This is a genomic window from Kiloniella laminariae DSM 19542, from assembly GCF_000374005.1.
GTDB classification, from domain to species: domain Bacteria; phylum Pseudomonadota; class Alphaproteobacteria; order Kiloniellales; family Kiloniellaceae; genus Kiloniella; species Kiloniella laminariae.
Map to the genome: position 1 here is coordinate 1 of NZ_KB893134.1, position 115,343 is coordinate 115,343.

101 protein-coding genes and 1 tRNA gene are annotated in these 115,343 nt (G+C 51.1%); 55 read left to right on the forward strand and 47 right to left on the reverse strand.

Translation table 11 applies throughout. The annotated features are described in order from the left end of the window. On the forward strand, positions 1–236 hold a 236-nt coding region (locus B152_RS26580; RefSeq protein ID WP_157230754.1), incomplete at its 5' end, for a hypothetical protein. Positions 237–344: 108 nt separating this feature from the next. Here the strand turns inward: B152_RS26580 and B152_RS0100010 are convergent. From B152_RS0100010 to B152_RS0100035, 6 genes are all read right to left on the reverse strand, one after another. After that, a complete protein-coding gene (locus B152_RS0100010; protein ID WP_020590310.1) occupies positions 345–1,157 on the reverse strand; it encodes an ABC transporter permease subunit in 813 nt (270 codons plus the stop codon). Positions 1,158–1,160: 3 nt separating this feature from the next. After that, complete coding sequence (locus B152_RS21835) at positions 1,161–2,165, reverse strand: ABC transporter permease subunit (RefSeq protein ID WP_245549912.1); 1,005 nt, start codon at positions 2,163–2,165, stop codon at positions 1,161–1,163. Then, positions 2,129–3,280 (reverse strand): ABC transporter ATP-binding protein, encoded by a 1,152-nt coding sequence (locus tag B152_RS0100020; RefSeq protein ID WP_020590312.1) that lies wholly within the window; start codon positions 3,278–3,280, stop codon positions 2,129–2,131. The genes B152_RS21835 and B152_RS0100020 overlap by 37 nt, the downstream gene beginning before the upstream one ends. A 70-nt stretch (positions 3,281–3,350) precedes the next feature. Beyond that, a complete protein-coding gene (locus B152_RS0100025) occupies positions 3,351–4,478 on the reverse strand; it encodes a polyamine ABC transporter substrate-binding protein (protein WP_157230755.1) in 1,128 nt (375 codons plus the stop codon). 154 nt (positions 4,479–4,632) lie between these two features. Beyond that, a complete protein-coding gene (locus B152_RS0100030) occupies positions 4,633–5,820 on the reverse strand; it encodes an acyl-CoA dehydrogenase family protein (protein ID WP_020590314.1) in 1,188 nt (395 codons plus the stop codon). A gap of 44 nt (positions 5,821–5,864) precedes the next feature. After that, positions 5,865–6,515, reverse strand: coding sequence for a TetR family transcriptional regulator C-terminal domain-containing protein (locus B152_RS0100035; RefSeq protein WP_020590315.1), 651 nt, complete (start codon positions 6,513–6,515; stop codon positions 5,865–5,867). Between the two features lie 180 nt (positions 6,516–6,695). Between B152_RS0100035 and B152_RS21840 the strand changes: the two genes are divergently transcribed. The 7 genes from B152_RS21840 to B152_RS0100070 all read left to right on the forward strand — a co-directional run bounded on the left by B152_RS21840 (position 6,696) and on the right by B152_RS0100070 (position 17,284). Next, positions 6,696–8,009 (forward strand): aspartate aminotransferase family protein, encoded by a 1,314-nt coding sequence (locus B152_RS21840; RefSeq protein ID WP_020590316.1) that lies wholly within the window; start codon positions 6,696–6,698, stop codon positions 8,007–8,009. An 18-nt stretch (positions 8,010–8,027) separates the two neighbouring features. Continuing rightward, positions 8,028–9,689: a phytoene desaturase family protein gene (locus B152_RS0100045; RefSeq protein ID WP_342664226.1), complete on the forward strand. Its 1,662-nt coding sequence runs from the start codon at positions 8,028–8,030 to the stop codon at positions 9,687–9,689. Between the two features lie 2 nt (positions 9,690–9,691). Beyond that, entirely contained in the window at positions 9,692–11,257 is a 1,566-nt protein-coding gene (locus B152_RS0100050; protein WP_020590318.1) for a phytoene desaturase family protein, read from the forward strand. Between the two features lie 3 nt (positions 11,258–11,260). Then, positions 11,261–12,493: an aminomethyl transferase family protein gene (locus B152_RS0100055; protein WP_020590319.1), complete on the forward strand. Its 1,233-nt coding sequence runs from the start codon at positions 11,261–11,263 to the stop codon at positions 12,491–12,493. 9 nt (positions 12,494–12,502) lie between these two features. Then, positions 12,503–14,602, forward strand: coding sequence for an acetate--CoA ligase family protein (locus tag B152_RS0100060; RefSeq protein WP_020590320.1), 2,100 nt, complete (start codon positions 12,503–12,505; stop codon positions 14,600–14,602). Positions 14,603–14,663: 61 nt separating this feature from the next. Continuing rightward, positions 14,664–16,187, forward strand: coding sequence for an aldehyde dehydrogenase (locus B152_RS0100065; protein WP_020590321.1), 1,524 nt, complete (start codon positions 14,664–14,666; stop codon positions 16,185–16,187). 140 nt (positions 16,188–16,327) lie between these two features. Next, positions 16,328–17,284, forward strand: a complete 957-nt coding sequence (locus B152_RS0100070) for a PDR/VanB family oxidoreductase (RefSeq protein ID WP_020590322.1) — start codon at positions 16,328–16,330, stop codon at positions 17,282–17,284. Between the two features lie 85 nt (positions 17,285–17,369). Here the strand turns inward: B152_RS0100070 and B152_RS21845 are convergent, their stop codons facing one another. The 6 genes from B152_RS21845 to B152_RS21855 form a co-directional block, all read right to left on the reverse strand. Further along, on the reverse strand, positions 17,370–18,845 hold the full coding sequence (locus B152_RS21845; RefSeq protein WP_020590323.1) for a heme biosynthesis protein HemY: 1,476 nt from the start codon (positions 18,843–18,845) through the stop codon (positions 17,370–17,372). Beyond that, a complete protein-coding gene (locus B152_RS0100080) occupies positions 18,846–20,525 on the reverse strand; it encodes a carph-isopro domain-containing protein (RefSeq protein ID WP_020590324.1) in 1,680 nt (559 codons plus the stop codon). A gap of 82 nt (positions 20,526–20,607) precedes the next feature. Further along, entirely contained in the window at positions 20,608–21,321 is a 714-nt protein-coding gene (locus tag B152_RS21850; protein WP_020590325.1) for a uroporphyrinogen-III synthase, read from the reverse strand. Between the two features lie 31 nt (positions 21,322–21,352). Then, a complete protein-coding gene (gene hemC / locus B152_RS0100090) occupies positions 21,353–22,303 on the reverse strand; it encodes a hydroxymethylbilane synthase (protein WP_026261137.1) in 951 nt (316 codons plus the stop codon). Positions 22,304–22,377: 74 nt separating this feature from the next. Then, entirely contained in the window at positions 22,378–23,241 is an 864-nt protein-coding gene (locus tag B152_RS0100095; protein WP_020590327.1) for a hypothetical protein, read from the reverse strand. A 176-nt stretch (positions 23,242–23,417) separates the two neighbouring features. Continuing rightward, on the reverse strand, positions 23,418–24,275 hold the full coding sequence (locus B152_RS21855) for a CE1 family esterase (RefSeq protein ID WP_157230757.1): 858 nt from the start codon (positions 24,273–24,275) through the stop codon (positions 23,418–23,420). 216 nt (positions 24,276–24,491) lie between these two features. On the opposite strand from B152_RS21855, the gene tsaD reads away from it, so the two are divergent. From tsaD to B152_RS0100120, 4 genes are all read left to right on the forward strand, one after another. Next, the gene (gene tsaD / locus B152_RS0100105; RefSeq protein ID WP_026261138.1) at positions 24,492–25,559 is read left to right on the forward strand and encodes a tRNA (adenosine(37)-N6)-threonylcarbamoyltransferase complex transferase subunit TsaD; all 1,068 of its coding nucleotides are present in this window, start codon (positions 24,492–24,494) and stop codon (positions 25,557–25,559) included. Beyond that, positions 25,559–26,563: an NAD(P)H-dependent glycerol-3-phosphate dehydrogenase gene (locus B152_RS0100110; RefSeq protein ID WP_020590330.1), complete on the forward strand. Its 1,005-nt coding sequence runs from the start codon at positions 25,559–25,561 to the stop codon at positions 26,561–26,563. Before tsaD ends, B152_RS0100110 begins: the two co-directional genes overlap by 1 nt. 45 nt (positions 26,564–26,608) lie before the next feature. Further along, entirely contained in the window at positions 26,609–26,890 is a 282-nt protein-coding gene (locus tag B152_RS0100115; protein WP_020590331.1) for a YciI family protein, read from the forward strand. Positions 26,891–27,012: 122 nt separating this feature from the next. After that, positions 27,013–27,432: an EVE domain-containing protein gene (locus B152_RS0100120; protein ID WP_020590332.1), complete on the forward strand. Its 420-nt coding sequence runs from the start codon at positions 27,013–27,015 to the stop codon at positions 27,430–27,432. Between the two features lie 54 nt (positions 27,433–27,486). On the opposite strand, the gene B152_RS0100125 is transcribed toward B152_RS0100120, so the two are convergent. Beyond that, positions 27,487–27,957: an Hpt domain-containing protein gene (locus tag B152_RS0100125; RefSeq protein WP_020590333.1), complete on the reverse strand. Its 471-nt coding sequence runs from the start codon at positions 27,955–27,957 to the stop codon at positions 27,487–27,489. Positions 27,958–28,276: 319 nt separating this feature from the next. Here B152_RS0100125 and B152_RS0100130 point away from each other — a divergent pair, with 319 nt between their 5' ends. Then, on the forward strand, positions 28,277–29,935 hold the full coding sequence (locus B152_RS0100130; protein ID WP_020590334.1) for a sensor domain-containing phosphodiesterase: 1,659 nt from the start codon (positions 28,277–28,279) through the stop codon (positions 29,933–29,935). Positions 29,936–30,161: 226 nt separating this feature from the next. Next, entirely contained in the window at positions 30,162–32,102 is a 1,941-nt protein-coding gene (gene acs, locus B152_RS0100135; RefSeq protein ID WP_020590335.1) for an acetate--CoA ligase, read from the forward strand. 73 nt (positions 32,103–32,175) lie between these two features. On the opposite strand, the gene B152_RS0100140 is transcribed toward acs, so the two are convergent. After that, positions 32,176–33,051, reverse strand: coding sequence for a LysR family transcriptional regulator (locus tag B152_RS0100140; RefSeq protein WP_020590336.1), 876 nt, complete (start codon positions 33,049–33,051; stop codon positions 32,176–32,178). 108 nt (positions 33,052–33,159) lie between these two features. On the opposite strand from B152_RS0100140, the gene B152_RS0100145 reads away from it, so the two are divergent. Next, a complete protein-coding gene (locus tag B152_RS0100145; protein ID WP_020590337.1) occupies positions 33,160–33,477 on the forward strand; it encodes a hypothetical protein in 318 nt (105 codons plus the stop codon). 72 nt (positions 33,478–33,549) lie between these two features. Here the strand turns inward: B152_RS0100145 and B152_RS0100150 are convergent, their stop codons facing one another. Beyond that, the gene (locus tag B152_RS0100150; protein ID WP_020590338.1) at positions 33,550–34,470 is read right to left on the reverse strand and encodes a Rossmann-fold NAD(P)-binding domain-containing protein; all 921 of its coding nucleotides are present in this window, start codon (positions 34,468–34,470) and stop codon (positions 33,550–33,552) included. Between the two features lie 227 nt (positions 34,471–34,697). On the opposite strand from B152_RS0100150, the gene B152_RS0100155 reads away from it, so the two are divergent. Next, positions 34,698–35,045 carry a winged helix-turn-helix transcriptional regulator gene (locus tag B152_RS0100155; RefSeq protein WP_020590339.1) on the forward strand — a complete coding sequence of 116 codons (348 nt, stop codon included), beginning with the start codon at positions 34,698–34,700 and terminating at the stop codon, positions 35,043–35,045. A 6-nt stretch (positions 35,046–35,051) separates the two neighbouring features. On the opposite strand, the gene B152_RS0100160 is transcribed toward B152_RS0100155, so the two are convergent. Both B152_RS0100160 and B152_RS0100165 read right to left on the reverse strand, forming a co-directional pair. After that, positions 35,052–35,747: a DUF2461 domain-containing protein gene (locus tag B152_RS0100160; RefSeq protein ID WP_020590340.1), complete on the reverse strand. Its 696-nt coding sequence runs from the start codon at positions 35,745–35,747 to the stop codon at positions 35,052–35,054. Positions 35,748–35,750: 3 nt separating this feature from the next. Then, on the reverse strand, positions 35,751–36,173 hold the full coding sequence (locus tag B152_RS0100165) for a GFA family protein (protein WP_026261139.1): 423 nt from the start codon (positions 36,171–36,173) through the stop codon (positions 35,751–35,753). Positions 36,174–36,551: 378 nt separating this feature from the next. Between B152_RS0100165 and B152_RS0100170 the strand changes: the two genes are divergently transcribed. Further along, positions 36,552–36,806 carry a DUF1344 domain-containing protein gene (locus tag B152_RS0100170; protein ID WP_020590343.1) on the forward strand — a complete coding sequence of 85 codons (255 nt, stop codon included), beginning with the start codon at positions 36,552–36,554 and terminating at the stop codon, positions 36,804–36,806. A gap of 67 nt (positions 36,807–36,873) precedes the next feature. On the opposite strand, the gene B152_RS0100175 is transcribed toward B152_RS0100170, so the two are convergent. After that, entirely contained in the window at positions 36,874–37,485 is a 612-nt protein-coding gene (locus tag B152_RS0100175) for a DUF2062 domain-containing protein (RefSeq protein ID WP_020590344.1), read from the reverse strand. Positions 37,486–37,676: 191 nt separating this feature from the next. On the opposite strand from B152_RS0100175, the gene pgsA reads away from it, so the two are divergent. Further along, on the forward strand, positions 37,677–38,234 hold the full coding sequence (gene pgsA / locus B152_RS0100180) for a CDP-diacylglycerol--glycerol-3-phosphate 3-phosphatidyltransferase (RefSeq protein ID WP_020590345.1): 558 nt from the start codon (positions 37,677–37,679) through the stop codon (positions 38,232–38,234). Positions 38,235–38,268: 34 nt separating this feature from the next. On the opposite strand, the gene B152_RS0100185 is transcribed toward pgsA, so the two are convergent. Then, positions 38,269–39,234 carry a LysR family transcriptional regulator gene (locus B152_RS0100185; protein ID WP_020590346.1) on the reverse strand — a complete coding sequence of 322 codons (966 nt, stop codon included), beginning with the start codon at positions 39,232–39,234 and terminating at the stop codon, positions 38,269–38,271. Positions 39,235–39,466: 232 nt separating this feature from the next. Between B152_RS0100185 and B152_RS0100190 the strand changes: the two genes are divergently transcribed. Continuing rightward, on the forward strand, positions 39,467–40,030 hold the full coding sequence (locus B152_RS0100190) for a pyridoxamine 5'-phosphate oxidase family protein (protein WP_020590347.1): 564 nt from the start codon (positions 39,467–39,469) through the stop codon (positions 40,028–40,030). A gap of 27 nt (positions 40,031–40,057) precedes the next feature. On the opposite strand, the gene B152_RS0100195 is transcribed toward B152_RS0100190, so the two are convergent. Together B152_RS0100195 and pdxR are read right to left on the reverse strand one after the other, a co-directional pair. Beyond that, a complete protein-coding gene (locus B152_RS0100195) occupies positions 40,058–40,846 on the reverse strand; it encodes an HAD family hydrolase (protein ID WP_020590348.1) in 789 nt (262 codons plus the stop codon). A gap of 146 nt (positions 40,847–40,992) precedes the next feature. Beyond that, positions 40,993–42,483: a MocR-like pyridoxine biosynthesis transcription factor PdxR gene (gene pdxR / locus B152_RS0100200; protein ID WP_020590349.1), complete on the reverse strand. Its 1,491-nt coding sequence runs from the start codon at positions 42,481–42,483 to the stop codon at positions 40,993–40,995. A 274-nt stretch (positions 42,484–42,757) separates the two neighbouring features. Between pdxR and B152_RS0100205 the strand changes: the two genes are divergently transcribed. Further along, positions 42,758–43,678 (forward strand): DMT family transporter, encoded by a 921-nt coding sequence (locus tag B152_RS0100205; protein ID WP_020590350.1) that lies wholly within the window; start codon positions 42,758–42,760, stop codon positions 43,676–43,678. A gap of 39 nt (positions 43,679–43,717) precedes the next feature. Here the strand turns inward: B152_RS0100205 and B152_RS0100210 are convergent, their stop codons facing one another. Both B152_RS0100210 and B152_RS26355 read right to left on the reverse strand, forming a co-directional pair. Next, entirely contained in the window at positions 43,718–43,996 is a 279-nt protein-coding gene (locus B152_RS0100210; protein WP_020590351.1) for a chorismate mutase, read from the reverse strand. 68 nt (positions 43,997–44,064) lie between these two features. Next, a complete protein-coding gene (locus B152_RS26355; protein ID WP_083921752.1) occupies positions 44,065–44,325 on the reverse strand; it encodes a DUF1674 domain-containing protein in 261 nt (86 codons plus the stop codon). Between the two features lie 158 nt (positions 44,326–44,483). Between B152_RS26355 and rsmB the strand changes: the two genes are divergently transcribed. After that, positions 44,484–45,863, forward strand: coding sequence for a 16S rRNA (cytosine(967)-C(5))-methyltransferase RsmB (gene rsmB, locus B152_RS0100220; RefSeq protein ID WP_020590353.1), 1,380 nt, complete (start codon positions 44,484–44,486; stop codon positions 45,861–45,863). Positions 45,864–45,904: 41 nt separating this feature from the next. Here the strand turns inward: rsmB and B152_RS24805 are convergent, their stop codons facing one another. Further along, entirely contained in the window at positions 45,905–48,100 is a 2,196-nt protein-coding gene (locus B152_RS24805) for a methyl-accepting chemotaxis protein (protein WP_020590354.1), read from the reverse strand. A 297-nt stretch (positions 48,101–48,397) separates the two neighbouring features. Here B152_RS24805 and rpe point away from each other — a divergent pair, with 297 nt between their 5' ends. The 5 genes from rpe (at position 48,398) to purH (ending at position 55,654) form a co-directional block, all read left to right on the forward strand. Then, positions 48,398–49,060 (forward strand): ribulose-phosphate 3-epimerase, encoded by a 663-nt coding sequence (gene rpe / locus B152_RS0100235; RefSeq protein WP_020590356.1) that lies wholly within the window; start codon positions 48,398–48,400, stop codon positions 49,058–49,060. A 10-nt stretch (positions 49,061–49,070) separates the two neighbouring features. Next, positions 49,071–50,864, forward strand: a complete 1,794-nt coding sequence (locus B152_RS21870) for a heparinase II/III family protein (RefSeq protein WP_020590357.1) — start codon at positions 49,071–49,073, stop codon at positions 50,862–50,864. A gap of 164 nt (positions 50,865–51,028) precedes the next feature. Next, positions 51,029–51,895, forward strand: coding sequence for an MraY family glycosyltransferase (locus tag B152_RS0100245; RefSeq protein WP_051082924.1), 867 nt, complete (start codon positions 51,029–51,031; stop codon positions 51,893–51,895). Positions 51,896–51,960: 65 nt separating this feature from the next. Next, positions 51,961–53,898, forward strand: coding sequence for a polysaccharide biosynthesis protein (locus B152_RS0100250; RefSeq protein ID WP_020590359.1), 1,938 nt, complete (start codon positions 51,961–51,963; stop codon positions 53,896–53,898). 181 nt (positions 53,899–54,079) lie between these two features. Beyond that, complete coding sequence (gene purH / locus B152_RS0100255) at positions 54,080–55,654, forward strand: bifunctional phosphoribosylaminoimidazolecarboxamide formyltransferase/IMP cyclohydrolase (protein ID WP_020590360.1); 1,575 nt, start codon at positions 54,080–54,082, stop codon at positions 55,652–55,654. 86 nt (positions 55,655–55,740) lie between these two features. On the opposite strand, the gene B152_RS0100260 is transcribed toward purH, so the two are convergent. From B152_RS0100260 to B152_RS0100300, 9 genes are all read right to left on the reverse strand, one after another. Then, positions 55,741–56,229 (reverse strand): cupin domain-containing protein, encoded by a 489-nt coding sequence (locus tag B152_RS0100260; protein ID WP_020590361.1) that lies wholly within the window; start codon positions 56,227–56,229, stop codon positions 55,741–55,743. Positions 56,230–56,289: 60 nt separating this feature from the next. Continuing rightward, complete coding sequence (locus B152_RS0100265) at positions 56,290–56,691, reverse strand: VOC family protein (RefSeq protein WP_020590362.1); 402 nt, start codon at positions 56,689–56,691, stop codon at positions 56,290–56,292. Between the two features lie 78 nt (positions 56,692–56,769). Beyond that, positions 56,770–57,390, reverse strand: a complete 621-nt coding sequence (locus B152_RS0100270) for a cysteine hydrolase family protein (protein WP_020590363.1) — start codon at positions 57,388–57,390, stop codon at positions 56,770–56,772. Positions 57,391–57,398: 8 nt separating this feature from the next. Beyond that, positions 57,399–58,310: a LysR family transcriptional regulator gene (locus tag B152_RS0100275; protein ID WP_020590364.1), complete on the reverse strand. Its 912-nt coding sequence runs from the start codon at positions 58,308–58,310 to the stop codon at positions 57,399–57,401. Between the two features lie 138 nt (positions 58,311–58,448). After that, positions 58,449–59,480, reverse strand: coding sequence for an L-threonine 3-dehydrogenase (tdh, locus tag B152_RS0100280; protein ID WP_020590365.1), 1,032 nt, complete (start codon positions 59,478–59,480; stop codon positions 58,449–58,451). A 97-nt stretch (positions 59,481–59,577) separates the two neighbouring features. Beyond that, a complete protein-coding gene (locus B152_RS0100285; protein ID WP_020590366.1) occupies positions 59,578–60,768 on the reverse strand; it encodes a glycine C-acetyltransferase in 1,191 nt (396 codons plus the stop codon). A gap of 232 nt (positions 60,769–61,000) precedes the next feature. Further along, a complete protein-coding gene (gene ftrA, locus B152_RS0100290; protein ID WP_020590367.1) occupies positions 61,001–61,957 on the reverse strand; it encodes a transcriptional regulator FtrA in 957 nt (318 codons plus the stop codon). Between the two features lie 507 nt (positions 61,958–62,464). Then, positions 62,465–63,058, reverse strand: coding sequence for a helix-turn-helix domain-containing protein (locus B152_RS0100295; RefSeq protein ID WP_020590368.1), 594 nt, complete (start codon positions 63,056–63,058; stop codon positions 62,465–62,467). Positions 63,059–63,284: 226 nt separating this feature from the next. Further along, positions 63,285–68,111 (reverse strand): NAD-glutamate dehydrogenase, encoded by a 4,827-nt coding sequence (locus tag B152_RS0100300; protein ID WP_020590369.1) that lies wholly within the window; start codon positions 68,109–68,111, stop codon positions 63,285–63,287. 681 nt (positions 68,112–68,792) lie between these two features. On the opposite strand from B152_RS0100300, the gene B152_RS0100310 reads away from it, so the two are divergent. Further along, a complete protein-coding gene (locus tag B152_RS0100310) occupies positions 68,793–69,158 on the forward strand; it encodes a hypothetical protein (RefSeq protein WP_020590370.1) in 366 nt (121 codons plus the stop codon). Here the strand turns inward: B152_RS0100310 and B152_RS0100315 are convergent. From B152_RS0100315 to B152_RS0100320, 3 genes are all read right to left on the reverse strand, one after another. After that, positions 69,131–69,517 carry a hypothetical protein gene (locus tag B152_RS0100315; RefSeq protein WP_020590371.1) on the reverse strand — a complete coding sequence of 129 codons (387 nt, stop codon included), beginning with the start codon at positions 69,515–69,517 and terminating at the stop codon, positions 69,131–69,133. The two genes, B152_RS0100310 and B152_RS0100315, sit on opposite strands and share 28 nt — an antisense overlap. Continuing rightward, complete coding sequence (locus tag B152_RS26585; protein WP_157230758.1) at positions 69,514–69,720, reverse strand: DUF2842 domain-containing protein; 207 nt, start codon at positions 69,718–69,720, stop codon at positions 69,514–69,516. The genes B152_RS0100315 and B152_RS26585 overlap by 4 nt, the downstream gene beginning before the upstream one ends. 340 nt (positions 69,721–70,060) lie before the next feature. Next, a tRNA-Gly gene (locus B152_RS0100320) sits at positions 70,061–70,135 on the reverse strand. A gap of 176 nt (positions 70,136–70,311) precedes the next feature. Between B152_RS0100320 and B152_RS21875 the strand changes: the two genes are divergently transcribed. From B152_RS21875 to B152_RS0100345, 5 genes are all read left to right on the forward strand, one after another. Then, positions 70,312–70,848, forward strand: coding sequence for a prolyl-tRNA synthetase associated domain-containing protein (locus tag B152_RS21875; protein WP_020590372.1), 537 nt, complete (start codon positions 70,312–70,314; stop codon positions 70,846–70,848). 98 nt (positions 70,849–70,946) lie between these two features. Next, the gene (gene trxA / locus B152_RS0100330) at positions 70,947–71,861 is read left to right on the forward strand and encodes a thioredoxin (protein WP_020590373.1); all 915 of its coding nucleotides are present in this window, start codon (positions 70,947–70,949) and stop codon (positions 71,859–71,861) included. 44 nt (positions 71,862–71,905) lie between these two features. After that, positions 71,906–72,565 (forward strand): LON peptidase substrate-binding domain-containing protein, encoded by a 660-nt coding sequence (locus tag B152_RS0100335; protein ID WP_020590374.1) that lies wholly within the window; start codon positions 71,906–71,908, stop codon positions 72,563–72,565. Positions 72,566–72,639: 74 nt separating this feature from the next. Next, on the forward strand, positions 72,640–72,834 hold the full coding sequence (locus B152_RS0100340) for a Trm112 family protein (protein WP_020590375.1): 195 nt from the start codon (positions 72,640–72,642) through the stop codon (positions 72,832–72,834). Positions 72,835–72,883: 49 nt separating this feature from the next. Beyond that, positions 72,884–73,282 (forward strand): gamma-butyrobetaine hydroxylase family protein, encoded by a 399-nt coding sequence (locus B152_RS0100345; protein ID WP_020590376.1) that lies wholly within the window; start codon positions 72,884–72,886, stop codon positions 73,280–73,282. Positions 73,283–73,359: 77 nt separating this feature from the next. On the opposite strand, the gene B152_RS0100350 is transcribed toward B152_RS0100345, so the two are convergent. Both B152_RS0100350 and B152_RS0100355 read right to left on the reverse strand, forming a co-directional pair. Then, positions 73,360–74,052 carry a hypothetical protein gene (locus tag B152_RS0100350; protein WP_020590377.1) on the reverse strand — a complete coding sequence of 231 codons (693 nt, stop codon included), beginning with the start codon at positions 74,050–74,052 and terminating at the stop codon, positions 73,360–73,362. A 163-nt stretch (positions 74,053–74,215) separates the two neighbouring features. After that, entirely contained in the window at positions 74,216–75,466 is a 1,251-nt protein-coding gene (locus tag B152_RS0100355; protein WP_020590378.1) for a UbiH/UbiF/VisC/COQ6 family ubiquinone biosynthesis hydroxylase, read from the reverse strand. A 551-nt stretch (positions 75,467–76,017) separates the two neighbouring features. On the opposite strand from B152_RS0100355, the gene amt reads away from it, so the two are divergent. The 4 genes from amt (at position 76,018) to B152_RS21885 (ending at position 82,284) form a co-directional block, all read left to right on the forward strand. Further along, positions 76,018–77,391: an ammonium transporter gene (gene amt / locus B152_RS0100360; protein ID WP_033405449.1), complete on the forward strand. Its 1,374-nt coding sequence runs from the start codon at positions 76,018–76,020 to the stop codon at positions 77,389–77,391. 325 nt (positions 77,392–77,716) lie between these two features. Continuing rightward, positions 77,717–79,042 carry an aminotransferase class I/II-fold pyridoxal phosphate-dependent enzyme gene (locus B152_RS21880; protein ID WP_083921754.1) on the forward strand — a complete coding sequence of 442 codons (1,326 nt, stop codon included), beginning with the start codon at positions 77,717–77,719 and terminating at the stop codon, positions 79,040–79,042. Continuing rightward, positions 79,039–81,423 (forward strand): FtsK/SpoIIIE family DNA translocase, encoded by a 2,385-nt coding sequence (locus B152_RS0100375; protein WP_020590382.1) that lies wholly within the window; start codon positions 79,039–79,041, stop codon positions 81,421–81,423. The genes B152_RS21880 and B152_RS0100375 overlap by 4 nt, the downstream gene beginning before the upstream one ends. Before the next feature lie 102 nt (positions 81,424–81,525). Beyond that, positions 81,526–82,284: a LolA family protein gene (locus B152_RS21885; RefSeq protein ID WP_211212081.1), complete on the forward strand. Its 759-nt coding sequence runs from the start codon at positions 81,526–81,528 to the stop codon at positions 82,282–82,284. Between the two features lie 50 nt (positions 82,285–82,334). On the opposite strand, the gene B152_RS0100385 is transcribed toward B152_RS21885, so the two are convergent. Further along, positions 82,335–83,159 (reverse strand): sterol desaturase family protein, encoded by an 825-nt coding sequence (locus B152_RS0100385; RefSeq protein WP_020590384.1) that lies wholly within the window; start codon positions 83,157–83,159, stop codon positions 82,335–82,337. 167 nt (positions 83,160–83,326) lie between these two features. Between B152_RS0100385 and B152_RS0100390 the strand changes: the two genes are divergently transcribed. Together B152_RS0100390 and xth are read left to right on the forward strand one after the other, a co-directional pair. Continuing rightward, the gene (locus tag B152_RS0100390; protein ID WP_020590385.1) at positions 83,327–84,091 is read left to right on the forward strand and encodes a gamma-glutamyl-gamma-aminobutyrate hydrolase family protein; all 765 of its coding nucleotides are present in this window, start codon (positions 83,327–83,329) and stop codon (positions 84,089–84,091) included. Between the two features lie 484 nt (positions 84,092–84,575). After that, positions 84,576–85,373, forward strand: coding sequence for an exodeoxyribonuclease III (gene xth, locus B152_RS0100400; protein WP_020590387.1), 798 nt, complete (start codon positions 84,576–84,578; stop codon positions 85,371–85,373). 17 nt (positions 85,374–85,390) lie between these two features. Here xth and B152_RS0100405 read toward each other — a convergent pair whose 3' ends face one another. Both B152_RS0100405 and B152_RS0100410 read right to left on the reverse strand, forming a co-directional pair. Next, on the reverse strand, positions 85,391–85,858 hold the full coding sequence (locus B152_RS0100405; protein ID WP_020590388.1) for a cyclic nucleotide-binding domain-containing protein: 468 nt from the start codon (positions 85,856–85,858) through the stop codon (positions 85,391–85,393). A gap of 22 nt (positions 85,859–85,880) precedes the next feature. Next, complete coding sequence (locus B152_RS0100410; protein ID WP_020590389.1) at positions 85,881–88,598, reverse strand: ATP-binding cassette domain-containing protein; 2,718 nt, start codon at positions 88,596–88,598, stop codon at positions 85,881–85,883. Positions 88,599–89,211: 613 nt separating this feature from the next. Here B152_RS0100410 and B152_RS21890 point away from each other — a divergent pair. The 10 genes from B152_RS21890 (at position 89,212) to B152_RS0100465 (ending at position 100,689) form a co-directional block, all read left to right on the forward strand. Further along, entirely contained in the window at positions 89,212–90,366 is a 1,155-nt protein-coding gene (locus B152_RS21890) for a glycosyltransferase family protein (RefSeq protein WP_020590390.1), read from the forward strand. A 116-nt stretch (positions 90,367–90,482) separates the two neighbouring features. Further along, entirely contained in the window at positions 90,483–91,709 is a 1,227-nt protein-coding gene (locus tag B152_RS0100425; protein WP_020590391.1) for a glycosyltransferase family 4 protein, read from the forward strand. 12 nt (positions 91,710–91,721) lie between these two features. Continuing rightward, the gene (locus B152_RS21895; protein WP_020590392.1) at positions 91,722–92,930 is read left to right on the forward strand and encodes a glycosyltransferase family 4 protein; all 1,209 of its coding nucleotides are present in this window, start codon (positions 91,722–91,724) and stop codon (positions 92,928–92,930) included. Next, positions 92,927–94,093, forward strand: coding sequence for a glycosyltransferase family protein (locus tag B152_RS0100435; RefSeq protein ID WP_020590393.1), 1,167 nt, complete (start codon positions 92,927–92,929; stop codon positions 94,091–94,093). The genes B152_RS21895 and B152_RS0100435 overlap by 4 nt, the downstream gene beginning before the upstream one ends. Before the next feature lie 16 nt (positions 94,094–94,109). Beyond that, complete coding sequence (locus B152_RS21900; RefSeq protein WP_020590394.1) at positions 94,110–94,763, forward strand: histidine phosphatase family protein; 654 nt, start codon at positions 94,110–94,112, stop codon at positions 94,761–94,763. Further along, positions 94,760–95,920, forward strand: coding sequence for a glycosyltransferase family protein (locus B152_RS0100445; RefSeq protein WP_020590395.1), 1,161 nt, complete (start codon positions 94,760–94,762; stop codon positions 95,918–95,920). The genes B152_RS21900 and B152_RS0100445 overlap by 4 nt, the downstream gene beginning before the upstream one ends. 19 nt (positions 95,921–95,939) lie before the next feature. Continuing rightward, positions 95,940–96,545 (forward strand): PH domain-containing protein, encoded by a 606-nt coding sequence (locus B152_RS0100450; protein ID WP_020590396.1) that lies wholly within the window; start codon positions 95,940–95,942, stop codon positions 96,543–96,545. A gap of 66 nt (positions 96,546–96,611) precedes the next feature. Beyond that, on the forward strand, positions 96,612–98,525 hold the full coding sequence (locus B152_RS0100455; RefSeq protein ID WP_020590397.1) for an ABC transporter ATP-binding protein: 1,914 nt from the start codon (positions 96,612–96,614) through the stop codon (positions 98,523–98,525). Beyond that, positions 98,525–99,523: an ABC transporter permease gene (locus B152_RS0100460; protein WP_020590398.1), complete on the forward strand. Its 999-nt coding sequence runs from the start codon at positions 98,525–98,527 to the stop codon at positions 99,521–99,523. The genes B152_RS0100455 and B152_RS0100460 overlap by 1 nt, the downstream gene beginning before the upstream one ends. After that, positions 99,520–100,689 (forward strand): ABC transporter permease, encoded by a 1,170-nt coding sequence (locus tag B152_RS0100465; RefSeq protein ID WP_020590399.1) that lies wholly within the window; start codon positions 99,520–99,522, stop codon positions 100,687–100,689. The genes B152_RS0100460 and B152_RS0100465 overlap by 4 nt, the downstream gene beginning before the upstream one ends. Positions 100,690–100,709: 20 nt before the next feature. On the opposite strand, the gene B152_RS0100470 is transcribed toward B152_RS0100465, so the two are convergent. From B152_RS0100470 to B152_RS24810, 4 genes are all read right to left on the reverse strand, one after another. Continuing rightward, positions 100,710–102,032: an adenylate/guanylate cyclase domain-containing protein gene (locus tag B152_RS0100470; protein ID WP_020590400.1), complete on the reverse strand. Its 1,323-nt coding sequence runs from the start codon at positions 102,030–102,032 to the stop codon at positions 100,710–100,712. Between the two features lie 156 nt (positions 102,033–102,188). Continuing rightward, positions 102,189–103,028, reverse strand: a complete 840-nt coding sequence (locus B152_RS0100475; RefSeq protein ID WP_033405408.1) for an MBL fold metallo-hydrolase — start codon at positions 103,026–103,028, stop codon at positions 102,189–102,191. 91 nt (positions 103,029–103,119) lie between these two features. Further along, entirely contained in the window at positions 103,120–103,815 is a 696-nt protein-coding gene (locus B152_RS0100480) for a response regulator transcription factor (RefSeq protein WP_020590402.1), read from the reverse strand. A 148-nt stretch (positions 103,816–103,963) separates the two neighbouring features. After that, positions 103,964–104,779, reverse strand: a complete 816-nt coding sequence (locus tag B152_RS24810; RefSeq protein ID WP_157230759.1) for an alpha/beta hydrolase — start codon at positions 104,777–104,779, stop codon at positions 103,964–103,966. A 383-nt stretch (positions 104,780–105,162) separates the two neighbouring features. On the opposite strand from B152_RS24810, the gene ribA reads away from it, so the two are divergent. From ribA to B152_RS0100510, 4 genes are all read left to right on the forward strand, one after another. Then, entirely contained in the window at positions 105,163–106,296 is a 1,134-nt protein-coding gene (ribA, locus tag B152_RS0100495; protein ID WP_020590404.1) for a GTP cyclohydrolase II, read from the forward strand. A 322-nt stretch (positions 106,297–106,618) separates the two neighbouring features. Then, positions 106,619–107,689, forward strand: a complete 1,071-nt coding sequence (locus B152_RS24815; RefSeq protein ID WP_020590405.1) for a hypothetical protein — start codon at positions 106,619–106,621, stop codon at positions 107,687–107,689. 117 nt (positions 107,690–107,806) lie between these two features. Then, positions 107,807–108,355, forward strand: coding sequence for a L,D-transpeptidase family protein (locus tag B152_RS0100505; protein WP_020590406.1), 549 nt, complete (start codon positions 107,807–107,809; stop codon positions 108,353–108,355). 4 nt (positions 108,356–108,359) lie between these two features. Then, complete coding sequence (locus B152_RS0100510; protein ID WP_020590407.1) at positions 108,360–108,947, forward strand: hypothetical protein; 588 nt, start codon at positions 108,360–108,362, stop codon at positions 108,945–108,947. Between the two features lie 70 nt (positions 108,948–109,017). On the opposite strand, the gene B152_RS0100515 is transcribed toward B152_RS0100510, so the two are convergent. Together B152_RS0100515 and B152_RS0100520 are read right to left on the reverse strand one after the other, a co-directional pair. Beyond that, positions 109,018–109,695 carry a YggS family pyridoxal phosphate-dependent enzyme gene (locus B152_RS0100515; RefSeq protein WP_020590408.1) on the reverse strand — a complete coding sequence of 226 codons (678 nt, stop codon included), beginning with the start codon at positions 109,693–109,695 and terminating at the stop codon, positions 109,018–109,020. A gap of 42 nt (positions 109,696–109,737) precedes the next feature. Next, positions 109,738–110,553 carry a sulfotransferase domain-containing protein gene (locus B152_RS0100520; protein WP_026261148.1) on the reverse strand — a complete coding sequence of 272 codons (816 nt, stop codon included), beginning with the start codon at positions 110,551–110,553 and terminating at the stop codon, positions 109,738–109,740. A 309-nt stretch (positions 110,554–110,862) separates the two neighbouring features. Here B152_RS0100520 and B152_RS0100525 point away from each other — a divergent pair, with 309 nt between their 5' ends. The 3 genes from B152_RS0100525 to leuS all read left to right on the forward strand — a co-directional run bounded on the left by B152_RS0100525 (position 110,863) and on the right by leuS (position 115,281). Beyond that, a complete protein-coding gene (locus B152_RS0100525; RefSeq protein ID WP_020590410.1) occupies positions 110,863–111,915 on the forward strand; it encodes a porin in 1,053 nt (350 codons plus the stop codon). A 129-nt stretch (positions 111,916–112,044) separates the two neighbouring features. Further along, positions 112,045–112,575: a DUF3576 domain-containing protein gene (locus tag B152_RS0100530; RefSeq protein ID WP_020590411.1), complete on the forward strand. Its 531-nt coding sequence runs from the start codon at positions 112,045–112,047 to the stop codon at positions 112,573–112,575. Between the two features lie 141 nt (positions 112,576–112,716). Further along, complete coding sequence (leuS, locus tag B152_RS0100535) at positions 112,717–115,281, forward strand: leucine--tRNA ligase (protein WP_026261150.1); 2,565 nt, start codon at positions 112,717–112,719, stop codon at positions 115,279–115,281. Positions 115,282–115,343: the final 62 nt, after the last annotated feature.

Genomic DNA, 115,343 nt, shown 5'->3' on the forward strand with positions numbered 1-115,343 from the left:
TCGTCAGCCTCGACTTCTCCATGCAGTTGGTAGCTCGGCAGCTTGCTGGCGATGAGCTGGCGCAGGCGCATGAAAAAGCGGATCGCCGTGTTGGCCTGAACGCCCACGATCTCGGCGGCGGCACGAGCCGTGCTGCCGACAACGAAGTGTTCGATCAGCCTACTTTGCTGGCGGGCTGTGAGCCGACTTTTGCGGGTGTACATCGTAGCTATCATAGAACCTCCAGAGATTCTTAGCTACTTCAGCCCCAAAAATTAAGGCAGGAAGACGACCCTGAAGAACCGCCTTTCCTGCCTTATGAACACAGGAATTTCTCCTACGCCTTAAACCCGGATGACAAACCGCTATAGTCGATATTTCTGTCGTGCCTGATGCCTCATAATCAGGCCTGCGCAGATAACCCCCAAAGCCACAGCCAGAATAATCAATGTCGCCAGTGCATTAATATCAGGAGTCACCCCGAGTTTCACTTTCGAGAAAATCACCATCGGCAACGTGCTGCTCCCCGGTCCGGAGACAAAACTGGCAATAACCAGATCATCCAGAGACATCGTGAAAGAAAGCAACCAGCCTGCAAGCATGGCCGGCGTTAACAGTGGAAGAGTGATATCCCAGAGGACGCGCAAAGGCTTGCCCCCAAGATCCATGGCAGCTTCCTCCAGATTCTCCTCCATCCCGGAAAGAGCGGACTGAACAATTACCGCCACATACGCCATGCTGAAAGTAATATGAGCGATGGTTATTGTTGTAACACCACGGCCATTTGGCCATCCAACCAGATCTTCCATCGAAACGAACAGCAGCAGCAAAGACAGTCCCGTGATCACTTCCGGCATGACAAGCGGCGCTGTGATCATTCCGGTAAAGGCCAAGCGCCCCCGAAATCGGCCAAAACGCGATAAGGCAAGCCCTGCCAACACCCCAAGAATAACGGAAAAGGTTGCCGACACAGCAGCGATACGAAAACTGAGAAGAGCTGCATCGATAATCAGATCGTTCTCGAACAGCTCCCCATACCATTTAACCGAGAAACCACCCCAGATTGTCGCAAGGCGAGAGCTGTTAAAGGAATAGAAAATCAGGGACAGGATCGGAACATAGAGAAAGGCAAAACCGAAAACCAGCACAGAAAGCAGAAAGGTTGAGCGTTTTTTCATGATCTAGCTCCGCTCCCCGTCTTTTGCCTGGAAATGCTGGTACATCATGATCGGCACCACCAGAAAAGCCAGAAGAGCAACAGCAACAGCAGAAGCAACAGGCCAGTCCCGGTTACTGAAGAACTCATCAAACAAAACACGTCCGATCATCAGGGTGTCATAATTGCCCAACAGCGCTGGAATAACGTATTCACCCGTTGCCGGAATAAAGACCAGCAGAGATCCGGCAACAATCCCCGGCAGCGTCAGTGGCAAGGTTACTGTGTAAAAAACCGTGAAGGGTTTGCCGCCCAGATCCGCCGCCGCCTCATTCAGACTTTCGTCCAGCTTTTCCATTGTTGCGTAGAGCGGCAAGATCATGAAAGGCAAATAGGAGTAGACAATCCCCACATAGATCGCCCCTTCGGTAAACATCATGTTCAGAGGCTCATCAATAATTCCCATTGAAAGCAAGGCCCCGTTAATAATGCCGTTTTTATTCAACAACCCCATCCAGGCATAGATCCGCAAGAGAAACGATGTCCAGAAGGGCAAAACAACCATCAGCAGCAGTATGCCCCGGATATCAGAACGAGAACGGGCTATCCCATAGGCCATGGGATAGCCAATCAACAGACAGATGATTGTCGATTTCCCCGCAAGCAGGAGAGAGTTGAGATAGGAGGAGTAATAGAGATCGTCGGTAACTAGAAATCTGAAGCTCTCGAAGGTGATTGAAATCGTAAAACTCAGATCTTCCGCCCATTCGAACAAAGGTGTGAACGGCGGTCGGGCAATCATCCCTTCAGCCAGGCTGATCTTGAGAACAATGACAAAGGGAACGATAAAAAAAATCAACAGCCAGACAAGCGGTACGGCGAGGACAAGACGCTTCCAGTTCCGCTGTATCAACCTGCCAATCACATCCCCTGCCAGCTTTACAAGGGAACCCGAGGATAGCGTAGAAAGCTTGTGATTTGTGACATCCCTGCTCATTTCATCAACACCACCATACTGGAGGGATCCCACGAAACAAAAACTGCGTCTTCCCAGGTAAGGTTACGCTCCCCTTCCGAAGAGCGGCGCAGGTTCGGTGTCGTTGCTTGCAGAATCTGACCATTGGCCAAACGGATCCTGTAAATTGTATGAGTCCCCATATAGGCGATATCGTGAATGAAGGCAGGAAGTTCGTTTATGCCCTGTCCCGCCTTAGCTTGACGTGTAATCTGGATTTTTTCTGGCCGGACTGCCAGCCAGAGCTGCCGGGCTTCCTTAACCGCCACCCCCCAATCGAGATGAAAATCCTGGCCAAGAGATCCACAGTGCGCCACCAGATGATCCCGACCGCTTTCCTTGACCTGACAATCAAACATATTGATTGAGCCGATAAATTCAGCAGTGAATTTCGTTTCAGGACTTTCGTAAATATCCGACGGTGTTCCAACCTGGATCACATTACCTTTATCCATAACCGCAATCCGGCTGGACAAAGTCATCGCTTCTTCCTGATCGTGCGTTACCACGATAAAGGTAATGCCCAACTTGTCCTGAATGTTCATCAGTTCAAACTGGGTATGCTCCCGCAATCTTTTGTCCAGTGCACCCAGCGGTTCATCCAGAAGCAGTACTTTTGGACGCTTCACCAGGGAACGCGCCAAAGCCACCCGTTGCTTCTGCCCCCCGGACAGTTGGTTGGGTTTACGTTTGGCAAAGTCAGACATCTCGACCAGTGCCAGCATATCCGCAACCCGTTCGCGGGTTTCTGCCTTTGAGACTCCATCCCGGCGCAAGCCATAAGCAACGTTTTTTTCCACCGTCATATGCGGGAAGAGTGCATAGGATTGAAACATCATATTTACCGGGCGCTCGTAGGGGGGCATATCCGTCACATCAATGCCGTCAATAATCACCCGGCCTTTGCTGGGCTTTTCAAAGCCAGCCAGAATACGCAACAGTGTGGTTTTGCCACAACCAGACCCACCGAGAAGCGAGAAAAGTTCGCCCTTGTATATTTTCAGGCTGATGTCGTCGATTGCGGTAAAAACACCAAACTTCTTTCCGACACCCTGAATATCGATAAAGGGCTCTGCTTCGGAATCAAAAGCAGGTCTATCCCCAACAATCGGCTTTTTGAATTCGGTCATCACACGCTTTCTCCTAAAGCGGGAACGGGTAACCCTGCACCTGATCTCTCAGCAGGGCTACCCACTGAAGTTAACTTCCAGTCTTGATCCGGCTCCAGCTGCGCGTCCGAACACGCTCTACCTTTGGCGGCAATGTTTTTGCAAGGTACATCCGCTCCATAGCCTTGCTATCAGGATAGACTGCTGGATTGGTCCGAATCTCTTCGTCAACCAACGGGGTTGCAGCCTTGTTGGCATTCGCATACCAGGTATAGTTGGTTGCAGCCGCAATCACTTCGGGGCGCATCATATAGTTGAGCCACTTGTAGGCAGCTTCCTTGTTCGGCGCATCACTCGGGATCGCCCACATATCAAACCAGGCTCCGGCCCCTTCTTCCGGCACAAAATAATTCAGCTTGATCTCCACACCAGCTTCTTCCGCCCGTGCTGCTGCCACGGCATAATCACCGGACCAGGTCATGGCAATACAGCGTTCCTTGTTCGGTAAAGCGTTCAGATAGTTAGAGCTGTCAAACGTCGTGACACTGCCCCTGATCGCTGATACGGCCTCGACAACCTTGTCGTAATCTTCCGGGTTGGTCGACATGGGATCCAGGCCGAGATAGGAAAGCGTCATCGGAATCACATCTACGGGTGAATCCAGCAAAGACACACCACAGTCCGCAAACTTGGAAATAATGGAGGGATCCAGGATCATGCTGAAAGAGCCAATGGGCGCATCAGGCATCCGCTCCTTGATCATGTCAACATTGTAGGTGATGCCAACAGTACCCCACATGTAAGGTATTCCGTACCGGTTGTCCTCATCCCAGTTTGCCACAACTTTCAGAATATCCACATCCAGGTTGGCATAATTATCGAGTTTGCTTTTATCAAGAACATCAAACACTCCCGCCTGGATAAGACGCGGCATGAACGAGCCTGCATGTAAAACAACATCATAACCGGAACTCCCGGTAATCAGCTTGGCATCAACCGTTTCGCTGGAATCGTAGGTGTCATAAATGACCTTGATCCCCGTTTCAGCTTCAAAATCAGCAATTGTACTTTCACCGATATAATCCACCCAGTTATAGACATGCAGTTCCTCGGCTTTAGCAGCTGATGCCGCCAAACATAAAGAAACAGCGGGTCCTGTCAGCAGTGCAACAGAGGAAAAGCGCCCCAATACAGCCCCAATTTTTTTTCTTGTACTCATGAGTATCTCCCAGTTCATTGACACGCGCGCTCCCTGATTTTTTTATATTCTTCAGCGCATGCCCAATTTGATCAGAAGGTACCTCAACCAGATCTTGTTGTTTTTGTACTGCCTTGTTTTTGTGCTGGATAGAAGTCCCGCTTAAACATCAAGCTCATGGGTTCGTTGATCCAATCAGACCATCCAACCCACGTTTATTAAAAATTCCTCCTATAATTAATCTCTGGATTTCACTGGTACCTTCCCAGATCCGGTCCACCCTGACTTCCCGATAGAAGCGTTCGGCAGGATTTTCACGCATGTAGCCGCGTCCGCCAAAAATCTGGACACAGCGATCGGCAACCCGTCCGACCATTTCCGAAGCATAAAGTTTGACCATCGAACAGCGCGCGTGAAGCCGCTTCAGATCCTCGCCCCGGTCATGAGCCTGGGCAGCTTCATAGGTCATCAGCCGAGCTGCCCAGAGTTCTGTCGCACTATCTGCCAGCATGGCCTGGATCAACTGGTATTGGGCAATCGGCTGTCCATTTGCCAAACGACTCTTGGCAAAGGCACCGGCCTCTTCGATAAGCCGCTCCGCCGCCCCGCAACTCCGTGCCGCAATCATCAACCGTTCGCGCCGGAACCAGGCGCGGGTAAAATCCATGCCACTGCCTTCATCCCCAATCCGGTTTGACACCGGGACCCGCACATCCGTAAATCGATAGGTAGGGTGGTGTGCTTCAAAAGTATGAGAAAACAGCGGTGTATCAATTATTTCTATGCCATCAGAATCCAGATCGACGAAAAACAGGACATGTGCGCCCGCATGATCACCCCCCTCAAGCCGAGCCTGAAAAACCGCAAAATCAGCGAGGTTGGCGGAAGTAACAAACCACTTTTCTCCGTTCAGAACATAATGGTCATCTTCCAGACGGGCTGTGGCATTCAGGCCGTCAACATCAGACCCTGATTCTGCTTCGGTAATCGCATAACATTCGTGACGTTCCCCTTTGAGCAACGGCACAACATAACGATTGATTTGATCTTCACTACAGGCTTCAAACATCCATTTATGAGCTTCGCTGAAACACCAGCCCAGAGCATTTGTCACCCGCCCCAGTTGCTCGTAGATCGCAACCTGCTCGACAACACTAAGTTCCAGTCCGCCGTACTGCTTTGGTGCATCCATACCAGAAAGCTTGAAATCCTGGGCTTTCTGCCGTTGCCGCTGCCGGATCTCTGGTTTCAGTTCTCCACCATTCAACTCGGCCTCAACTTCGAAAGGAATAAGATCGTGCTCAACAAATTCACGCATTTTCCCAGCCCAAACCCGCGCCTCTTCAGGCAAGCGAAAGTCCATCACCCTGCTCCTGTATTGCTGACCAACCAGTTCTGCCCGGTCGATTATTTTTTAGTAGGTTTTAAGCTCTCGATCTGAGTTGCTTTCGAAGGGAAAAGTGCCTTCATCAATTCGAATGAAGCGTTCGCCGCCTCCTGCTGCTTTATCGACTTCGGCGTAATCAGATACCTCTGCCACAAACTGTCTGTCATACCCTCAATAGCCAGAGCCGCAATCTGCGGATCCACAATGGCTCCGCCCTCACCACAGACCTTGCGACAAAGATCACAAAGAACTTCTGTATGGGACTCATCCAGAGATCCGCACTCCTTCATGTAGGTAGGGCGCGATTTTGACTCTCCCCAAAAAGCATACCAGACAGCTATCTTCTTCCTGTTAAAAACCGAGCGATTGAAATCAGCCCTCACAACCGCACAGAGCTGCTCAACCGGATCCTCACCAGCCTCTTCAAGCGCCGTAGCCCAGGCATTACGATACTCCTCAGCCATAAACCTGAGCGTCTCAAGAAAAAGGATGTCCTTGCTCTTGAAGTGAAAAATCACAATCCCCTGCGACACCCCTGCACGATCAGCAACCTTTGCCAGAGTCGTGTCAGAAAACCCCAGTCGATCTATGCAGTCGATCGTCGCATCAATCAGCTGCTGCTTCCTGAAGACTTTTTGCGCTGCTCTGCTGCGCCTAGGAGTCTGTTTCATTTTCATTTCCATATTGACTAAAAGCTTTAGTTTAATATTTTTATATCGTCAATAATAAAATATATTACTAATAATATCAATGTTTTATATACAAATATTGAATGAGCGCTCAGTTTATTATGGACAATTTCAAATTCCAAAATCACAATGCAGCAACAAAATGTCTGAAAGGTCCTAATCATGAGATCCCTTACCAAAAGCAACGCTCAGTTCAAAAAAGCCCTCCAAAAGCTGCCTCTTGGCGTCGCTTCCAACTTTCGCTACTGGGGCGATGACAAGACAATTTATGTCAAACAGGGAAAGGGGGCCCGCTTCTCGGACCTGGACGACAATCAATACATTGATTACCGCATGGGCTATGGGCCCGGCATTCTCGGTTATGCAGATGATCGCGTTGATGCAGCTGCCATTGAGGGCATGAAGGTTGGTGGAGTCTTTGCCCTTGCAACCGAGCTGGAATACACCGTCGCGAATCGCATTTCCCGGATGGTACCTGCCGCCGAGCTGGTCCGTTTTTCCAACTCCGGGACAGAAGCCGTGATGGCGGCGCTGCGGATTGCCCGTGGTTATACCGGTAAAGACTCCTACATTATTATCGAAGGCGGATATCACGGCCTGTTTGACGCGGCACTTTGGTACACCCCCATGGAAGATTGGGTCGAAGGCCAGGGTGATCCTGAACTGGTTCCCTATAGCGACGGCGTCCCCCAGATGCTGAAAAAACTGATCCACACCGTACCGCTCAACGATGCCAACAAACTCGAAGAGGTACTCAAAAAGCACGGGGCTGATATTGGCGCCCTGTTGATCGAGCCGATTATGGGCAACTGTTGCAGCATTGCCGCGAACGCCGAATATATCCGCCAGGTGCGTGAACTCTGCGATCGCTACGGCGTCATCATGATCATCGACGAGGTAAAAACCGGCTTCCGTGTCGCAAAGGGTGGTGTTCAGGAACTCTATGGAGTCAAAGCCGATCTCTGTACCTTTGCCAAGGCTGTCGCCAATGGTTACCCGATCTCGATCGTCGCCGGACGCGAAGAAATCATGCGCAAGGTCGGCAATGGAATCGCCCATGGTGGCACCTATACCGCCCATTCGGTATCGCTGGCAGCAGCAAACAAAACCTTGGAAATACTGGATGAAACCAGTGCGCTTGAAGATATCGCCAGCTTCGGTCTCGACATGCAAAAGGGCATCAGCGAAATCCTCGACAGCCGTGATATCCCCCACTCCTTCTCAGGTCACCCTTCCATGGGCGGACTATTCTTCAACGAACATCCACCAGTGAACTACCGCAGCTGGAAAAAAAGCGACTACTCCTTCTATGACACCATGGCCCAGCATCTCCATGAACTGGGCATCCTCTGTGAACCGGACAGTCGCGAACCCTGGTTTATCTCGGCAGCACACGACAAGAGCTGTCTGGTTGAAACACTGAACAAGTTTGAAAAAGCCGTCGACCAGACCTGCGAACAGCTGAAAGTCGCCTGATCCGGCCTTTCTGCCCTAATCCGTTTTTTACAGGGGAGGCAGGCCAAGCGGCTCGCCACAGATAAAATGAATAAATCACGTTATGATGCCATCATCATCGGCGCCGGGCATAATGGCCTGACGGCCGCCTGTTTTATGGCAAAGGCTGGCCTCAAGGTCCTGGTGCTGGAAAAAAACGATTATCTCGGCGGTGCCGCAGTCAGTCTGGAGCTTCACCCGGGCTGGACCTATTCGAACTGTTCCTACGTCTGCAGCCTGTTGCGGCCGGAAATTGTCCGGGACCTCAACCTGCCCAAGTATGGTTTGCAGGTCATCCCCTATTCCGGGGGCGGGGTCTTCATGCAGAACGGAGACCACCTCTGCAACTACAATGATCATGATGCCCATCGGCTTGAGTTGGCCCGTCATTCGAAAAAAGACTCTGAAGCCTATGATCGCTATTCAACCGATCTGATGCGGCAATGCCGCTTTATCAAACCGCTCCTGATGCGCATGGCACCGGACCCAACCTCTTTCAAACCAAGGGATTTGGGGGAGCTCGCCTATCTCGGCAAGCGTTTCCTTGATTTCTCCGAAGCCCAGATGGCTGAAACCCTTCGCTTCTGGACCATGAGCGTGGCTGAATTTCTGGACGAGTATTTCGAATCAGATGTGATCAAGGCCTATTACGCCGGATCAGGAATCATCGGAACCGCTCTGGGGCCCATGTCTCCCGGCACAGCCTATGTCCTTCTCCACCACTACATGGGTGAGGTTGATGGCAATATTGGGGCCTGGGGCTTTGCACGGGGCGGAATGGGTTCTATCAGCAAAGCCATGGCCGCTTGTTTTGAAGATCACGGCGGCGAAATCCGCAGCGGCTGTGGTGTTGACAAGGTTCTGGTCAAGAATGGCCGTACCGTCGGCGTTGTTCTGAAGAACGGTGACGACTATTACGCCAACACGGTGATTTCCAACGCGGATGTCAAACACACCTTCCTGGATATTGTCGAGCGGGACGACCTCCCCGAAGATTTTGTCCGACAGGTTGAGCGCTTCAAGATCAGAGGCTCTTCCGGGAAGCTGAACATTGCTCTTGATGGCATGCCGGAGTTCCCTCAGGTCCCGAAAGATTCCCCGATCTTCAACGGCGACATGCATTTCACCGACAGCATCGAGCGGATGGAACGCGGGTATGACGACTGGAAAAATGGCACCTGGTCGAAAGACCCCTATCTCGACATGCTCCTGCCCACCAGGATAGACCCGACCATGGCGCCTCCTGGCAAACATTACATGACCGTGTTTGTGCAATATGCCCCCTATCATCTTGCCAATAACGAAAGCTGGGATGGTGCCAACCGGGATGCCTTTGCTCAGACTGTGTTCAACCAGATCTCGGAATACAGCCCGAATTTCAAGGACATGATTCTGCACTACGAATGCCGGACACCCCTCGATATCGAAAGGGAAGCAGGTATTACCGAAGGCAACATTTTCCAGGGCGAGCTTACTTTTGATCAGCTGCTCTTTAACCGTCCGGTTCCGGGCTACGCCCAATACAGATCCCCCATCAAAGGCCTTTATATGTGTGGCTCCTCGACCCATCCAGGCGGCGGTGTAATGGGAGCACCGGGGGCAAATGCAGCGCGTGAAGTATTACGGGACCTTGGTGCACGCCAGACGGTTCGGGGGTATTAAAAATGACAACAAGATATGATTCAATCGTGATCGGGGCCGGGCACAATGGCCTGACCTGTGCCGCCTACCTTGCCAAAGCTGGCAAGAAAGTTCTGGTTCTTGAAGCAAATGACCGGATTGGTGGCATGGCCATTACAGAACAGGCCGCAGACGGGGTTTTGATCCCGACCTGCGCCCATCTGCTGTACCAGCTTCACCCTGATGTTATTCGGGACCTGGATCTGAAAGTGAAAATGGCCGCCTCTTCCCTCCCGACCATTGCCCTGGGCTCTGATGGTCGTCATCTCAAAATCCTGGGCGAGACCGTCACTGCCTTGAATGGCGCTGATCTATCAGCCAAGGACACAGAAAACTATGTTCTGGTCATGCGGGACCTGAAAAAATTCGCCCGTGTCCTCGGCGCTTTACTGGGGCAAAAGCCTCCCCATCTCAAAAACCGGGACTGGGAAGACACCAAAACCCTGCTTAAACTGGGCCTTTCGATCCGGATGATGGGCCGCAAATCCATGCAGGAATTTTTACGAATCGCCCTGCTCAATATTGCAGATCAACTGGAAGACCACCTGGAAAATGACCTTCTGATGGGTGTAACAGCCATGGAAGCCGTCTGGGGGACCCATCTTGCGCCCCGGTCCCCCGGTTCTGTTCTCAGCCTGATGTATAAACTCGCCGGAAGTCTAGAAGGAACCCAGGGGGGCATCGGTATTCCGGCAGGAGGCATCGGGAAAGTCTCAGAAGCACTTGAGCAGGCAGCAACCAGGGCCGGTGCAACCATCCGGACCAATACCCCGGTCAAGTCCATGCTGGTTGAAAATGACACGGTGATTGGAGTTGAGCTGGAATCCGGTGAAAAGATTTTAGCTGCTTCCGTCGCTTCCAGTGCAGACCCACAGCGGACCTTTCTGTCCCTTCTCGGGGCAGAACACCTCGATGCAGGCTTTACCCGGCGCCTTGGCAAAATTCGAAACCGTGGGGATGCTGCCAAGATAAATCTGGTGCTGGATGGCTTGCCTGAATTTACCGGCTTGAGCCAGCAGGATCTTGCTGCAAAACTGGTGATTGCCCCCAGCATTGATTATGTAGAAAAAGCCTTCAACCACGCCAAATACGGCGAGTTCAGCGAACACCCTGCTCTGGAGGTCACCCTTCCGACTGTGGTCGATCAGAGCAGTGCCGGAACAGGCAGGCATGTTCTCTCCATTGTCGCCCAATATGCCCCTCATCAGCTCAAAGCGGGCTGGAGTGATGAACAACGGGCAGCTTTGGGAGAAGCGGTCATTCGTAAGCTGGAAGGTTATGCCCCCAATATCCGCAAGCAGATCATCTCGCAGCAGGTATTAACCCCGGCAGATCTGGAACAGCTTTTCAATGTTACAGGGGGCCACTGGCACCATCTTGAAATCCAGGTCGATCAACTGTTGATGATGCGCCCGCTTCACGGAACAGCCCAGTATGAAACCCCCGTAGCAGGGCTTTATCTTTGTGGTGCCGGCGCACATCCGGGCGGTAATGTTACTGGTGCGCCCGGTATGAATGCCGCCAAACGTATTCTGTCCAGAAAAGGCTGAGCCATGAGCAAATCATTGTCCCCCAAGACACCCGAAATTCTGTCCGCCAGACCGCGTGTCAATGCTGGTCGCAAGCCGACACCTTTTCACGCAAGACAGGTCGAAAAGTCTGAAACCAACGATTGGACACTCTGGGCCGGGTACAGCATCCCCAACAGCTATACCAGTGTTGAGCTTGAGTACTTTTCCATCCGCAATGGCGCTACTCTCTATGATATTTCACCCATGTGTAAATATCGGATCAAGGGACCGGACGCAGAACGCTTCATGAACCGCTTTGTCCCGCGAGATGTAAGAAAGATCAAGCCCGGCCGGGTTGCCTATGCCATCTGGTGTAACGACGATGGTCATGTTCTTGATGACGGAACGATATTCCGGTTTGGCCCTGACGACTTCAGACTCTGCAGCCAGGAACGCCAATACGCCTGGCTGATGGACTCCGCCCTTGGATTTGATGTCGAGATTCTGGACGAGACCGATGATATCGCTGCCCTTCAGTTCCAAGGGCCAACAACCTTTGCCATTCTCGAAGCCATGGGTCTGAAGGGCGTCGAGACACTCAAACCCTTTGATCTCCAGCATTTTTCCTTTGCCGGAACCGAGTTAATGATATCCCGGACCGGCTTTACCGGGGATCTGGGCTATGAACTCTGGATTGAACCGGGCAAAGCCCTTGAACTCTGGGATGCTCTGATGGCAGCAGGCGCTGACCGGACAATATCCCCCGTCGGATCTCTTGCTCTCGACATGACGCGGATTGAAGCCGGATTTATTCAGCCTGCCGTCGATTTTCTGCATGCCGAACATGTGGTACGGCACACACGAGGGCGGTCACCCTTCGAACTTGGCCTCGACTGGCAGGTTGACTTCACCAAAGGGCACTTCACTGGTCGGCGCGCCCTGTTAAAGGAAAAAGAAGCCAACAGCTCGCGTTACTGTTTTGTCGGCCTCGAAATTGAAGGCAACAAGCCCGCTCACAATGCACTGGTATATCACAAACAAAAAAAGGAAATCGGCCATATCACCTCGGCCGTCTGGTCCCCGACCATGAAAAACAATCTCGCCATGGCGCTGCTTCAGCGTCCCTTTGGCGTGGATATTACAGAGGATCTCTGGGTCGAAATCTACGTCGACAAGGAACTCAAATGGGACCGGGTAATGGCCCGGGCAAAAATTGTTGATCGCCCTTTCTTCAATCCCCCGAGAAAACGTCAGACTCCCCCCGCAAGATTCTAGGAGCAATTTGTGCGTCACCGTTTATCCCCGCTGCTCAACCCCCGATCCGTTGCCCTGATCGGAGCCAGTGCCAAACCAGGCTCTGTCAGCCAGACCATGTTGCAACACATCCGTCTTGGCGGCTTTACCGGACCTGTCTTTGCCATACACCCGACCAACGTCGAGGTAGACGGTTTTCGCTGTTACACCAGCCTTGACGCATTACCCGAAGTACCGGAGCACGCAATTCTCTGTGTTGGGGATCACCATGTCGTAGAACGCCTTTCGGAATGTGCCGCTCTTGGCATAAAAGCTGCAACCATTCTCTCGCCCCTTCATGCAGAAGGGAGCAATCCCGACAGCCTGAAACAGGCGGTTCGCACTATTGCCGAGGAAACGGGTATCCAGATCGTTGGGGCGAACTGTAACGGGTTTTATAATTTCTGTTCCGGCCTTTGGGCCTGTGGTTTTCCAACCCGTCATGATCATCGTGCCGGAGGGATAACACTCCTGACCCACTCCGGGTCACTGTTTAACGCCATTCTTGATACCGACTCCCGGCTTGACTACAATTATGTCGTCTCTACGGGGCAGGAGTTAACCACGAGCCTTGCAGATTACATGGACTTCGCCCTGGAGCAGGACTCGACCCGGGTCATCGGCTTGTTTATGGAAACAGCACGAGATCCTATAGGTTTCGCACAGGCACTGGCAAAGGCAGCAGAACGCAAGATACCGGTTGTGGCGCTCAAGGTCGGCAGAACAGAAAAATCAGCTCAGCTGGCCGCCAGTCACAGCGGTGCTCTGGTCGGCAACGATCAGGCCTACACTGCCCTCTTTGACCGCTACGGTGTACTGCGTGTTGAAACCATCGACGAGCTGGTTTTCACCCTGATGCTTTTCGCCCGGTCATCAACTCTTGGGCCCGGTGGGCTTGCAGCGATCCATGATTCAGGGGGCGAACGCGAGTTGATGGTCGATCTTGCCGAACAGATGCAAATTCCCTTTGCCGAACTGACCACTGAAACCCGCCAGCGTATCCAGTCAAAACTGGGGCCGGGCCTCAAAGCAGGAAACCCTCTGGATGCCTGGCATTCATACAATAATTATGAGGAAAGTTACGGCGAAAATCTGATTGAATTGATGACAGATCCCCAGGTTGCCCTTGGTGTTGTTGTGGGGGATCGGGGCCCCGGGGGGCAGATCTACCCAGAATATATACGCTTCGCAAAAGCCGCGCGTGATGCCTCGGGAAAGCCAGTCTGCGTTGTTGCCAACCATCAGGGAACAGGAACCTGCCCCAGTGTTATCGAGGCAACACATAACGGAATCCCGGTACTGGACGGCATCGCTCCTTTTCTGAAGGCCGCAAAACACCTTCTCAACTATCGGGATTTTCAGGCCCGACAGGAAATCGGCATTCCACAGCCCGCCGAGGAAGTCGTGCATAAATGGCGCAGCTATCTGGGCAGAGGAACCCCGATGGATGAATGTACCGCCTACCAGCTTCTCCAGGATTTTGGCATAACCGTCCCGGCTTCCCAACTGGCTCACTCTGCTTTTGAAACTGTAATCGCCGCCCGGAAGATCGGGTATCCGGTTGTGGTCAAAACGGCTGAAAGCGGGATAAATCACAAATCCGATGCCGGAGGCGTTTTCCTCAACCTGACAAATGACGCTGCGGTTTCAAGTGCATACGACCAGCTTTCCCAAAATCTTGGTCCCAGAGTCATGATCGCTTCCATGATCAGAGAGAAAGGTGTCGAGATGATTCTGGGGATGGTGAATGACCCTCAGTTCGGCCCTGTCGTCATGGTTGGATTTGGCGGTATTCATGCCGAGATTCTCGCCGATACAGCCGTGGCCCTGCCTCCTTTTGGGAAAGCGACTGCCTTGCGCTTGATCGACAACCTTAAATTAAAGGCACTTCTGGAAGGTGTTCGCGGCGCAAGGCCAACAGACATGGACGCCCTGCTCGACTGCATCACACGCTTTGCCAGTATGGTCCACGCGCTTGGTGATCTGGTCAGTGAATTTGATATCAACCCCCTTTTCGCCTTGCCTCAGGGCTGCATTGCCCTGGATGCCCTGGTTGTACAGCAGCACCCTCAGGCAAAGGCAGCCGAATAAAAGCTGAACCAGTATACAGAACACCAAGCAGAGCCAAAAACCAAGCCGGGAGAAACAAGAAATGCACCTCAATCAGGTTGAACATTACAGCAAGAGTGACTGGCAAAATTTTGCCGCCCGTTTCCGTCCTGAAACAGGCTTGTTTATTGACGGCTCTTATCAACAGGCCCTCGGGGGAGGCAGCTTTCAGTCCATCAATCCCGCAACAGGCAACCCTGTTGCCGAACTGGCCCTGGGGACAGAGGCAGATATCGACAAGGCCGTTGCAGCGGCACAGAAATCCTTTCGCTCAGGTAGCTGGTCGCGGATGGCCCCAAGGGATCGGATGTCTGTCCTCTATCGTCTTGCAGATTTGATTGAGGAAAACGGGGCTGAGTTGGCTCTGATGGACTCCCTGGATATGGGGAAACCCATCGCAGACTGTCTTGCTGTCGATGTTCCCGAAGTTGCCAAGACCTTCCGCTTTTTTGCTGAATGTATCGACAAGATTGAAGGCAGTGTCACCGCCACAGAATATAATGTTCTCAGTATGGTCCTGCGCGAACCTATTGGTGTTGTTGCCGCGATCTCGCCCTGGAATTATCCCCTGCTGATGGCTGCATGGAAAGTTGCCCCTGCCCTCGCAGCCGGGAACAGTGTTATCCTCAAACCCGCCGAGCAATCTCCGCTAAGCTGTCTGAAACTTGCCGAACTTTTTGTCCAGGCCGGAGGACCCGCAGGGGTTTTAAATGTGGTCAATGGTATGGGCGAAGTCGCAGGAAAAGCTCTCGCTCTCCATATGGATGTTGGCAAGGTCAGCTTTACCGGTTCAACTGAAGTCGGCAAGTTGATGCTGATTTACGCGGGCCAGAGCAACATGAAAAAAGTCGCGCTCGAATGTGGTGGCAAGAGCCCTCATATTTTCCTGGGCGATCTCAGCGGTGGCGATCTTGATGCAGCTGTCGAAACGGCTTGCGGGGCAATATACAGCAATATGGGCGAAGTCTGTAGTGCGGGTTCTCGTATCATTGTTGACAGTACAATTCACGAAGAGTTCGTCGAGCGATTTATCCAGAAGGGCAAAGATGCCTTCACACCAGGCGACCCGCTTGACCCGGCAACGAACATGGGCCCCCTTGTCGACCACGGCTCTCAGGCCCGGGTGTTAAAGATGGCTGAAAATGCCATCCTGGAAGGGGCAAAGCTTCAGTTTGGCGGCGATGCCCCCGGGGGAGATTTGTCCTCGGGTGCCTATATCAATCCAACCCTCTTTACCCTGGTGCACAACGATATGTCCATTGCCCGGAACGAAGTCTTCGGGCCCGTTGCCTCCGTTATAAAGGTAAACGGTCTAGATGAAGCCCTTGCTGTTGCTAATGACAGCGATTATGGCCTCGCCGCAGGGATCTGGACTAACGATCTCAACAAGGCCCATCGCTTTGTCAAGGAGGTCGAGAGCGGTACCGTTTTTGTCAATTCCTATGATGAAGGGGATATGACCCAGCCCTTTGGAGGCTTTAAACAGTCCGGCAATGCCAAAGACAAGTGTTTCGAAAGCCTTCTGAGCTACACAAGATCCAAAGCTGCGTGGTACCGTTTACGATAACCAAGGTAGGGGGAGTATGGTTCCTTATTTGATAAAAAATTACGCCACTGTTATCCAGACCTTTTACAAGCGTACAAATTTAACCAACAATAAACCGTGCCCCCTAAAGCCAGTAAGACAGTACCGGGAGACATAAAATAATGGTGCCGAAGCTCATCGTCCGTATCGAAGCAATCAACGAAGAAGCTGAAAGTATACGCTCCTACGAACTGCGGGCTGTTGATGGATCAGATCTTCCAGCTTTTTCAGCTGGCTCACACATCGATTTTTTTCTCCCGGGCAATATGATCCGGCAATATTCCCTGTCAAATAATCCTGCTGAACGTCACAGATACATCGTCGCTGTTCAGAAAGAGGAAAATGGGCGCGGCGGTTCCAGCTATGTTCATAAAAATCTGAAATCGGGGAGCCAGATCGAAATCTCTCATCCCCGGAATCACTTTGAACTGGATGAAACTGCAGGACGGTACAAACTGATTGCTGGTGGCATTGGTATCACCCCCATTCTCTCGATGGCCCGTCGGTTGAAATCCCTCGGGAAACCGTTTCAGCTTTATTATGCCTGTCGCAACAAACAGCGGGCAGCTTTCACCGAAGAGATGGTCGCTTCAGGGCTTTCAGCCCATGTGCTGTATTCCTTCGACGATCAGCACGGTCCCCTGAAAACCCAGGCGCTGTTTGGTCAACCGGAAAAAGATGTTCAAATTTACTGCTGTGGCCCGACCGGCCTTATGGATGCCGTCAAAAAGGTCACTCAGAACTGGCCAGCAGGAACCGTGCGTTTTGAACATTTTTCTGCCGATGAGACCACAGGTCCTAGGGCGGATGACGGCAGCTTTGAAGTGATCATCAACAGCACAGGCAAATGTTATCTCATTCCTGCTGGGAAAAGCATTCTCGCCGTTCTGGCCGAAAATGGTATTTTTGTCGATAATGCCTGCTGCGAGGGAATCTGCGGCACCTGTGAAACCGGCCTGCTTGACGGCGAAGCCGATCATCGAGATATGGTTCTGAGTGATCAGGAAAAGGCCGAAAACCGCCACATCATGGTCTGTTGCTCCCGCGCAAAAAGTCCGAGCCTTACGCTGGATCTCTAACCCGCAGCGCCAGTTCCGAATGAGAAAAGATAAAGGCTCCTCATTCGTAATGAGGAGCCCTTATCTTACTTAACAGTTTATCTATTCAGGCGCCGAGGTCCCGGGCCGCATCCTCAATTTCTGCTGCTGGAGCTTTAAGAGTTTTCTTCCCGCTTTCCTGCTCAAAAACCACGGGCAATTTTTTAACATCCGGTGTTTCATCAGCAACAACCGTACCCAAAGCAACCTGCTGCCCTGGAGATTGTGAGGAAATACCCTGACTCTTTACAAGAGTTGGTCGCTTCCAGGTCAGGCTGTCAAAACGGCCACAATCCCCGCAATGAGCTTGCCATTGATCAGCAATTGCCCCACAGGAATCACAGATCCAGTTGTGTGCAACCAGCGCTGTCTCTGCTTTTTCAAACCAGGTTGCCGCAGCTTTGCTATTGCCATGCTCTTCCTGTTCCAGCTGCCCCATAAGGCGGCAAACCAGCCGACTGGCACCTTTGTCTTCCTGTGCCAGCTTGAGGTGGCGTCGTGCCTCGCCCCAGAGTTTGGCCCGAAGGTTCGCTTCTGCCAGGGCAATATGACTTTCATAATGATCCGGATTTGAAGCAACCATTTGCCCCAGCCGCTTTACCCGTTCAACAGGGGTCTCTGAAGGCCACAGACTCATGTAGGTTCGGGCCAGCTCACGATGCGGTTGCTCTTTCCAGGCTTTGTTCAGGGTCTTGGCTGCTGCACGAATTTTTCCAGCCCGCGCATTCATTTCAGCCAGAAGAGTCACAGCGGGCACCAGATCCGGAGCAAGTTTGTAAGCTTCACGAGCCAGAACGAGTGCTTCATCATGACGCCCGTCATCCCGGGAGATCAAAGCCTGTTCAAGTTTGATAACCGCCCTTTTGCGGGCGGCTTCAGCCGAGGTCAGATTTTTGGTTTTTGCCCCATCTTTCAGCGCTTGATCCGCAATGGCAAAATCTCCTGATGCCTCGGACAGTTCAAAAAGGCTTTCCAGTACCCAAGGGGTTTTGGGGCTTATGGCATGAGCTTGCTTGGCCAACTCAAGCGCCAGAGACAGATCACCCCGGCGTTGAGCCTGGATCAACAGCCCCCGCAGACCAAGAAACCGGGTCTCACTACTTTCCAGCATAGCCGTAAAATAGTTAGTCGCGGCTTCTTCATCCCCTTGTAGCTGGGCAGATTGCGCTGAAAGCAGCATGGTCAGGGGCGGTTCGTCTGCCAGCAGGGCTTCTGCCTTTCGGGCCATCAATGTCGCTGTCTGGGCATCTCCCGCGGCCACGGCAACCATTCCCTGTGTCAGGGCCTGATAACCGCGCTTTTTCCGGTTGTCCTGACGTGCCTGTCCAAACAGGGCCGGTGCCTTGATCAAACCCCGCCATAAACGATAAAGATAGGCTGCCAGCATCGCGATAAAAACAACGCCCAGGAAGAGAATTCCGACCGAGGTTTCCAGCCGGTAACCAATCCATTCAATCTCGACAGTCCCGGGGCGATTGGCGATCCAGATAACAACAGCCAGAAGCAGCGCCAACTTGAGAAAGTAGAACAGGGTCCGTTTCATTTACTGAGCTCCCCCTGTGCCGCTGCCCTGCTCGGTAACCCCGATCAACAGCAAAGCCAGCTTGCCGCTCACTCTTTCACCTTCAAGACGATGTCCGGCCTGCAACAGCCAGTTTTCCATCCCGGAACGCGCCGCAGAGGTTAGCCCCTCCAGCTCACGTACAGCACCGGTCAAATCCCCTTCAAGCAGGTAATTTTCTGCCCGCGCCAGAACCGAAGCTGTCCCTTGCCCATCAAGCACATCGACCGGACGAATACTTATTACGTTAGAGATACGGCCAAGAGCCTTGTCAACCCAGGTTTGCCCTCCGGCGACCTTGTCAGCAGAAAGGGCAGATCTTGCTGCAGCAGGAAAATCTGCCCGTAATTCTGTCATGCTTGGTAGCCCTTCCGAAGCAAAGGAAGAAAGGGGAGTAACCAGATCCTGCAGGGTTGCATTCTCGCTTGAAACCGCCCGCACCAGATCAAGTTCACGGATAAAGGGTCCAGATCCGCGGAGAGCATCGCGCAGCTGCAGCACCGCCAGCGCCAGATAAACGTCGTTCGTTGCCGGTCCTGGACGCGCGCTTTGCCCCGCCCCCAGATTATTGAAGCGGGACGACAAAGCCTCGACCTCGGCTTGCAGAGCTTCCAGCCTGCTTGCCTGTAGCGGATCAAACGAAGCAATAGAACCACTGTTCCCCTGTCCTCCAGACTGCTCAAGCCTTTGTAGACGACTGCGGGTCTCGGTCAGTTCCTTACGCAGCGAATCCATAAGTCCGCGGTCCACATTCGCCGTGGTCACCACAACTCCGCCATCCGTCAAACTAGAGAGCTGGCGTTCCAGCTCGGACTGGGCAAGCTTGAGAGTACGGACCTGCTCGGACAAAGAAAGAAAGCGGTTCTCGTTAACACCCTGTCCCTGATCACTCAGGGCATGCTGTTCAAGCCCGACAATCCGCTCCTCCAAACCCTCCAGCGAAATCTGGTTTTCACTTGCCCCGATAACCGGCAGACGTTCGACGATAGGAAGCCAATATCCGCGCGTATAAACCACTGCCGCCAGAACCAAAGCACAGGTACCGACGCCAAAGAGAAAGGAGTTCATCCCCCCGTTGCGCCGTGGTGCGTGTGTTGACCCAGAGTTTTTTGTCTGGGAGACCGAATCTTCAAAGTCTATCTTTTTACCTGAGGGAAGATCATCTTTTGCTGTCTTGCCCACCACTTCGGGTTCCTTGCCGATTAAAGGTTTCCCACCAGAAACTGGCACAGATCCACCGTTTTTATTACTCTCAGAACCGCTCTGGGTTTCACCCGAACCTGTCACATTCTTAGCTGTCGGTTCTTTACCATCAGCTTTTTTCTCAGAAGTGGTACTGGTCTGATCTTCGGTTTCGTTATTCAACTGATCACTTTCCCTTACCCTGGCAACATCCAGTTTTACGTTCGCTTTAACAGCAGCTTGTAGGATCTCTTCATGGCGCGCCGCCGGTATGGAATCCCGTTCCTTCCAGCCCTGAACCGTGCTCACCGCAATCCCCAGACGATTGGCCAAAGGACGCAGTCCGCCAAAAGCAGTGATAATCTCCTGGGCAGGGCTTTCCCCGCTATTCGAGGTTTCTACGCCATCAGGCCCTTTCGGGTCTTTCCCTGATGTCTTGGTTTCCGGGGATGTGGGTTTATCACCCTGTTTGCTTGCCATTCCTGAACCTCTGTCGCGTCGAAAGGGTATTTCTCCCCAACTATGCGCCAGGCCAGACGGAAAATCCAGTACGTACGTACTCTCAGCTATTTTTCATAATCAGTTGTTTCATTGCATCCCCTGTCGGTTCCGCTGCTGTATAAATCTCTGCCTGATCAAATGCCCGCAAGGACTCTGATACAGCAGAACTCAGACAAAAAATGCGACAACCTGCCAAAGTCAAGTTTAGTCCAGATGCGGTTATAAGCTGTGAAAATATTTTTGAAGATCTGGGAGAATAAAAGCTTATCTCTTTGATATTATGGCTTTTAAACTGATTTATTGTCGTGGTCAGCAGTGCCCTGGACGCAGTAGCAGAATAGAGAATTTCGCGCTGATAATCAAAACCGGATCGTTCCAGATCTCCTTTGAGATCTCCTGCCAGTTCCGAGGCAGCGGGGTGAAATAACAGACCGGCATGCGGGTTCAGCTGCTTGCATACAAGGGTAGCCAGATTGGCTACATCGCCTTGAGCTGAAAATACTTTTCCGAATCCGGATTTCCTGGCCTCCGTCGCTGAAGCGTCTCCGACACAGTAAACCGGAACATCACGAGAGACCGGGTACTGTCTTAACGCACGTACACCATTGGCCGAGGTAATGACAAAAGCCTGTACGCCCGTAAAATCAATATCTTTATCAGGATAATACTCAATTTCAATCACCGGATCACACAAGACTGTACGCCCCATGGAACGAAGGTCGGAAACCAGGGGCTCACAATCAACTGTCGGCCGGGTAACAAGATGCAGAATCATCTTTCCCCCCTTTTACTGGACTATTGCAGTTTCAGGATTGCTGAGCTTCCAGTTCTTTAAAAAATGTCTCACCAGCCTGTGCTTTGAGATCCTGACCTGCAGAGCGCCCGAGTTCCTCGGCATCACAAAGTGCGCCACGTCTTTCTGCCCGGAAAATCTGGCTGCCATCTGTCGACGCCAAAAGGGTTCTCAGATAAAGCTGATCCCCTTCAATCTCGGCCAGCGCTGCAATTGGTGTTCGACAGGACCCATCAAGCTCTGCAAGACAGGCGCGTTCGGCCGAGATCCGCTGCATTGTCGGCAGGTGATGTATGGCATCTACATAAGCACGCACACGTGAATCGTCGCTGCGTATCTCGAGGCCAACAGCCCCCTGGGCAGGCGCAGGCAGCATCTCCTCAACAGAAAGCGCCGCGGTAATCAGTTCGGCCTGTTTCAGACGATTCAGTCCGGCGACGGCCAATAGCGTTGCATCGACCTGGCCTTCTTCGAGTTTGCGCAAACGGGTTTGTACAGATCCCCTGAAGGTGATCACCTCAAGATCGGGGCGGCGGGCCTTGATCTGTGCCTGGCGTCGGAGGGATGCAGTGCCGACTACAGCCCCCTGCGGCAAGGCATCCAGTGATGCGGCCTTGTTTGAGAACCAGGCGTCACGGGGATCTTCACGTTCAAGAACTGTCGATATCTCAAGTCCCTCTGGCAACCAGGTCGGAACATCTTTCATTGAGTGCACAGCAACATCAATGCTTTCGTCCTGCAAACCTTCTTCAATTTCCTTGGTAAAAAGCCCCTTACCGCCAATCGCCGAAAGCGCCCGGTCCTGAATCATGTCACCGGTGGTCTTGATCACCACAATCTCTATGGCGCCATCCTGTGCCAGTTCCACATGTGCCTCAGCCAGCAATCTCTTCACTTCGTTGGCCTGTGCCAGAGCAAGCGGGCTCCCCCGTGTTCCAAGTCGTAAAACAGGTAGATCAGTCATCAGTAACGCCATCATACTCAACTTTTATTCGAGTGTTATTCGGGCCCGGCTTTTCCGGATGATTCTGCTGCACTCTACCCGTTCAGGATGATTCCGACAATTCCCATCGCCAGAAACAGCGACGCGACCAAGCGACGCAGAACAGCCCCTTCCCTGAAATAAAGCCCCCCAATAAGCACCGAAATGGGGATAGAGGCCTGTCGTACTGTCGCAACAGCAGCGACATCAGCACCTTCGCTATAAACATAGAGGATTAAAAAGTAGGAACTGTAACAAATCGCTCCGATCATAAAGTAATGAAATGGACGGGAAATAAAGGCCTTAACAGTGCGCACCCCAACATTATCACGATCAATAAGCCAATACAGCAGACAGTAACTGGGGAAACAAAACAGGTTGACCCAAAAGTTGAGAACCGACGGTTCAAGCGCCTGCATGGCTGAAGCATCCGCCAGCGTATAGATTCCGGTCCCCAACAAAGACAAGAGCGCAAAACCCAATGTTACCGGATCATCGAATAGTCGGTGGCCCCGTCGGTACTGCAGCATAAAGGCAGCAAAGAGCACGAGAAGCACAAAAAGAATGACAAGAAGATCATAGGATTGACCCAAAACAAGAAAGTTAAAGGTAATCACAATCAACGGGGTCGAACGGATAATCGGATAATAGGCCGAAAGATCCCCTCTCCTGAGCACGGCGACCAGTCCACTGCCATAACACATCTGGCCAACCCAGGAAAAAATCACCAGATCCCAGGCTTCAAAGGCAGCCAACAGGTCAAACCCGGCCAAGAGGCTATGACCAAGAGAAATGCTGATCATACCCAAAGTCAGCGCCAGAAATCCAATTCTCTGATTTTCCCCCTTCTTGATCAGGGTATTCCAAAGCGGATGCAGACAGGCTGATAACAAAACCAGCGCAGCGATTGTAAGTCCCATAAAAAAATACCCGGGCAGGACTCGCAATCATGCCGGATTTCTCATCCGGGATTTACGTGTCACAAAAAAAGAACCAAACGCGTAATGTTGTATTCGGCTCTCCCATCAGCATCAACTGCTTTATCAAACCATTGGCAGATCAAAGAAGGTCAAAGAAGGTCAAAGAGCGATGCTTCTTATTGGACAGTTTGTTTTTCTGCCCATTCGATCCCCTGCGCCAACCACTCGGTTTTGAAGCTATGTCCTCCCTGATGAAGACAAAGCTCCAGAGTCTTCCCCGACTTGCAACCGCTCCAGATCCGGCAGTCCAGATCCTCTGCCATCTGTTCAACGACCTCATCGTTACAACCGTTCGCTTCTTGCCAGATACCGATACCCTCCCGCACATCACCCTGATACCAACGACTGCCGATCTGGCGCCCTTTCATCGGGACCACAGTATCTGCAAGGCCATGAATATGCCTCAGGTTAACTGCGGTTTGACAACTTGGGGGATGGGGACGCCAGAAAGATCCTGCAACGGGGAAAAAGGCGGTAAACTCCTCTCCCATATAGCAGGCAACATCCCAGGCCATTGATCCTCCTTGCGAAAAACCACTCGCCCATATCCGTTTATCGTCAACACGCCAACTGGAGCGCACATCGCGCAGTATCTCCTGGGTAAAGGCAATCTCATCCCTCTTTTCACTCGGTGCACCCACGTTGGACCAGCTCTGATCCAGTCCGTCAGGCACGACCAGCAAGACGCCTTTGCGCGAAGCCAGATCACGAAGGTTTTTATCATTGATAATATTCCGGGCTGACTGCCCATAACCGTGGTAATAAAACAGTATAGGCAACGCTTTGTTCTCAGGGATGTTTTTAGGCGCAGCAACAAGATAGGCACCCCCTGCCACCCGCCCGGAAAAGACGCGAGCGTTTGCCGTTTCCCCCGCCTGTGAAGCCGTCGCGACCAGCAGCCCCAGTACAAAAACGCCGATGACTGCATATATTTCAAGATTTTTCATACTACCCGGCAATAACCAGTTTCTCATCTCCCCATACTCCTGCATTCATCTTTCCTGTAAAAACAACTTTTGGTTATCACCAGAGAACGACGCTTTATCCAGCTTGGCGCCATTGCTAAGACAGAAAACAAAAGGGAATACCTTGCCGACGGGCGGCAGATAGTATTTTCTGAACCTGTTAACAAATCAGGTGTCTCTGGATTTCAGAACACGATTCACTATCCACTAGAACTTATGGAAACGATGAAGGTACTTGGTATCGAAACCAGCTGCGATGAGACAGCCGCAGCAATTGTCGACAGCGATCACAATATTCTGGCGAACAGGGTGCTTTCCCAGCTTGAAGAACATGAACCCTATGGGGGCGTGGTACCGGAAATCGCAGCCCGCAGTCACATGGATCATCTCGACCGGTTGATCCGGGAAGCGCTCGATGAGGCCAAACTTGGTTTCGAAGACCTCGACGGGATTGCCGCAACCGCAGGCCCAGGTTTGATCGGCGGTGTTTTCGTGGGAGTCATGACGGCAAAAGCAATTGCCGCTGCCCGAAAGTTACCGTTTTTGGCTGTAAACCACCTGGAAGGCCACGCCCTGACAGCCCGCTTGACCGAAGGAGAAGCCGCGGCTTTTCCCTATCTTCTGCTGTTGGTATCAGGCGGCCACTGCCAGCTGCTCGCCGTGGAGGATGTCGGTTGTTACAGTAGGCTTGGCGGTACTATTGACGATGCCGTCGGCGAAGCTTTTGACAAGACAGCAAAAATGATGGGCCTTCCCTATCCCGGCGGACCTTTGATGGAACAGATTGCCAAGTCAGGAGATGCAACCCGTTTTGATCTCCCTCGTCCAATGAAAGGGCGGCCAGGCTGTGATTTTTCCTTTTCCGGACTGAAGACTGCAGTGCGCAAAAAAATTCTCGAACTGGCTGGTGCAGATGGCGCAGTCTCCAATCTTACAGATCAGGATAGATCAGACCTCGCAGCCTCTTTCCAGGCTGCCGTTGGCGATGTTCTGATTGACCGCTGTGCTCATGCAATGGATTTTTTCGCAGCCAGATACGGTCGCCCTGGACCCCTGGTTGTTGCGGGCGGTGTCGCGGCAAATCTCGCCTTGCGCAGCCGTCTTACCGAGCTAACAGACCAGCGACAAACCCGCCTCCTCGCCCCTCCGGTAAAACTTTGTACAGACAACGGAGTCATGATTGCCTGGGCCGGACTTGAACGGCTGCGGCTGGGTCTGACGGACTCGCTTGATTTTGCTCCCCGACCCCGCTGGCCACTGGACCAGCTCACGGGTGTAAAGGATCGCACCTGATGCCTGACACACACCTTGCTTCTGTTGGCGTTATAGGTTCCGGTGCCTGGGGAACTGCTCTGGCTGCCGTTGCCGCAAATGCAGGCAACAAAGTGACCATTTGGTCAAGAAATCCCCTAGTTGTCGATGATATCAACAACCAGCATGAAAACAGTCTCTATCTCAAAGGTGCCGCGCTTGATCCCGCCATTCGCGCCAGCACGAACGCCGAAGATCTAAAAAATGCCGATCTGTTGCTACTGGTTACCCCTTCCCAGCATCTCCGCTCTGTTATTACCCCGATCAAGTCGTTAATTGGTCCGGATGTTCCTTTGGTACTCTGTGCCAAGGGTGTCGAGATCAGCAGCGGCCTGCTTATGACCGAGATGCTCCAAGAAATACTTCCCGGGAACCCTCTCGCCGTACTTTCAGGTCCAACCTTTGCCATCGAAGTCGCCCGCGACCTGCCGACAGCTGTTACCCTGGCCTGTGCAGATGCTGTTCTGGGGCAAAAGCTGGCCAGCACGCTCGGCAGCCGGGCTTTCAGAATCTATCATTCCACCGATCCGGTTGGCGCCGAGATTGGCGGGGCCGTCAAGAACGTTATCGCCATCGCCTGCGGCATCGTTGATGGCCGACAGTTGGGGGATAACGCCCGTGCCGCCCTTATCACCAGGGGTCTGTCTGAAATCGTGCAGCTTGGCCTTGCCAAGGGAGCCCGCCGGGAAACCCTGATGGGACTGGCAGGTATGGGCGATCTGACCCTGACCTGCACAGCAACACAATCGCGCAACTATGCCTTGGGCAAGGCTTTGGGCAGTGGCGAAAAGCTGGCAGACTATCTCAAAGGGCGCATTACCGTGGCAGAGGGTCTTGGCTCAAGCAAATCCGTTTCGGCCCTTGCCCGAAAACTCCAGATCGACATGCCAATCTGCAATGCCATCTGTGACGTCCTCCATCACCAGGTCGACATCGATCAGACCATCGCCGATCTGCTTGCCCGTCCGCAAAAAGCAGAATTCTAACCCTTGATTGCCAAAACAGGTGATTGCCACAACAGGAAAATACCAATGAAATTTATCTTTTCTTGCGTTGATAAAAAAGACCATGCCCACGTCCGTGCTGAAAACCGCCCGGCTCATCTCGAATACCTGGGCAAGTTCATGGATCGGGTCGTTGTTGCCGGCCCAACCCTTGGCGCAGATGGGGAAAGCATGACCGGAAGCTTGCTGATCCTGGAGTTTGACGACGCTACCGCTGCGCAGGAATTTGCCGAGAACGATCCTTACAAGCTGGCAGGACTGTTTGCACAGGTCACCATTACCCCCTGGAAACAGGTTTTGCCTAAATAGATCGTAACAACTCCCGATTTCCTTCCAGTCAGCCCGTGACAGAGCAGGAGCGATAGACAACAAAGTTGTCATAACGATCCCCGATGTTATGCTGGCGCTGGTTGGAAACAGGGAGAGGCTTTATGGCATACTGGCTGATCAAAACCGAACCAGGCAGCTGGTCCTGGCAGGACCAGGTCGAAAAAGGAAACGAGCACTGGAACGGCGTGCGCAACTACCAGGCTTCAAATTACATGAAGGCCATGAAGGTGGGGGATCGCGCCTTTTTTTATCACTCCGTGAAGGAGAAAAGCATCGTAGGAATCGTTGAAATTTCCCGCGAATACTATCCGGATCATACAGATGAGAGCGGCCGTTTTGGCATGGTCGATGTTCGGACTGTCAAAGCCCTGAACAGACCAGTAAGCCTTGCAGAAATCAAAGAAGAAAAAGACCTTCAGGAAATGGCTTTGTTAAAACAGTCCCGGCTTTCGGTAATGCCTGTTACCAAAGCTGAATGGCAGACCATTTGCAAAATAGGGCAGACATCACCGGAAGTATAGCCAAATACTCCGGGAATACCTAAATCCATCCGAGGGAAAAAATACCGAATATTTCTATTTTTTCCCGCCTTCGGACAAAACCTTTTCAACAGCCTGGTTCAGAGCAGATGTCAAGCTCTTGCCAACAGCACCACCACTGCCTTTAATTCTCTGCGAGATGATGATCCGCATGGCATCAACATGCGCTTCAATCAAATCCAGCCGCTGACAGGCCGCAACCATATCTTTCTGGATCAGTTTACACAGGGATTTACCTGTTTCCGTCAGCAGGGGAAAGTTAAAGGTCCCCGCCTGACCTTTGATGTCATGGCTGATCCCCTGTATTTCATCAATCAGGGCTTCCGGAGCCGGACTGCTTTCGCGGGCCTTTTCCAACAACTTCGAGATTTTCTCCACATCTTCGGCAACCCAGACCTCGTATTCCTGCTCCATTCCCTGCAGAGCAGATTCGGCTGAAGCCACAATATCTTCGAGATCAGGCCCCCCCCGTGTCGGTACTTTGGATTTGAGATTGTTCGTCGGCATATGCACGTTCGCTTCCACTTATCGACACTTGATCAACGTCCTTGGCCTATCATAACACATTTGGAACCAAGAAGGCTTTCCTGCAGTTTAAAGCAAAATTCTTAACCAAGTAACAACAGGAGAAAACAGAATAAGCTGTTAATTTTAAATATAAAAAATAGGAAATACTCGGATTTGTTTCTTTTGAATTTCATTTATTTTCTATTAACTCCTGCTCTCTAGAATAGGACTTTGAGTAATGATCCCTGTGCCTGCATTTGTTATCTCCAGATATGCCCCAAGGTAACAGCATGGATCAGTGAAGCCAGTCGGAGCATCCATGAGTGAAAACGAGGTAATCGCTTCTCTACGCCAGGCCCGTGACCGTTTCCTGGCTTTTGCTTTCTGCCGCGCAGATTTGCTGATTGAACTTTCCGATACCCACAAAATTGTCTTTATCAGCGGGGCGACCCAGAGTCTCTTTGGTCGCACAGTAGACGAATTGACAGGCATGTCATTATTTGACCTCGTTGTTCGCCAGGAACTTCCTGTGCTAGAGCAGCTGCTCAATGGCATGATTGGTGGAAACCGTCCCGATCCCATAAATATCCGTTTTGTTAAAAAATCAGAAGGTCCGCGGGACCTTTCAATCACTGGATATTATGTCGAAGATCTGGAAAAGCACTTTTTTCTGTCCTGCAAAATTCCTTCCCCTCATGCGATAGAAGCCCCACAGGTTCACGACAGAATCAGTTTTGGCCAAGCTGTGATTGAGCATCAGAAAAGCAATCCAGAAGACAAACTGACCTTTATCGAGCTGGAAAATTATGATGAATTTGCCAAACGTTTAACCAAAGAAACCAGATCCGAGCTTAGCGAAACCATTAACAGTTATCTTCGCGCCAGCTCTTCAGAAGCCAACTCGGCAGCGTCTTTTGGCAATGGACGCTATGGATTGATCAGTCGCCCGGATCTGGACATCGAGCACCTCAGCAACGAAATCACCCGTCAGGTTCAAGCCGCAGATCCCGCAGGGGTTGGTCTCAAAATTGAAAAAGCCAGCATCGCCCTTGCAGACAGCGGTATTTCTGGCGGGAATGCCGCCCAGGCTTTAAGCTTTATGATCCAGCAATTTGCCCAGGACCATAATCAGGCTTTTAGTCTGGAAGAGCTGGCTCATTCCTTGCCAGAGATTCTCGTCCGGATACAAAAGACCGCAACACGGATCAAGAACGTGATCAATGGTGCTGATTTCATGATTGTTTTCCAGCCAATTATTGATCTGAAGACTCGTGCAATTCACCACTACGAAGTTCTCGCACGTATTAATGACGAAACAGGATCCCCCCAGGATTTCATCAGATCTGCCGAAGATCTTAACCTGATCAAGGGGTTTGATCTTGCTGTCTGCCGTAAAGCAATCAAGTGGCTGGAAAATAACCCAAGTAAAAATTTCAGACGACAGCTGGCCGTCAACCTTTCTGCCGCCTCCATCGGAGAACAGGATTTCATTGAAAAGCTGATCCCGATGCTTGCGCCCTTCAAAGATACCCCTGAAAAACTATTATTCGAAATTACGGAATCCACCAAGATTCCCGACCCGATACTGGCCAATCAATCCATGCAGACCTTGCGCAAGCTCGGCCATAAGGTCTGCCTGGATGATTTTGGTGTTGGCGAGGCTTCCTTGCAATATCTTCGAATGTTCCAGATTGATGTTCTCAAAATTGACGGCAGTTATGTCAGGGAAGCCTTGGATGATACGACTTCGACTCACATCCTTTCCTCCATTGCGGACCTTTGTAAAAAGCTGAATATCAGAACTGTTGCGGAAATGGTCGAGGATGAAGCCACAACCAACATGCTGATTGACTGTTCTATCGATTTGGGACAGGGCTATTACTTTGGCCGTCCCTGTAATGACATAACGATATTTGAAGAGCCGGATAAACCAAAAGTCGTTGTTCGCCGCGGCCAGAGCTCAGAAACATGGTCCTGAGACATTAAACTCATATCACCTGGCCAAATTTCAAAATATTTCAGAACCTTAGAATAAAGATATTGCTGCATTGCGGTATAATTTTTCATTATCAGACCAATAACTTATCGAAAATTTCCAGATAGATCTTGAGAAAGCATCTTTTTGCGTAAATAATCCCTGCGAAGAAAAACTCGCCGCTCAAAGAAGTGGCGCAACAATAAATAAAAATAAGGGAGACCGAAGCATGTCGGACGCCACTGTTTTCCCAGTCCCGGAAAATCTTGCGGAAAAAGCCTGGGTAGATGAATCTCGTTACCTTCAAATGTATCAACAATCCATTGAGGACCCTGAAGCTTTCTGGGCCAAACATGGCAAAAGAATACACTGGTTCAAACCCTTTACCAAAGTTAAGGATATCAACTTTGGACCCGGTGATGTTCATATCCGCTGGTATGAAGACGGTACCACCAACGTCTGTTACAACTGTATCGATCGCCATCTGCCCACGAAAAAAGATGATACCGCCATCATCTGGGAAGGCGATGATCCCAGTGAACATGAATATATCACTTATGGTCAGCTCTATGATCACGTTTGCCGTTTTGCCAATGCGTTAAAGGCGCGTGGCGTAAAGAAGGGGGACCGGGTCACCATCTACATGCCGATGATCCCTGAAGCCACCTATGCCATGCTTGCCTGCGCCAGAATTGGTGCTGTGCACTCAATTGTTTTTGGTGGATTTTCTCCCGATGCTCTCGCAGGGCGTGTTCAGGGCTGTAAATCAAACTGTGTCATCACAGCTGACGAAGGACTTCGTGGCGGGAAAAGTATTCCACTGAAAGCCAACGTGGACAAGGCGCTTGAAAGCTGCCCTGATGTCGACACGGTATTTGTTGTCAAACGCACCGGCGGCAAGATCAGCTGGACTGACAAGCGGGACGTCTGGTGGCATGAAGCCTGCGAAGCTGCTGACAACAGCTGCCCGGCAGAAGAGATGAATGCCGAAGATCCTCTGTTCATTCTCTACACCTCCGGTTCGACGGGCCAACCGAAAGGCGTCTTGCACACCACGGGCGGTTATCTCGTTTATGCTTCAATGACCCACAAATATGTCTTCGACTATCACGACGGCGATATATACTGGTGTACTGCCGATGTGGGCTGGATTACCGGACACAGCTATATCGTTTATGGTCCATTGACCAACGGGGCGACCACACTTGTTTTTGAAGGTGTCCCCAACTACCCCAGCGCCTCGCGGTTCTGGGAAGTATGTGACAAGCACAAGGTCAATATCTTCTATACCGCCCCAACCGCTATCCGTGCTCTGATGCGTGAAGGCCTTGCTGCAGTGAAGAAAACCTCCCGTTCCTCCCTGCGTTTGCTGGGGTCGGTTGGCGAACCGATCAACCCCGAAGCCTGGATGTGGTATCATGAAGTTGTTGGCGAAGGACGCTGTCCAATCGTAGATACCTGGTGGCAGACCGAGACAGGTGGAATTCTGATCACACCGCTGCCAGGGGCAACGCCGCTCAAACCGGGATCCGCTACACGCCCCTTCTTTGGTGTAAAGCCATTACTGGTTGATAATGAGGGTAACACGCTAGATGGCGCGACAGAGGGGAACCTCTGCATCTCCGACTCATGGCCCGGCCAGATGCGGTCAGTCTATGGCGATCACGAACGTTTCATCCAGACCTACTTCTCGACTTACAAAGGCCTTTACTTCACCGGGGATGGCTGTCGCCGCGATGAAGACGGCTATTACTGGATTACCGGACGTGTAGATGATGTGATCAATGTCTCCGGCCACCGCATGGGAACCGCTGAGGTTGAATCCGCTCTTGTCGCTCACCCCAAGGTCGCCGAAGCCGCTGTCGTTGGCTATCCCCACGATATCAAGGGCCAGGGGATTTACACCTACGTCACCCTCAATCTTGGAGAAGAACCCAGCGATGAGCTGCGCAAGGAGCTTGTGACCTGGGTACGCAAGGAAATAGGACCAATCGCAACGCCAGATCTGTTGCAGTGGGCTCCCGGCCTGCCCAAAACCCGTTCTGGTAAAATCATGCGTCGTATCCTGCGCAAGATTGCCGAGAATGACTACGGCAGCCTTGGCGATACCTCGACACTTGCTGATCCAAGTGTAGTTGACGATCTCATCGAAAACCGCATGAACAGATAGACTACAAAACAGAAAAGAGGCAAAGCAGCATCAGTCCGCTTTGCCTCTTTTACTTTTCTATCCAAATCTTAAATCAATTCCATTTCTGCTTCAGGAAATCCAGAAAAACCCTGAGCTTTAGCGGTACGTAATCCAGCTGCTGGTAATAGGCCCACATCTCGAAGGGGGCGCTGGAAAGCTCCTGCAGGACAGGGGCCAATTCTCCTCGCGCCAACTCCTTTTCGATAATTAGGGCCGGGATATAGGCAATCCCCTGACCATCGACCGCAGCGGCAATAATAGCGTCAGTATTGTCACTTCTCAGTTTCCCTTCGACCATCACTGGAGCATGCCCCGGAAACTGCCACTCCGTTCTCCCTTTCCCCACCCCATAACAGAGGCATTGATGTGCAGACAGATCTGAAAGGAGTCCGGGCTCTCCCCGCTCAGCCAGATAGCTTGGAGCAGCAAAAAGGAAATTATGATATCGGCATATCCGCGCACCGACAAACGCCCCCGAATCAAAGCCAGATATCCAACGTGCCAAGGATACATCAACCTGAGACAGGGGCAGCTTGTCATAATTGACAGCCTGCAGTTCGGTTTCAATATCTGGATAACGGCGCATAAACTCACCGATAGCAGGTACCAAAAACCGGTTTAAGAGAGGTGCCGGAGCCGCAATTGTCAATTTCCCACGCGGGGTCTGCCCAAGACTGGCTGTCTCTTCCAGCAGGGTTTGCCATTCTCCTCCCAGAAACCGCATCCTGTTGTAAAAATGCTCCCCGGCTTCTGTTAGTGAAATCCGGCGTGTGGTTCGTCGCAACAGCTGAACTCCGAGCAGGTTCTCAAGTTCGGCAAGCCGCTTACTGACCACTGAAGGGCTGACATGCAACGCCCTCGCAGCTCCTGCCATGGTTCCCTGCTCCACAACCAACCGAAGCATCAGACCACGATCAAAATCATCCATATTATTTCCATTACAAGAACATTCACTTCGAAAATACAGCAATTGTTTTCATTTTATCCAGCAATAAAGTGGTATCTGCTTTAAACAATATCGAACAAGGAAGTTGAAATGTATGTAATTGAAACTGTCAGCTGGAACGCAAAGCCGGGTGTAATGGATCAACAAATGATCAAAGCTGTCGGTGTAATGGTCCCGGATTTGGTGCAGTTACCAGGCTTCCTGCACCAAAGTCTGGTCAAAACGTCACAGGGAAAATGGATTGGCATTTACTATTGGGATACCGAAGCCAATGCTCATGCCTCCAATGATCTCATGGCAGGCAAGGCCTCTCTGAAACAGCTCGTTTCCCTCACTGAGATGGAGAGCCTCGCAATAGAAGTCATGACACCGCTTCAGGAATCCACGCCCCTCATAATCACAGGATAACCCGTAGAGAAGAGGAAGGGCTTAGGGGCCTACTCCACCTGTGTTATCAAAACATCCAGCACAGCAGCGCCTCTAGACCAATCCTTCGTAAATCTTTCGCTCCGGGTCAACCGCGGCGCGCTCGTCTCGCTGTAAAGCCTTCCAGATCTGAAACAGGGCATCCGAAAGGCTGGTTTCACCGGCCAAAGGTATCGCCTGTGGATCGGCGCAAACCAGGCCGCTGTTCAATCCCTGATAATAAATGATCCATTGCTGTGCTGTTTCTGCGGACAGACCCTGATCCTGAAAAATCTGGGACCACTGGTCTTCGGGAAGAGAAATCGCAGCAATATGTTTGCTCAGAACATTGCGAACCGCTTCTGAAATATCGTCAAGGTTGAAAGCCCGGGGACCGTGTAATTCCAGCAACTGCTGCCCGGCTGCCGGGTCAAGGAGCGCGGACAGCAACAAGGACACCACATCCCTGTTTGCCACCATTGGGAAAGCGGGGCCATCAGCCAGGAAAACAGGAAACACCGAATGGCTTTTTGCCATTGTCAGGGCGGGCGCCAGGTTTTCCATCAGGAACGCGATCCTCAGCACCATCAGATCTCTGCAGCGGTCCATGAGTTTCTTTTCGACATCAGAGAAAAAATCGGCCCAACCTGTGGCTTCTCCTGCACCCATGGCAGAAAGGAGTATCACTTCGGGTTTTTCCGGCACATCATCCAGAGCTTCAAACAGAGCCTTGCAATAGTTTTCCCGGTACGTAAAGGAGCCATCATCCCGGCTGAAGGGAGGTAATATAAGCAATAGCCGCTGGACACCATCCAGTGCCTTTATCCAGCTCGCTTTATGTGCGGGATCTCCTTCGTTTACCTCTGCTCCCCGCCCACGCCAGAGATCTCGACAGCTCGCATCCGCCGTCAGAATTCTGACCAATTGGCCTTGCCCGACCAGCTGTTCGGTTACAGAGCGGCCTATCGGGCCTGCAGCATCAGCAATGAGGTACATCCAAATTTTCCTTACAACAATTCGCTCCCTTTATCTCTCTCTCAACAGCTGGGGACAAGCTGCAAAAAAGCCGCAGCCCACAGAAATCGGCAAAGGAGAAATCGGAAAAGGAGAAACCGGAAAAGGAGAAATCGGAAAACCGGGGAAACTCTGTTGCTTTATTTTTGAAAGGGGCTCTGTGATAGACTATGACATCAGGATTAATACCGCTCTGCTAAAGGTCAGTCATGCGCTCCAGTTGTCCCATTTCCCGGTCACTTGATATTCTTGGCGACAGGTGGACCTTGCTTGTCATTCGCGACTTGATGTTTTTCGGCAAAAACCAATATGGGGAATTCCTGGCCTCGCCAGAAGGAATTTCCACCAACATCCTTGCAGATCGACTGAAAAAGCTGGAGCAGGTCGGCATCATCAGCAAAGAAGCCTATCAGCATAACCCGGTTAGATATACCTACTCCCTGACCTCGAAAGGCAAGGATTTACAACCTGCTCTTGCTGCTCTCTTTAGTTGGGGGCTTGAGCATGTGGAAAATTCCATCCCGCCAGACCAATCCCTTCTTAAACTGCAGGATTGATCCCCTCTAACAAGGTACATCAACAGCCTTGCAGAGAAAATGCATCATCGGCATGGCCGCTTGATAAGCCTTCACAACATCCGGCAAAAATTCAGGTTTTTGTGCAGCTTCGGGGGAAGAGCGGTGCATCAGGAATAGCGTTTTGCGTTTCAGATCCTCCAGATGGGGACTGTCAGCGGCAAAGCCCTTGGGCGGTCGGAGCAAACCATCACCGCCAACACCCCCAAACATCTTTTGCAACTGCTTGTCCTCAATGACCCTGCTCCAGGCTTCCGGGCGATCCGCAATGGCCCGACGAATTTTGTATAGTGCATCACTGGGCGGCAACCAGATCCCCGCCCCGTAGAACACTTCATCAGTGGCAAGATGAACATAAAAACCGGGGGCATGGACATCCCGCCCCAGGCCATGACGAAAGTGGCAGGCTGCATGTTCCTTGTAGGGGCGTTTGTCTTTGGAAAAGCGGACATCGCGGTGAATACGGAACATTGATCCCCCATTGCGCCGGGCATCGGCAACAAAATGTGGTGTCAGCCCTGCCAGGGGCTCGACCATGGCCTGAATAAAATCAAGCAAGGGGTCCTGCAGCGTTTCTCGATATCTTTTTTTATGCGCCTGAAACCAGTCCCGCGTATTGTTTTCTTTAAGTTCCTCGAGAAAATCAAACCCGGCTTTCGGAAAGCCGGTAAACCCGGAATTCATCAGTCAACTCCTTCTTGGCGGAAAAGCATCAAACTTGGGGATGCTATCATCCATTGAATCCCAGGGCAGGGCATTTTTGACAAACATATCCGCAGTAGGTTTAAAGCGACTAGGCTCGTCGAGCGTCGCAGCTATAATCAAGGCCAACTCTGGAGAGTTCTCTGATTTCCCATAAATACGGCTGTTGCAACTAGTACAACAAAATGCCCGCATTTTTTTACCGCTACCCCCTATCGTTTCAAAGCAGGTTACTTCCCCTGTCACCGTAAAACTGCTTTCGGGAACAGCCATTATAGAAACATAAGCAGCACCACTCAGCTTCTGGCAATTGCGACAATGGCAGTTCACCTTGAAAGGCGAATCAAGACAACTTGTCTGATATCGGACCTTGCCGCAAAAACATCCTCCTGCCAGGACATCACTCATATTTCTACTCCTCATAGTGAACTTGTTTTAAACAATCACATAAACTTGCAAAATAAAAGTGACTTGAATATGACGAATCAAGATAAGATTTCCCCCCGCAGATCTTGCTGAACGAATCTTGAAACCCCCGTCCGACTGCTGTCTCAAACAGATAAATGCCACAGCTTTGCGGTTTAAGAGGCGCATTTGCCACAGATGCCCAAATACTATGGCAGGCCTGACAAATTACAGCCTTTATTCAGTCACTTACCCTTTTTCTGACACAAAAATGTACAAAGAGGATGCCAAAGTTTGACCAGATCTTGTCCCTTCACTTTGCCCCCTTGCCCACCCTATGTTTTGAGGACAGCAACAACAGAACGATAAAGGAATTATACAATGAATAAATTGCTTCTTGCTTCTTGTGCTCTGGGTTTTCTTGGCGTGGCTTCCCTTGCCAATGCTGCAGAGGTTGCCGGTCGGGTCATGACAACAGATCCGGCTTCCAACACAATTGTAATGGAAGATGGAACCGTGTTGCAGCTGCCAGAAAACCAGACGGTAGAAGGCCTTGCTCCCGGGACCGAGATCATTGTGACCTTTGATGAGCAAGACGGGAAAAACATGGTTACTGGTATCAAACCCGCTTCATAACCACGCGTTTGTAATTAACCATACTGATGACAGGGGCGCGTTTATTCGCGCCCCTGTTTTTTCTTTTTCAGGAAGACGCCCCGTCGATTGTATTAAGCCCCGCCAGGCGTTTTTTTCGGGCTTCGGCATACCGTGTTGCGAGTTTGAAAGACACCCAATAGCCGATAAGCCCTAAACCAATGCTATAGGGAAGAAATCCGACCAAAATTGAAGTTCCAGCCTTTTCCAGCATAAAGTGGAAAACCTCGACCACAGTTCCCCACAAGCCGGACTCAAAAGTCAGATGCTGACCAATGGTTCTGGAGAAGCTTTCAAAGTCCTGTTCCGGATCAAAATCGAGCAGCAACAACCGTCCCGTAACATAATAAAGGTAATAGAGCGGAAGCATCGTCAGAGGGTTAGACAACCAGGACCAGGCCATCGCGATAATAAGGCTGAACTGCCAGTGCAATACATAGCGGCAGACCCACCAGACAACAAAAACCATATAGAGCTGGACACCAACTGTCGGCGTCATACCCAACGCCAGTCCCATCATAACGCCCCGGGCAACAATCTCCGGTTGGTCAACAGACCTGAGTACGGGAATCACGAGACGAAAATAAAGTAACCGAAGCATTCCTGCGCTCGGTTCTTGCTTATTGCGGGCGTGCATCTTGTTCTTGAACCAGGACTTCATCTATTCTTCTATTAACGCCCTCTATAAAATATTAGAATCTCTCAAATAGGAATTGATCATCCTTGTGGCAACATACCGTGACTGTTATAAACCAAAATTATCGTTAGTCCACGGACAAAAATCCACTTTTCCGGGCTGTGACAGACCATCACAGTTCCTTGTGATCATCACATGCAAAGGGTAACGAAAGCATGAATCTACCCAACTGGCTCAGTGTTTTCAGAAGCGGCGCAGGCTTCATTGTCATTTACCTGCTCACCCAGGGTACACAACCCTTTCTGATCACAGCCATTGTGGTGATGATGATTGCCGAAATATCCGATATGGCAGACGGCCACATTGCCCGGCGCTATGGCCAGGTCACCAAGCTCGGAATGATTATCGATCCCATGAGCGACAGTCTTTACCGTGCCATGGTGTTTATCGGTTTTCTCGGAATTGGCTGGATACCCGTCTGGTTTGTCGCGATTATTATCACCCGGGATATCGTGGTTTCCTATCTGCGGATCTTCGCCCAGCAACAGGGCTTTACCATGGCCGCGCGCTCAAGCGGAAAGATCAAGGCCATTGTTCAGGCCTGTGCCCAGGTCTGGACAGTCGGCCTCTACGCCTTGAGCGGATTTTTCAGCCAGTACATGGATATCGTCCAGGTTTCTTTCTGGTTGTTGACAATTGCCACAGCTGTCACTGCCTGGTCAGGCTTCGACTATGCACTGGGCTATGTCAAATCCCTGCGCAAACCAGCCTGATTTATCGCGAGAAGCAGCTAGCAGCCCTGTCGAGTTAAACTGCTTTTTCGCCAACATGCATTTTTTCTATAACCCAGGGTGCAAAACGGGAAATTTCGGGCAAACAGCGTTGTTCCAGAATCTCGCAGGACTTCTTGCTGATCATTTTTTGCAGAGATTCCAGTTCATGACGGCGGGTTGCCAGCATCAGACTACGCGAAAAAGCAGGCCCGGGCAGGGGCTCGCAACGGATTGACGGCAAATGTGTCTTTGCCTGCAAGAGACAAAGCGGCGTTGTAATCGCCCAGCCAATCCCGACAGCAACCATCGCAAGCGTCGCATCTGCCGTATCGAACTCAAACCGGCGCCGCGCCTCAATCCCAAGACGCCGCAGATGTGTCTCGATGTTTATCCCGGTCAGGGATCGCGAGCTGTAACGGACCAGAGGAATATCTTCCGACAGCGCTTTCAGGCTTTCTATTTTTTTTGTGTATCCCACAGGCAAAGCCAGAACAAAGGGTTCGCGCAGCAGACGATGAGAGATAATTCTCTCTTCCGTCTCCACGCTGCCTTCCGTGATCACGACATCCACTTCCCGGGTGAACAGCCGCTTCACATGTAGCTTGGTCAGACCGGACCAGACCGACCACTCCAGCGCCTCATCCATCAGTTCTTTGACCAGATGTGGCCCAACCGTAATCCCGAAGGAGTCAACCATTCCGACATTCAGCCTCGGCAAAGATCTTTGCTGGTGAGCCCGGACCATAAAAGATGTTTCCCGAGCCGTATCAAGTAGGGATTTAGCCCGATCAAACAGGGTACGCCCGGCAGGAGTCAAAGCTGGCGGTCGTACTGCACGATCCATCAGCTTGACGTTCATCTTTTTCTCAAGCCCGCCAACAGCCTGGGAAACGGCTGACTGCGTAATTCCTTTTTGTTGTGATGCAGCTGTCATTCCCCCTGCTTCAACAACCGTAACAAAAACATCCAGCGCACGCAGATCAAGATCGAGATGAGACACTAAAAACTATCCTAGAAATAAAGACCTACTGTCCAGTATCGGCATTCTGTTGGCCATTGGGCTTATCCTGTGAACCCGGAAAAAAGCAGGCTAACCTGATCGCCTGGCCAACAATTAGCAACATTAGTATTACTTATAGTGTCATCAAAGGAAAAAATTTGAAATTGAATCTCTGTTGATTTTTTGTTCCCTAAATGTTCTCATGTGTTTTCATATTTCATGAGGATACATCATGGCAACAACATCTAAATTGCTGGAAACACATCGCTCCTTTATCGAACAGCAACCACTTTTTTTTGTGGCCACTGCTGGTCACAAGGGCCGGGTTAATCTCTCTCCCAAAGGCGTGGACAGCCTGCGTATTATCGATGATACGACAATCATGTGGCTTAATTTGAGTGGAAGTGGCAACGAAACTGCAGCTCACTTGCAGGACCAAAATCGCATGACATTGATGTTTTGTGCCTTTGAGGGCTCAGCCCTGATACTCCGGGTTTATGGACAGGCAAAAATTCTCCACCCCAGAGATTCCGAATGGGAAACGTCATTGGCCGCCTTTCCCGCTATTGCCGGAAGCCGCCAGATCTTCATCATGAATATTGATCTGGTCCAGACTTCCTGCGGCACAGGCGTTCCCGTCATGCAGTTTGTCGAAAGCCGTGCAGAGAAGGAACTCATTCCCTATTACGAAGATATGGGCCCCGAAGGTGTGCAAAAATACTGGAAGAGAAAAAACACCCGAAGTATTGATGGACTACCAACCGGAATATTCGATGATTCCAGAGCCGAAGAGTAAAACCTCTGCCCCGTTGCCCCGGGTTCGTCATCCGATAAGGAGATTTGCCAGCTCGACAAACCCCTGTCCGCTCCGGCTATCGGTGATCCAGGTTGGCTCATCGGATATACGCCCGACAAAATCAGCAACATTCGCCACACCGACCGAATGGGGGAAGCGGGCAAACATCGGGGCATCGTTCGGGGAATCCCCTGCAAAAACAACCTGATCAAGAACATCTTCCAGCTCAAGATTATAGACTTCCCGAAACAGCATTTCTGTCATGGTCAGCTTGTCATAATCACCAAACCAGCCGTTTACATGGATTGAGCTGACCTTTGCCTTGGCTCCCGCTTCATTAAAAAGCTCGACGATCCGGTCAATCTTCTCCTGTGGCAGAGCGGCAACATCTTCGCAGAAATCAACAGCCAGATCAGCAATCCTGTAATCCTGGTCCGAAGCAATTCCACTCCCCGGAACAGCCAGGGGGATTGACTGCCGGAGCTGTTCGATCTTCTCTCGATCAAGCTTCCGTTCAGCCTCCTCTTTCCAGAAACGGCAGGTCATTTTACGATTGCCGTGATCATAGCGAAAATAGAAAGCGCCGTTTTCGCCGACAACAGCATCAACAGGCCACATGCGGGCAATATGATCACACCAGCCAGCAGGTCGCCCCGTAATAGGAATAACATGGAATCCCGCCTTCTGCAGGCGATCCAGCGCCAGATAACTTTCCCCGGTCAAGCGGCCTTCACTGGTGACCGTGTCATCAATATCGGTCAAAACAAAACGAATATTACGACAGACAGACTTGGGAAAATCGTTCAGGGGCTTCATCGCGCATTCCATTCCACTTCACTAGACCGAGTGGTGAGGAAGAAACTGTTCCAGTGAATTTCCCCGCCAGGATTTACTCTACCTAACGTTTACCAGGACAAAAGAAAAGATTTTCCGAAAACCTGAAGGACTACCGGTCCCGTCCTTCATGCTACAGCCTTCTTAAAAATGTCCGCCAACCTTTGGCAGCCCTGTTCGATTTCCTCACGATTACAGGCCCCGTATCCCATCATCAATCCCTGTTGAACATTTTCCGGCACGGCATAGAACAAAGACAGGGGTGAAAGCGAGATCTCCTCTTGGTCGGCGCGTCTGACGATTTCGCGATCGGTCGTTTTTTGCGTAACTTTATCGCTCAGAAATGCTGTCAGATGTAATCCGGCTTCATCGGGCTCAACCTCCAGATACTCCGGTAAAAAATGCCTGATATTCTCGAGCATGCAAATCTGCCGCTCAGCATAAAGACGACGCATCCGGCGGATATGGGCCGAGAAATGACCTTCAGCCATAAAATCAGCAAGTGCAGGCTGTGCCAGCAAGGAAGAGCGATCGTCCAGCAGGGCTCTGGCTGCGGCCACTGAATCAACCAGATCCTCGGGCACAACCACATACCCCAGACGCAACACATGAAACAGGACCTTGGAAAAAGAACCGAGATAAACCACCCTGCCCGCCTGCCCGCCCCTTTGCAAACGTTCAGCTTCCAGTCCTTGCAAAGAAGACAGGGGATTCCCTGAAAAACGAAATTCACTGTCATAGTCGTCTTCCAGCACCCAGGAATCATTTTCCATCGCCCAATCAAGCAATTCCAGACGACGGCGCAAAGACATCACGACCCCGAGCGGATATTGGTGGGAGGGCGAGACCACCGCCATTCGGGCCGAGGGGGCCAGGCGTCGGCCTTCTTTAACTGAAAGCCCCTCTGCATCCACAGGCACGGGGACTGTTGTAACTCCCGCAGAGTGAAGAGGCCCTCGCAACCCCGGATAGCCCGGTTCTTCAAACCAGACCTGATCCCCGGAATCAAGCAGAACCCTCGCCATGAGATCAACCGCCTGTTGGGACCCGGATGTAATCATAATCTGCCGCCAGTCACACTGCAGTCCCCGCGCGGCTCTTAGGTGATCGGCAATCGTCTTGCGCAGGGGCGCATAACCACAGGGATCAGGGTTGCGCAAAACATCATCTTTGGGATAGCGCCAGGTTCGCGCCAGAGACCGCGCCCAAAGTGGAAAGGGAAAGGAATCAAGGTCGGTCATGCCCGGGGCAAAAACCCGGTGACTCCGGTGCACCCTTTTTTCCATGGCCGCAAGTTCTAGCCCGCGCTTTGACAAACCACGGCCAGATCTCACTCCCCCTGTCTGCTCCTTTTCCCCTAGTACCTGGGTAATAGTTCCCAGATCTTCAGGCAACACCCCGGAAACAAAGGTTCCCGAGCCTGTTTGCCCCTCCAGATACCCTTCAGCAAACAAAAGGTCAAAAGCGCCCAAAACCGTATTCCTGGAACAGGAAAGCTCCTTGGCCAGAAAACGGGTTGAAGGCAAGCGCTCTCCTGGCAGAAGACGCCCCTTGAGCACCAGATCCCTGATCTGGACATAGAGTTGCCGCTGAAGAGGCAGGACATCCTCTTTTACCAAACTGATTTCCAGTAAAGGTGTATTGGGTGATCTCGGAGAGTTGGGCAAAATCAGGCTGGCTCCTAAATTTTGAAAAATACAAGAGTATATTGGTACCAATTTTTCATGAACCCGCTTTCACCGCAACGATGAAAAGTTGTCAAAAAATCCGTTGTAAAATTGAACCCGAACAATTTTTCGTTCCGAATATCGTTACTGCAAATTTCCTTTGCTGCTGTTATGCAAGAAGGGTCTCTCCAGTTTATCCAGCCGGCCAACGCCAACAGGAAAATAAATGCCCCAGCAAACCAACGGGTCTTCCGGCCTCCTCGCCACCCTCGCTCCTGGCAGCTTTGTCATTCTCTGGAGCTCAGGCTTTGTTTTCGCAAAAATGGCGTTGCCCTATGCCGAGACCATGACATTGCTGGCAACCCGTTTCCTCATTGCCGTGGCTCTTATGCTGATTATTTCCCTGATTTGGAAAGCCCGCTGGCCCAAGAGCATGACACAGGCTTTACATATCGCTATCGCGGGCATTCTGCTTCATGCAACTTACCTCGGGGGCGTCTTCGCAGCCATTGAACGAGGGCTTGAAGCCGGTGTTGCCGCCCTGATTGTTGGTATTCAACCTCTGCTGGTCGCTTTTGTCGCCGGACTATTTCTCAAGGAAAAGGTAACACTCAAACAGTGGGCCGGACTGGTCCTGGGCGTCAGTGGTGTGGTTCTCGTGGTCTGGTCCAAACTGGAAGACGGTCTGGGCACCGAACTCGGTGTCGCCATCGCCGTTATCGCCCTGATCGGCATTTCTATCGGAACTGTATATCAAAAACGTTTCTGTGGCGAAATGGATCTGAGGACAGGCGCTGTCATTCAGTATACGGCGGCAGCAGTCCCCACCGGTGTTTTAGCCTATTTCACGGAGACCATGGTCATCAACTGGACCGGAGAAATGATTTTTGCCATGGCATGGCTGGTCATTGTCCTGTCTGTCGGGGCCATCAGCCTGCTGTATCTTCTGATCCGCAAAGGCGCAGCTTCTAAAGTCTCAAGCCTGTTTTTTCTTGTGCCTCCCACAGCATCCCTGATGGCCTGGATACTTTATGACGAGGTTTTCCAGTCCACAGCCCTTATCGGTATGGTCATGACAGTACTGGGTGTTGCCTTGGTTAACCTGAAGCCGATCAAACGCTTTGGGCTGCGCAGTCGCCCTGGTTAAGAAAAAAACTCTGGTCGGGAGGTCTTTCGGCACAAAAGCCTAACGCTTGCCCATAAGCCGATCTTCAAGCTCGCAGGATTCGTTGATGATCAGCGTATAAAGACGTCGCACAAATTCGGGATCAACACCTTTTAACTTCCCTGTCTCTGCATTGCGCTCCCGGACTTCATCAACCCGGTCCTGAAGCACGGCAGGCACACCGTGCTGGCTCTTGAGTTGAGCCACTTCGCGAATAACCTGGAAGCGCTGGGAAAAGAGTTCCATGATCTGGTCATCAAGATCATCAATCCGTCGGCGATAAGGGGCTAGAAGCTCCATAAAGAAAGTAACTCCGGTACTTAGAATCTGGTCTTTACAATTTGGCCCGCGGTGAAATTATCAGACACCTAGAAATCCACACAAATTCCCTTGCGTTCCCAATCACCGTATCGTGTCGGTTCCAGTCCTTGCGGACCACCGATCTCTTTTTTCTGCTCCAGGCCTTCCATCAGCTCCTTTTCGCGCTGAAGTCTGGCTTCAAGAGCACGCTCGAGATCTTTAGCGATAATCTTCTTGCGATTGGCAACAACGGGGGTTTCCTCCAAAGAGGAAGAAGTAACCACCGGGCTCTTTCCTCCCGGTTTATGTGCCGTAAATGTTCTCGTCATACCTATTCATATGGCATGTAAAAAGTCACAAGCCAAGCCCCGTTCGAAAAACAATTCCAGAGACAAAACGCCTTCAAAAACACAGAAAACCAGCTTTGCATGGCACCCGCGCTGAAAAATCGCTTTTCTCCTTTGCCAGACGTGATAAACCGTAGCTTATGACAGAAAACAGCAAAAAATCTTCCAAGAGCCGTTCTGGCGGCAAAGCAAGTTCAGGTCGGGAGTCTTCTCCCCGACGGCCTGCAAACCCGCGCCAACTGGTTTTACTTCTCCTGAAAAGTATTCTCCGGGAACAGCAGACTCTTGATGAGGCCCTGAGCAACAACCTGGCAGCCTTTGAGGCGATGGAAAAACGGGATCGCGCCTTTACCCGTTTGCTGATCTCGACGTTGATGCGACGCTTGGGGCAGATCGATAAAGCCATCAATGCCTGTATGAGCCGCAAGCTCCCGGCCAAGATGATCGATGTACGTGATATCTTGCGTCTTGGCGCGGCTCAGTTGCTGTTCCTCGACACACCGCCACACGCCGCAGTCAGTACATCCCTTGATCTTGCCCGTGGCCCGCGTCTGGCCGGACACAAACCCTTGATGAACGCCGTATTAAGGCGGATTTCTCGGGAGGCAGAAGAACTGTTGGCCGAAATGGATGACAGTCGCGACAACATGCCAAAGTGGATGTGGGAAAAATGGAACAAGATCTATGGTGAGGAGACCACCCGCGCCATCGCTCTTGCCCACCTGGAAGAGCCACCGCTTGATCTGAACGTCAAATCTGCTCCTGAACAGTGGGCAGAAAAGCTTGGCGGTACTGTCACCTCAGGTAATTCGATTCGCCTGCCGCAAGGATCCGGGGATCCAAGCCAGCTGCCCGGTTTCAACGATGGTGAGTGGTGGGTTCAGGATTTTGCGGCAAGTTTGCCAGCTCTGCTTCTCGGCCCTGTAAAAAATCTGAAAGTTGCAGATATCTGTGCTGCGCCGGGCGGGAAAACCGCTGAGCTTGCCGCAGCAGGCGCAAACATAACTGCTGTTGATATTTCTGCCAAGCGGCTGAAGCGGTTGAGAGAAAATATCAAACGCCTGAATCTCGACGTAGAAATTTTGACAACAGACGCAACAACCTGGCAGGTAGAGCAGCCTTTTGATGCTGTCTTGCTTGATGCTCCCTGTTCTGCCACAGGTACCTTGCGCAAGCACCCGGAGCTGGGACGGATCAAACGCCAGGCTGATGTCCACCAGCTTTCCGAGATTCAGAGCAAGCTGCTGGAAAACACACTTTCCCTGGTGAAGCCCGGCGGTCTTATCGTCTACGCGACCTGCTCGCTGGAACCGGAAGAAGGGGTAGAGCAGATAGAAAAGCTTCTTGCGGAAAATCCAACACTGGTCGAGCGACTGCCCATCAAAGCGGGGGACCTGGGTCCTGAACCCTGGCTTGCATCCCTTGTAACGCCTGAAGGTGACCTGCGTTGTCTCCCCTGTCACCAAAAAGAAGAAGGCGGCATAGATGGCTTTTACGCCTGCCGCCTCAAGAGGATATAGGAGTTTCGATAACCCTTGGATAAAAACCTCTGGATACCGGGCTATGCTGCCCGGATACCCTGGATAAAGGCCTCAACATTCTTGCGCATTTCTTCCGAATGGCGCGCAAGTTCATTGGAAGCTTCAAGAACCTGCTGGGATGAATGCCCTGTCTGAGACGAGGCCTCACTCACACCCTGCATGTTCGAGGTCACTTCAGAAGTCCCCGCAGAGGCTTCCTGAACATTTCTGGAAATTTCCTGTGTTGCCGATCCCTGCTCTTCAATAGCAGTAGAGATTGAGTTGGAAATGTCATTCATCGCCGCAATTGTTTTCCCGATGGCTTCAATCGCAGCAACAGCTGACTTGGTAACTTCCTGCATCTCATTAACCTGACCACTGATCTCATCAGTTGCCTTGGCTGTCTGATTGGCAAGATTTTTCACCTCACTGGCAACAACAGCAAAGCCTTTGCCTGCTTCGCCAGCCCGGGCCGCTTCAATTGTCGCGTTCAGAGCCAGAAGATTGGTCTGTTCGGCAATATCAGAAATAAGCCCGACAACCTCACCAATCCGGTTAGAAGCCTGCTCAAGCCCCCTGATTGTTGCAATGTTTGCATCCGCTTTGGAGACAGCATCACGGGCAATCTGGCTGGACTCTCCAACCTGACGGTTAATTTCTTCAATAGAGCAGCTGAGCTCCTCTGCTGCAGCTGCAACAGTCTGAACGTTAACCGATGCCTCTTCAGCAGCGGCAGCAACGGTATTGGACCGCATGGCTGTATCTTGGGCAATAGACGACATCTCGCCAGAAGTATTTTTCATCTGGGAAGCCGCCGAACCAACCTGCGTCAGGATATCATTGCTATCTTTTTCAAAAGCAGCAACCAGCTGCTCAATACGTTTTGTCCGTTCTTCGCGCAATGAAACCATCTCCAGTTCCTTTGCTGCCATTTCATCCTGTCTGATCGCATTTTCCTTAAAGGTTTGCAGAGCAGAGGCCATATCGCCGATTTCATCACTCCGGTCCCGGCCAGAAACCTCGAAGGTTTTGTCGCCATCAGCAAGTTTCAGCATTTCATTGGTCGATTGCTGGATAGGACGGACGATTGACCGGGCGAAATACCAGCCCAACAAAGCTACAAGAACCAGAACAGCAAGTCCTATCAAGACAATATAGATGGCAGCTTCATGTGAAGATTCCAACACTTCCTCTTCATCAATCTCGGCCATCATGGCCCAGCGTACACCCTGAAAATTCAGCGGTACATAAGCCGACTCAACAGGAACACCACGGTAATCAGGGGTTGTTTTAACACCACTTTTCCCGTCAAGGGCTAACCGAACAGTCTCGGTATCAACCTTTGTTTTGAGGATGGTAGGCTCTTTTGATAACCTGGAATCACTGCGCATCAGGTAATCTTGACCAACAACATAGGTTTCCCCGCTGCGGCCCATACCAGTGCTCAACTGCAGAATACTGTTGATACGGTCGATAGGCATCTGAAAGACCAGTGCGCCCTGAAAACCGTTAGAGGTGATGATCGGTGTCGCCATGAAGCTTGCTGGCGCTCCATAGCTTGGACTGTAAGGCGCAAAATCGATAAAGGTTATATGCCCAGCCTGTTTACTGGCTTGTGCCCCTTTGAACGCTTCAGCCAAACCTGTATCTTTATATAGTCCTGTCAGCAGGTTGGTAGCATAATCCAGTTCCTTGAAAACCGTATAGACAACGTTCCCTTCGGCATCGACCAGAAAGATATCGTAATAACCACGACCATCCAGCATCTGACGGAACCACGGATGAAACCTTTTGTGTTCAATATGATAAGCATCATCAAGTGCAGGTCCGTCAAAGAGATGCTTTTCGCCAAGCTTTTCTTTATTCCCGACCGCATTGGTTTCGGTTGTACCGCTTTCGTTAATATAAACCCCCTGCAGGGATTTTAGCGGATCGCTATGTAGTCTTTTTTCATCCCGAAACCCAAGGGCCAGATTAGACAAAGCATTATGAACGTAACCATTGGCCGCTGTGATTGTGATATCTTCTTCAATCGACTGAAGATATTGTGACAAGGATGCCGTTCTTGCCTCTGCACGGGCAAGCAACGTTTGTTGTTGCTGGTCTAAAAGATTGCTGGATGTGTTTATTACAGAAAACACCCCGACAGAAACAACTGACAATATCGCAATAACCACAAAGAGTATTGGCAGTTTTTGCGCTATTTTTAAATTAGAAACCATACCGGATCTCTTCATCGAAAGGTCCTCCTACAGCCCTATTTCTTTTGATTTTCTGGCTTAAAGTATAATTTTATCTAAAAAATCAAAAAAACACTCTCATTTACATACCATCGTATGCTGAAACATTTAATTCTTGCTTAACGCCTCGTTTCACAATTCAGAAAAGAAGATTTCCACGCTTGGTCAACTGCAGGGAAGCAATGTCAGCCATACAACCATCATCTTGCGAAAAACAGGTGTTGCTGTTACCAAAGTCAAAGAACATTTCTTTCATTTTTGGCTGACAGGCCCCAGACAGAACGAAGCAGGAAAATGCAAAAACCCATCCGCATAGCTCCCTCAATACTCGCTGCTGATTTTTCCCAGCTCGGCACGGAAATACAGCGTCTTGATCAAGCTGGCGCTGATTACATTCATGTGGACATCATGGATGGTCATTTTGTTCCGAACATTTCATTCGGGCCGGCGATTACCAAGTCTGTCCGTTCAGCCACAGACAAACCTTTTGATGTGCATTTGATGATTTCACCTGTGGATCTCTACATTGAAGCATTTGTCGACGCAGGCGCCGATATCATCACCATTCACCCTGAAGCTGGCCCACATTTTCATCGCACCATTCAGCTGATAAAATCTCTGGGTATTAAAGCTGGTCTGGCTCTCAATCCAGGAACCCCGATTGATATTGTGGACCATGTCATAGAAGACCTTGACCTTTTGCTTGTCATGTCTGTGAACCCGGGATTTGGTGGACAGAGCTTCATTCCTGGTGCGCTCGATAAAATTTCGTCCCTGAGGCAGAAAATTNATGCGACAGGAAAAGATATCGATCTGGAAGTTGATGGTGGTATTAATTTTGAAACAGCGCCTCAAGCCATTGCCGCCGGGGCAGATCTGCTCGTCGCCGGAACCGCAACCTTCAAAGGTGGTCCAGATCACTACGCTGCCAACATACTCAAAATGAAGGGCCAGTAAGAGTACACAGATGGAAGGGCACAGCCAGTCCCAATCACCAGAAAATACCAGGGTTTCAGATCGGTGGGTTCGGGGGAAGACGAACCTGAGTGAACGTTTGTCTGCCTTTTTCAGACTACCGGGCCCTCTTGCTCTTGCCAGAATTCGTTTCAAATTAAAATATCTCTACTACATCAGCCCCCTGTTCTCGCTACAGGTAATGCGACGGCCGATCACCAGTCTCATCTTCGCCCCCTCAGACCCGTGGCTAGGCAACACAACACGAGGACGAAACATCCTTGCCGGACAGATGGAACTGGCAGGGCAGATTATCCACAACCCCGCCCCTCTCTGGAACCCTCTTGGCGCCGAACAGGAGTTCGTCAAGGAACTACATTGTTTTGGGTGGCTGCGTGACCTGCGTGCTGTTGCTGGCGATCAGGCAAGAAGATCCGCCCGCCAGATGGTCACCCTCTGGATAGAAGACAACAGCAGCTGGAGACCCCTTTCCTGGGAGCCTTCCATGACAGGATGCCGTCTTTACAACTGGCTTGGTCACTATGAATTTTTTGGCAGCTCGGCCGATATAGAAGTTCGACAAAGATTATTGGAATCCGTCGCCCAACAGGCCCGATACCTTTTCAACTGTCTCCCTGCTGGTCTGACTGGCGTCGAACTGATCAGAGCGATAAAAGGCCTTCTCTATGCTGGCACCTGCCTGCCTGCCGGGGAACCTTGGCTTCAGCGAGCCTTGAGACTTCTGGTCAGAGAATTACCATGCCAGATTTTGCCTGATGGTGGACACATACAGCGCAGCCCGCATATCCATCTCGAAGTTTTGCGTCATCTGATCGATATTCGAGCCACGCTGCATGCTTCGGGCAGGGAAGTTCCAGGTTACATAATCACCGCAATTGAGAGCATGTCGCCGGTCCTGCGCCTCTTCCTTCACGGGGACGGGGGACTTTGTCTGTTCAACGACTCAAACGAAGATCATGGCTGGCAGATCGATATGGTGTTGCAAAGAGCGGAAGGCAGAAAGCAACCCCTTATGTCCGCCCCGCAAAGTGGTTTTCAACGCATTCAGTCAGGTCGAATACTTCTGATCGCAGATGCGGGTGCTCCCCCTCCGCCCGGCCTTGATCTCAGCGCTCATGCAGGCACGCTCAGCTTCGAGATGTCGATTGGACGTGAACGCCTGATCAGCAATTGTGGTGTCCAGCGCCATCATCCGCAATGGCGTTGGGCACCAAGAGCAACAGCAGCTCATTCAACAGCAACCCTGTCGGAAACAAACTCGGCTTATCTGACCCCGAGCAACGGTCTGGCGCGCCGCCCCCATAACGTGACCTGCAGACGAGACGAACGCTCTGGCGAAGTCTCTCTGGATATGAGCCATGACGGCTATCTGGAAAAATTTGGGCTTGTTCACTATCGACAGATCACAGTCCTGGCGAAGGGTGAAGGGCTTGTCGGTATTGATACCTTTTCTCCACCCAGTTCAAAGACACAAGCCGATAAAGTCAACTTTTCTGTCCGCTTTCACCTACACCCGGATGTCCAGGCATCCCTGATCAATGGTGCTGATGCCATTTTGCTACGCCTGCAAAAGGGGGGAGGATGGCAGATTACCTGTCAGGGAGCGCATCTTTCACTCGAACCCAGCATATACCTCGGCAAAGCTGGTGATATCAGAAGAAGCCAACAGGTTATCATGAGCGGTGTAACAACCAGTAATGAAACAAAAGTTGACTGGAACCTGCTCAGAGTCACCAACAAAAAAACAGATGACGAACCTGACCAAAGCAACCTGTGGGACCTGTAAATTCTGTGCTTGATCTTCTAACAATTTTTGCCCTTTTCTGCCTTGCTTCCTGCCTTGCCACGGGCCTGTTACGCAAATTTTTACTGCGCAAAGGTGTCCTTGATACGCCAAATGAACGAAGCAGTCACACAATCCCGACTCCCAGAGGAGGAGGAATTGCGCTAATGGCCGTTCTGCTTACCGGTTGGCTGGGCTATGGACTTTCCGCAAACGAAATCCTACCAGGTTTTTGGCAGATCATGACAGGAAGTCTGGCTCTGATGGCGATTTCATGGTTTGACGATTTAAAAAACTTATCCGCAAAAACGCGCCTCGTGATACAGGTTCTCGCGGTGGTTCTGGGGTTTTGGGGCCTGCATCGTGCGGGATTGACCGTTCAGTTGTTTCACGGATATATCCCCCTTTGGCTCGATCACCTGATCTTGGGTCTTGCCTGGATCTGGTTGATCAATCTATACAACTTCATGGATGGGATCGACGGAATTTCGGGTATCCAGACGATCTCGATAACCTTTGGTTTAATTTGCTTGGCCTGGCAACTCCCCCTCCCCTCGGACTTCCAGTTTTTGCCCCTTATCGTTATGGCTTCGACAGCAGGCTTTCTGATCTGGAACTGGGAACCTGCCTCGATTTTTCTGGGCGATGTCGGTTCAATTCCTTTGGGGTACATTCTCGGCTGGTTTTTCCTGTTGTTAATCTCCCAGGGACTCTGGGCGGCCGCGTTTATCCTGCCGCTTTATTACCTCTGCGATGCGACCTTCACCTTGATAAAGCGTCTGCTTAAAAAGCAAAAAATCTGGCAAGCTCACCGGGAACACTGTTATCAAAAGGCAGTCCAAAACGGCGCCAGCCATAAACAGGTCGCCCTGGTGATTCTGGGCTGTAATATCGGTTTGCTTGGAATCGCTGTATGGTTCAGTCAGAACCACCCCTGGCCAAGCCTGGCTTCAGCACTCATTCTGGTAAGCCTGACTATGATTGTTCTTCTTCGAAAACAGAGCATAAAGGTCTCTGGTAAACCAAAGCCGTAACCATTATTGTGCCTCACAGAGAGGCATAAAAACTATATCAGGCTGTGTAAAAGGAAAATACACCAATGAGGCTTCAGGCCACTCCCCGTTTCAAGTCTCTGGTGGCTTTCGTCCATGATTTGATCATGGTCGCGGTTTCTTTTGCCCTGGCTCTGGCTCTTCGCACCGATGTCACACATCCTGTTTTGCTTCCTTCGAACGATCTCCTTCCGGCCTGGGGCTTCTTTATCGTTGTCGGTGCTTTTTCCTTTTGGTTGCTTGGCTTTTACAAAGGGATCTGGCGTTACGCCTCAATGAACGATCTGTTCAATATCATCAAGGCGGCAACTCTGATCATGTTGATCTTTGTTCCTGTATTGTTTTTCTGGAACAGGCTGGAGGACATTCCACGCAGTTCGCTGATCATTAACTGGTTTATCCTGATTTTCCTGCTTGGCGCCCCCCGAATGCTCTACCGCATTTGGAAGGATCAGGGTTTTCGCCGGATAATGGAAAAAAACAGCCACCTAAGAATACCTGTCTTTCTGATTGGTGCCGATGATCTCGCTGAAGCTTTTGTTCGTCACATCAGCCGTGCCCCCGGGAGCCTTTACGAGGTAGTTGGCATTCTGGACCCCAGCGGAAAAGAAACAGGACGTCGAATACATGACATTCCTGTTACTGGACCGCTCGACAAACTTGAAGCTGCACTGAAGATCTGCAGCACAACTGACAGGGCGCCACAAAGGCTCGTCATATCAACAGTGTTAGAACGTAAAGCGATGCAATTTATCAATGCAATCGCTGAAAAACAGGCCCTGATACTGGACCGATTACCAAACCCCACCGAATTTAAAAGCAGCAATGGCGAAAATGTTGAAGTACGGCCGATTGCTATTGAAGATCTCCTGGGCCGCAAACAGGCCACTTTAGATCGGCAGGGAATGCGAGGCCTCATTTCAAATCGCAGAGTATTAATTACAGGTTGTGGTGGTTCAATCGGCTCAGAATTGGCCCGACAAATTGCTTCTTTTGGCCCAGCACACCTGATCTTGCTCGATAGTTCTGAATATAATCTCTATTCGATTGATTTAGAAATTGATGAAAACTTCCCAAATTTAAAAAGAGATGCTGTCATCGGCGACGTCCGTGATCGTACCCGACTTGACCAGGTCTTTGAGCGTTTCAAACCTGAACTGGTCTTCCATGCCGCCGCCTTAAAACATGTTCCCCTTGTTGAAGCTAACCCTGTTGAAGGTGTCCATACCAACACATTGGGCACCCGAAATACAGCTGATGCCTGTCGCAAGGCAGGCGTTAAGATAATGGTGTTGATTTCGACAGACAAGGCGATCAACCCTCCTAATGTTATGGGAGCAAGCAAGCGGTTGGCAGAAAGCTATTGCCAGGCACTCGATATCGCCGGGAGAGATGAAGGCAAAACCCGGTTTGTCACAGTACGTTTTGGTAATGTCCTCGGTTCGACCGGATCTGTGGTGCCACTCTTCGAACGCCAGTTACGGGCTGGTGGTCCACTTACAGTTACTCATCCTGAAATCACCCGCTATTTTATGACAATCCGGGAAGCTGTTGAACTCGTCTTGCAAACCATGACCCTCGGCGCGGAGCTTGGCAGCCACGATGCAGGGAAAATTTATGTTCTGGACATGGGAGAACCGGTAAAAATTGCTGATCTGGCCAAACAGGTAATCCGGCTGGGAGGATTTGAACCCGAACGAGATATAAAAATCGAATACACGGGTTTAAGACCGGGTGAGAAGCTATACGAAGAGCTCTTTCATGAAAGCGAACCTCTCCTCGCAACTAACCATAACAGCCTCAAACTGGCTTCACCCAGAACAGCCGATCTTGAATTTATGATACAGAACCTTGATCACCTTTCCCAATTGATCCAGCAAAGAAATCGCCCTGAGGTGATTGCTCAGTTGCGTCGTTTGGTTCCAGAGTATAATGGCCAACAACCCCAAGACAGAGATCTCGAAGCAGCTGTTTCTCATCAATGAGATTATAGCAGTCTTCTCGAGAATCGCTGCATTGCATCATCCGGCACTTCAGGTTATTAGTGGCGCGCCATTCGAAAAATCGGCCAACCGGGCGTTCTTCCTTGTCAAAAGATACAGGGAGCCGCCCCACCTCCTGCTCCGGCGGGCAACCGGGGTAGAAGACAGCTGCTAAGGAACTGCTATGTCTGAGACCATCCGTCGTGCGCTCGTTTCCGTTTCCGATAAATCCGGGCTTGTAGAATTCGGCAAGTTTCTTGCTGATCAGGGGATCGAGATCCTCTCAACCGGTGGCTCGGCCAAAGCCTTGAGCGATGCCGGTGTTCCGGTCAAGGAAGTATCTGCGCATACTGGTTTTCCTGAAATCATGGACGGGCGGGTCAAGACCCTGCATCCCAAAATCCACGGCGGTATTCTGGCCCGGCGCGATCTCAAAACCCATACCGGTGCCATGGCTGAGCACGATATCGCCCCGATTGATCTCGTCATCGTCAATCTCTACCCCTTCGAAGCGACTGTGACTTCCGGCGCAGATTACGAAACCTGTGTCGAAAACATTGATATTGGCGGTCCAGGCATGGTCCGGGCTGCGGCCAAGAACCACGGTTTTGTCACCATCATCACCGATCCTGCCGATTATCAGCTGGTGATTGACGAGATGAAGTCCCGCAGCAACAGCACTTCAGACGAACTCCGCCGCAAACTGGCTGCCAGCGCCTATAGCCACACCGCCAGATATGATTCCATGATCTCCGGCTGGCTCCAGGGCGAATGCAGGGTCGATTTCCCACGTGAAACCACCCTCGGTGGCAAGCACAAGCAGTCCCTGCGTTATGGCGAGAACCCGCATCAGGTCGCCGCAGTCTACAGCGCAATTGACGCCCGTCCCGGTGTGGTCACAGCCCAGCAGCTGCAGGGCAAGGAGCTGAGCTACAACAATCTCAATGATACCGATGCCGCTTTTGAGCTGGTTTCCGAATTTGAAGCCCCGACCATTGCCATCATCAAGCACGCCAACCCCTGTGGCGTAGCAACAGGCGACAACCTCAGCGATGCTTACAAAGCCGCACTTGCCTGTGACCCTGTCAGCGCCTTTGGCGGCATTATTGCCACCAACCGGACGATGGATGCAGCCACGGCAACACAGGTTGCTGATCTCTTTGCCGAGGTCATCATCGCCCCGTCTGTGGATGAAGAGGCCCGCGCGATCTTTGCTGCCAAGAAAAACCTGCGTGTACTGGTCACCGGAGCCATGCCAAACCCGGCTGATCGAGGCATGACCATGAAGACCATCTCTGGCGGTTTCCTGCTGCAGGGCCGTGATAACGGTCGCATTACTGCCGCCGATCTCAAGGTCGTTACCAAGCGCGCTCCGACTGAGCAGGAACTCGCAGATATGCTGTTTGCCTTCCGCGTGGGTAAACACGTCAAGTCCAACGCCATTGTCTATGTCAAGAACGGTGCCACAGTCGGTATTGGCGCCGGACAGATGAGCCGGGTTGATTCTTCCCGCATTGCCGCCTGGAAAGGCAAGGAAGCTGCTGAGGCTGCTGGTCTCGCCCAATCTGTCACTGTTGGCTCAGTGGTTTCCTCTGATGCCTTCTTCCCCTTTGCTGACGGTCTTCTCGCCGCCGCAGAGGCAGGGGCAACAGCCGTGATCCAGCCCGGAGGTTCCATGCGCGATGACGAGGTCATTGCTGCAGCCGACGCAGCAGGCCTGGCGATGGTCTTCACCGGCATGCGTCACTTCCGCCACTAAGTATGATTACCCCACCTGTAGAAAAGGCTGCCTAATGGCAGCCTTTTCTACTTTACTGGTCAAGTTCGACAATCTTGAAAGCTTTCTCAGCTTTTTTTACCCACCGATCCGCTGGGCGTGACAATGTGTTCGTGGTTAACCAGATCCCAGGGCTTGCCGTTACTGCGATAGATGCGCTTGCCAAGCTTGGGATAATCCGCAGTGTCGTGGGCAAGGCGTTGTCCGACGACAATACACTTTAACGGTTCGCTCCCGTCATTGATCATGGTATGGGCCAGTCCCCCGGCGCGATAACCAATAAAATCTCCCGGTCCGATGGCATGCTCTTCCTCACCGACAACCACCTTGCCCCGACCTGAAAGCACATAACTGCATTCGTCTTCGTTGTAGTGCACATGGTATTCGGTCGATTCACATCCCGGCGGCACCTCGATGATATGAAAACCCAACCCGGTCAGGCCCGTCAGATCGCCCAGGGACTTGTTGTTGCGTTTGGCATTATCATTGAGAAAGTGGGTTTTCTCGAGGCCTTCCATCGCCTCGATCTCGGCTTTGCTTATGACATATTTATCCATGATCTCTCCCGGCTCTGCATATCAGGGTCAATTCGGTCTGAACTCTGTACACCTGCTGCATCATTCCAGATCCCCCCGGCAAACAATATGAACCTTGTTGCCATCCGGATCGCGCAGATAGGCCCCGTAATACCCCTCCCCGTAATGAGGCCGCGGTCCGGCAGCACCTTCATCTCTTCCGCCACTGGCCAACCCCGCTTTCCAGGCAAGGTCGACAGACTCGGGATTTGGCGCCCGAAAGGCGACCATCACGCCATTGCCTGCCGAGGCTTCATGGCGATCAAAAGGTTGGTAGACATAAAATCGGGGCAGTATCTGATCCGGGGCAACCCAGCAAAGTGCCTTTGGTCCGCCGTCATCGGTCACCTTCCTGCGGCGCAGGCCAAGGGGAAGCAAGATCGCATCATAAAAAGCCCCGGCTTGTTCCAGATCGTTGCTGCCAACCGTCACATGACTAAACATTCTGTTCCCCTCTCCTCTTTGTTCACAGCTGTCATCTTGAACTTTGCCCGCTGGGCAGTTCAGGAGTATCAATACGGTCTAGTTGCTGTCTGCGATAACATCACGACTGTTCACGACCCGGCAGTATTCGCCGTCAAGATTGGCGAGGGAGAGATTATGCACCTCTTCGGCAGAACGCAGCACCCCTGCATAGTCAGGACGGGCAAAGGTAAAGCAGCCATCGGCCAGCAACAGTGTGTCATAGCCGAGATTACCCGCCATACGGACCGTGGCCTCGACCGAATTGTTGGTGATCACTCCCATAATCAGCAACCGGGTGATGCCCTGATCGCGCAGGATCTGGTCCAGATCCGTACCAATAAAGGCCGAATTGACCTGCTTGCCCAGAACCAGCTCACCTTCGCGGGGTGCCACTTCAGGCTTGAAAGCATGACCGGGCGATCCCGGATAGTAGGTCGAAGCCACTTGGCTGCTGTCATGACGGATATGAATCACTCGCAAGCTCCGTGCACGCCAATCGGCCAGCACCGCCGCCATGACCTGCTCGGCCTCCGGGTTGTTTCGCGGGCCAAATTCTGCCCAGCGTGGATCATCAATCGCCTGCTGCACATCCACCACCAGCAAGGCACTTTCACGACCAAAGGAAAGATTCGGGCCCCTATGACCCGGCCGGTTATCTGAATCCGGTTTAGCTGACATTTCTGATTTTACCCGGCCCGCTCAAAATTGTTTTCCGGCAGGTGGAACTTTTCCGCCATAAAGTCGACAAAGGCCCGGACCTTGGGTGAAAGGTGCCGACCCGGTGGATAGATGGCATAGATCGCACTGTCGGGTACATGATAGTCCACCAAAATCTCGCGCAGGCGTCCTTCGCGGATTGCCCGCCCCACCAGCCAAAGCGGCAAGAGAGCAACCCCGACATCACGCATGATCAGGTCCATAATGACTTCAGGGTTGTTTGCTTCAATCGCGCCACCGACATGCACGGTTTCCTCACCTTCCTGGCTGGTAAAGCGCCAGTCGTTGCGAAAGGCGCGCGAGGTATAGATCAGGCAGTGGTGGTGTTCCAGCTCACGCGGACTGTGCGGCACGCCGTGTTTTTCCAGATAGCCCGGCGAGGCACAGACAACCCGGCGGTTGGCTGCCAGTTTCTTGGCGATAAGGCTGGAATCTTCCAGGTCTCCAATACGCACCGCCAGATCATACCCTTCGCTGAGCAGGTCAACAAAGCGGTCCTGCAGGTTCAACTCCAGCTTGATTTCCGGATAAAGCTCCATAAATTCGGGGATCAGGGCCGCAATCCACAAGCGGCCAAAAGCTACGGGCACATTCAGTTTCAGCGTGCCACGCGGCGCAGCATGCAGGTTGGCCACCGCATTTTCCGCCTCTTCCACATCCGCCAGAATCTGGCAGCAGCGGTCATAAAAGCCGCGCCCGACTTCGGTCAGACTCAGATGACGGGTGGTCCGGTTGAACAGCCTTGCCCCAAGACGATCTTCAAGCCGCCCGACCTGCTTGCTCACAGCCGAAGGCGTCAGACCAGAAGCCCGTGCCGCCGCCGAGAAGCTGCCTTCCTTGACCACCTTGACAAAGATACCCATCGCCGAAAGGTTATCCATCTGCGTCCCCTGTCACCCGACTCCCATTGCGGAGCCATTATTTATGCCAATGAGGAATTAATAGCAGAATTTTATCGTCAAGACACCCATCTTGCGACTTAAATATGAGAGAGGTTCGGTAATTTATCACACCGGGGTTTAGTTTACGCCCCAATCGAGGATGACTTTACCTGAATTACCCGAGCGCATGATCTGGAAACCCTGCTCGAAATCGTCGATGCTGAAGTGATGCGTGATCATCGGGGTCAGGTCCAGCCCTCCTTGAATCAGGGCGGCCATCTTGTACCAGGTTTCGTACATTTCCCGGCCATAGATTCCCTTGATGACCAGCCCCTTAAAGATCACCTGATTCCAGTCGATCCCCATACGGCCTGGGGGAATGCCGAGCATGGCAATTTTGCCACCGTGATTCATGGCCGAAAGCATAGAGTTAAAAGCTGGTTCGCTGCCGGACATTTCCAACCCGACGTCAAAGCCCTCGGTCATGCCGAGGTCTTTCATTACGGATTCAATCGAGGTTTCAGAAACATTGATCGCCTGTTTGATCCCCATCTTGCGCGCAAGGTCAAGACGATAGGGATTGATATCAGTGATCACCACATGACGTGCACCGATATGGCGACAGATGGCGGCGGCCATAATACCAATGGGCCCGGCCCCCGTGATCAGGACATCTTCGCCGACCACATCAAAGGAAAGCGCGGTATGAGCGGCATTGCCAAAGGGATCAAGAATTGCAGCGATATCATCAGTGATTTCATCGGGCAGAACAAAAACATTGCTGGCCGGAAGCGAGAGGTATTCAGCAAAGGACCCGGTGCGATTGACCCCGACACCTTCGGTATTGCGGCAGAGATGACGACGCCCGGCACGGCAGTTGCGGCAGTGACCGCAGGTGATATGCCCCTCTCCAGAGACACGCTGACCAACCTTCAGGTGGCTGACCTGACTGCCGACCTGCTCGATCGTGCCAACATATTCGTGGCCCGTGGTCATGCCCACAGGGATGGTCGCCCTGGCCCAGTCGTCCCAGTTGTAGATATGCACATCCGTGCCACAGATCGAGGATTTCCTGATCTTGATCAGCACATCATTGGGACCGATTTCCGGGCGGGCTTCTTCGCGCATCCAGATACCGGGTTCAGATTTCAGTTTTGCCAGGGTTTTCATTGCCGTGAGTCCACTTCTATTTTTCCACCAACAATCCTCCTGCGCTTGTTCCAGCGCAGGGATTCAGGCAGCTCTCGTCCCTTCAGTCGGGGGAGCCTTAAGAGATAATACCGAGTTCGCGACCTGCTTCACCAAAAGCAGCAATCGCACGATCCAGTTGCGTGCGCGTGTGCGCCGCCGACATCTGGGTGCGAATACGCGCCTTGCCTTTGGGCACGACGGGGAAGGAAAAACCGATGACATAAATGCCCCGTTCCAGCAGCTTGTCTGCCAGTTTGGTTGCCAGCGCCGCATCGCCGATCATTACCGGAATAATTGGGTGTTCGCCCGGCAACAGGTCAAAGCCGAGTGCCGCCATACCTGCGCGGAAGTAGTTGCTATTTTCCACCAGTTGCGCGCGCAGACCCTGGCCGTTTTCCACCAGATCCAGCACCGCCAGCGACGTCGCCGTGATTACAGGCGCAAGTGAATTGGAAAAGAGATAGGGGCGCGAACGCTGCCGCAGCCAGTCAACGACCTCTCGCTTGGCTGAAGTGTACCCGCCAGAGGCCCCGCCCAGAGCCTTGCCCAAGGTGCCAGTGATGATATCCACACGATCACGCACACCGCAGTGATCCGGCGTGCCTGCACCATTGGAGCCCATAAAACCGACCGCATGGCTGTCATCAACCATAACCAGCGCATCATATTTATCAGCCAGATCGCAGATCTGGGTCAAATTGGCGATATAGCCGTCCATGGAAAAGACGCCATCGGTGACGATCAGGCGGAAGCGCTGATCCTGTGATTCCTGCAGGCAACGCTCCAGCTCGGCCATATCCGAATTGGCATAACGATAACGCTTCGCTTTGCACAGGCGCACACCGTCAATGATACTGGCATGATTGAGCGCGTCACTGATTACCGCGTCTTCTTCCCCCAGCAGAGTCTCAAACAGCCCCGCGTTGGCATCAAAACAGGAGGAATAGAGGATCGTGTCTTCCTGGCCCAGAAACCGGGACAGACGGGATTCCAGCTGTTTGTGAATATCCTGGGTACCGCAGATAAAACGCACCGAAGAAAGTCCGAAGCCATAGTCATCCAGAGCCTTCTGCGCCGCTGCAACCAATGCGAGGTTGTTTGAAAGACCAAGATAGTTATTGGCACAGAAGTTCAACACCTCACCCCGGCCCGCCACCTCAATCGCCGGAGACTGCGATGATGTAATAACCCGCTCAGCCTTGTACAACCCGGCTGATTTCAGCTCTGCCAGTTCATTGGTAAGATGCTTGATAATGGATCGGCTCATAATCCTGCCTCTGCATTTGTTTTATATGCAAGATACAATATCCAGTATAATGGATTTGTCAAGACAGGAACCAATCCCGTCAAACAAACCAAGATTGTAACTTGCGAATATACCACAACTGAAAGGAATTTGAGATTACGCCACGCACACAGCTCTTACTTTCAGCCCCGATCACCTCCAGAGAATCGAATCTTGAACGACTTCAATTGTAACAGGCAACGAGTCTGGCCGCTTACGCCAACTGATAATTCTGACGGTAGCGGGTCGGGCTGATTCCCATCTGGTCGCGAAAGTGATGCCGCAGGGTATCGGCCAGACCAAAACCACAGTGATCAGCAATTTGTTCGACTGACATTCGGGTTTCTTCCAGACAGGTGCAGGCCAGGGCCAGACGTTCCTGTATCATCCAGCGCGCCGGAGGAAGACCTGTGGCTTCCTTGAAACGGCGAATAAAGGTCCGCAGACTCATATGCGCCCGTTTAGCCAGATCTTCAACCCGGATTTGCTGCTTCAGATGCTTGCGTACCCACTGTAACAGTTCCTGCATCGCCTTTTCGTGCCGCAACTGCGGTCGATCGATAAACTGGGCCTGCCCTCCGTCGCGCTGAGCCGGAAGTACCAGACGTTTGGCCACCTTGTTGGCAATCGCCGCTCCGTGATCCTTGCGGATAATATTAAGGCAAAGATCCAGTCCTGCCGCTGATCCGGCCGAGGTCATGATTCGCCCGCTGTCAATAAAAAGCACATTGGGATCAACCTTCAGGTCCGGGTACATTTTCGACAGAATATCAGCGTGTCGCCAATGGGTCGTCACCTGTTGATTCCCCAGAATTCCGGCTGCCGCCAGAACAAAGACGCCCGAGCAGACCGAGACAATCCGCGCCCCGCGATAATAGGCCGCCCAGATCGCCTCAAGCAAAGCTTCCGGGGGGCGCTCATCGACGGAACGCCAGCCCGGTATCACAATGGTGTCAGCCTCTTTCAGAATCTCCAGTCCGTGATCTGCCACGACCTGCAAGCCGCCCACAGCCTTGCAGGGACCGCTATCTGCAGAACAGCTGACAAAGCGGTACCAGTTGTCGAACTCTGGGCGCGGCAGGCCAAAAGCCTCAACAACCTGGCCATATTCAAAGGTACAGAGCCCGTCATAAATAACCGCTGCAACAAGATGATCTTTTTTGAAAGACATGCCAGACACCCCTGAGTTCTATATCAATATTTTTGTCATTATATACATGAATATATGTATTTATGCCAAATAACAAGCATAAAAATGCCCTATATTCGGCAATTTTTTCATTTTGTTTCGGGAAAGGAACAAGGCCTGAGAGCACCCGGACCATACTTTTCAAAGAGATTCCAGAGACTGCTGCTCTAGCCAATGTCAGCGCTGTCAGTCGCAGGAAATATCTCAATTTGAGATAGCAGAAAGCCATCTTCTAATCCCTGGGCTCAACTTGTTTTTGACCCGGAAAAGAGAGAAGACAGCAAAGCGCAGCCTGGAGTTCACATGGAAGAAGCAAGTAGCCCCTTCAACTGCCCACAGCAAAAAAGGCCGGCACAAGAAATGCCGACCTTTACCTGAGTAATATTGGAAATCAGAGCTCTGACCTGGTCAAGCCACACAAACGCCGCGCCTGCCCTCTTGCATCAGGCAGGAATCAAGTACTCTTTGAGGAGGAGATCGGCCTTGTCTTTATTGCAGTCCTTGCAACCGCTCGACCACCAGTAAAGCCAGGGCTTCGCTATCACCAGTGTTAGTCAGCGCATGATCACAGTCCGCCGGATAACGGGCAGTACCGCCCGTTGCCACAGAATCCCGCGCTCCGGCAGATTCAACCGCAATCGAGCCGGTCAGGACGGTGAGATGTTCGCGAGTACCCCGGGCATGCGGGGCCGACCGCAGGGCTCCACCGGGCTCAAAACGCAGTTCATACCATTCACAAACCGCTGCATTTTCAACCGGTGAAAGGATACGCATGATACAGGAACCATCCGGGCTGGTCATGGTCGGCGTCAAGTTACCCGGCACCAGTTCGATCCGCACCACATCCGGCTCAGGCCCTCTGGGCGTGCCCTCCAGCAGCTCATGGATATCCATGCCAAAACTCTGGGTCAGGTTCCACAGGGTCGCAAAAGTCGGATTGGCCTGCCCCCGCTCAATTTGCGAAAGCATGGATTTCGACACACCTGAAAGAGCGGCCAGTTGATCCAGAGTAAGGCTCTTTTCCTTGCGCAGGTCGCGAATCCTGTCACCGATCTGGGGCACACTTTTACGCTTTGTTGGCATGATGGTTCAGCTTCCTGCTTCTTTGAACGGTTTTCCAAGATAGTGGATTTTTCATGCCAGAGCCAGTCTCCAAACGACAGAAACCCTCCCGAAAACACATGAGATGGAAATTGTACAACGAGAAAACTATTATCGCTCCTTGGTATAAAAGATAAGGCCACAGCGCTCCTATAAGAGACACTGTGGCCTTACTGTTTTAAGCAATAAGCCTGGTGGCTTTAGCTTTCTAGGCAGAAACCATGTTCTTCAGCTGGCGATTGGCCACCGCCAGCATGGCATAGTCCGGTTTCCCGGCTGCATTGAGCTCCGCAAGGATCTGCTCTGTCCGGTTAACCAGTGGTTTTTTGGACTCAGCCCATTCCTTGATCGCGGCCTCGACCCGGTCCACCTTGCCTGCTGCCTCCAGCACCCGGGCGGTCAACTCGCCCTGATGGCCAAAAAGATCATCAACAATCGCGGTAACCGCCAGTTTGTCCCATGCTGACTCGCTTGGCAGGCGACCCGCCGCTCCACGGAGCCAATCGAAGCCATAGCGCTCGCCAATGGAGAAGTAGGTGCTACCGACCTTGTCCACCGGCATTTTTAACCGCTGGGCCAGACGAACAATGTCACAGGCCGGGGTCAGTAAACGCAAGCCCGCGATCTGCTTGGCGATATCTGCCGGAACACCCTGTTTGACATAGTTCTTGATCTGGTTGGCCAGAAGGCTGGCGTTGTCTTTCGACACCAATTTTTCCAGCTGCTTGGCGATGATCTCGACTTCCGAAGCATAGGAAGCGATTTCCTGATTGATATCCAGCGGATGAGTCCCGTTCCGCAGAAACCAGACCGTGCCCTGTTCGATCAAACGACCACATTCAGCCAACAGACTGGACTGGAGCGATGCAGGGGCCTTGTTATCCAGTTCCTCAATCATGTCGAACAGCTGGCGCATGCCAAAGACCTCACGGGCAATGGTATAGGCCCGGGCGATATCACAGGATGCCAGGCCGGTTTTTTCCTTCACTTCATAGACAAAGGTAATCCCGACGCGGTTGACCATGTCATTGGTAATGACGGTGGCGATGATCTCGCGACGCAGGCGGTGCAAACCGATCTGCTTGGCATACTTTTTCCGCAGCGCCGTCGGGAAATAGTCGATCAATGGCCCTTCCATATAGGGGTCGTCCGGCAGATTGGAGGACAAGAGTTCGTCATAGAGCGCGATCTTGCTGTAGGACATCAAGGTCGCCAGTTCCGGACGCTCGAAGCCCGTGCCCTGCTTCATCCGCTCCAGCACCATTTCATCGTCAGGAAGGAACTCGATCGCCCGGTTCAGCAATCCCTGTTTTTCCAGCGACCGCATATAGCGGGCAATGCGGTCCAGCAAACGTCCACCGATATTGGCGGTAACAGAAATTGCCTGACTTTGCAGATAGTTATCACGCAGAACCAGTTCGCCGACCTCATCAGTCATGCTTTCCAGCAGCTTGTCCCGCTGTTTGCGGGTGATATCACCTTCTGCCTCAACAGCGCCGAGCAGGATCTTGATGTTGACCTCGTGGTCCGAACAGTCCACTCCGGCCGAGTTGTCAAGGAAGTCGGTGTTGATCAGACCACCAGCCTGGGCAAACTCAACACGGGCCGGATGAGTCATGCCCAGGTTGGCTCCCTCGCCAACCACCTTGCAGCGCAGCTGTTTGGCATTGATGCGCAGGGCATCGTTGGCACGATCACCCGCATCGGCATGGCTTTCGCCACTCTGTTTGATGTAAGTGCCAATACCACCGAACCAGAGCAACTCTGCCTTCGACTTCAGCATGGCCCGCATGAGATCCATCGGCGCAAGTTCATCTTCGCTAATCTCGAACAGAGATTTCATCTCCTTGCTGATTTTGATCGATTTGGCACTGCGCTCGAACACGCCACCACCCTGCGAGATCAGCTTGGCCTCATAGTCAGTCCAGGCGGAACGCGGCAGGTTGAACAGGCGCTGACGTTCGGCAAAACTTTTTGCGACATCAGGCTCGGGATCAACAAAGATATGCATATGGTTGAACGCACCGACCAGTTTGATCTGGGGCGAGAGCAACATCCCGTTACCAAAGACATCGCCGGACATATCCCCGACCCCAACTACGGTGAAAGGCTCCTGCTGGATGTCCTTGCCCAACTCGCGGAAGTGCCGCTTGACAGATTCCCAGGCACCCTTGGCCGTGATGCCCATTTTCTTGTGGTCATAACCGGCAGAGCCGCCCGAGGCAAAGGCATCGTCAAGCCAGAACCCGTACTCGACTGAGACACTGTTGGCGATATCAGAGAAGGTCGCCGTGCCCTTGTCCGCCGCAACGACCAGATAAGGATCATCACTGTCCCGACGCACCACATCAATCGGAGGTACCACCTCCCCCGTGACCAGGTTGTCGGTGATATCGAGCAGACCTCTGATAAAGGTTTTATAGCAACCGATACCTGACTCGAGGAAAGCCTCTCTCCCGGCACTGGCAGGCGGCGGGTTCTTGACAACAAATCCGCCTTTGGATCCAACCGGAACAATAACCGAGTTCTTGACCTGCTGTGCCTTGACCAGCCCGAGAACCTCTGTGCGGAAATCCTCCCGGCGATCAGACCAGCGCAGCCCTCCACGGGCAACAGAACCAAACCGCAGGTGAATGCCTTCAACTTCCGGACTGTAGACAAAAATCTCGCGGAAGGGATTGGGCAATGGCAGATCAATAATCTTGCGCGAATCAAGCTTGAAGGAAAGATAGGGTTTGTATTTCCCGTCTTCGGCTTTTTGCAGGAAGTTGGTCCGAAGCGTACAGTCAATTACATTGCGGAAGCGCCGGATAATACGGTCTTCATCAAGGTTGCTGACATTGTCGAGCAGACCGTTGATTTCCTGATTGATCGCCGTCGCCCTGTCTTCATCGCCTTTTCCGGCAAAGCGGACCAGAAACAGATCCACAAGCAAACGGGTCAGGTCAGGGTTCTGCGCCAGCGTCTGTTCCATATAGGACTGGGAGAAAGGTATCCGGGCCTGGAGCAGATATTTGCAATAGGCGCGCAGAATAGTAACTTCACGTACTTTTAACGCGGCACGCAGGACCAGGCGGTTAAACCCGTCATTTTCCATCCGGCCATGCCAGACCGCCGCAAAAGCTTCATGAAATCCTTCCCTGACAGAGCTGACAGAAACTTCCAGCTCCCCCGCCAAGACCATGTTGAAATCATGCATCCACACGGATTCCCCTGTCGCTTTCGAATGAAAGTTATAGGGAATTTCACTGAGCACCTTCAGCCCCATGTTCTCCAGCATCGGCAGGACATCGGAAAGTGGAACCGGATTGTCCTTGAGATAGATCTTGAAACGGATCTGGTCCGGATCAGCCCCGAGCGGGCGATAGAGATTCATCGCCAGACCATCCCCGGCAAGAGCTTCTTCGGCCCGGGAAAGGTCAAAAACGGCATCGTTCTCGTTAAAGTGTTCCTGATAGTTCACCGGGAAAGAGGCCCCAAAACGACGCATCGCCCGGATCCCCTGCTCTTCACCGCGGGCTTCCACCAGCGCCTCTTCCAGACGGTCGGCCCAGGAACGGCCAGCCTCCGCGACCTTTTGTTCCAGCTCCTGCACATCAACAGCCGGCACCTGCCCCCGGGTAGTTTTGATGATAAAGTGAACTCTGGCCAGGGCGGTATCAGAAAGGTGGGTAAAGAAGGCACTGATCTGCCCGTCATAGGCCTGGCAAAGAATATCAGATACCTTGCGACGCAGGGCCGTATCGAAACGATCACGCGGGATATAGGTCAGACAGGAAATAAAGCGCTCAAAGGGGTCCTTGCGCACAAAAATTGCGATCCGGCGCCGCTCCTGCAGATGCAGAATCCCCAAAGATGTGCTGAACAGCTCATCTTCTGAAATCTGGAACAGCTCGTCCCGCGGAAAGGTTTCAAGAATATGGCTCAAGGCCTTGCTGTCGTGACTGGCCGATTTGAAGCCAGAACGATCCAGCACCTTCTTGACCTTGTGACGCAGCAGAGGAATATCACTTGGAGAACGGGCATAGGCCGTAGAGGTAAAGAGCCCGGCAAAGAGAATCTCGCCGATAACCTTGCCCTTGCTGTCAAACTGTTTGACCGCCACCGTATCGAGATGAACCGAGCGATGCACGGTAGAGCGACGATTGGCCTTGGTAATCCGGATCAAAACCGGCTGCGTCATAAAGGAACGAACTTCAGCAGGCAAGCTGCCAAAATCGCGCAGACCATCAAAAACATGCACATTGATATCGCGCAGAACACCCAGGGAATTGGGTGCCACTTTCAGTGTTGCATCCGTTCCTGAACCATCAAACTGGTATTCCCGGTACCCCAGGAAAGTAAAGTTATCCTGCTTGAGCCAGTCCAGAAAAGCAATCGACTCACTGATTTCACCTTTGGAAACAGCAGGCGGGGATTTTTGCACTTCATCCGCGACCACCTGCAGCTTTTCCACCATGGTCTGCCAGTCTTCCACCGCGGCTTTTACATCCGCAAAAACATCGGCGAGTTCATGCGCGATCTGGCTGTGGCTTTCCAGAACCTGTTCACTGATCTCAATATGCATGACAGATTCAGTAAGCTGTCCGGCACCCCCGCCATTGGTGTTAATCGCAATGAGCTTGCCCTTGCCATCCCGGAGACAGCTGATCACCGGATGGATGACCAGATGTACTTCAACTTCCAGTCTTTCGAGGGCTGCTGTGACAGAATCCACCAGAAACGGCATATCATCATTAATGACTTCAATGACGGTGTGCGATGATTTCCAGCCGTGCTCTTCCGGGCGGGGATTATAAACCCTGATTTTAGGCTCACCAGGGCTGCGTTGCTGCAATTGCCCCCAAAGAGCCAGGGATGAACCGAAAAGATTGTCGGCGGTTTCTCCGCGCAAATCGTCTGGAGGAACGTTATCATAGAAAGTGCGCACGAACTGCTCGATCATTGGTGCCTTGTCCGCACTCAGTTTCTTGTGCACCAGTTCCGATACTTTTTCGATACGCTCAGATATACTGTTGACGCCATTAATGGCCATTGCTCTACCCTCGGACCGCTGTCGCTTTGTTATTAGGTTTTTTTGCTCTATTCGACGCCTTTGCCCCTGATCCGACCCAAGGGACGAAAGACCCCCACAAGTTAACCTATTTAGAAAGCAATGTGAGTAAAAAATGTGCCGTAATCAGGATATTTCTCCTACCCCTCAAGAAACGATGGAATTCATCGCCAAACCACGCTTTATTATTGAAGTGTAATTATAATTTACCCGTAAAAAGATTATTTTACGATGTATTTTCCTGAATAGGTCACCCTGCCTGTCCCGGACAACAGAGTCGAAATGACCTCATCTGGCAAAGCCCGGAATAAATACCAAACCCGGAAAATTCATTTCTTCAAATTTCCAACACAGAGGCGGCACAGGGTCGGCGCAATTACTGCGTAACTTGATGGTGATGTAATCGGCGGCCCCAGGCCAGAAGGGTTTCGAGCTGGATTTCGAAATGGATTTCGGTCTTGGAAAATCCGGCAAAATAAACATGGCAACAAGAATTGGTGAAGAACTTGCACCCGTTAAACAAAAAGGATAATTCTATGTGCATGAGTCTGATCTTGAACCCGACAGCTGTGCGAATGCGTGCAGGCACCCGAATGACCAGCGGCGCTTTTATGCCGAGCCTTTCGCCTGCCTGTTACTTTCTTTGCCCAACGAGATCTGACCATGTCCAGCCCCCTCTATGCCTGCCCAGCAGATAAAACTGCCCCACTGATCTTTGCCCGAATAGAATTTTCTTTGGGGGATCAAGCGCTTGATGTTGTCATCAATCTGCTGCAGAAGCGCGGGTATCTCCCCTGTGAAATAGCAGAGCCACTGCCCGCCGCAGACAACGACACGTTCTTATCCCAGAAGGAAAAAAGTATCAGTTTGATGCTGCAATCAGATATCGATCCTCACTGGATCGTACCTTTTGGCCGATGGCTGATACGGAAAGCGTTACTTAAACAGCTTAAACTCGAGCTTGTTGATGCAAAGGGGGAGATTCTGGCTGCTGTTCAACTTTATGGCACAGGTAAAAGCAGCTTCTGAAGCTGAGGGTCTTTCAATATTTTGGGACACTGGCTATCTAGCATCGCGAGATAGAGGAAAAAATTCCCGGTTTCAGCCTTGAATGCTGCCTGATCTTCGGGGCGAAGTCCCTGGCGACGAACCAGACGGCTGAAAGGCACCTTCAAGCTCTCCGGTGTCTTTGCCAAAACAGCCTCCGTCGCACAGTCACAATGTTGCTTCATCTTTGCCGCTTCAACAGCACCAATACGCTTGCCCAGCTCCGCCAGACAAAAGCTATAGGTTTCATCCCGTTTCAGCTCCCCTGCAGCCAAGACAACAGTGTTGCCCGCGACAAACAGCCCCCCTGCAAACAGCAGGGTTTTCAGCCAAAGCTTCATTGTTCGGATTCCTCTCGTTTCCGCTTCATCCAGAACATAAGTTTTGCTATCGGGTAAATCCAGACCAATCCGACAAAAGGGTAATAGAGAAGATGGACGTACCAGTAATCCGGTAGCCAGTCTGTTCCGATCGTGACCACAAGAGTTACATAGGCCAGTAAGAACAAAAATGTCAGAAAATATAGCGATAAAGATTTGGCCAACGGACAAATACCCTCACAGGATCAGAATAACAGTTCACGATATATTACCGCTGAGTGATAGCTGAAAGAAGAAGTAAAAAACAGCCAAATCGCCTTCCTCCGCCTTCTCACATTACCTTTGTGTCAAGAGAGCCGTCAGACTTAAGCTTACTAAAGGGTCTTTAATTTCTTTCTCCAAATACCTACGAAAATACAACTTTAGGCATAAAATTCCAAAACGTCAGAAAAGCCGGCCAGTCGGCTACGCCGAGAAGCAGAATATAATCAAACAAAATTTGAATTGGCGAGAAATATACAAAAGAAAAAACCCGGCCAAAGCCGGGTCATTTTCGAACAACACTGGAGCGGGCGATGAGATTCGAACTCACGACATTCACCTTGGCAAGGTGACGCTCTACCCCTGAGCTACGCCCGCGCTCTCTGTGTTGGTGACGGGTATTTACTCCACGGTGTTTACCTTTGCAAGGGCTTTTTTCAAAATAATATTCTTCCTTGCCTCCAGGAGAGTACAAAAGCTAAAAAAACAGGCAGAGCTGTATCGCTTACGCTATTCAAGCTTCATAACCTGCGACAGCTAAAGGCAGAAAACTGATGACCACTCCTCTATCCCCCCTAACACCGCCGCAGCTTTTACAAAAACTGCAGGATCTGGGAATCCAGACAGAGACCAAAACACATGCCCCGGTATTTACTGTCGAGGAATCCAAGGCATTGCGGGGCGATCTTCCCGGAGCTCATACAAAAAACCTGTTCTTGCGCAACAAAAAGGGACAGATGTGGCTTCTCGTCTGCCTTGAAGACAGAAAGATCGATATCAAAACTCTAGGCACGGCTCTCGGGGCCGGAAAACTTTCTTTTGGCAGCTCAGACAGGCTAATGGAATTTTTGGGGGTCGAGCCCGGGTCGGTGTCAGCTTTCGCCGCGGTAAATGATCGCAATATTGCTGTAAAGGTTATTCTTGATAAACAGATGATGCAGCAATCCCCGATCAACTGTCACCCTCTGATCAACAGCATGACCACAGCGTTATCACCGGAAAATCTTGTTCTTTTCCTTGAAAGCATCGACCATAGTCCCGAACTACTGGACATGGATAATCTGGACGAATCATGCCGTGATGCAGACTGAGCTGTTATTCCTTGCAGAAGACAGGCCGAATCATCATCTTGGCAGGCAGATTCTCTTTAGTTTGATTTAACACATCAGAAGTCACGGACAACGGCATCATGGAAACACTTATTGGCGAATCTCCCGCTCCAAAAGCTGACCTTATCAAGGATTCCAATCAGCAGGAATTTGCTCAGGACGTTGTAAAGGCATCAATGGATCAACCGGTTCTGGTTGATTTCTGGGCCCCCTGGTGCGGGCCTTGCAAACAGATGATGCCAGCACTTGAATCTGCCGTTCTTGCCGCCAAAGGCGCTGTGAAGCTGGTCAAGATCAATATCGACGAAAACCAGATGCTCGCTTCCCAGCTTCGTGTCCAGTCCGTTCCAACCGTCTATGCCTTTTATCAGGGTCAGCCTGTTGATGGCTTTAACGGTGCCTTGCCGCCAAGTCAGCTGACACAGTTTATCGAACAGCTGATCAAAAAAACCGGCGCTGAAAAAGCTGACCCTGTCGCCGATGCACTGGAGCAGGCTACACTGGCTCTGGAAAACGATGATGCATTGGCAGCCATTTCAATCTATAGCCAGATTTTGGAGCACTTCCCGGAAAACGAAGCCGCACTTGTCGGACTGCTCAAAAGCCAGCTTGCTGCTAAAATGACTGAGGAAGCCCGTGACTTTTTTGAGCAACTCCCCGAGGAAATTAGGACCAAACCTGAATTCTCTGCTATCATCACCAAGCTTGAACTTGCCGCTCAGTCTCTTGATAGTACAGCCGTTCTGGAGTTGCGCAGAAAAATTGAACAGACCCCCTCTGACCACCAGACAAGATACGAACTGGCACAGGCTCTTCAGGCCGAAGACAACCGCGAGGAGGCTGCAGATCATCTTCTCTATATCATCAAGACGGATCGCAGCTGGAATGAAGATGCGGCAAAGGTCCAGTTGTTAAAGTATTTCGAAGCCTGGGGTATGAAGGATCCTATGACTGTTAAGGCCCGCAGTCGGCTTGCAGCCATACTCTTCAGCTAGGGCATGGGCTACAAGGCCGTGCCTGTCATCATTGGGAATCAAATATGACACGTGGTTTTTTTGACCCGAAGTACAGCAAGCTTCCAGAGGATATCCCGCTCTTTCCTCTCGCCGGAGCACTGTTGCTTCCTGGTGGCACCCTGCCCCTTAATGTCTTTGAACCCCGCTATCTTACCATGGTTGACCACGCCCTGAGCCAGGCACGCTGCATCGGCATGATTCAACCCTGCCAGGAAAGTAAGGATGAAGGCACCGCGAATCTTTACAATATCGGCTGTCTGGGACGGATCACCTCCTTTATGGAGACCGATGATGGACGCTACCTTATTTCCCTCCAAGGACTGATTCGCTTCAAGATGACAACAGAATGCAATCATCCCTTCGGATTCAGGCAGGCCCGTTGTGACTACAGCAGCTATCGCAGTGATATCGAGGAAAGCGGAACAGAAACAGTCGATCGTACCCGTCTGCTAAAATGTCTGGAAAGTTACTTTGAAATCAACAACATCAATGCTGACTGGAAAGCGATTGAACACACAGAAAACAGCCGACTGGTCAATACTCTGGCCATGATCTGTCCTTTTTCCGCAGCAGAAAAGCAGGCCATACTTGAAGCCCGGACCCTGTCTGAACGCGCCGAAGTTATGGAAACGATTATGGATATGGCCATTCATCAGAAAAATCAGAATCTTGCGACACAATAATGTTTCTGTAATCTCGACTTTCAGAGTAGAGAACTCACAGGACAATCTGAATTCAGGAATAAATGGAGCCCAGAATGAGCGACGATCCGCGTGTTGACAGAAAACTGTTAGAAATCCTTGTTTGCCCAGTCACCAAAGGGCCTCTTGAGTATGATAGCGCTAAAAATGAACTGATTTCCCGGCAGGCTAAATTGGCCTACCCAATTCGTGAAGGCATTCCAATCATGCTTGCAGATGAAGCCCGCACTCTGGATCAGGCATCAGCATAAGCTCACCGGAAAGCACGCCAACAGGCAAAACAAAGAAGAATTTCAGTCCATGGACCGTTCGATCAAGGAAGAAAACGCCCAGTCTTTTGATACTGAGCACTGGCCGACCGACATCCGCTATAAATCAGATGAGCGGACCCTGAATATCACCTTTGATAACGGTGAAAGCTATAGCTTGCCTGCCGAATTTCTCAGGGTAGAAAGTCCTTCAGCCGAAGTACAGGGACACCACCCCAGCCAGAAACAAATTCTTTCCGGGCGCCGGATGGTTGGGATTATAAAAATAGAACAAGTTGGAAATTATGCCGTCAGGCTGACCTTCGATGACCTGCATGACAGTGGCATCTATTCCTGGCAATACCTCTACAAGCTGGCCCGAGATCAAAATGGACTCTGGCAGAAATATCTGGATACACTCTCGACAAAAGGTCTTTCACGAGACCCATAACAATATTTTACAGTCGCAAGATATACCATGCCAGATAAGCGGCCCCCGTTAATCCTGCCTTTTTGTCGAAATTACATCTATTGAGGGGCTCGAATCACGACGACGGAAGGTTTTCCGTCGAGCTGAGACAACACAGGAAGCCATTCAGGCGGACAAGACTGTTGGGCAGATCCCTTGTGGCAAGCCCATCCGGTTCTGATACCTTCAAAAGCAGCCCGCATGGCATTTTCAGTAACTGGTTGCGCCCCGACCTCAAATTCAGGCACTCGAAATACATGTTGAATCAAATAGAGCGCATTACGGCCAACCGTGGCCCGGAACAAAGCGACTTCACCAGTATTGCGTGTCAGATCACGGGTACAGTTAATTAACCTGAAGCCGGTAGGAAAGCCGTTCACCTGATCTTTCAGGGGCGGCGTTGCCCCGCTGGCCTCACAATTTTGTCCGTAAATCTCTGCAAGCTCATTGAGAAAATCATCGACATTGCCCCCGGCCCATCCGGGAAAAACCTGAACAGTGATCATATCGGTCCAGTTCTCGACATGCTGGCCCGGCGGTAACCATTCTGCAGTTGTCTGCTGCTGTTCAGTTGCTCGCGGCAAGGCATGCCAGCCTTCGGGTAAAGCTGCAAAAAAAACCTCGCCCTCCCCGCCCTGGGCAATAACGGAATCACCCGCAGCCTGCACGGTAGCCACAGGCATAAAGGCCAGCAACAGAGTTGCACTGAATTGCCGCCACAGCTTTATTTTCGACAAGAACCCAAGTCGCATGGATTTCTCTCCAACCACTACACACCACCCGAAAAAGGCACCTCTTGCCCTGATGTTTCCTGTACAGGCGGTCTATCTATTCCCAACAGGAAGTATCATGACAAATCTATCAACACTTTGATCATAGAAAGCAACTCAGGCAAATTTGTGGCTTTCCCTCAAATTAGAGGCTTTCTCCCCGCATCAGACGTGGCAGATCCCCGACAATCCCCATTGCGTGCTTCATAAAGAACCGCTTGACTGGTGGAAGCTTGTCCACAGTTGCAAGCCCAAGATCACGCGCGATGCGAAGTGGCGCCAGATCGTTGGAGAAAAGCTTGACCAGACCATCCATAGCCCCAAGCAGCAACACATTATCAAAACGCCGCCAGCGGGCGTAGTCTTCCAGGACCTGAACGGAGCCGATATCCAGACCCGCCCGGCGCGCATCAACAATAACCTCAGCCAAAGCTGCCACATCCCGCAACCCCAGATTCAGCCCTTGCCCGGCAATCGGGTGCATACCATGAGCCGAGTCACCAACCAGTGCAAGACGCAGATCTGTATACCGCTCGGCATGTAAGGAGCTCAGCGGGTAGGACCAGCGCATATCCGTAACTGTGAAATCTCCCAGAGCCTGACCAAAACGCCGATGAAGTTCAGCAGCGAACCCTGTGTTATCCAGCGCAAGATAGTCATCGGCCAGCTCTCTTTTCTCGGACCAGACCAGTGATGACCGGTGAACCCCCTCTTCACTGTCTGGCAGAGGCAGAAGCGCAAAAGGACCGGAAGGCAGAAAATGTTCAAAGGCCACACCCTTATGCGGCTTTTCATGCACAACCGTGCAGACGATACCGTTTTGGTGATAATCAGTCTCTGCTACCTTTATGCCAGCCTCTTTCCGCAATTGCGAATTGCGCCCATCAGCCCCGATGACAAGGGAAGCGCTCAGATTGCGGCCATCATCCAGCTGGGCGTTCACCCCACGTTTGTTGCGCTCAAGTCGGGCAAGGCTGTGCGGAGCAAGATGATGAAGATTGCTCAGACGGGCTGCTTTTTCGTGGGTTGCAAGACGGATTGCCCGGTTCTCGACGATCCAGCCCATAGGAACGTTGCCAACGTCCCTAAAATCATAGGACATGGAAAGGGATGAAGCTCCGCGATCTATCTGGCCGTCCGTGATCTCGATATGCTGAATTGCTTCTGCTGCCCAGGACATCCCCTGCCACAGACCGATCTGTTCAAAAACCCGCTGGGAGCCGAGAGCAATGGCCGAGGAGCGACCATCAAATGGAGCTGCTTTCTGGCTGCCCGGTGGCTCCCGATCAATAACCGCCACCTCAAGCCCGGCACTTGCCAATGCCACCCCGAGCGTGAGACCAACCAGGCCTCCTCCAACAACAAGTACTTCTACTGTCAGATCTTTTTCAGACATACCCCGTCCCAGATTTTGTCAAAAGCCCATAAAGCACGACGTTTATACCAAGCGATCCTGGCTCTAGTGATATGGACCCTTCCTCTATAAAATGCACCCGAATAAATGAAAAGCACACTTTGCCAGAAGTTCTGCTCCCCTTACGCCCTTTTCGGTGCCTGCTGTTCTCAAACCGACGTTATCCCTTTGATGGCAAACCCTCAGAGTGGAAACTGTCAGCTACGCCCAAGACACACTCATATATTTGGACAGGATCAGCAGAATAAAGCAGATAATTAATTATCTTCAAATAGTTATGCAAGAACACGCATTTTTACATCGAAGCAATATTATCAGCATCAAAGTGTATGCATAATTTTTAATCAAATAATCTTTGTGGCCTATTTTTTAGGCAACATTATTGTGCATCGCACAAAATCGAAGCAAGAAGCTGAAGAAGAAAAATACGATTATCTAATTGATATAAAACATTTATATCGACTTTATAAAAGTTGGCACGTTTCTTGGTTATAGAGTCTCAAAGCCCAGAACGCTTAAGGATGAAAAAACCAATGACCAGCAAAATAATTCCCTGCAAAAAAATTGCGGCCCTCACGCTTCCCCTGGCAGCACTGCTGCTATCCAGCATACCCGCCCAGGCAGCTGTAAGCGAAGAGACTGCCTTTGTATTCAACACCTTCTCCTTTTTGGTGAATGGTGCTCTCGTCATGTGGATGGCAGCCGGTTTCGCCATGCTGGAGGCCGGGCTGGTCCGCAGCAAAAACACTGCAGCGATCTGTCTCAAAAATATCGCCCTCTATTCCATTGCCGGCCTGATGTTTTATCTGGTCGGGTACAACCTTCTTTATGTGGGCGTTGGAGAAAATGGCCTTCTCGGAACATTTTCATTGTTCTATGATTCCAGTGCCGAGGAATTCGCCCTGCTTTCAGCCGAGGAAACAACAGAGGAAATGATCGCGGCAGTAACCGCAAACGGTTACTCGGTCATGTCTGACTGGTTCTTCCAGATGGTTTTTGTAGCAGCCACCGCCTCAATCGTTTCCGGCACTCTGGCAGAACGTATCAAATTCTGGCCCTTCATGGCCTTCATCGCTCTGCTCACTGCGGTTATCTATCCGATCCAGGCTTCCTGGAGCTGGGGTGGCGGCTGGTTGTCTGAACTTGGTTTCAGTGATTTTGCCGGCTCAAGTATTGTTCACTCTGTTGGGGGTTGGGCCGCACTCACAGGTGCAATTATCCTGGGTGCCCGTACAGGAAAGTTCTCCGCCGAAGGTCGCGTCAAACCAATCCCCGGTTCAAACCTGCCTCTTGCAACACTTGGTACCTTTATTCTCTGGATGGGCTGGTTCGGCTTTAACGGCGGCTCACAGCTCGCCCTTGGTTCAGCAAGTGATGCCGTAGCCATGGCAATTGTCTTCGTCAACACCAACATCGCCGCTGCAGCAGGTGTCGTGGTTGCCATGGCCCTGACCCAGCTGCTTTACAAAAAAATCGACCTGACCATGGCCCTCAACGGCGCTCTTGCCGGATTGGTATCAATCACTGCCGGGCCTGATGTGGCTCATGCCTATACAGCCATCATTATCGGTGGCATCGGTGGCGCGATCGTTGTCTTTACCGTACCTTTGCTTGACGCTCTTAAAATTGACGACGTTGTCGGAGCCATTCCTGTTCACCTTTTTGGTGGCATTTGGGGAACACTTGCCGTCGGCATCTTTGGTTCAAGCACCATTATCGCTCAAATCACCGGCATTATTGCCATTGGTGGATTCACCATCGTCTGCAGCTCAGCCGTATGGCTCACCCTGAAATACACTGTCGGTATTCGGGTCACGGAAGAAGAAGAATACAATGGCCTTGATCTGAGCGAACTCGGGCTGGAAGCCTATCCCGAGTTTGGACGCGGATCCCAAAAGTTACTCTGATATTTACCTCTTTGGTGGCGGCTCCGCTTGCGGAAAAACCACCAGAGACACCGGTCAGTTACTTCTTCGGGCATCTTGCCCCGGATTTAACCAAAGGTGTTTCTCCCCACAAGACCCTGCTGACCGCAATCCGAAGCTCTTTCCCCGCAGGGTCTTTACTTGCCGCCTGTTGCTCTGCGCAACAGGCGGTCTTTTTATGTGCAATCGATCTGTAAATTATTTGTGTGCTATCCACAGAAAGATTTCTTTTCACTAGCCACGTTCCAGCCCGAATTGTTATCTAGATAGACCAATAAGGCTGCCGCCTTTCGCTTCAGCCGTTCTTATGACAAGAATCCACCAGCCAGAGGTTACTTCTGCCGTGATTACCCAGCACTTTGTTGATCGCCAGAAACTCCACGAGTTTCACCCCTTCACCCGGTTGCGCGCACTTCTCGACAAATATCCTGCAGGACAATCGCCCTTGACCGGCGGCAAGCCGATCAACCTCTCTATCGGTGAACCCCAGACACAACCTCCGGCTTTCGTCGCCGAAGAGATCGCCAGGGCTTCTGCCGGCTGGTCACGTTATCCGCTGTCAAAGGGTAGTGAAGACTATCTGAATGCCTCAAAACAATGGCTGGAGAGACGCTACTGCTTACCCGACAGTATGCTAGACTCCTCTCGCCACCTTTTGGCCGTTCCAGGAACCCGCGAAGGCCTGTTTTTCACGGCTCTAACAATCCTCCCAACAGCCAAACCCGGCAAACCAGCTCCGGTATTTCTGATGCCGAACCCCTGTTACCATGTTTATACCGGCGCCGCCGCTGCAGCGGGTGCAGAGGTTGTCACCAGTGTGGCAACAAGAGAGAGCGGATATCTGCCGGACTATGCCAGCCTTCCAGAAGAAATCCTTGAACGCACGGCGCTTTGTGTCCTCTGTAGCCCGTCAAACCCGGAAGGGGCTGTGGCCAGCCCCGAAAAAATCAAAGAGCTGATCCTCCTCGCCCGCAAATATGATTTTGTCGTCGCTTTTGATGAATGTTACGCCGAGATCTACAGTGATACTGCTCCCTCTTCTGCTTTTGAAGTTCTGGCTGAAATGGGCGGGGATCTGTCCAATGTCCTGGTTTTCCATTCCCTGTCCAAACGCTCCAGCGCTGCCGGATTGCGTTGCGGCTTTATTGCCGGGGATGAAAAATGGATTTCTCTGATCAACACAACCTGTCAGGTCGGGGGAGCTGGCGTTCCCCTGCCGATACAGGCCGCAGGAACCAGACTCTGGCAAGACGAAGAGCATGTGGAGAAAAACCGGGGGCTCTATCAGGAGAATTTCAGACTTGCTGAGGAAATATTGGGACCGGTTTTCCAGGTCGAGATTCCAGCTGGCGGCTTCTGCCTGTGGCTTGACGTTGGCAATGGCGTTGCTGCTGCAGAAAAACTCTGGCGTGAAGCCGGTATCCGGGTTCTGCCCGGCGCCTATATGAGCCACCGGGGCGAAAATGGCTTCAATCCGGGTGATCGCTATATTCGGCTGGCCCTGGTATATGATCCCGCCTTGACCGCAGTGGCATTAGAGACAATCCGCCATGTTCTTGTCCCCGATCAGGAGGCTAGAGGAAAAGAGGCTGAAAAGCCCCCTGCAGATATGATAGCGGGGAACCTTTCATGAATCGCTCCAGCAAAACCGGCAGGGTACAGCTGCTACCGGATGGGACGGGACTGTTTTTCCGTCACCGCCTGATCGAACTGGCGGGCGTAACTTTCCTTCTTCTGGCAATTTCCCTGATCCTTGCCTTTTTATCCTATGACGCGAACGACCCCGGTTTTAACCGGGCTTCTGACGGACCCGTTTCTAACCTCCTCGGATTGGCCGGGGCAAATACCGCCAGTTTTCTGCTCCCGTTTCTAGGACTTTCCGTCTATGTCCTGCCCTTGATTCTTGCCGCCTGGTGCTGGCGCTGCTTCAAGGATCACAGCCTGAAAAAAGTCTGGCTGCGCATCCTTCTCATACCACTACTTCTGGCTTGCCTCTCTCTCAGCTGCGCTGCACTGCCCGGCGCGACAGGCTGGTTGGGCCAAGGCCAGACTGCCAGCCTCGGCGGAACGCTTGGTGCCATAATCCTGAAAGAAATCGAAACTCTGAGCAAACTTCCCTCAGGAATTCTTGCCCTCATCGCTCTGGTCCCGGCTCTCCCCTGTTTTGCCTATGCCGCTGCCCTTAAAGGTGCCGAGTGGAAACAGATTATTCGCAGCTTCGGCCTGGGGCTGCTCGCCCTTGTCAAAGTCCGGGATCTGGTACAGCGCAAGGACGAAGACGAGACGACCCCAGAAAATGACCAGCAGCTGACCATCCGCAGAAAACGCGACAAGGCGATCAAAAAGCGCGCGCAACAGGACCGGGTCGAGCCCGTCCTTGAGGGCAAATCAGCCCCGACGCCTTCGCGGGTAGAGACCCCCTCGAAAACGCCACAGCCCAGCAAACGGGTCAAGGCTGAAGAGCAGGGCCGCCTCAACCTTGGTAAAAATGATGGCGAATATGAACTCCCGCCCATCTCCATGCTCAACCTGCCTCCCGAGAACATCGGCAAAGACCGGCTGGGCAAGGATGCATTGGAAAAGAATGCCCGCCTACTGGAAACCGTGCTCGAGGATTTTGGCGTTCGTGGCGAGATTGTCACCATCCGGCCCGGCCCTGTAGTCACCCTTTATGAACTCGAGCCAGCTCCGGGAACCAAAACCAGCCGCGTGGTCGGTCTGGCTGATGATATTGCCAGATCCATGTCAGCTTTGTCTGTCAGGGTCGCTGTTGTCCCTGGCTCCAGCACAATCGGGATCGAGCTGCCCAACAGCAAAAGGGAGACCGTATACCTGCAGGAGTTAATGGGCTCGACAGATTTTGAACAGGACAAAAGCAAACTGCCGATTATCCTCGGCAAGGATATCGGCGGTAATCCTTCGATCGTGGATCTGGCCCGTATGCCCCATCTGTTGATCGCAGGAACCACAGGGTCAGGTAAATCTGTTGCCGTGAACGCCATGATTTTGTCGCTGCTCTACCGTTTTACGCCTGATGAATGCAAATTCATCATGATTGATCCGAAAATGCTGGAACTGTCGGTCTACGACAATATTCCCCACCTGCTGGCGCCGGTGGTGACAGAACCCAAAAAAGCCGTTGTTGCCCTGAAATGGACAGTTCGGGAAATGGAGGATCGCTATCGTGCCATGTCCCGCCTCGGGGTCAGGAACATTGATGGATACAATGCCCGTATGGCAGAGGCCCGTAAAAACGGCGAGGTTCTGACCCGGAAAGTCCAGACCGGGTTTGATCCGGAAACCGGGCAGCCGATTCACGAAGAACAGCCGTTTGACATGAATCCCCTGCCCTATATCGTGGTTGTTGTCGACGAAATGGCCGATCTCATGCTGGTTGCAGGCAAGGATATCGAAGGCGCCATCCAGCGCTTGGCACAGATGGCCCGTGCTGCCGGGATTCATATCATGATGGCAACCCAGCGACCTTCGGTTGACGTTATTACCGGAACAATCAAGGCCAACTTCCCGACCCGGGTGAGTTTCCACGTTACGTCGAAAATTGACAGTCGAACCATCCTCGGCGAACAGGGCGCCGAACAGCTGCTTGGTCAAGGTGACATGCTCTATATGGGACAGGGTGGCAGAATCCAGCGTGTCCATGGTCCCTTGGTCACGGATGAGGAGGTCGAAGAGGTTGTCAGCTGGCTGAAAAAGCAGGCCCGCCCGAGCTATATTGAATCCGTCACCGCTGAAGAAGGGGATGTCGGCGATTTTGATGGTGATACCGGATCCTATAGCGGCGGTAACGGCAACAAGGGCGACGAGCTCTATGACAACGCCGTAGCCGTGGTGATCAAAAGCCGGAAAGCCTCAACCAGTTTTGTCCAGCGACAACTGCAGATCGGCTACAACCGTGCTGCGACCATTATCGAACGCATGGAAGACGAGGGGCTGATTTCCTCGGCGAACCATGTCGGAAAACGTGAAGTTCTTGTCCCCGACCGCGATGAGTAGTATTGCAAACCAGCGCACAGTTACAGAAACACTGCTGTCTGCCTTTATCATGCCCCAAAGGACCGTATGATGAAGAAGTCTACAGAATATAAGGAAGAGACTTTGTTTACTTCACCAGTTCGCTTGACCTCGCGCGCCGAATTTATGTCACCCCTAAATTTTTCTGGAAGCGCACTTTGCAAAAGCCTTCAGAACGGTTTGGCCATTCTGTCTTTGTCCCTGGCATTATTGACGCTGTTGAGCCCGACCAACGTCCAGGCAGAAGCAATAGACACCCCGCCAGCAGAAAAAACCAACCTGAGTGGGCTATCTCCGGATGAAGTTGCGATCGTCCGTCGGGTTGAAGTCTATCTGAACGAACTCAAATCCGTTTCTTCCCGTTTTCTTCAGGTTTCCAGCACCGGCAGTCTTGCTGAAGGACAACTGTTTCTGGAACGACCCGGCCGCATGCGGTTTGAATATGATGATCCCGTGCCAATCGTGATGATCGCCAATGGGGTGACCCTCCTTTATTTTGACAAAAAGCTGAAGCAGGCAACCTATCTGCCGCTCTGGAAGACACCCCTGTGGTTTCTGATCCGGGAAAAGGTCGAGCTGCACAAGGATATCCAGATTCTCCGGGCACAGGAATCCAGCAGTACTGTTCAGCTGGAACTACGTGCAGAAGGCGAGTCTGATGGAGCCCAGATGACCCTGCTTTTCAGTGACAATCCCCTGTCCTTACGTAAATGGGAAGTACTTGACGCGCAAGGTATTACAACACAGGTTTCCTTGATTGACCCCGTCTATGATAATCCGATTGATGAGACCGTTTTTAAAACTGACGATCTTGATATGAAACGCAAAAATAACGCTAAATAACCGCGTTACTCTTTCTTCTCGCTCCGGTAAGACAGCAGGCGGATAATTATTTATCCGCCTTTTTCTTTTTCCCGAAAGGGCCGCAGTAAAAGTGCAGGCAGACTTTTATCCGAGAAGCCTTCCACCCCAATCGGCATGCCCGTAAATCGGGCTGTGTCGCTTCTGGAACCAAAGATCCTGTCCCAGAGACTTAAGATCGTACTGTAGTTGCTGTCCGTATCTGATCGAAGGGCATGATGATGCACCCAGTGGATTGAAGGAGTGACAATAATCCAGGAAAGATAGCGCTCCAGAAACGAAGGAAGCCGCAAGTTTGAATGATGAAAAATTGTTGCGAGCAAAAGCAGGATCTCAAACAGAAAAACTGAAAAAAGCGGGATATCAAGCAGGATGATAAAAACAACCCGCATCAGCGCTGAAAGCAAAACCTCGCCAAAATGAAATCGAAGTGCCGAGGTGCTGTCGAGAGTATTATCCAGATGGTGGACTTCGTGGAAGCGCCACAAGAACGGCAGCTCATGATTAAGGCGATGCCACCAGTAAATCAGAAAATCGAGAAGCACCAGATCAAACAACAAACCTCCCGAACCGCTTACCCCCCCCTCACGCCAGCCCCAGGGCAAAGCCGTGGCCCAATAGGTAAGAGGTAACACAACAAGCGGAGAAAGAAGCGTATTGCAAAACCACAAACCCAGATTCCGTCCGATCCTCGGGGCAAAGATCTGCCCCCTGAACGCCTTCCCAACAGAAGGAGCAGTTTGCTCCTTGCTTCTGTCAGCGTAGGGCCAACAGCGTTCTGCGAGAAAAAGCAGAAGTAACCAGCCGAATACAAGGACAGCCCTGATAAGGAGCTCTGAGTCTGTTATATCTGCCATTTTTCGCCTGACTATAAAGTTCATCCAGGATTAACGCGAGGCTACAGAAAACAGGCAAGTAAATTTCGTTAAATTATCTGTGTTTATCAAGAAGGCTTGCGTCCGTAAAAAGAAGCTCTAACATCCTTTTCCAGTTTATTCCTGAACAGCTCTTCGACAAGGCAAACATGTCCCGATATCCCCTCCCTCTGGTTGGTGTTTCTTCCTGTGTACATAAAAGCGATACCCCCAAACCATTCCATGCGGTGGACGACAAATATCTCAGGGCGGTTTCCCTATCGGTAGAAGCAATGCCTCTGGTCATCCCCGCGCTGGGAGAGCTTCTTGATATATCAGGCCTGGTCTCCAGACTTGATGGAATTATGCTCACGGGCAGTGCCAGCAATGTTTTTCCCGAGCGCTATAACAAAACACCGACCAAAGATGCTGAACCATACGATTTGCAAAGAGATGAAACCACATTGCTTCTGATCCAGGAAGCTCTGCGCCAGGAAGTTCCTCTCCTCGCAATCTGTCGTGGCTTTCAGGAACTTAATGTCGCCCTGGGAGGGAGTCTGCATCCGCAAATCAACAAGATAGAAGGGCGGATGGACCACAGCAGCCCAAACACCAACGAGATGGAAGTGGACTATGGCCCCAGCCATAACATTACTATCCAGGATGGCTGTCTGTTAAGGACAATTCTCAAAGCCGGTGAAGCCCAGGTCAATTCTTTGCACTATCAGGCAATTGATCAGCTGGGAGATGGCCTTGTGATTGACGCTCAAGCTGCTGACGGAACAGTTGAAGCGATTTCTCTCCCACACCAGAAATCCTTCGTCCTGGGTGTCCAGTGGCATCCGGAATATAAATCGCTTGAAAATACCGTCTCTACTAAAATCTTTAAAGCCTTTGGTGATGCAGTGAGAGACCATTCAGCTCAACGACCTTAAGCTTGGTACAAAAACAATCTTTCTTGGAAAGTCATATTTTCTCTGGAGTCTCGAACAATTTATGACTAATTAGCAGATAATCATGCCCTTATTATTGTTATTCCTTCCTATTTTACATATAATTATGAGATAATAATCCTAACACGTAAATTTTATCCACAGCTCCGTTGAAATCCCCACTGGATAGCTTATCTTAGAATGACGTCGCCTCCTACCTCACTCCTGGCGACGTATTCGGGAACTGGAATCCCCCCTCTGGTTCCTTGAAACTCTGCGAAGAAGCGGGAACACCTGGTTATCCCCCCAATCAGGTGTTCCTTTCTTTGCTTTTGGATCCCTCTTTGGTATATTATTTTTATCAGACAGGTCCATACTAATAATCTGGCTTTATCGAGCACAAAAACAGTATCATTCTCCATCCGAAACAAATAATTTAAAATCATTTCGAATATGAAATGATATAATTTCGCATACGGAACATTTTATGACGACACGTATTGCCACTTGGAATGTCAACTCTCTCCGCCAGCGACTTGACCATCTGAAAGCCTTTACCGACAGCCATAAACCAGACGTGCTCTGTCTTCAGGAGACCAAGGTTCAAGACAGCGAATTCCCCGAAGATGATATTAAATCAATGGGATACAACACTGTTCTTTTTCACGGACAGAAAAGCTACAACGGCGTTGCAATTCTCTGCCGGAACAGCGTGGCTATGAGCGATCGTAAAGTCTGGTGTGACAAGGATGACCGCCGACACCTTATGGTGACTCTGCCCAACGGCGTACAGGTTCATAACTTTTATGTGCCATCAGGGGGACCCGTTCCGGATCCGGAACAAAATGACAAGTTCGCCCACAAGCTCTCTTTTCTTGAAGAAATGATTTCCTGGGCAGCAGAACCCTCAATCCGCCAGGAAAAAATTATTCTGGTTGGGGATCTGAACGTTGCTCCGCTGGAAACGGATGTCTGGAACCACAAGAAACTTTTAAGATCCGTGGGGCACACTCTGCGAGAGAGTGAACTGATGGCGCGCCTAAAGTCTGCGGGTGACTTTACCGATGTTGGGCGACATTTTGTTCCTCCCGACCAGCCTCTCTACAGCTGGTGGGGCTACCGCTACAAGCTTTCCTTTGCCAAGGACTACGGCTGGAGGCTGGACCATATTCTGGCAACCGAAGCCCTGCGCCCTCATCTTAAACATTTTGAAGTCGTCAAGGACACACGGAGTTGGGAAAAGCCATCCGATCATGTGCCGAATCTTGTCGATCTCGACCTCTAGACCCAAAAAAATACCAATTATGATGCGCCTTTCTCACGCAGGGCATTCCGGGCTTCTGTCAAGCGGCTCGTTGTATGTTCCAGCCGCTGCGCCAGAACGCGCATAACCTCAACGCCCATCTCGGGAAAGTCCATCACCATATTAAAAAACAGCTCTTTGGTGATCTTTAGGGTAATCAATTCTGACTTGGCGGTAATTGTCGCTGTCCGGGGCACATCACAAAGAATCGCGATCTCGCCAACAAAATCGTTTTTACCGAAGTTCGCAACAACCAATGCCCCATCGTCCGTATCGACACTAACATCAGCATCACCATCGATAAGGATGTAAGCAGCATCCCCGGCATCTCCTTGATGGAACAGCTCCTGTCCCTGCTTGAATACCAGGCGCTCACTGGCAAAAGCCATCAACTTAAGACGCGAAGGCTCTATGTTGGCAAAAAGCGGGATATTCTTAAGTGCTTCAACTTCTTGTTCAATCGACATTTGAAAACAGTCTTTCCTTATATCATTCCGCAGCGATGAGGCTTTTCAGAACTTTACCTTTGGTACTCAATTCACTATAGGCGCCACTTTCAACTATTCTGCCATTCTGCATCACAAAGACCTGATCGAAATGCGCAGCAAGTTCTGCTCTTTGCAGGGTCCACACCAGCCCCCGATCCCCCTGTGACTGGATAACAGCAGGTATCAGCCTGTTCTGGCTTTGAGAATCCAGCACGGCCGCAGCTTCATTAAAAATCAGCAAATCAGGATTCTTGATAAGGCTTCGGGCCATGGCAAGCTTCTGGCGCTGTACCCCACTTAATCTTTTACCCCCGACGCCGACGTTGTAATCCAGTCCAACCTCGATGACATCGGAACGCAAGCCAAGTTCATCCAGCAGCTCGGTAATCACTCTTCCAATCGTTTCTGCCGCCTCAGCGCGCCCATAGGCCAGTCGGCCAAAGAGGATATTATCCTGCAAGCTGGCAGCAGAGTTAAAGCGATCCGGATCATAAAACTCCACGGCATCAGGATCTTTCGTCACCAGCTTCTCGGCAAGAATTACACGCGCCGCCAGTGTTTTTCTCTCGACCTCTTCTGTCACAAGTCCAAGACGATGGCGAGCCTCGACATAATCAAAAGGCAGATACATCAAAGCCTGTCTGTCTGCTTCTGTCAGATCAGAAAGACCTGATTTATCAACACGTTTTACAATTTTATCAAAATCGGGAAGATCATCGGCAGAAATAAAACTGAACTGTTCGAAAAACGGATGTGTCGGGGGAAGCCCCGTAAAAAGCTCAACCATGGTCCGGGCGATTGAGACACCCATGTTGAGAATAGGTTCACGTAATTCGGCCTTTTGCACAGCTTCTCTCAAAATCGGCATGGAGAGAAGGTTATCCCCGGCATAGTCGTTTTTACGCGGCGTGCCAAAAAGCAAATTTTCCCGAAGGGTTGCGTTTTTGTTATAACTTTCCGGATCAAAGGCAATCACCAGATCTTCCGCCCCGATTACCTTGAGATGTTCTTTCAAGGCAATCCGCGCACCCAGAATACTTTCGGCAATTTCGGGGCGATACTCGGCATCGACAGTACCGCTTAGCCCAAAGCGATAGACGTCCTCCTCCAGATCAACCTTCTGGAGCACATCAACCACGCGACTGATCAATTGGGTCTGGTCCGCAATCCCTGCAACCTTGTAGTCAATCCACTCTCCATTTGGACTGAGGACGGTATTGCCTGTCCGAAGTGCCTCTGATCGCTCCCGTTCAATTTCTTTGGGGTCTATCGGCTCAGCGGTGTTGTCATTCAACATCCAGTTGCGCAGGCCATAAAAAAGATTATCCCGAACCGAAAGCGGGAAAAGATAGGCATCCTGGCCCACATAAGACAAACGACGTCCGGTAATCGCCGAGGGTAATTTTACCAGAGGCTTGCCGCCAATCTTGACCGAACCATTGCTCGGCTGAACCAGATTGGCCAGCATAAGGCCCAGATATTCCTTGCCACTGCCAGCATTACCAACAATCGCGACGTTCTGCCCGACGCCGAAAGAAACATTGATCGTGTCAAGAAGCCGGTTCTCATTTTCATCAACCAGACTCAGATTACTGATTTCAACCTTGCCCGTAAGGGGGTCACCCCGTTCTTTTTCAGCCTGCTGCATTTCGGAAAGGATCAGGCCATGGGGCTGGAACTGCTCAGCGACCTGCTCATATTTGATCTGAACATCATTGCGTTGCTGATCCCAGTTGATCAGGTCTTTCACCGGAGGCGGCAAATCCTTGTAAGCCGCGAGAACCGCCACCAGAGTTCCGATTTCAAACTGCCCTGTAATGACCAGATACCCCCCTCCGAGATAAAAGATAAAGGGCGTTACCTGAGCCAGTAGATTGTTCAAAAACTTCACAAAAAACTTGCGTTGATAGATCTCGTAACGGATCGAAAAGATCTTGCCCAGGCGGCTGGAAATTTCGGCGCGTTCATAATTGGTTGTATCGTGGGACTGGATCTCGATTGCCCCTTCAACCAGCTCTGCAACCCGCCCGGCCAAAGCCCGCGCCGTCATCTGGCGCTGCCGGCCCAGAGTAAGAATGCGTTTCCGCAAACGGGGAATAAGGAAAGCCTGTACCAGCACAATCGACATTGCCACCAGTCCGAGCCACCAGCTTTGTACCATAATAAAGATCATCGCCGTCAGGGCCTGCCCCCCCAGGAAAACCGGGGTAACAAAGGCATCGCCGATAAACCCGCCAAGCGGTTCAACCTCGTCCTTGATCATGGTCGCGATCTCGGCCTGTTTTATTTTTCGGCTGTGCAGAACCGGAAAGCGAAGAATACGATCTGTCAGCTCATAGCGCAGCCGGCGCAACATCCGCTCACCCAAACGTCCCTTGAGTGTATTGATCACAAACTTGAAGACGCCATTGATCAGAACAAGAGACAAAAATGACAGACAGAGCGCAAGCAACAGGGGAAGCTGCGTCAGCATAAAGCCTTCGAAGAGTGTGACGGGATGACCAAAAATTGCTTCGCCATAAGGAAGCTCAAACTGCATAAACGGCAAGGTCGCGGCAGGGTCCGAGAAAACTTCTGAACTGACTGCCTTGTTGATAATGCTTTTGGGCAGATCCAGGGACAGAAAATAAAAGGGCATGGAGATCAGCACAAGGATCAGAATACCTATCTGGTCTTTCCGACTGTGCCGCCAGATATATTTGAAAAGTTCCGGTTCCATTTAAGCTCAATATCCCCCAGCTAAACCTTTATTATCACTAAAATGTAGGACGCTTGTTTCAATAGTTGTCAGGTATAAATTTATATACTTTCTGGTCCAGATTTGCTGTTTTTTTCACCACTCTTGTCAAGCTTAATGGATGTCACTATCCAGGTAAACCAAAGTCAATAAACTCTTTGTCAGTACTTGTGTAACACCATACGAGCTTACCCATGGTATCTTTAAGTCCAACCTAGGAAAAAGGTCATTAGGGCACTTGCAGTCGTCAGTCGCACAGGATGTCTGGAATCAATACATCAGCTCAATTCCTGGGCAACAACCTATTATCGGCAAGCGGCGTTATATTTCTCCCATGAGCAGAGCAGACAAGAATGACAACAGAACAACCTCCGCAAAAACGCTCCGAAAAGAAATGTTCACAGCATTCTTTCTTGGGTCTTTCAGATAATTTGTGGCATAGTCGCCACGATTACCTGGGGGGAGTAGAGCAATCCTAAAAGACCGCGAACAGATAACCGATTGCCGGAACAACAAGGGCAAACGTGTTCTTATCTACAGTCACGACAGCTTCGGTCTCGGCCACCTGAGACGCTGCCGGGAAATCGCGCACACCTTGGTTGAGGAAAACAGCAACCTCTCGGTACTGATCCTTTCGGGATCTCCAATCATTGGCTCTTTTGGGTTCAGATCCAGGGTCGACTTTGTCCGGATTCCCGGCGTTATCAAGCTGCGTAATGGCGACTATACCTCGCTTAATCTTCATATTGATATCGAGCAGACCCTGAGCATCCGCTCTTCAATCATTATGCACACAGCTGAATTCTATGACCCGGACCTCTTTATCGTTGACAAGGAACCCCTGGGATTGCGCGGAGAAGTCGAAGACACTTTGCGTCTGCTCAAGCAACGCGGCACGCCCTGCGTTCTTGGCCTGCGTGATGTCATGGACGACCCCGCCCTGCTTGCTTCGGAATGGAAAAGAAAGAACACCGCCCCTGCTCTGGCCGAATATTATGATGATATCTGGGTTTACGGTCTGCCACAGATCTGTGACCCGCTCGCAGGGATCGACATCAGCCCTTCAGTCCGGCGCAAGATGACCTACACGGGGTATCTCCGACGCTCAGGTGAAACTGGAATTCCGCTGCCCGTACTGGAAAAGATTGACGAGAACACCCCTTATTTGCTGGTCACTGTAGGCGGTGGTGGCGATGGTGAAGAAATCATTGATTGGGTCCTATCAGCTTACGAAACCGACCCGGATTTGCCTCATCCTGCACTGATCGTCCTTGGCCCCTTTATGAACAGTGATCTGCAACACGACTTTCAACTTCGTGCCAGCAAGCTGGACAAGGTTGAAGCGATTACTTTCAATGCCCAGCTCGAAAGTCTGGTCGATGGTGCTATCGGTATTGTCAGCATGGGCGGATACAATACCTTTTGCGAGATTCTCTCGTTTAACAAAAGGGCATTGATCATCCCCCGTACAATCCCTCGCATGGAGCAGTATATCCGTGCCAGCCGTGCCCAGGAACTCGGTTTTGTACAGATGCTGGAGAACGATGGCCAGCGCGACCCGGTCAAGATGGCAACTGCCCTGCGCAACCTGCCTCAGCAAAAACTTCCTGCCGATGTCATCGTCCCGGGACTACTGGACGGGCAGCAGAATGTTATCAAGCTCGCCAACAAGTGGTTCCGCAGCAAACTTGATCATATCAAAACCGTTGAAACTCCGGATAAAAAACGGGTGAACGAGACTCCTTCCTGAGCTCCCGAGATGCCCAGCACAGCAACAGCAAAGCCAATTTACGAACTGAAATTTCAGTGCCTAGAGCGATTCCACTAATGACTTACACATCTGTTTCGACTGGAAATTAGGGTGGAATGAGTAAAAAAGTAACTGTCATCCTCAAGGGATACCCCCGGCTTTCCGAGACTTTCATTGCCCAGGAACTGCTGGCCCTGGAACAAAGGGGCCTCGAGCTTTCTTTAGTGTCTCTACGCCATCCAACCGATAAATCCATTCACCCGATTCACCGGGAAATAAAAGCTCCTGTTCGCTATTTACCGGAATATGTCTATCAGGAACCACTGCGTGTTCTCAAATCCTGGTGGAAGGCTCGTCAGATGCCTGGTTATAAAACAGCAAGGTCAGTTTTTTTTCGAGATCTGAAACGGGATATTTCGCCCAACAGGGTCCGGCGTTTTGCCCAGGCCTGTGTACTGGCGGCAGAATTGCCGAACCAGGTTGACTGGCTCTATGCCCATTTTCTGCACACACCTTCTTCAGTGACACGCTATACCGCCTTTATGCGCCAGCTGCCCTGGTGCGGCTCTGCCCACGCCAAGGACATCTGGACCTCGCCAGAGTGGGAGCTTCGTGAAAAGTTATCCGATATCAAATGGCTGGCAACCTGTACCAATGTGAACGCCGATTATCTCCGCAGCCTTTCTCCCGATAATGACCGGGTGGATCTGGTCTACCACGGTCTCGACTTTGCCCGCTTTGATGTAAAAGATCATCAAGCTCTGCTCAGAAATGGGACCCGGACAGACCAACCGGTTGTGCTTATTTCAGTCGGCCGGGCCGTTGCCAAAAAAGGGTATGATGATCTGCTCAAAGCCCTGTCTCTCTTACCCAAAGAGTTGAAATGGCGCTTTATTCACATTGGCGGAGGCACCCTGAGCAAGAACCTGAAGTCACTTGCACAGAAGCTGGGCATCGCCGAGAATATCACTTGGATGGGTGCACAACCGCAGGAAGTTGTTCTGGAACAATATCGCGAGGCGGATATTTTTGTTCTCGCCAGCCGGATTACCGAGGATGGAGACCGTGATGGCATGCCAAACGTTCTGATGGAAGCCCAAAGCCAGTCCCTCGCCTGTCTTTCGACCCGCGTTTCCGCCATACCTGAATTGATTATCGATCAGGAAACCGGTCTTTTGGTTCCTCCTCAGGCACCAGAAGAGCTCAATCAAGCGCTGCAACGTCTGATTACAAACCCGCAATTGCGACAGCAACTTGGTGAGGCCGGCGCAAAAAGGGTTCGGGAAAACTTTTCAATGAAACGGGGCATCGACCAGCTCATGACCCGCTTTATGGCTGGCTAAGGAACCACCGGGATGAGGGTTGCTTTCTACGCTCCATTAAAATCGCCCCGGCACCCCACCCCATCCGGTGATCGCCATATCGCCCGACTATTGATCAAAGCTCTTGAATCCCGGGGATGTGCCGTCGAGATTGCCTCTCACCTGCGCAGTCGGGATGGTCAGGGGAATTCTGAACGGCAACAGCGCTTGCAACAGATCGGCGACAAGCTCGCTCAAAGATATATCCGCAAGATTCTGGCCCGACCCGCAGGACAAAGACCAGAACTCTGGCTGACCTATCATCTCTATTACAAGGCAGCAGACTGGATCGGCCCAAAAGTCTGCAAAGCCCTGAATATCCCCTATGTGGTTGTTGAAGCCTCTGTCGCCAACAAACGGGCAGGTGGGCCATGGGATCTGGGACATCGTGCCGTTTTATCCGCCCTTTCCCAGGCAGAATGTGTCATCAGTCTTAACCCCCACGACACCCATTGTTTGCCGCAGTCGGTCAGAAGCTGGAACTTGCCCCCCTTTATCGAGACCAACCAGATCAGCGCCGCTTTGGTAAATAGGACGGTCTGTCGCCAGGACTTGATAAAAAAGTATGCCCTGGATCCCAACAAACAGTGGCTGCTAGCTATCGCCATGATGCGGCAGGGGGACAAGCTGGCGTCCTATCAGGTACTTGCGAAAGCTCTGCGCGGGTTACCTGATCTCTCATGGCAGCTGCTGGTGATAGGAGATGGCAAGGCCCGTGAACAGGTACAGGCCGCCTTTAACTGGGCAGCAGGACAGAAAGTTATCTTTGCGGGTGAATTGACCGGGGAACAGCTGGCCCGGGTGATTCCCGGCTGTGACATCTATGTCTGGCCGGCAGTCAACGAGGCTTTCGGCCTGTCCCTGCTTGAAGCCCAGGCCGGTGGACTTCCCGTGATCGCAGGCAATACCGGTGGAGTCCCGGCTGTTGTTGCCAATGGTGAAACCGGTATTCTAACCGCACCGGGTGATCCTGTCGCCTTTGCTGCAGCGCTCAGATGCCTGATGACAGCCCCGGTTCGTCGTCGCGCCATGGGGCAGGCTGCCGCTGAAAAAGTTGAAGGAATGCATAGCCTTGCCATAGCCGGAGAACGGCTTGAAGCGATCCTGAAAACCTGTCAGAAAGGCTATATCCAGCCTGGCTTGCCCTTGTTTGATTTCAGCCAGGAACAAAAGAGCGGGACAGGAAACATCAAAGAATCATGAGCGACAGTAAACGCATTGATATCCTGTTTTATGTCCAGCATCTGCTTGGAATCGGACACCAGCGTCGCGCGGCAACGCTCACCCGGGCCATGGAACGCGCGGGTTTGTCCGTCGCCTTTGTCTCTGGTGGCATGGAAGTGCCCGGGCTGGACACCGGAACAGCCGACTTTTACCAGCTTGATCCGGTCAAGGCTGATGGCATTTATTTCACCGAGCTCCGGGACCAGCATGGCAAGGCCATTACAGCCGACTTCAAGAAACACCGCAGTGAACAGCTTCTTGGCATACTTAACAAAACCCGCCCCCGGCTGATTCTTCTGGAAATGTTTCCCTTTGGCCGACGCCAGATGCGCTTTGAGCTTGTTCCCCTGCTCAAAGCCGCTGCCGCGATGGCCGAACAGCCAAAAATTGTATCCTCGGTTCGCGATATACTGGTCAAGGCCCCAAAACCAGAACGTATCGCCGAGATGTTTGACTGGGTTAATCAATATTTTGACCAGGTTATTATTCACGGCGATCCCGGCCTGATCCCTTTTGACAGAACCTTTGCGCCCGCCAGAACCATTGCCGACAAGCTTCACTACAGCGGCTATGTGGTCGACGAGCAGGTTGACGGTCCACCGCACCCTGTTGATGGCAAAGACGAGGTCCTTGTCTCTACCGGTGGCGGAGCAGTCAGTGAACGTCTGCTTGATGCCGCCCTTGCCGCAAGAGCATTAAGTCCTCTGAAAAACAAGGTCTGGCGTCTGTTGGTCGGACACAGCCTGCCTGAAGAAAAGTTCGCTCGTTATGCTGCACAGGCAGAAGACAAACTGGTCGTCCAGCGCTCCCGGCCGGATTTCACCTCCCTGCTGCCCAACTGCGCCCTTTCCATCAGCCAGGGCGGCTACAACACGGTTATGGAAGTGCTTCGTGCCGGCTGCCCCCGGGTTATCGTGCCCTATTCAGGGGGGCTGGAGACCGAACAGACACTCCGGGCGCAGCTTCTGTCGGAAAAAAATGCTCTTACCGCTGTTGATGAAGATACCCTGACCGGAGAAATCCTTGCCGCGGCCATGGAACAGACTCTCGGACAAAAACAGTTATCACCTTCACAGCTGAATACGACTGGAGCAGAAAATACGGTGACGCTGCTGAAAACCCTGCTTGAGGAAACACCATAATGCTGACCTTCGTCGCATGAGTGAAATTCTGATTCTGCGCCATGGACCAACAATCTGGAACAGCGAGAAACGCCTGCAGGGACACTCTGATATTGCGCTTTCTCCTCCTGGCAGAGATCTTGTCTCCAGCTGGCAACTGCCCGATGACTGGCTCACTGTTGAATGGCTGGTCAGCCCGCTCAAACGTGCCCGGGAAACAGCACAACTTCTTGGTCAAGAAAACATAATCACTGAACCCCTGTTGATTGAAATGTCCTGGGGAGACTGGGAAGGCAAGCGCTTGCCTGATCTCAGAGCAGATCCCGATAGTCAGATTTCAGAACAGGAACAAAGGGGGCTCGACTTGCAGCCCCCGGGCGGTGAAAGTCCGCGACAGGTCCAGGACCGCCTCAGGCCTTTGTTACAAAGACTGGCCAAACAGAATGCCCCTCATGTCTGTGTGGCACATAAGGGGGTATTGCGGGCGCTTTATGCCTTGGCCAGCGGCTGGAACATGATCGATAAACCCGAGATAAAACTTCGGGATAACTGCGCACATCTGTTTCACTTAACCGAAAATGGCACCCCCCGCATTGTTACCCTGAATCTCTCTTTGCTGGACCCTGACCAGACTTTCCCCTCCCCGGATACACGAGCTCCCCTCCCCAGCGAGAAGGCTGAGCTTTCATGAGCTGTGATATTTTCCTTTATGTTCAGCATCTGCTGGGTATTGGGCACCTTCAAAGAGCCTCTGTTCTCGCTCGAGATTTTCATCAGGCAGGCCTGGCAGTTACTTTTGTTTCCGGCGGCCGCCCCGTACCGCACCTGAACGTGACCGGCGCCAGATTAATTCAGCTCCCCGCCCTTCACGCCGCAGATAACAGCTTCAAGATTCTGCAAGATGAATCAGGTCACCCGGTTGACGAAAAATGGAAAAGCGCACGGTCTGAAATATTATTGAGGGCCTTCCGCGCGGCAAAACCCAGAGTACTACTGCTGGAAATGTTTCCTTTTGGCCGGCGTCAGATGCGTTTTGAACTTGATCCCCTTATCGCTCTGGCCCGGGAAATGTCAGTTCCGATCGTTACATCCGTCCGGGATATCCTGACCACCCACAAGACCCCCGGGAAAAGCGAATGGATAATCGAGCGTGTCAAAGCCGATATTGACCACGTCCTGGTTCATGGTGACCCCCGGTTTATTCCTCTCGAGGACAGCTTCCCCCTGGCAAGCCAGATCAGGGATAAAATTGTCTACACCGGTTATGTACTTGATTTTTCTTATTTCAGTTCGCCAAAAGGCAAAAAAAATCCGGATAACAACACCCAGCGAAGTGGTGTACTGGTTTCAGCAGGTGGTGGCGCTGTCGCCCTGCCGCTTGCTGAAGCTGTCCTCGCTGCAAAACCGCTCTGCAGTCTGAACGATGTTCCCTGGTTGTTGCTCCTGGGCGATAACCTGCCAGACAGCGATTTTCACGACTTGGTCAGCCGGGCGCCACAAGGATTGACGGTTGAAAGGAATCGTCCGGATTTCCCGACCCTTCTGGGTCAGGCACAGCTGTCAATCAGCCAGGCTGGCTATAACACCATTCTTGAAACCCTCGCCGCAGAAACCCCGGCAATTGTCGTTCCTTTTTCTGCTGAGGGGCAAAGTGAACAGACCGCGCGTTCCGAATTACTCGCAGCTCGCGGAGCCTTGCAAATTTTGATGGAACAGGATTTGACACCCTCTGCTTTGGCCTCCGCTATTGACCACAGTCTTACCGGCACCAGACAGAATGTCGCTCTGGATATGAAAGGCGCAGAAAAGTCCACTTCCTTCATCAAACAACTGATCCAGAAACACTGATCCAGAAACAAGGTTGATTATGGAAACCGTTTTCCCGCAAACTCTTCGCTATCCTCTTTTTGATATTATCTGGGATTACCTGAAAACCCTTACGGGGGTGCTGATCGGTTTAACAGGTTTGTTTTATGGAGCTGAAAATCTGTTTTCCCAAATCCTCTTCGGCAGCATTTTTCTGCTGTTTGGATTTTACGGGATACAGAATTACAAACAGCAGATCACCAGAATCCTGCTTGATCAGGAAGGAGTGGAAATACGCGCTTTCTCTCGCCAGAAACTGCGCTGGGATGACATTGAGGAAATTGACCTGCGCTATTACGGGCGCCCTTCAAAAAAGGGAGAGGAAAGTTCCGGGACAAACCGGGAAAAGCATCAAAGCTCATCCCAGAAAGAAAAAGGGGTCATCCGCCTTGTTTTAAAAGGGAAAAAGGGAAAAATTTCCTGCGATTCAGGGCTCTGTGGATTTCGCTATCTGGTTTGGTGCTCTACACAGATCATGAAACATCACAAACCCCTGCTTGACCCCCACACCGTTGGTAATATGCTAGATATGGGATTTGATCCAGAGGGACATAGCCCAAAACCGGACTCACTTGAGTCCGGATTTTTAAAACCCGGGCAGAAATAAAACAAAGCCAGCAACATATAAAGCTCGGGGATACGGGGAACGAACAGTGGGGCCAGAGTTTAAACCGTGAGTGATTTGCTTAAGATCAAGAACCTTCGGGTTTCCTTCAGGCTGCCCGAAGGTGAGCTGAATGCTGTCAGGGGAGTGTCCTTTCGCATCCCCAAGGGAAAAACCGTCGCACTGGTTGGTGAATCTGGTTCCGGCAAATCCGTTGTCAGCCAGGCCATCATGGGAATTCTTCCCCGTGCAGCGCGGATCTCGGACGGCGAAATCCTTTTTGCCGATCCGCAGACTCCCGGCACGATCATCGACCTGGCCAAACTTGATCCTGACAGTGCCCGGATGCGACAAATCCGCGGGGGCCGGATCTCCATGGTTTTCCAGGAACCCATGACCTCACTTTCCCCGGTTCATACCGTTGGCAACCAGATCTGTGAAGCGCTTGAACTTCACCGCGATGTCAACAAAGCGGAGGGAATGGCACTTACCACTGACATTCTGAAACTGGTTGGCTTTCCCAACCCCGAACGCGCGGCTAAAACTTTTCCCTTTGAGCTTTCCGGTGGTCTGCGTCAGCGGGCTGTTATCGCCATGGCTCTCGTCTGTCACCCCGTTCTCCTGATCGCGGATGAACCAACCACAGCCCTGGATGTCACGATACAGGCGCAGATCCTGAAACTGATCAAGGACCTGCAGCTTGAGCTTGAAATGTCTGTCCTGATGATCACCCACGATCTGGGTGTCGTTGCCAATATGGCCGATGAAGTTGTCGTGATGTACCACGGCGAGATCATGGAAAGCGGTACCGCAGACGATATCTTCCGAAACCCGAAACATCCCTATCTCAAAGCCTTGCTCGAAGCTGTCCCCCGGTTTGATATGAAACCAGGGGAGCGACTGAAGCCCATCCGCGAGATTAAACATCATCCAGACAACCCGATTCTCATGGCAAAGCGGGATCGGCGGGTTATTTGCGATGACGATCCACCGCTGCTTGAAGTGAAAAACATCAGCAAGGCTTTTTCGATTAAAAAGGGAGGCATGTTTTCCCGGACCACGGAAGAAAAGGTCCTCGCAGTTGATGACATCAGTTTTTTTGTCCGTCGCGGCGAATGTCTGGGGTTGGTCGGGGAAAGTGGTTGTGGCAAAACAACCCTGTCAAAAATTATCATGCGCGCCCTGAAACCAGATACTGGATCGATCACCTTCAGGGAACAGGACAACAGTCTTACTGATGTTTTAGCGCTCGAAAAAAATGCGCTCTTCAAGTTCCGGGAACGGGTCCAGTTTATGTTTCAGGATCCTTACAGCTCGCTCAATCCCCGGATGACCGTGCAGGAACTTATCGGAGAGCCTCTCTTTATCCACGGCATGACAGACAAGGCCCAGCGCCGGGACATGGTGGAAAAATTGATGGATGTCGTCGGCCTGGCTCCGATGCACATCAACAGATATCCTCATTCCTTCTCTGGCGGGCAACGACAGAGAATTGGTATTGCGCGCGCATTGGCCCTGCAACCCGATCTGTTGATCTGTGACGAACCGGTTTCTGCTCTGGATGTTTCGATTCAGGCCCAGGTCCTCAACCTGCTCAAGGATCTAAAGGAAGCTCTGGGTCTGACCTACATCTTTATCAGCCATAACCTGGCTGTGATCGATTACGTGGCCGACCGGATCATGGTCATGTGCCAGGGCAGGCTGGTTGAAACAGCCCCCAAGCACCTGCTGTTCAAAAATCCAGTTCATCCCTATACCCGCGCCCTGCTGTCTGCTGTACCAGAGCCCGATCTTGATCATCCACTGGACCTGCGCGACCTGATGGAAGGCAAAGCTTCCAACCCAGCAGACTGGCCTGAACCCTATACCGAGAGTCACAGTAACCAAATGGAAATGATCCATCTCGGCCAGGGCCATTATGTCAGGGCATTCAAAGGGGCTGAAAGCCTGCTGCAATCTCACAGAGAAACGGAGATGGTGTAATGCTCGGTTATATCATCAATCGCCTGCTGGCGATGATTCCGACCCTGCTCGTGATCTCCGTGATTATCTTTACCCTGATCCAGCTTCCACCTGGGGATTTCCTGGAAACCCAGATAGCTGAAATGCAGGCTCAGGGAGAGAATGTCGATCAGGCAAAAATCGAATACCTGCGTCAGGAATACGGCCTGGATAAACCAGCATACCTGCAGTACTTGAGTTGGGTTGCCGGATTATTACAAGGCGATCTGGGGTACTCTTTCGAGCATGAATTGCCCGTTACCGAAGTTATTGGAGACCGGATAACGCTGACCATTATCCTCGCCTTTGCTGCAACTCTCTTTACCTATGTCATGTCCTTTCCCATAGGGATCTATACCGCAGTAAAACAGTACTCTCTTGGCGACTATGTATTCAGTTTTGTCGGCTTTATCGGCCTCGCCACCCCAAACTTTCTCCTGGCTTTGATTCTGCTCTACTTCGCCAACGTCTGGTTCGGCACCTCCATCGGGGGATTAATGGATCCCCAGTACATCGGCCAGCCCTGGAGTCTGGACAAGTTCCTCTCTGTACTGGAACATCTCTGGGTACCGGTTGTGGTTATTGGAACTTCAGGGACAGCCGGAATGATCCGCCGACTTCGGGCCAACATGCTGGATGAACTCCAGAAACAATATGTTATTACAGCCAAAGCCAAAGGGCTTTCCCCTTTGAAAATCCTGATCAAATATCCCCTCAGACTGGCAATCAATCCCTTTATTGCTGATATCGGCTCCATCCTGCCTGATCTGTTATCCGGTTCTGTTCTTGTTGCCGTTGTGATGGGCCTGGAGACAACGGGGCCCATGCTGGTCAACGCCCTGCTCTCTCAGGATATGTATCTGGCTGGATCTTTTCTGATCATAGAATCCAGTCTGGTCGTTCTTGGTGTATTCCTGTCTGATCTGATACTTGCAGCAATTGATCCGAGGATCAGGCTTGGAGGAGGAGCTGTAAAATGACCAGTAACCCAAAAAACAACCTGGAGCATTTTGTAAGCTCTGCTGCTTTTGATCCTCAGACCATCAGCAAGCTCACCCCTCAGCAAGAGCGCTATTACACTGCATCGCAGTGGCAGATAATGTGGTGGAAATTCCGCAAACACAAATTGGCGCTCTATTCCGGCATCATCCTGCTCTGCATGTATATTGTGGCTCTTCTGGCTGAGCTGGTTGCCCCTTATAGCCTGCATAACAGAGAAATTGACCACATCTATGCCCCGCCACAGGTTGTTCATCTGTTCCATGAAGGCGATTTTGTCGGGCCGTTTGTTTATGGTTTTGATTACAAACTCAATATGGATAATCTGAAGCGGGAGTACACACCCAATCCGGCTAAAATCCAGAAATTACAGTTCTTTTGCCAGAGCAAGCAGGATTATGAATTCTGGGGTCTGATTCAGGGAAATTTCCATTTTATTTGTCCAGATGAAGGCGGCACCTTGTTTCTCTGGGGCACAGACCGCCTGGGCCGTGATGTATTCAGCCGGATTATTTACGGATCCAGAATTTCCCTGACCATTGGTTTGATCGGTGTCACGATTTCCTTTGTACTGGGAACTTTTTTTGGCGGCCTGGCAGGTTATTTTGGCGGAATGGTAGACAATCTTGTTTTGCGTGCTGTGGAGATCCTCAAATCCTTCCCCAGTCTGCCGCTCTTCATGACACTTTCTGCTCTTTTGCCAGTAACCTGGAGTCCACTTGGCGTTTTCTTTGGTATCTCGATCATTCAGGGATTTCTTGACTGGCCCGGTCTGGCACGTGCGGTTCGTTCAAAGCTCCTCAGCCTCCGCGAAGAGGACTTCACTACTGCTGCACAGCTGATGGGAGCCTCTCATGCTCGCGTAATCGGTCGCCACCTCCTGCCCTCGTTCAGCAGCCACCTGATTGCCTCGGCCACACTCGCAGTTCCGATGATGATCCTCGGCGAAACCAGCCTTTCCTTCCTTGGATTGGGGCTGCGCGCACCGATTACCTCCTGGGGTGTTCTGCTAAACGAAGCCCAGAACATTAACTCGGTCGTTCTCTATCCCTGGCTGTTACTCCCAGTTCAACCCGTGATACTGGTCGTACTTTGTTATAATTTTCTTGGGGATGGCCTCCGCGACGCTGCGGACCCGTACAAATAAAGACTTTCAGGGCAAGAGTTCTAATCAGCCAACACAACGAGAGACAGGTTTTGCGAAAGGCCTTCAACCTCGTTGTGGCTGAGCTGCCGTCGTTCCAGAGGTGGTTGATACCCCTGCGACAAAGCCCGGTCAAAGGCCCCTTGATCTGCCAGTGCCCTGACACCGATTTCCTTGTTGTGCTTCTCAAGCTTCGCAGAAATATTTACCGCATCACCAATCACGGTATATTCCAGTCGTGTATCATCCCCGACTGCGCCAAAAAGAACCGTGCCAACGGCAACAGAGCCATTGACCAGGGGAACGCCCTTTGCCCCGGATTTACGCCACTGCAGAGTCGCCTGCATCACCTCATCCATCGCTCTCATAGCATCGGCTGCATAGGTTTCTGAAGCTTCAGAGGCGCCAAAGGTCGCCATGATGCCGTCTCCCATAAACTTGTCGATACTGCCGCCATGTTTTTGAATAATCGGCACACAAAGCTGCTGGTATTCCGCCAGTGTACTCATAACAACCTCGGGAGATTCTTTCCCGGCAAGGCGGGTAAAGCCCCGCATATCCAGATTCATGATTGCAGCCTCACGGCGCTCGGCACTTCCAACCACAATCTTGTCAGCCGAGTGGGTAATCCGGGCAGCTACTTCGGGAGAAAAAAACCGCGAAAGCTCTGCTGCAGCCTGTTTTTCCGCAACAGAGTTTATCAGCAGACGCCGGGCTCTCGTCAAAGCCAGGGCAAGGATAAAGGTGACAATCAGGATCGAGATAATCTTGTCGAATTCTGCTCCCAGCAAAATAGAGTTCGACGTCATGTAGTGAACGTAATCCCGCGTGATCATCGAATCCATTGAATCAATCATGGTGACATAGAGGATCATAATCCCCCAGCCAGCTGCCGCCAGCAGCCCTGCAATTATTACAAATTTCGCTTCAAATCGTAACGCCCGTATCGCAATAAAAATAAACACATAAAGCAGAGTTGGGGCCTTGAGATAAAAGCTGGGAGGCTGAGCATACTGGATGTGGAAACTCCAGATCAGCACCATCAATAAAGTCATGTCAAAAAAGGCAGAAACAGCCAGCGACCAGTCTGGCAGGTGATACTTGTAAGCCCAGACGATACGGATAAGAGTCAAGCCAAGATAAATACCCAGAGCCCAGGGCACCGGCGCAAAGGTAACATCCGCATTGAAAGTCTTCGGAGAAACCAGATAAAGGCTGCCAAAAATTGATACGACTGCCAGCTGAATCCAGCCAATCAGCCGTTCGGTCTGATCTTCCTGTTCATGGATTGCCGTCAGGACACGTTCTGGCAAAGCGTCTTCATTGACAGGAGCTAACCACTTCATCGATCCGGAACCTCTCACAACATTACCTGTTCTTCAGCTAGAGGTTTTGCCAGCTCAAGTCTACACTTCTGATACCAAAACAACTGTCAGTTTTCCGTGATCAGAATTTGAACAGAATGAAACAACCAGCCCGCCAAAGCAGTGTTGAATTTATTGTTAAAGATTAAGGATCAGGCCCTCACTGGCAAATACAGTACCCGGACGAACCGATTCAGCTTTCTCTGCTTGCGCATCCAGAAAAGAATCATCATGGCAAGGATCATGATGGAAAGCGACCAACTGCTTCACTCCAGCCAGCTCACATAAACGAACACCTTCCTGCCAGGTAGAGTGTCCCCAGTCCTTGAAGCGGGGGAATTCCTCATCGGTGTAGCTGCTGTCGTAAATCATACAGTCCGCTCCGGAAACCAATTCCAGGATCTGGCGATCTGGTCGACCCGGAACATGTTCGGTATCGGTGACATAACACAACGAGCGACCATCATAATCCAGACGATATGCCGTGGCACCATTCGGATGGTTCAAGGGAGCTGTTCTGATTTTTAATCCGGGATACGGTTCTAGTATTTCCCCCGCATGGAAATCGTGAAACGTCACATTTGCCGAAAAAATCTTGGGCGGGACAGGAAATAACGGCTCTGCCATATAGCGACAGAGAATTTCATGAAGATTGCTGCCCTGATCCAGAAGATGTCCAGCCCATAGACGCACTTTGTTGTTTGGAAAAAAATTCGGACCAAAAAACGGCATCCCCATAATATGGTCATGATGTGTATGGGAAAAGAACACGTCAATCTGCTGACGATCTCCGCCGCAACAGATATTATGACCCAGTGAACGAATGCCAGTACCTGCATCAAAGATAAAGTGCCGATCCCCGCAAGTCACCTCAACGCAGGAGGTATTTCCTCCATAGCGGCTATGACTGCTCTCGGGACAGGGTATAGAGCCTCTGACACCCCAAAATCGCACTGAAAAATTGTTCTTTTCACTCAAGCCGTGTCATCTCCTGCTCCACAACTTTCTTCCCAAGATCACCCGATCTAAAGCATCTGGTTGTTCCAGACGGTCTTGAAACAGGTAAAATTTAGGGAACCAACCGATAGCCACCTGTTTCGGTTACTAATAACTGAGCATTCGATGGATCAATTTCAATCTTTTGCCGCAATCTATAGACATGAGTCTCAAGCGTATGCGTGGTTACGCCAGCGTTATAGCCCCAAACCTCATTCAAAAGTGTATCTCTGCCAACAACTTGAGATCCTTTCCGATAGAGGAATTTGAGAATAGAGGTTTCCTTTTCAGTAAGGCGGATTTTTTTCTGACTTTCGCCCTCGATCAGGATCTTGCCGCTTGGTTGAAAGGTATAAGGCCCGATGGTAAAGACAGCATCCTCGCTCTGTTCATGTTGGCGAAGCTGTGCCCGCAGGCGGGCCAGAAGAACACCCAGGCGAAAAGGCTTGGTAATATAGTCGTTGGCTCCGGCATCCAGTCCAAGGATCGTATCCGCATCGGATTCAGCCGCTGTCAGCATGATGATGGGACTTTTCACTGCAGCGCGGCGCATAAGACGGCAAACTTCTCGGCCATCCATGTCTGGCAACCCCACATCCAGCAAGATGGCATCATAGTAGTCATCCTTGGCCTTCTGAAGGCCCTCCATACCATTTACGGCCTCTGTCGTCTCAAACTCTTCATGGAGACGCAGCTGCTCGCTTAGTGATGAACGCAGTGCATCATCATCATCTACAAGCAGAATTTTACGACCTGTTGCTGCTGTCATCCCATGGGCCCCTTGGTTGTTCTTCTGGACATCATTCCCAAAACCGTAGCTTTTGCAGCTTTGCACTTTTCGCAGCGTCTTCTCTTTTAGATAACATTCGATATGTCCTCATTCAAGACAAGCTGCCACAAGTCTTGAGGAAGTAAAATTATAACTGCGTGAACAAGCCTTGAAACCTGGGTGAAGACAGTTCCTTGAGCAAATCAAGAATGGTAAAATGATTATAGCCCTCGGCCTGCTGAAACACACCACTGTTACCCATAGTAACCCAGGCTGTAGCCAGTTCTTGCTGCTGAAGTTTGAACTCTTCGGGCTCCCCCTCTCCTACAAAACAAAACAAGGGTGTAGGATTAGCCCGAAGTTGCCGAAGCGGGCTGCAGCTATCAACCACTTCTGCCGTAATACCGAGAATATCCCGATGCAGACAAAGCCGCGCAGCTTCCAGATCATAAAGACCGGATAATGACAACACAGCTTTAAAGGGTGTCGCGGAATACCCCAGAGTGCCCCAGTCATGCAACAGGGCCATCAACGCCAGGTGCCCGCCCGCAGAATGTCCCGATAACAACAGCCTGCCGGGATCAATTTGCCATTTTTCTGCATGATCGAGAAAACGGGTCAGAGCCTTGCGTACCTGTGACACAATCACATCAACTGTCACCGCTGGTGCCAGGTCATAATCAATTGAAATAAAGGCAATTCCCTGATTCAGGCATGCTTCAGCCAAAAAAGAAAAATCTTCTTTCTCAAAAGACTTCCAGTAGCCTCCGTGAATGAAAACTACTGCAGGAAAGCCTTTGGTCGGCTGTTGCCCTCGAGGCAGATAAAGATCAAGAGACTGACGCTCGCTGGCACCATAGCGGAATGTAATTGCTGGAGGGTTTTGACGAATATACTCCCTTCCCCTTGCGATCCACCCTTCTGTATAGACTGCACTGCCAGGGGTGTAATTTCGTAAATCCATCTGAAAATCCAGACCTGCCTGATCCAGATGACGGTATATTATTCTTGAAGTTTCAGGTTCAGACTGCGGATTTTTCAACAAATATCTAATCTTTCAAGGCTTTTCAAATTGTCAGCAAGACAGGATAAGCTGGTACTGGAGAGTGCTAGATTATAATAAACATCTATAGCCGAAAAGCAGTCTGATATCGTCGCAGAATCCGTGTCTTGCTTCGCAATTTCACTCTTTCCTACCCAAAGGCTTTGCTATAAGGACCAGAAAGTATTTAGATATCTGACCAGTTCTGACTGGAATATTTATGAGCAATTACCTAAATACAGCAAGCGATATCCGGACAGGTATCCGCAAACCCGAATAAACGAGTCCGACAAGAAAGTAAGGCAGTGCCAGCGTTAGAAACCAATGCCGCAAGGATATTACCCGCAGTTGAGCGTGCAATTGCAGAATTGCGGCGGGGAGCAGCTGTTATTATCCAGCGCGGAGAAGGCCATGCAGCACTGATACAAGCATCAGAGACCGCTTCACCGCAGGCTCTGGGCAATCTGCGGCTCATCGGCAATGCTGAACCCTGTTTGCTTTTGACGGCCAGACGTGCTGCGGCAATCGGCATCAAAGAAGCAGCACCTCTTATTGATACGACCGAAGTTATTGCTTTTGCTCTGGATGACATGTCGCCGGATGCTGTGAGTTATCTGGCAGACCCGGTCCACGATCCTCTGGGCATCAATCTGCGCCATGACAACTTCCTCACAACAGATGTACCCGAAGTCCTTGCCAGAAATGCTGTGGCTCTGGCCAAGCTTTCCAGTCTTCTGCCAGCAGCACTTTTTGTGAATCTGCCTGACAACAGCTGTGACCAAATCGCAAAAGAGCACAATCTTCTCATGGTTTCTGCCGAAGATATTGCCAGCTATCGCAGTACTGCAGCCTATAGCCTGAAAAAAGTTGCCTCGGCACGGATCCCGCTTGAAGTTGCAGAAAAAACCACCGTTGTTGCCTTCCGCCCCCGCGAAGGAGGCGTCGAACACCTCGCTCTTATCATCGGCGATCCTGAAGCTGGAAAACCCGCACTGGTCCGCCTGCATTCAGAATGTTTTACCGGCGATTTACTGGGCAGTTTGCGCTGTGACTGTGGAGATCAGCTGCGCGGCGCGATCAAACTCATGGACGAAACGGGAGGAGGTATCCTCCTGTACCTTTCACAAGAAGGCCGCGGCATCGGCCTGATGAACAAGCTGCGCGCCTACGAACTGCAAGACAGAGGTGCAGATACCTCGGATGCCAATGAACTGGTCGGATTTGATCCTGACGAACGGATCTATACGCCTGCAGCAGAAATGTTACGCCAGCTCGGGTTTAACGAGGTCAGACTTCTGACCAACAACCCGGAAAAGGTAACAGCCCTGGTCGAAAGTGGAATAGAAGTTGTCGAGACAGTGCCTCACCACTTCCCTTCAAACGGTCATAACGATTTTTATCTGAAAACCAAAGCTCTGCGCTTTGGTCACACTCTGTAGAAACTCACAATCACATTGGGTCAGTCCTATTTGACCTCAAAATTTGACCCAGAAATTTGACCAAAAATTTGATGAGTAAAATCGATCAGTCAACGTCCCTGTTAGGCAGAGAATTGATAGGCAGAGAATTTCTCTCTGAATAGAAACTCCGGCAATTATTGCCTCTGTTTCGTAATGACAGATTATAAAACTCAAATCAGATCAAGTCTAACCAATTGAAATAAATCACATTTAATCATTTCGTCTTCAATTCACGTTCTGGCCTGAATATTGCGTAGATGACAACAAGACAGTTTGTTGTGTTCGCGAAAGTGCCAATACCATGATGGATCAGCTCTACGCCCAGCAAGGGACAAAATCAGTTCGGGAAATCCCGGCTGCTGCGCAAGCTGTTACCACATCAACGAACAGAAAGCCTCTTCCTGACAAATTCACACAAAATCCAGCTTCCGATCATAACTTCGCAACCCAGCTCTCTGCTTTCAGTTCCCCCCAGGAAGATGCCTTGCTCCCGCTCAATGAGCCCCAAGCTATCGAAGATGTTACAGAAGAAAAACCCGAGTTCGGGTTTCTAGATTTCCTGGATATCATAAACCCGCTACAACATATTCCTGTGATTTCAAGCATATACCGCGAAATTACAGGCGACGAAATTCAGGCTCCTGCCCGTATATTTGGTGGCATGATGTATGGCGGCCCTCTGGGATTTGTCTCGGCCATTGCCAATGTCATGACGGAAGAGACAACAGGCAAAGATATCGGAGAAAACATTATAGCCTCTCTGATCGGTGACGAGACAGAAACACCTTCTTCCCAGGTCGCATCTGCCGATGCAGCATCCTTTACCTCAAATAACCCACTTGCAGAAACCAAACTCACAGGTTCTGAAGCCCTGATTTTCACTCAGCTGGCTGCAGTTGTTCCCCCTGCCCCCACGCCCTTGCCCAACGGCGCGTCAAGCATTTCCGGAAACACTAACAACGGCGAAAAATTGGAAGGAAAAGCAGCATTATCAGCAATTTTCCACGATCTAAAGGGACATTCGAGTTCAACTGAAACAAGTGATTCTGCCGCACCGCAAATTGCTCTCAACACGGCTCCACCCCTTCAGAATTCAGCTGGAAAACCCGGTAAATGGTTTTCTTTGACCTCTGGTAATGTTGCTATTGCTCCACAAATTCAGCCTTATTCAGGCAAGACAGCAGACACAGGGTCGAAACCAGTCGTCCCGGCCACACCAGAAACAATAGATACAGCGGCACCTCAATTCCTGCCACAACCGAAAAAGCCTACAGTTAACGAAACCGCCCAGATCAGTACTGCAGCACAGTCCGATATAGCCCAGTCTATCCTGCAGGGGCTGGATAAATATCAGGAAATGAAATCCCAATAGGTACTCTGCAAAGATACCCTCTTGAAATCCTGCTCGACAAGTTCACCTGGATCTGTATCTTTCCGCCATATTCCTCGGAATAATTCTGGACGATAACCAGGTTCTTAAAGAGTAAAAATGGACATCACTGTAAAACAGACTGCCAAGTCGTGGTCTCTTCATTGCGGCAACCGTTCCTGGCCTTGTGCTATTGGCAAAAACGGCACTGTTCATCCCGACCAAAAAGTTGAGGGTGATGGAAAAACACCTGTCGGAAGCTGGAAAGTCAGATCTCTGCTCTTTCGTGCCGATCGTATCACCCAGGAAGAACGCAGCAGTTTTATTGATAATCTCGTCTGTTCCCCCTTAAGTCAGCGAGATGGCTGGTGTGACGATCCACAAGACGCCTATTATAACAAACCCGTCATTATCCCTTACGATGCTGGTCATGAATTGCTCTGGCGGGACCAGGAAAACGTTTATGATCTCATCATCATTCTTGGATATAATGATGATCCCGTGGTAAAGGGCAAAGGTTCAGCTATCTTTTTGCATATAGCAAAACCGGGTCTTACCCTGACCGAAGGCTGTATTGCGCTTGCCCGCGACCATCTGCTTGAGCTATTGCCCCTGATCACTGACAATTCATCTCTTCGTGTTGTTATTGACAGGGTACAGCAGGATTAAAGGCATGATTATCCGATTAAATATCGCATTTGTTCTTTTATTGATGGTATCAGCCTGTAGTTCAGTTGCCGGCTTCACCCACATAAGAACCCCAGAATATGCCGCTTATATGCCCGGTGACGCCCTTCTTGCTGCCAATAATTCACCAATAAAAATCGTCGTGTTGCCCCAGACATCATCAGGGGGAGATACAGATCAGCAGGTAGCGGCCTCTGCTGCCGCAATCGTCGCGGGACTCGAGCAATATGGTCCGCGGTGGTTTGTTGCCCACTACAGTGCAGCACCCGATCTTGTCGCAAACGAGGGCTATGAGCTTCGCTGGGTACTCAACTCACCAGAAAACAAAAACGAAGACAGACTCTGTTATCCTGATTACGCCCGGGAAATAACTCTGGCAGAACAGCATACAGGCGTCGTTATTGCTGCTTTCTGCAGAGGAAATACCCGGCTTTCCAGTATTCGGGCCCGCATATGGGAAAGGCCTGACAGTGAAAAATTCAGGGAAACAGTTGGCCTGATGGGGCGTTACCTGATGCCTGTCCGCAACCCTGAAAGGATTGAAAATTGCCGTAACCTCGAAGACTGCCTTTAGGAGAAAGAAGAGCAGAGTATTGATAATCTCCGCTCAATTCTTAAACGGTCAGATACAAATTATCAGAAATTCAGGCCTGTTCCGAGTAATCCCGTTCGCCAAAGATTCCAGATCCTACCCGGACATCCGTCGCCCCGAAACGAATTGCCGTTTCAAAATCCCCAGTCATGCCCATGGACAACCGGGACAAACCATATTCTTCAGCCAGTTTGTAGAGAAAGGAAAAGTGCAAGGCAGCTTCTTCATCAACAGGGGGGATACACATCAATCCGATAACCGGCAGCTTTACAGTTCGGCAGTGATCCAGCAATGCCTTTAAATCAGCAGGCATTACCCCGGCTTTCTGACTCTCCTCACCTGTATTAACCTGGATATAACAGGGGATAAACCGATCCTGCTTTGACATTTCCTTGACCAGAGAATCCACAAGCTTGATCCGGTCTATTGTCTGAATCACATCAAAGAGGGCAACAGCCTCACTGCATTTATTGGTTTGCAGCGGGCCGATAAGGTGCAAGACAATATCAGGCTTCTCTACTTTCAAGGGCTTGAATTTGGCCAGCGCTTCCTGAACCCTGTTCTCTCCAAAAACCCTCTGTCCAGCCTCATAGGCCTCCAGCACCGCTTCGGCAGGGTTGGTCTTGCTCACAGCAACAAGAGTAACAGGCCCCTTATTCATAAGGGATGCTTCTTGAGCTGCTTTAACCTGTTTTCCAATATTATTCAGGTTTTCCTTGATAGACACCATTACCTGCTCACTGTTCCGATTTAATAATCATGCCGATTGCCCTTAGAGGTAACCGAATTTCTTCATCTGCGCTCCATGGTCTTTTTCAATCTGCTTGACCTGTTTATCTGTCAGAACTGATTGCCATTGACCTGATTTCCCGGCACGGAAAAATCGCTCACTATTTCTAGACTTCTCCGTAAAACCTTCTTCTTCTTCAATTTTTTGTAGAACTTTAAAAGACGAATGGGTAATCGCGCGCTGGATTCGTGCCTCATCCTTGGTAATACCAAGCTTGCGAGAAATAGCCCCGAAGGTTTCTTCCGGTTTCTCCAGCAAGTCTTCATACCGATAAACCATCAGCGTTTTATGGGGAATCTGCGTCCAGGATTTCACATGATTGGACCAGCTGTTATAGACTTCATATATAGCCCGATCAGATTTTGAAGTTTCTTTAGCCAGAATTTCTATTGACTCATCAATACTGACACCAAAGTGGTCAGCAGCAGAAATAGCAACATCCCTAGGGTCGCGAACAATGTAAATTGCTGCCCCGGTTGCGTTCATTGCAATCAATGGTTTGCCTAGATATTCCCCAAGACAATTATGTGTCTTCAAGATCAGTACGTTTTTACTTCTTCTGGAAAGCTCTATCTGAATTTCCACTCTTACATCTGCTATTTCCTGCTTTGACACCTGATCAAGAGGTTTTTTAAATGCTGGCCCATACCACATAGGATTAGCCTCGCCAGAACAAATTTCACTGACTTTATTCACAGGCAAGGGTTCTTTGGAATCCGCGATAAGATTGGCCAAAAATGTCCTCATCCAGGTGTTGCCTGATTTTGGGTAAGACGCTAACCACAAGATTCCGGGCATAAGGGATATAACTCCGCAAGGTTATTTTCGTATTTTATGGTAAAGTAGCCCGGCTGATTTATACGGGTTTCCGAACCAAATTCTGTTATAAAGCATTCTTATCAGTTTATCCTCTGTTGAGGCAACAGCTGAGCTTTCCGCAGAAATCCTGTATTTCACAATAAAATTGTTGCATAAGTGACACAGTGATACTCCAAAACAACAAACCTTGATCAAGAGCGCTTGAAATAGATAAAAAAAGGGTGTTATCTGGGCACACTAAATTTGAGGGGGGAATTCCTCTCCTTAGTTAATCTTTTGGAGATCGAAATGAAAAAAATTCTACTCGCTAGCTCTGCCATCGTTGCAGCTGCTGCAGTATCCGCTCCAGCTTTTGCTGAAGACGGCGCAATCAACTTCAATGTGTTCACACAGTTTCACGCTTCTTCTACAGATGCTGACAATGCTCCAACGAACAACGGCCATGATTTCAACACTAACTCTGAAATCAAGGTTTCTGCATCCAACACTGCAGACAATGGCCTGAAGTATGGTTTGGTTATCGAGCTGGAAACTGACCAGGGTGCAACTAACAACGTTGATGAAAACTACATCTGGCTCGAAAGCGAATTTGGTCGCGTTGAACTTGGTGACCAAGACGGTGCAGCAAACAACCTTTTCGTTGGCGGTGCTGACGTTGGCCTGACATATGGCATGATCGACAACCCTACCGGTTCTGCTGTTAATGGATCCGGCGCCGATACAGCTGCTGATGTCGCTGATACTTCAGATGCAACAAAAATCACCTACTACACACCATCTTTCAACGGCTTCAAAGCTGCTGTTTCTTATGCTCCTGATGGAGATCAGGGTAACAGCGTAACAACAGCTGCTGTTGACCAGGCCGCTTTTGAACAGTCAATTGAAGCTGGTTTGAACTACTCTGGTACATTCAATGACTTCACTCTTGATGTTGGTGCAGCTGGCGTTTGGGCTGATCACGGTGGAAACACAGCAAACTTGACACAGAACGATAGCCAGTTCTGGGGCGCAGGTGTTGGTTTCAATGTTGGTTATGCTGGCTTTAAAGTTGGTGCTGGTTACACTTACGAAGATGGCGACAAACTGTTTGATAACCAGAACTCTGTAGACGCTGGTATCAGCTACACAACTGGCCCATGGTTGTTCGCAGTTGCTGGTGTTTGGTCTGAAACAGAAGCCAACTCTGGTGGCACTGACGTAGAAAACCAGGCTATCTCTGCTGGTGTTCAGTACGAAGTTGCTCCTGGTCTTGCTGTATACGGTTCTGCGATCACTGGTGACTACGAAGGTGGTTCTGGCGATTTTACATCCGCACAGACTGGTGTTCTCGTAAGCTTCTAATTTTTAGAAACTCTACAAGAATATTTAAAAAGATGCTGCCGGAGCTAATTTTAGCTTCGGCAGTATTTTTTTGCCTGTTTTTTTGTGTTAGCTATAGTGCCTGTTGAAATCGCTTCGGAAGAAACGTTCATGTCATCCAAGAGTTTTGCTTCTCGATATCTTGCCATTTTTCCTGTACTTTTTGCTATTTCCGCCTGTGGCTTACAGGGGCAGGATAAAAAAATTGAACATGAATCAGACAAATATTATAAACAGACAGGGGGGTCGCTCCTTGGTGGTGAAGGTGGCCTGAATATTCTTGGAGGTGATGATAGTAAACCTCAAGACAGCGGTGCCGGAATCGGGGTGAACTCGTTCCTCTGGCGCGCCTCCCTTGATACTATTGCCTTTATGCCACTGGCCTCTGCTGATCCTTTTGGCGGCGTAATAATTACAGATTGGTACAGCCCGGATGAGTCACAGGCAGAACGTTTCAAGGTCAACGTCTTCATCCTTGGCCAGGAACTGCGCGCTGATGGTGTACGGGCTTCCGTTTTCAAACAGCGCCGTGATGTAACAGGCGGCTGGATTGATGCCAAAGTAGACCCAAAAACCGGAAGCGAGCTGGAAGATGCCATCCTGACCCGCGCCCGTCAGCTCCGTATCGCCTCAAGCGAATAAGACAAATTACCTGCCTTCCCGCGAGGCCCAGAGTTTCCAAGCTTGAAAGGCCACGGTACTGGTTTGATCTTCATCACCAGCTGTGGCCTTCTTTAATTCACGATCCCCTTTTACAGGGCCTTTAAAGAAAATTTGAGAATGATGACCCGTTACAACGCCAAGGAAACAGAAACAAAGTGGCAAAAGGCCTGGACCGACAAGAACTGTTTTGCAGTCGAAGCCAATACCGACAAGCCAAAGTACTATGTACTTGAAATGTTTCCCTATCCATCGGGACGAATCCACATGGGACACGTCCGGAATTATACTATTGGTGATGTTATTGCCCGCTATAAAAAGGCAAAGGGATTCAACGTTCTCCATCCCATGGGCTGGGATGCTTTTGGTTTACCTGCAGAAAATGCCGCCATGGCCCGGGGTGTTCATCCCGGCAAGTGGACCTATGAAAATATAGCTGTGATGCGTGAACAGCTGAAATCAATGGGTTTGTCTATTGACTGGGATCGGGAAATTGCCACCTGCCACCCGCAATACTACAAACATGAACAGAAAATGTTTCTCGATTTTCTCAAGGTCGGCCTGGTTGAACGCAAGGAATCCTGGGTCAATTGGGACCCGGTAGATCAAACCGTCCTCGCCAACGAACAGGTGATCGATGGCAAGGGCTGGCGCTCTGGTGCGGAAGTTGAAAAGCGCAAACTGAGCCAGTGGTTTTTCAAAATCACAGATTTCGCTGATGATCTTCTTGAGGGAATTGAAACGCTTGATCGTTGGCCTGAAAAAGTCAGGACCATGCAGAGCAACTGGATTGGCCGGTCTGAAGGCGCCAGGGTCTTTTTCAAGATCAAGGACACTCAGGAAGAAACCATCGAAGTCTATACAACCCGTCCGGATACCCTTTTTGGCGCTTCCTTCTGTGCCCTCTCCCCCAATCATCCGCTCGCAGATCAACTGTCCAGCGACAATCCGGCCCTAAAACAGTTTATTGCCGACTGTAACAAGATGGGCACCAGTGAAGAAGCGGTCGAGAAAGCCGAGAAGAAAGGTTTTGATACAGGACTGCGTGTTCTGCATCCCTTTGATTCATCAATTGAACTCCCGGTTTATGTCGCAAACTTTGTCCTGATGGACTATGGTACTGGCGCGATTTTTGGCTGCCCGGCCCACGACCAGCGAGACCTCGATTTTGCCCGGAAATATGGCCTATCGGTTACTCCGGTTGTCTTGCCTGCTGATCAGGCAATCGAAGCCTTTGAGATCACTGGGGAAGCCTATACAGGCAACGGAACAATTATCAATTCGCGCTTTCTGGACGGCAAGGAAATAGAAGAGGCGAAACTGGCCGCCATTGCTGAACTGGAAAAAAGCGGCCAAGGCAAAGGAACAGTCCAGTTCCGCCTCAGGGACTGGGGTGTATCACGACAGCGCTATTGGGGCTGTCCGATCCCTATTATCTATTGTCAGGACTGTGGCGCGGTTCCCGCACCGGAAGAAAGCCTACCAATCGAACTCCCTGAGGACGTATCCTTCGACAAACCCGGCAACCCCATTGCGCATCACCCGACCTGGAAACACACCTCCTGCCCTTCCTGTGGCAAGGCCGCCGAACGGGAAACTGATACCTTTGATACCTTTATGGAATCTTCCTGGTATTTTGCCCGCTTCTGCTCACCACGGGACGAGAATGCCTTCACCCGGGAGGAAGTCGACTACTGGTTACCTGTTGACCAATACATCGGCGGTATTGAACATGCGGTTCTTCATCTGCTCTACTCCCGCTTTTTTACCCGGGGGCTGAACAAGTGTGGTTACCTCGGCGTCAAGGAACCCTTTAAAGGTCTCTTTACACAAGGCATGATCTGTCATGAAACCTATCAGGACGCTGAAGGAAAGTGGCTGTCGCCTGAGGAAATAGAGAAAAACGATAAGGGCGAATTTGAGACACTTGATGGAAAAGCTGTCACGGTCGGGCCCTCGATCAAGATGAGCAAGTCCAAGAAGAACACGATTGATCCGGCCGACATATTGAGCAGTTATGGTTCAGATACAGCCCGGTTTTTCATGCTTTCCGACAGTCCCCCTGATCGAGATATGGAATGGACGGAATCCGGGATTGAGGGGTCCTGGCGCTTTACCCAAAGGCTCTGGCGCCTGGTAACGGGTCAGATCGACGAACTGCCGCCTGCTGGTACGCCAAAGCCAGTAAGCTTTAGTGACAATGCCCTGGAGCTGCACCGGACAGTACATAAGGCAATCGCTGCTATCAGTGAGAACATCGAATCTTTCCGCTTTAATGCAGCGGTTGCAAAAATTTATGAACTGACCAATAGCATCGGCCAGTTCAAGACAAGTGACAGCTCCGACAAATGGGTGATGCGGGATGCTCTGGAAACACTTGTAAGCCTTGTTTCACCGATGATGCCTCACCTTGCGGAAGAACTTTGGCAACAGCTGGGCTACAGCGAGATGATCGTTGACAAGGCCTGGCCAGAGTTTGACGAAAATCTGATCAAAGACCAGAACATCAATCTTCCAGTACAGGTCAACGGCAAGCTCAGAGCAACAATTAACATTGCAACTGACGCAGATGATGACACAATCAAGGCCGTTGCTATGGCAGAAGAAGCTGTCATCCGATCCATTGGGGACAAACAGGTCCGCAAAGTGATCATTGTAAAAAACCGGATCGTCAATATTGTCGTATAAACCGATGTCTTCCTGCCGCCAAAGGTCAACAATGAAAAGCGCCCCGATATATTCTGGACTTA

Excerpts from the sequence above, each read along its gene's own strand:
- B152_RS0100510 (WP_020590407.1), top strand. The coding sequence starts at position 108,360 with ATGATTATCCGATTAAATATCGCATTTGTTCTTTTATTGATGGTATCA.
- B152_RS0100245 (WP_051082924.1), top strand. The coding sequence starts at position 51,029 with ATGGCCGTTCTGCTTACCGGTTGGCTGGGCTATGGACTTTCCGCAAAC.
- B152_RS21840 (WP_020590316.1), top strand. The coding sequence starts at position 6,696 with ATGAGATCCCTTACCAAAAGCAACGCTCAGTTCAAAAAAGCCCTCCAA.
- amt (WP_033405449.1), top strand. The coding sequence starts at position 76,018 with ATGACCAGCAAAATAATTCCCTGCAAAAAAATTGCGGCCCTCACGCTT.
- B152_RS0100205 (WP_020590350.1), top strand. The coding sequence starts at position 42,758 with ATGCCCCAGCAAACCAACGGGTCTTCCGGCCTCCTCGCCACCCTCGCT.
- B152_RS0100020 (WP_020590312.1), bottom strand. The coding sequence starts at position 3,280 with ATGACCGAATTCAAAAAGCCGATTGTTGGGGATAGACCTGCTTTTGAT.
- B152_RS0100145 (WP_020590337.1), top strand. The coding sequence starts at position 33,160 with ATGTATGTAATTGAAACTGTCAGCTGGAACGCAAAGCCGGGTGTAATG.
- B152_RS0100010 (WP_020590310.1), bottom strand. The coding sequence starts at position 1,157 with ATGAAAAAACGCTCAACCTTTCTGCTTTCTGTGCTGGTTTTCGGTTTT.
- B152_RS0100070 (WP_020590322.1), top strand. The coding sequence starts at position 16,328 with ATGGTGCCGAAGCTCATCGTCCGTATCGAAGCAATCAACGAAGAAGCT.
- B152_RS0100470 (WP_020590400.1), bottom strand. The coding sequence starts at position 102,032 with ATGAAGTGGTTAGCTCCTGTCAATGAAGACGCTTTGCCAGAACGTGTC.
- B152_RS0100140 (WP_020590336.1), bottom strand. The coding sequence starts at position 33,051 with ATGGATGATTTTGATCGTGGTCTGATGCTTCGGTTGGTTGTGGAGCAG.
- B152_RS0100165 (WP_026261139.1), bottom strand. The coding sequence starts at position 36,173 with ATGAGTGATGTCCTGGCAGGAGGATGTTTTTGCGGCAAGGTCCGATAT.
- B152_RS0100425 (WP_020590391.1), top strand. The coding sequence starts at position 90,483 with ATGAGTAAAAAAGTAACTGTCATCCTCAAGGGATACCCCCGGCTTTCC.
- B152_RS0100030 (WP_020590314.1), bottom strand. The coding sequence starts at position 5,820 with ATGGACTTTCGCTTGCCTGAAGAGGCGCGGGTTTGGGCTGGGAAAATG.
- B152_RS0100310 (WP_020590370.1), top strand. The coding sequence starts at position 68,793 with ATGTCCAGCCCCCTCTATGCCTGCCCAGCAGATAAAACTGCCCCACTG.
- B152_RS21855 (WP_157230757.1), bottom strand. The coding sequence starts at position 24,275 with ATGAGAAACTGGTTATTGCCGGGTAGTATGAAAAATCTTGAAATATAT.
- B152_RS21850 (WP_020590325.1), bottom strand. The coding sequence starts at position 21,321 with ATGATTCTGCATCTTGTTACCCGGCCGACAGTTGATTGTGAGCCCCTG.
- B152_RS0100435 (WP_020590393.1), top strand. The coding sequence starts at position 92,927 with ATGAGCGACAGTAAACGCATTGATATCCTGTTTTATGTCCAGCATCTG.
- B152_RS0100410 (WP_020590389.1), bottom strand. The coding sequence starts at position 88,598 with ATGGAACCGGAACTTTTCAAATATATCTGGCGGCACAGTCGGAAAGAC.
- B152_RS0100345 (WP_020590376.1), top strand. The coding sequence starts at position 72,884 with ATGGACCGTTCGATCAAGGAAGAAAACGCCCAGTCTTTTGATACTGAG.
- B152_RS0100295 (WP_020590368.1), bottom strand. The coding sequence starts at position 63,058 with ATGCCAACAAAGCGTAAAAGTGTGCCCCAGATCGGTGACAGGATTCGC.
- B152_RS0100110 (WP_020590330.1), top strand. The coding sequence starts at position 25,559 with ATGCCTGACACACACCTTGCTTCTGTTGGCGTTATAGGTTCCGGTGCC.
- B152_RS0100300 (WP_020590369.1), bottom strand. The coding sequence starts at position 68,111 with ATGGCCATTAATGGCGTCAACAGTATATCTGAGCGTATCGAAAAAGTA.
- leuS (WP_026261150.1), top strand. The coding sequence starts at position 112,717 with ATGACCCGTTACAACGCCAAGGAAACAGAAACAAAGTGGCAAAAGGCC.
- B152_RS0100120 (WP_020590332.1), top strand. The coding sequence starts at position 27,013 with ATGGCATACTGGCTGATCAAAACCGAACCAGGCAGCTGGTCCTGGCAG.
- rsmB (WP_020590353.1), top strand. The coding sequence starts at position 44,484 with ATGACAGAAAACAGCAAAAAATCTTCCAAGAGCCGTTCTGGCGGCAAA.
- tdh (WP_020590365.1), bottom strand. The coding sequence starts at position 59,480 with ATGAAAACCCTGGCAAAACTGAAATCTGAACCCGGTATCTGGATGCGC.
- ftrA (WP_020590367.1), bottom strand. The coding sequence starts at position 61,957 with ATGTCTTTCAAAAAAGATCATCTTGTTGCAGCGGTTATTTATGACGGG.
- B152_RS0100480 (WP_020590402.1), bottom strand. The coding sequence starts at position 103,815 with ATGACAGCAGCAACAGGTCGTAAAATTCTGCTTGTAGATGATGATGAT.
- B152_RS0100375 (WP_020590382.1), top strand. The coding sequence starts at position 79,039 with ATGAATCGCTCCAGCAAAACCGGCAGGGTACAGCTGCTACCGGATGGG.
- B152_RS0100285 (WP_020590366.1), bottom strand. The coding sequence starts at position 60,768 with ATGAGCCGATCCATTATCAAGCATCTTACCAATGAACTGGCAGAGCTG.
- B152_RS21875 (WP_020590372.1), top strand. The coding sequence starts at position 70,312 with ATGACCACTCCTCTATCCCCCCTAACACCGCCGCAGCTTTTACAAAAA.
- B152_RS0100335 (WP_020590374.1), top strand. The coding sequence starts at position 71,906 with ATGACACGTGGTTTTTTTGACCCGAAGTACAGCAAGCTTCCAGAGGAT.
- xth (WP_020590387.1), top strand. The coding sequence starts at position 84,576 with ATGACGACACGTATTGCCACTTGGAATGTCAACTCTCTCCGCCAGCGA.
- B152_RS21900 (WP_020590394.1), top strand. The coding sequence starts at position 94,110 with ATGAGTGAAATTCTGATTCTGCGCCATGGACCAACAATCTGGAACAGC.
- B152_RS0100175 (WP_020590344.1), bottom strand. The coding sequence starts at position 37,485 with ATGAAGTCCTGGTTCAAGAACAAGATGCACGCCCGCAATAAGCAAGAA.
- B152_RS0100115 (WP_020590331.1), top strand. The coding sequence starts at position 26,609 with ATGAAATTTATCTTTTCTTGCGTTGATAAAAAAGACCATGCCCACGTC.
- B152_RS24810 (WP_157230759.1), bottom strand. The coding sequence starts at position 104,779 with ATGGATTTACGAAATTACACCCCTGGCAGTGCAGTCTATACAGAAGGG.
- B152_RS0100260 (WP_020590361.1), bottom strand. The coding sequence starts at position 56,229 with ATGGATAAATATGTCATAAGCAAAGCCGAGATCGAGGCGATGGAAGGC.
- B152_RS0100080 (WP_020590324.1), bottom strand. The coding sequence starts at position 20,525 with ATGGCAAGCAAACAGGGTGATAAACCCACATCCCCGGAAACCAAGACA.
- purH (WP_020590360.1), top strand. The coding sequence starts at position 54,080 with ATGTCTGAGACCATCCGTCGTGCGCTCGTTTCCGTTTCCGATAAATCC.
- B152_RS0100170 (WP_020590343.1), top strand. The coding sequence starts at position 36,552 with ATGAATAAATTGCTTCTTGCTTCTTGTGCTCTGGGTTTTCTTGGCGTG.
- B152_RS0100525 (WP_020590410.1), top strand. The coding sequence starts at position 110,863 with ATGAAAAAAATTCTACTCGCTAGCTCTGCCATCGTTGCAGCTGCTGCA.
- B152_RS0100530 (WP_020590411.1), top strand. The coding sequence starts at position 112,045 with ATGTCATCCAAGAGTTTTGCTTCTCGATATCTTGCCATTTTTCCTGTA.
- B152_RS0100505 (WP_020590406.1), top strand. The coding sequence starts at position 107,807 with ATGGACATCACTGTAAAACAGACTGCCAAGTCGTGGTCTCTTCATTGC.
- B152_RS0100250 (WP_020590359.1), top strand. The coding sequence starts at position 51,961 with ATGAGGCTTCAGGCCACTCCCCGTTTCAAGTCTCTGGTGGCTTTCGTC.
- B152_RS0100155 (WP_020590339.1), top strand. The coding sequence starts at position 34,698 with ATGCGCTCCAGTTGTCCCATTTCCCGGTCACTTGATATTCTTGGCGAC.
- B152_RS0100065 (WP_020590321.1), top strand. The coding sequence starts at position 14,664 with ATGCACCTCAATCAGGTTGAACATTACAGCAAGAGTGACTGGCAAAAT.
- B152_RS0100520 (WP_026261148.1), bottom strand. The coding sequence starts at position 110,553 with ATGCCCGGAATCTTGTGGTTAGCGTCTTACCCAAAATCAGGCAACACC.
- B152_RS0100355 (WP_020590378.1), bottom strand. The coding sequence starts at position 75,466 with ATGTCTGAAAAAGATCTGACAGTAGAAGTACTTGTTGTTGGAGGAGGC.
- B152_RS21845 (WP_020590323.1), bottom strand. The coding sequence starts at position 18,845 with ATGAAACGGACCCTGTTCTACTTTCTCAAGTTGGCGCTGCTTCTGGCT.
- B152_RS0100035 (WP_020590315.1), bottom strand. The coding sequence starts at position 6,515 with ATGAAACAGACTCCTAGGCGCAGCAGAGCAGCGCAAAAAGTCTTCAGG.
- B152_RS0100390 (WP_020590385.1), top strand. The coding sequence starts at position 83,327 with ATGTCCCGATATCCCCTCCCTCTGGTTGGTGTTTCTTCCTGTGTACAT.
- B152_RS0100210 (WP_020590351.1), bottom strand. The coding sequence starts at position 43,996 with ATGGAGCTTCTAGCCCCTTATCGCCGACGGATTGATGATCTTGATGAC.
- B152_RS0100465 (WP_020590399.1), top strand. The coding sequence starts at position 99,520 with ATGACCAGTAACCCAAAAAACAACCTGGAGCATTTTGTAAGCTCTGCT.
- B152_RS0100315 (WP_020590371.1), bottom strand. The coding sequence starts at position 69,517 with ATGAAGCTTTGGCTGAAAACCCTGCTGTTTGCAGGGGGGCTGTTTGTC.
- B152_RS26355 (WP_083921752.1), bottom strand. The coding sequence starts at position 44,325 with ATGACGAGAACATTTACGGCACATAAACCGGGAGGAAAGAGCCCGGTG.
- B152_RS21895 (WP_020590392.1), top strand. The coding sequence starts at position 91,722 with ATGAGGGTTGCTTTCTACGCTCCATTAAAATCGCCCCGGCACCCCACC.
- B152_RS0100055 (WP_020590319.1), top strand. The coding sequence starts at position 11,261 with ATGAGCAAATCATTGTCCCCCAAGACACCCGAAATTCTGTCCGCCAGA.
- B152_RS0100025 (WP_157230755.1), bottom strand. The coding sequence starts at position 4,478 with ATGAGTACAAGAAAAAAAATTGGGGCTGTATTGGGGCGCTTTTCCTCT.
- hemC (WP_026261137.1), bottom strand. The coding sequence starts at position 22,303 with ATGACTGATCTACCTGTTTTACGACTTGGAACACGGGGGAGCCCGCTT.
- B152_RS0100350 (WP_020590377.1), bottom strand. The coding sequence starts at position 74,052 with ATGCGACTTGGGTTCTTGTCGAAAATAAAGCTGTGGCGGCAATTCAGT.
- pgsA (WP_020590345.1), top strand. The coding sequence starts at position 37,677 with ATGAATCTACCCAACTGGCTCAGTGTTTTCAGAAGCGGCGCAGGCTTC.
- tsaD (WP_026261138.1), top strand. The coding sequence starts at position 24,492 with ATGAAGGTACTTGGTATCGAAACCAGCTGCGATGAGACAGCCGCAGCA.
- B152_RS0100095 (WP_020590327.1), bottom strand. The coding sequence starts at position 23,241 with ATGGGACTTACAATCGCTGCGCTGGTTTTGTTATCAGCCTGTCTGCAT.
- B152_RS24815 (WP_020590405.1), top strand. The coding sequence starts at position 106,619 with ATGATGGATCAGCTCTACGCCCAGCAAGGGACAAAATCAGTTCGGGAA.
- B152_RS0100190 (WP_020590347.1), top strand. The coding sequence starts at position 39,467 with ATGGCAACAACATCTAAATTGCTGGAAACACATCGCTCCTTTATCGAA.
- B152_RS0100450 (WP_020590396.1), top strand. The coding sequence starts at position 95,940 with ATGGAAACCGTTTTCCCGCAAACTCTTCGCTATCCTCTTTTTGATATT.
- B152_RS24805 (WP_020590354.1), bottom strand. The coding sequence starts at position 48,100 with ATGAAGAGATCCGGTATGGTTTCTAATTTAAAAATAGCGCAAAAACTG.
- B152_RS0100340 (WP_020590375.1), top strand. The coding sequence starts at position 72,640 with ATGAGCGACGATCCGCGTGTTGACAGAAAACTGTTAGAAATCCTTGTT.
- B152_RS0100385 (WP_020590384.1), bottom strand. The coding sequence starts at position 83,159 with ATGGCAGATATAACAGACTCAGAGCTCCTTATCAGGGCTGTCCTTGTA.
- B152_RS0100515 (WP_020590408.1), bottom strand. The coding sequence starts at position 109,695 with ATGGTGTCTATCAAGGAAAACCTGAATAATATTGGAAAACAGGTTAAA.
- B152_RS0100270 (WP_020590363.1), bottom strand. The coding sequence starts at position 57,390 with ATGTCAGCTAAACCGGATTCAGATAACCGGCCGGGTCATAGGGGCCCG.
- B152_RS0100460 (WP_020590398.1), top strand. The coding sequence starts at position 98,525 with ATGCTCGGTTATATCATCAATCGCCTGCTGGCGATGATTCCGACCCTG.
- B152_RS0100445 (WP_020590395.1), top strand. The coding sequence starts at position 94,760 with ATGAGCTGTGATATTTTCCTTTATGTTCAGCATCTGCTGGGTATTGGG.
- B152_RS0100050 (WP_020590318.1), top strand. The coding sequence starts at position 9,692 with ATGACAACAAGATATGATTCAATCGTGATCGGGGCCGGGCACAATGGC.
- B152_RS0100150 (WP_020590338.1), bottom strand. The coding sequence starts at position 34,470 with ATGTACCTCATTGCTGATGCTGCAGGCCCGATAGGCCGCTCTGTAACC.
- acs (WP_020590335.1), top strand. The coding sequence starts at position 30,162 with ATGTCGGACGCCACTGTTTTCCCAGTCCCGGAAAATCTTGCGGAAAAA.
- B152_RS21880 (WP_083921754.1), top strand. The coding sequence starts at position 77,717 with ATGACAAGAATCCACCAGCCAGAGGTTACTTCTGCCGTGATTACCCAG.
- trxA (WP_020590373.1), top strand. The coding sequence starts at position 70,947 with ATGGAAACACTTATTGGCGAATCTCCCGCTCCAAAAGCTGACCTTATC.
- B152_RS21870 (WP_020590357.1), top strand. The coding sequence starts at position 49,071 with ATGGAAGGGCACAGCCAGTCCCAATCACCAGAAAATACCAGGGTTTCA.
- B152_RS0100265 (WP_020590362.1), bottom strand. The coding sequence starts at position 56,691 with ATGTTTAGTCATGTGACGGTTGGCAGCAACGATCTGGAACAAGCCGGG.
- B152_RS0100275 (WP_020590364.1), bottom strand. The coding sequence starts at position 58,310 with ATGGATAACCTTTCGGCGATGGGTATCTTTGTCAAGGTGGTCAAGGAA.
- B152_RS0100160 (WP_020590340.1), bottom strand. The coding sequence starts at position 35,747 with ATGAATTCCGGGTTTACCGGCTTTCCGAAAGCCGGGTTTGATTTTCTC.
- B152_RS0100125 (WP_020590333.1), bottom strand. The coding sequence starts at position 27,957 with ATGCCGACGAACAATCTCAAATCCAAAGTACCGACACGGGGGGGGCCT.
- B152_RS0100130 (WP_020590334.1), top strand. The coding sequence starts at position 28,277 with ATGAGTGAAAACGAGGTAATCGCTTCTCTACGCCAGGCCCGTGACCGT.
- B152_RS0100195 (WP_020590348.1), bottom strand. The coding sequence starts at position 40,846 with ATGAAGCCCCTGAACGATTTTCCCAAGTCTGTCTGTCGTAATATTCGT.
- B152_RS0100405 (WP_020590388.1), bottom strand. The coding sequence starts at position 85,858 with ATGTCGATTGAACAAGAAGTTGAAGCACTTAAGAATATCCCGCTTTTT.